This is a genomic window from Enterobacter cloacae complex sp. ECL352 (genome assembly GCF_020149545.1).
In the GTDB taxonomy this organism is placed as follows: Bacteria; Pseudomonadota; Gammaproteobacteria; order Enterobacterales; family Enterobacteriaceae; genus Enterobacter; species Enterobacter asburiae_B.
Map to the genome: position 1 here is coordinate 3446429 of NZ_CP083709.1, position 112661 is coordinate 3559089.

The 112661-nt window shown below is 58.2% G+C and carries 109 protein-coding genes (2 of these 109 running past the window's edge); 52 read left to right on the top strand and 57 right to left on the bottom strand.

The annotated features are described in order from the left end of the window. The 6 genes from LBF07_RS16730 to pheP all read left to right on the top strand — a co-directional run. A protein-coding gene (locus LBF07_RS16730) for an iron ABC transporter substrate-binding protein (RefSeq protein WP_039263996.1) crosses the window boundary here: on the top strand, nucleotides 1-956 show its 3' portion. The gene continues 61 nt to the left of window position 1, outside the view; the window shows 956 of its 1017 coding nt (coding positions 62-1017); its start codon lies beyond the left edge, outside the window; its stop codon occupies nucleotides 954-956. A 24-nt stretch (nucleotides 957-980) separates the two neighbouring features. After that, complete coding sequence (locus tag LBF07_RS16735) at nucleotides 981-2555, top strand: iron ABC transporter permease (protein WP_165356691.1); 1575 nt, start codon at nucleotides 981-983, stop codon at nucleotides 2553-2555. 1 nt (nucleotide 2556) lies between these two features. Next, nucleotides 2557-3588 (top strand): ABC transporter ATP-binding protein, encoded by a 1032-nt coding sequence (locus LBF07_RS16740; protein ID WP_048978908.1) that lies wholly within the window; start codon nucleotides 2557-2559, stop codon nucleotides 3586-3588. Nucleotides 3589-3737: 149 nt separating this feature from the next. Beyond that, nucleotides 3738-4013: a DUF1471 family periplasmic protein YahO gene (yahO, locus tag LBF07_RS16745; protein WP_033144835.1), complete on the top strand. Its 276-nt coding sequence runs from the start codon at nucleotides 3738-3740 to the stop codon at nucleotides 4011-4013. Between the two features lie 185 nt (nucleotides 4014-4198). Further along, nucleotides 4199-6382, top strand: a complete 2184-nt coding sequence (locus LBF07_RS16750; RefSeq protein ID WP_094934729.1) for a TonB-dependent siderophore receptor — start codon at nucleotides 4199-4201, stop codon at nucleotides 6380-6382. A 103-nt stretch (nucleotides 6383-6485) separates the two neighbouring features. Then, complete coding sequence (pheP, locus tag LBF07_RS16755) at nucleotides 6486-7874, top strand: phenylalanine transporter (RefSeq protein ID WP_047061279.1); 1389 nt, start codon at nucleotides 6486-6488, stop codon at nucleotides 7872-7874. Between the two features lie 109 nt (nucleotides 7875-7983). On the opposite strand, the gene LBF07_RS16760 is transcribed toward pheP, so the two are convergent. Then, nucleotides 7984-9228, bottom strand: coding sequence for a mechanosensitive ion channel family protein (locus tag LBF07_RS16760; protein WP_094934728.1), 1245 nt, complete (start codon nucleotides 9226-9228; stop codon nucleotides 7984-7986). 65 nt (nucleotides 9229-9293) lie between these two features. Then, complete coding sequence (locus LBF07_RS16765; protein ID WP_094934727.1) at nucleotides 9294-10730, bottom strand: MFS transporter; 1437 nt, start codon at nucleotides 10728-10730, stop codon at nucleotides 9294-9296. Between the two features lie 107 nt (nucleotides 10731-10837). Between LBF07_RS16765 and LBF07_RS16770 the strand changes: the two genes are divergently transcribed. Beyond that, a complete protein-coding gene (locus LBF07_RS16770; RefSeq protein WP_094934726.1) occupies nucleotides 10838-11707 on the top strand; it encodes a helix-turn-helix transcriptional regulator in 870 nt (289 codons plus the stop codon). A gap of 15 nt (nucleotides 11708-11722) precedes the next feature. On the opposite strand, the gene LBF07_RS16775 is transcribed toward LBF07_RS16770, so the two are convergent. Beyond that, the gene (locus LBF07_RS16775) at nucleotides 11723-12331 is read right to left on the bottom strand and encodes a helix-turn-helix domain-containing protein (RefSeq protein ID WP_165356692.1); all 609 of its coding nucleotides are present in this window, start codon (nucleotides 12329-12331) and stop codon (nucleotides 11723-11725) included. 90 nt (nucleotides 12332-12421) lie between these two features. Between LBF07_RS16775 and LBF07_RS16780 the strand changes: the two genes are divergently transcribed. Continuing rightward, nucleotides 12422-13119, top strand: a protein-coding gene (locus LBF07_RS16780; protein ID WP_103178130.1) for an IS1-like element IS1B family transposase whose coding sequence is annotated in 2 segments (ribosomal slippage) — nucleotides 12422-12671 and nucleotides 12671-13119 — 699 coding nt in all. Because the reading frame shifts where the segments join, the coding sequence is not laid out codon by codon here. On the opposite strand, the gene LBF07_RS16785 is transcribed toward LBF07_RS16780, so the two are convergent. The 5 genes from LBF07_RS16785 to LBF07_RS16805 form a co-directional block, all read right to left on the bottom strand. Beyond that, the gene (locus LBF07_RS16785) at nucleotides 13113-13577 is read right to left on the bottom strand and encodes a POTRA domain-containing protein (RefSeq protein ID WP_224435046.1); all 465 of its coding nucleotides are present in this window, start codon (nucleotides 13575-13577) and stop codon (nucleotides 13113-13115) included. The genes LBF07_RS16780 and LBF07_RS16785 overlap by 7 nt on opposite strands. Nucleotides 13578-13669: 92 nt before the next feature. Beyond that, nucleotides 13670-16282, bottom strand: a complete 2613-nt coding sequence (locus LBF07_RS16790; protein ID WP_185857644.1) for a filamentous hemagglutinin N-terminal domain-containing protein — start codon at nucleotides 16280-16282, stop codon at nucleotides 13670-13672. Nucleotides 16283-16686: 404 nt separating this feature from the next. Next, nucleotides 16687-17340, bottom strand: a complete 654-nt coding sequence (gene nfsB / locus LBF07_RS16795; protein ID WP_039264018.1) for an oxygen-insensitive NAD(P)H nitroreductase — start codon at nucleotides 17338-17340, stop codon at nucleotides 16687-16689. 120 nt (nucleotides 17341-17460) lie between these two features. After that, nucleotides 17461-17829: an MmcQ/YjbR family DNA-binding protein gene (locus tag LBF07_RS16800; protein ID WP_045889435.1), complete on the bottom strand. Its 369-nt coding sequence runs from the start codon at nucleotides 17827-17829 to the stop codon at nucleotides 17461-17463. Then, nucleotides 17819-18409 (bottom strand): TetR/AcrR family transcriptional regulator, encoded by a 591-nt coding sequence (locus LBF07_RS16805; RefSeq protein ID WP_039264021.1) that lies wholly within the window; start codon nucleotides 18407-18409, stop codon nucleotides 17819-17821. Before LBF07_RS16805 ends, LBF07_RS16800 begins: the two co-directional genes overlap by 11 nt. 190 nt (nucleotides 18410-18599) lie before the next feature. On the opposite strand from LBF07_RS16805, the gene LBF07_RS16810 reads away from it, so the two are divergent. Continuing rightward, nucleotides 18600-19703 carry an MBL fold metallo-hydrolase gene (locus tag LBF07_RS16810; protein WP_094935784.1) on the top strand — a complete coding sequence of 368 codons (1104 nt, stop codon included), beginning with the start codon at nucleotides 18600-18602 and terminating at the stop codon, nucleotides 19701-19703. Between the two features lie 32 nt (nucleotides 19704-19735). After that, nucleotides 19736-20077: a RamA family antibiotic efflux transcriptional regulator gene (locus LBF07_RS16815; protein WP_010428317.1), complete on the top strand. Its 342-nt coding sequence runs from the start codon at nucleotides 19736-19738 to the stop codon at nucleotides 20075-20077. Between the two features lie 82 nt (nucleotides 20078-20159). Here LBF07_RS16815 and LBF07_RS16820 read toward each other — a convergent pair whose 3' ends face one another. Further along, nucleotides 20160-20408: a DUF1158 domain-containing protein gene (locus LBF07_RS16820; RefSeq protein WP_013097677.1), complete on the bottom strand. Its 249-nt coding sequence runs from the start codon at nucleotides 20406-20408 to the stop codon at nucleotides 20160-20162. A gap of 478 nt (nucleotides 20409-20886) precedes the next feature. On the opposite strand from LBF07_RS16820, the gene LBF07_RS16825 reads away from it, so the two are divergent. The 3 genes from LBF07_RS16825 (at nucleotide 20887) to LBF07_RS16835 (ending at nucleotide 27932) form a co-directional block, all read left to right on the top strand. Next, complete coding sequence (locus tag LBF07_RS16825; RefSeq protein WP_094935785.1) at nucleotides 20887-23595, top strand: cation-transporting P-type ATPase; 2709 nt, start codon at nucleotides 20887-20889, stop codon at nucleotides 23593-23595. Nucleotides 23596-23702: 107 nt separating this feature from the next. Beyond that, on the top strand, nucleotides 23703-24767 hold the full coding sequence (locus LBF07_RS16830) for an efflux RND transporter periplasmic adaptor subunit (RefSeq protein WP_094935786.1): 1065 nt from the start codon (nucleotides 23703-23705) through the stop codon (nucleotides 24765-24767). Nucleotides 24768-24776: 9 nt separating this feature from the next. Then, the gene (locus LBF07_RS16835; protein ID WP_112778335.1) at nucleotides 24777-27932 is read left to right on the top strand and encodes an efflux RND transporter permease subunit; all 3156 of its coding nucleotides are present in this window, start codon (nucleotides 24777-24779) and stop codon (nucleotides 27930-27932) included. Here LBF07_RS16835 and LBF07_RS16840 read toward each other — a convergent pair. Then, nucleotides 27862-28983 carry a YbdK family carboxylate-amine ligase gene (locus tag LBF07_RS16840; protein ID WP_094935788.1) on the bottom strand — a complete coding sequence of 374 codons (1122 nt, stop codon included), beginning with the start codon at nucleotides 28981-28983 and terminating at the stop codon, nucleotides 27862-27864. The two genes, LBF07_RS16835 and LBF07_RS16840, sit on opposite strands and share 71 nt — an antisense overlap. 105 nt (nucleotides 28984-29088) lie before the next feature. Between LBF07_RS16840 and LBF07_RS16845 the strand changes: the two genes are divergently transcribed. Beyond that, entirely contained in the window at nucleotides 29089-29979 is an 891-nt protein-coding gene (locus LBF07_RS16845; RefSeq protein WP_094935789.1) for an oxidoreductase, read from the top strand. Here LBF07_RS16845 and LBF07_RS16850 read toward each other — a convergent pair. Beyond that, nucleotides 29976-30770 carry a helix-turn-helix domain-containing protein gene (locus tag LBF07_RS16850; RefSeq protein ID WP_094935790.1) on the bottom strand — a complete coding sequence of 265 codons (795 nt, stop codon included), beginning with the start codon at nucleotides 30768-30770 and terminating at the stop codon, nucleotides 29976-29978. The genes LBF07_RS16845 and LBF07_RS16850 overlap by 4 nt on opposite strands. A 76-nt stretch (nucleotides 30771-30846) precedes the next feature. Between LBF07_RS16850 and LBF07_RS16855 the strand changes: the two genes are divergently transcribed. From LBF07_RS16855 to LBF07_RS16865, 3 genes are read left to right on the top strand one after another with little or no spacing between them, the layout of a single operon-like run. Then, entirely contained in the window at nucleotides 30847-32829 is a 1983-nt protein-coding gene (locus LBF07_RS16855; RefSeq protein WP_094935791.1) for an FUSC family protein, read from the top strand. Then, the gene (locus tag LBF07_RS16860; protein ID WP_033144858.1) at nucleotides 32822-33037 is read left to right on the top strand and encodes a DUF1656 domain-containing protein; all 216 of its coding nucleotides are present in this window, start codon (nucleotides 32822-32824) and stop codon (nucleotides 33035-33037) included. Before LBF07_RS16855 ends, LBF07_RS16860 begins: the two co-directional genes overlap by 8 nt. After that, on the top strand, nucleotides 33034-33897 hold the full coding sequence (locus tag LBF07_RS16865; RefSeq protein WP_094935792.1) for an HlyD family secretion protein: 864 nt from the start codon (nucleotides 33034-33036) through the stop codon (nucleotides 33895-33897). Before LBF07_RS16860 ends, LBF07_RS16865 begins: the two co-directional genes overlap by 4 nt. A gap of 16 nt (nucleotides 33898-33913) precedes the next feature. Here LBF07_RS16865 and LBF07_RS16870 read toward each other — a convergent pair whose 3' ends face one another. From LBF07_RS16870 to LBF07_RS16890, 6 genes are all read right to left on the bottom strand, one after another. After that, nucleotides 33914-34339: a VOC family protein gene (locus LBF07_RS16870; RefSeq protein WP_094935793.1), complete on the bottom strand. Its 426-nt coding sequence runs from the start codon at nucleotides 34337-34339 to the stop codon at nucleotides 33914-33916. A 1-nt stretch (nucleotide 34340) separates the two neighbouring features. Continuing rightward, entirely contained in the window at nucleotides 34341-34934 is a 594-nt protein-coding gene (locus LBF07_RS16875) for a hypothetical protein (RefSeq protein ID WP_094935794.1), read from the bottom strand. Between the two features lie 178 nt (nucleotides 34935-35112). Then, nucleotides 35113-35295: a hypothetical protein gene (locus LBF07_RS24760; RefSeq protein WP_342707342.1), complete on the bottom strand. Its 183-nt coding sequence runs from the start codon at nucleotides 35293-35295 to the stop codon at nucleotides 35113-35115. After that, nucleotides 35277-36257 carry an IS5-like element ISKpn26 family transposase gene (locus LBF07_RS16880; protein WP_016156491.1) on the bottom strand — a complete coding sequence of 327 codons (981 nt, stop codon included), beginning with the start codon at nucleotides 36255-36257 and terminating at the stop codon, nucleotides 35277-35279. The genes LBF07_RS24760 and LBF07_RS16880 overlap by 19 nt, the downstream gene beginning before the upstream one ends. A 128-nt stretch (nucleotides 36258-36385) precedes the next feature. Further along, nucleotides 36386-36841 (bottom strand): hypothetical protein, encoded by a 456-nt coding sequence (locus LBF07_RS16885; RefSeq protein WP_094934430.1) that lies wholly within the window; start codon nucleotides 36839-36841, stop codon nucleotides 36386-36388. Nucleotides 36842-37072: 231 nt separating this feature from the next. Continuing rightward, complete coding sequence (locus tag LBF07_RS16890; protein WP_094934429.1) at nucleotides 37073-37954, bottom strand: LysR family transcriptional regulator; 882 nt, start codon at nucleotides 37952-37954, stop codon at nucleotides 37073-37075. A gap of 105 nt (nucleotides 37955-38059) precedes the next feature. Between LBF07_RS16890 and budA the strand changes: the two genes are divergently transcribed. From budA to LBF07_RS16910, 4 genes are all read left to right on the top strand, one after another. Then, on the top strand, nucleotides 38060-38839 hold the full coding sequence (budA, locus tag LBF07_RS16895) for an acetolactate decarboxylase (protein ID WP_023310680.1): 780 nt from the start codon (nucleotides 38060-38062) through the stop codon (nucleotides 38837-38839). A 58-nt stretch (nucleotides 38840-38897) separates the two neighbouring features. After that, a complete protein-coding gene (alsS, locus tag LBF07_RS16900; RefSeq protein WP_227010834.1) occupies nucleotides 38898-40532 on the top strand; it encodes an acetolactate synthase AlsS in 1635 nt (544 codons plus the stop codon). Between the two features lie 20 nt (nucleotides 40533-40552). Beyond that, nucleotides 40553-41323, top strand: coding sequence for a (S)-acetoin forming diacetyl reductase (locus LBF07_RS16905; protein WP_024906954.1), 771 nt, complete (start codon nucleotides 40553-40555; stop codon nucleotides 41321-41323). 256 nt (nucleotides 41324-41579) lie between these two features. Next, nucleotides 41580-42053, top strand: a complete 474-nt coding sequence (locus LBF07_RS16910) for a cold-shock protein (protein WP_023310683.1) — start codon at nucleotides 41580-41582, stop codon at nucleotides 42051-42053. 110 nt (nucleotides 42054-42163) lie between these two features. Here the strand turns inward: LBF07_RS16910 and LBF07_RS16915 are convergent, their stop codons facing one another. From LBF07_RS16915 to LBF07_RS16935, 5 genes are all read right to left on the bottom strand, one after another. After that, complete coding sequence (locus LBF07_RS16915) at nucleotides 42164-42868, bottom strand: ABC transporter ATP-binding protein (protein WP_094934428.1); 705 nt, start codon at nucleotides 42866-42868, stop codon at nucleotides 42164-42166. Then, nucleotides 42855-43691, bottom strand: coding sequence for an ABC transporter ATP-binding protein (locus tag LBF07_RS16920; protein WP_094934427.1), 837 nt, complete (start codon nucleotides 43689-43691; stop codon nucleotides 42855-42857). Before LBF07_RS16920 ends, LBF07_RS16915 begins: the two co-directional genes overlap by 14 nt. Then, nucleotides 43684-44517, bottom strand: coding sequence for an ABC transporter permease (locus tag LBF07_RS16925; RefSeq protein ID WP_033144874.1), 834 nt, complete (start codon nucleotides 44515-44517; stop codon nucleotides 43684-43686). Before LBF07_RS16925 ends, LBF07_RS16920 begins: the two co-directional genes overlap by 8 nt. Beyond that, entirely contained in the window at nucleotides 44517-45530 is a 1014-nt protein-coding gene (locus LBF07_RS16930; protein WP_023310687.1) for an ABC transporter permease, read from the bottom strand. The genes LBF07_RS16925 and LBF07_RS16930 overlap by 1 nt, the downstream gene beginning before the upstream one ends. Nucleotides 45531-45711: 181 nt before the next feature. Beyond that, nucleotides 45712-47280, bottom strand: a complete 1569-nt coding sequence (locus tag LBF07_RS16935) for an ABC transporter substrate-binding protein (RefSeq protein ID WP_048976653.1) — start codon at nucleotides 47278-47280, stop codon at nucleotides 45712-45714. A gap of 201 nt (nucleotides 47281-47481) precedes the next feature. Between LBF07_RS16935 and LBF07_RS16940 the strand changes: the two genes are divergently transcribed. After that, nucleotides 47482-48180 carry a GNAT family N-acetyltransferase gene (locus LBF07_RS16940; protein ID WP_094934426.1) on the top strand — a complete coding sequence of 233 codons (699 nt, stop codon included), beginning with the start codon at nucleotides 47482-47484 and terminating at the stop codon, nucleotides 48178-48180. A gap of 33 nt (nucleotides 48181-48213) precedes the next feature. Here the strand turns inward: LBF07_RS16940 and LBF07_RS16945 are convergent, their stop codons facing one another. From LBF07_RS16945 to betI, 8 genes are all read right to left on the bottom strand, one after another. Then, complete coding sequence (locus LBF07_RS16945) at nucleotides 48214-49908, bottom strand: thiamine pyrophosphate-binding protein (protein WP_094934425.1); 1695 nt, start codon at nucleotides 49906-49908, stop codon at nucleotides 48214-48216. Between the two features lie 33 nt (nucleotides 49909-49941). Beyond that, nucleotides 49942-50682: an SDR family oxidoreductase gene (locus LBF07_RS16950; protein WP_094934424.1), complete on the bottom strand. Its 741-nt coding sequence runs from the start codon at nucleotides 50680-50682 to the stop codon at nucleotides 49942-49944. Nucleotides 50683-50956: 274 nt separating this feature from the next. Beyond that, nucleotides 50957-51604 (bottom strand): anti-sigma factor domain-containing protein, encoded by a 648-nt coding sequence (locus LBF07_RS16955; RefSeq protein WP_094934423.1) that lies wholly within the window; start codon nucleotides 51602-51604, stop codon nucleotides 50957-50959. Continuing rightward, on the bottom strand, nucleotides 51601-52155 hold the full coding sequence (locus LBF07_RS16960) for an RNA polymerase sigma factor (RefSeq protein WP_048979585.1): 555 nt from the start codon (nucleotides 52153-52155) through the stop codon (nucleotides 51601-51603). Before LBF07_RS16960 ends, LBF07_RS16955 begins: the two co-directional genes overlap by 4 nt. A 43-nt stretch (nucleotides 52156-52198) precedes the next feature. Then, on the bottom strand, nucleotides 52199-52762 hold the full coding sequence (locus tag LBF07_RS16965; RefSeq protein WP_064673615.1) for a fasciclin domain-containing protein: 564 nt from the start codon (nucleotides 52760-52762) through the stop codon (nucleotides 52199-52201). A 593-nt stretch (nucleotides 52763-53355) separates the two neighbouring features. Next, the gene (gene betA, locus LBF07_RS16970; RefSeq protein WP_094934422.1) at nucleotides 53356-55020 is read right to left on the bottom strand and encodes a choline dehydrogenase; all 1665 of its coding nucleotides are present in this window, start codon (nucleotides 55018-55020) and stop codon (nucleotides 53356-53358) included. A 13-nt stretch (nucleotides 55021-55033) separates the two neighbouring features. Continuing rightward, the gene (betB, locus tag LBF07_RS16975) at nucleotides 55034-56506 is read right to left on the bottom strand and encodes a betaine-aldehyde dehydrogenase (protein WP_094934421.1); all 1473 of its coding nucleotides are present in this window, start codon (nucleotides 56504-56506) and stop codon (nucleotides 55034-55036) included. Between the two features lie 13 nt (nucleotides 56507-56519). After that, nucleotides 56520-57107 carry a transcriptional regulator BetI gene (betI, locus tag LBF07_RS16980; RefSeq protein ID WP_094934420.1) on the bottom strand — a complete coding sequence of 196 codons (588 nt, stop codon included), beginning with the start codon at nucleotides 57105-57107 and terminating at the stop codon, nucleotides 56520-56522. Between the two features lie 128 nt (nucleotides 57108-57235). On the opposite strand from betI, the gene betT reads away from it, so the two are divergent. From betT to LBF07_RS17000, 4 genes are all read left to right on the top strand, one after another. Further along, a complete protein-coding gene (gene betT / locus LBF07_RS16985; RefSeq protein WP_224435047.1) occupies nucleotides 57236-59269 on the top strand; it encodes a choline BCCT transporter BetT in 2034 nt (677 codons plus the stop codon). 137 nt (nucleotides 59270-59406) lie between these two features. After that, entirely contained in the window at nucleotides 59407-59691 is a 285-nt protein-coding gene (gene nadS / locus LBF07_RS16990) for a NadS family protein (protein ID WP_048975940.1), read from the top strand. A gap of 202 nt (nucleotides 59692-59893) precedes the next feature. Next, on the top strand, nucleotides 59894-60121 hold the full coding sequence (locus LBF07_RS16995) for a hypothetical protein (RefSeq protein ID WP_094934418.1): 228 nt from the start codon (nucleotides 59894-59896) through the stop codon (nucleotides 60119-60121). Nucleotides 60122-60437: 316 nt separating this feature from the next. Continuing rightward, nucleotides 60438-60893, top strand: a complete 456-nt coding sequence (locus LBF07_RS17000) for a SymE family type I addiction module toxin (RefSeq protein WP_075203913.1) — start codon at nucleotides 60438-60440, stop codon at nucleotides 60891-60893. A gap of 84 nt (nucleotides 60894-60977) precedes the next feature. Here the strand turns inward: LBF07_RS17000 and LBF07_RS17005 are convergent, their stop codons facing one another. From LBF07_RS17005 to LBF07_RS17025, 5 genes are all read right to left on the bottom strand, one after another. After that, nucleotides 60978-61478: a type VI secretion system tube protein Hcp gene (locus LBF07_RS17005; protein WP_094934417.1), complete on the bottom strand. Its 501-nt coding sequence runs from the start codon at nucleotides 61476-61478 to the stop codon at nucleotides 60978-60980. A 2-nt stretch (nucleotides 61479-61480) separates the two neighbouring features. Next, nucleotides 61481-61834 carry a putative T6SS immunity periplasmic lipoprotein gene (locus tag LBF07_RS17010; RefSeq protein WP_094934416.1) on the bottom strand — a complete coding sequence of 118 codons (354 nt, stop codon included), beginning with the start codon at nucleotides 61832-61834 and terminating at the stop codon, nucleotides 61481-61483. Further along, nucleotides 61831-62391: a type IV secretion protein Rhs gene (locus LBF07_RS17015; RefSeq protein WP_094934415.1), complete on the bottom strand. Its 561-nt coding sequence runs from the start codon at nucleotides 62389-62391 to the stop codon at nucleotides 61831-61833. Before LBF07_RS17015 ends, LBF07_RS17010 begins: the two co-directional genes overlap by 4 nt. A gap of 158 nt (nucleotides 62392-62549) precedes the next feature. Then, nucleotides 62550-63200: an enterobactin synthase subunit EntD gene (gene entD, locus LBF07_RS17020; RefSeq protein WP_094934414.1), complete on the bottom strand. Its 651-nt coding sequence runs from the start codon at nucleotides 63198-63200 to the stop codon at nucleotides 62550-62552. A gap of 81 nt (nucleotides 63201-63281) precedes the next feature. Next, nucleotides 63282-65522: a TonB-dependent siderophore receptor gene (locus LBF07_RS17025; protein WP_094934413.1), complete on the bottom strand. Its 2241-nt coding sequence runs from the start codon at nucleotides 65520-65522 to the stop codon at nucleotides 63282-63284. 146 nt (nucleotides 65523-65668) lie between these two features. On the opposite strand from LBF07_RS17025, the gene fes reads away from it, so the two are divergent. From fes to entF, 3 genes are read left to right on the top strand one after another with little or no spacing between them, the layout of a single operon-like run. Beyond that, on the top strand, nucleotides 65669-66868 hold the full coding sequence (gene fes, locus LBF07_RS17030) for an enterochelin esterase (RefSeq protein WP_094934412.1): 1200 nt from the start codon (nucleotides 65669-65671) through the stop codon (nucleotides 66866-66868). Between the two features lie 10 nt (nucleotides 66869-66878). After that, on the top strand, nucleotides 66879-67091 hold the full coding sequence (locus LBF07_RS17035; protein ID WP_048980779.1) for an MbtH family protein: 213 nt from the start codon (nucleotides 66879-66881) through the stop codon (nucleotides 67089-67091). After that, complete coding sequence (gene entF / locus LBF07_RS17040) at nucleotides 67088-70945, top strand: enterobactin non-ribosomal peptide synthetase EntF (RefSeq protein ID WP_094934411.1); 3858 nt, start codon at nucleotides 67088-67090, stop codon at nucleotides 70943-70945. Before LBF07_RS17035 ends, entF begins: the two co-directional genes overlap by 4 nt. A 77-nt stretch (nucleotides 70946-71022) precedes the next feature. On the opposite strand, the gene fepC is transcribed toward entF, so the two are convergent. Genes fepC through fepD form a run of 3 tightly spaced genes read right to left on the bottom strand, consistent with a single transcriptional unit; the run spans nucleotide 71023 to nucleotide 73813 of the window. Next, nucleotides 71023-71823: an iron-enterobactin ABC transporter ATP-binding protein gene (gene fepC, locus LBF07_RS17045; protein WP_094934410.1), complete on the bottom strand. Its 801-nt coding sequence runs from the start codon at nucleotides 71821-71823 to the stop codon at nucleotides 71023-71025. Beyond that, nucleotides 71820-72809 carry an iron-enterobactin ABC transporter permease gene (gene fepG, locus LBF07_RS17050; protein ID WP_094934434.1) on the bottom strand — a complete coding sequence of 330 codons (990 nt, stop codon included), beginning with the start codon at nucleotides 72807-72809 and terminating at the stop codon, nucleotides 71820-71822. Before fepG ends, fepC begins: the two co-directional genes overlap by 4 nt. Beyond that, nucleotides 72809-73813 (bottom strand): Fe(3+)-siderophore ABC transporter permease, encoded by a 1005-nt coding sequence (gene fepD, locus LBF07_RS17055; protein ID WP_094934409.1) that lies wholly within the window; start codon nucleotides 73811-73813, stop codon nucleotides 72809-72811. The genes fepG and fepD overlap by 1 nt, the downstream gene beginning before the upstream one ends. A 108-nt stretch (nucleotides 73814-73921) precedes the next feature. Here fepD and entS point away from each other — a divergent pair, with 108 nt between their 5' ends. Further along, nucleotides 73922-75169, top strand: a complete 1248-nt coding sequence (gene entS, locus LBF07_RS17060) for an enterobactin transporter EntS (RefSeq protein WP_094934408.1) — start codon at nucleotides 73922-73924, stop codon at nucleotides 75167-75169. Nucleotides 75170-75202: 33 nt separating this feature from the next. On the opposite strand, the gene fepB is transcribed toward entS, so the two are convergent. After that, nucleotides 75203-76162, bottom strand: coding sequence for a Fe2+-enterobactin ABC transporter substrate-binding protein (fepB, locus tag LBF07_RS17065; protein WP_094934407.1), 960 nt, complete (start codon nucleotides 76160-76162; stop codon nucleotides 75203-75205). Between the two features lie 188 nt (nucleotides 76163-76350). On the opposite strand from fepB, the gene entC reads away from it, so the two are divergent. The 7 genes from entC to LBF07_RS17100 all read left to right on the top strand — a co-directional run bounded on the left by entC (nucleotide 76351) and on the right by LBF07_RS17100 (nucleotide 83727). Beyond that, nucleotides 76351-77526, top strand: coding sequence for an isochorismate synthase EntC (gene entC, locus LBF07_RS17070; protein WP_047061320.1), 1176 nt, complete (start codon nucleotides 76351-76353; stop codon nucleotides 77524-77526). Nucleotides 77527-77535: 9 nt separating this feature from the next. Continuing rightward, nucleotides 77536-79146, top strand: a complete 1611-nt coding sequence (gene entE / locus LBF07_RS17075; RefSeq protein ID WP_094934406.1) for a (2,3-dihydroxybenzoyl)adenylate synthase EntE — start codon at nucleotides 77536-77538, stop codon at nucleotides 79144-79146. Between the two features lie 10 nt (nucleotides 79147-79156). Beyond that, a complete protein-coding gene (locus LBF07_RS17080) occupies nucleotides 79157-80011 on the top strand; it encodes an isochorismatase (RefSeq protein WP_033144898.1) in 855 nt (284 codons plus the stop codon). Continuing rightward, on the top strand, nucleotides 80008-80763 hold the full coding sequence (entA, locus tag LBF07_RS17085) for a 2,3-dihydro-2,3-dihydroxybenzoate dehydrogenase EntA (protein WP_094934405.1): 756 nt from the start codon (nucleotides 80008-80010) through the stop codon (nucleotides 80761-80763). Before LBF07_RS17080 ends, entA begins: the two co-directional genes overlap by 4 nt. Nucleotide 80764: 1 nt before the next feature. Beyond that, a complete protein-coding gene (gene entH, locus LBF07_RS17090) occupies nucleotides 80765-81178 on the top strand; it encodes a proofreading thioesterase EntH (protein ID WP_023310710.1) in 414 nt (137 codons plus the stop codon). 149 nt (nucleotides 81179-81327) lie between these two features. Further along, nucleotides 81328-83433, top strand: coding sequence for a pyruvate/proton symporter CstA (gene cstA, locus LBF07_RS17095; RefSeq protein ID WP_048975902.1), 2106 nt, complete (start codon nucleotides 81328-81330; stop codon nucleotides 83431-83433). Between the two features lie 96 nt (nucleotides 83434-83529). Next, nucleotides 83530-83727, top strand: coding sequence for a YbdD/YjiX family protein (locus LBF07_RS17100; RefSeq protein ID WP_006809671.1), 198 nt, complete (start codon nucleotides 83530-83532; stop codon nucleotides 83725-83727). On the opposite strand, the gene LBF07_RS17105 is transcribed toward LBF07_RS17100, so the two are convergent. The 4 genes from LBF07_RS17105 to LBF07_RS17120 all read right to left on the bottom strand — a co-directional run bounded on the left by LBF07_RS17105 (nucleotide 83724) and on the right by LBF07_RS17120 (nucleotide 86478). Then, nucleotides 83724-84128 carry a helix-turn-helix domain-containing protein gene (locus LBF07_RS17105; protein ID WP_032661025.1) on the bottom strand — a complete coding sequence of 135 codons (405 nt, stop codon included), beginning with the start codon at nucleotides 84126-84128 and terminating at the stop codon, nucleotides 83724-83726. The genes LBF07_RS17100 and LBF07_RS17105 overlap by 4 nt on opposite strands. Further along, nucleotides 84109-84405 carry a type II toxin-antitoxin system RelE/ParE family toxin gene (locus LBF07_RS17110; protein WP_047749439.1) on the bottom strand — a complete coding sequence of 99 codons (297 nt, stop codon included), beginning with the start codon at nucleotides 84403-84405 and terminating at the stop codon, nucleotides 84109-84111. Before LBF07_RS17110 ends, LBF07_RS17105 begins: the two co-directional genes overlap by 20 nt. Nucleotides 84406-84588: 183 nt before the next feature. Next, complete coding sequence (locus tag LBF07_RS17115; RefSeq protein ID WP_032661029.1) at nucleotides 84589-85332, bottom strand: SDR family NAD(P)-dependent oxidoreductase; 744 nt, start codon at nucleotides 85330-85332, stop codon at nucleotides 84589-84591. A 57-nt stretch (nucleotides 85333-85389) separates the two neighbouring features. Next, on the bottom strand, nucleotides 85390-86478 hold the full coding sequence (locus LBF07_RS17120; RefSeq protein ID WP_094934404.1) for an oxidoreductase: 1089 nt from the start codon (nucleotides 86476-86478) through the stop codon (nucleotides 85390-85392). A gap of 159 nt (nucleotides 86479-86637) precedes the next feature. Between LBF07_RS17120 and LBF07_RS17125 the strand changes: the two genes are divergently transcribed. The 4 genes from LBF07_RS17125 to LBF07_RS17140 all read left to right on the top strand — a co-directional run bounded on the left by LBF07_RS17125 (nucleotide 86638) and on the right by LBF07_RS17140 (nucleotide 91548). After that, nucleotides 86638-88140 (top strand): sugar ABC transporter ATP-binding protein, encoded by a 1503-nt coding sequence (locus LBF07_RS17125; RefSeq protein ID WP_094934403.1) that lies wholly within the window; start codon nucleotides 86638-86640, stop codon nucleotides 88138-88140. Continuing rightward, nucleotides 88137-89132 carry an ABC transporter permease gene (locus LBF07_RS17130; protein WP_023334863.1) on the top strand — a complete coding sequence of 332 codons (996 nt, stop codon included), beginning with the start codon at nucleotides 88137-88139 and terminating at the stop codon, nucleotides 89130-89132. Before LBF07_RS17125 ends, LBF07_RS17130 begins: the two co-directional genes overlap by 4 nt. A gap of 20 nt (nucleotides 89133-89152) precedes the next feature. Beyond that, the gene (locus LBF07_RS17135) at nucleotides 89153-90217 is read left to right on the top strand and encodes a sugar ABC transporter substrate-binding protein (protein ID WP_023310718.1); all 1065 of its coding nucleotides are present in this window, start codon (nucleotides 89153-89155) and stop codon (nucleotides 90215-90217) included. Between the two features lie 89 nt (nucleotides 90218-90306). After that, the gene (locus LBF07_RS17140) at nucleotides 90307-91548 is read left to right on the top strand and encodes an LVIVD repeat-containing protein (RefSeq protein ID WP_176690110.1); all 1242 of its coding nucleotides are present in this window, start codon (nucleotides 90307-90309) and stop codon (nucleotides 91546-91548) included. Between the two features lie 62 nt (nucleotides 91549-91610). Here the strand turns inward: LBF07_RS17140 and mtnK are convergent, their stop codons facing one another. Beyond that, a complete protein-coding gene (gene mtnK, locus LBF07_RS17145; RefSeq protein WP_033144908.1) occupies nucleotides 91611-92810 on the bottom strand; it encodes an S-methyl-5-thioribose kinase in 1200 nt (399 codons plus the stop codon). Nucleotides 92811-92914: 104 nt separating this feature from the next. Here mtnK and mtnA point away from each other — a divergent pair, with 104 nt between their 5' ends. Together mtnA and LBF07_RS17155 are read left to right on the top strand one after the other, a co-directional pair. Further along, nucleotides 92915-93931 (top strand): S-methyl-5-thioribose-1-phosphate isomerase, encoded by a 1017-nt coding sequence (gene mtnA, locus LBF07_RS17150; protein ID WP_048975890.1) that lies wholly within the window; start codon nucleotides 92915-92917, stop codon nucleotides 93929-93931. 42 nt (nucleotides 93932-93973) lie between these two features. Next, nucleotides 93974-94444 carry an SRPBCC family protein gene (locus LBF07_RS17155; RefSeq protein WP_032641748.1) on the top strand — a complete coding sequence of 157 codons (471 nt, stop codon included), beginning with the start codon at nucleotides 93974-93976 and terminating at the stop codon, nucleotides 94442-94444. A 96-nt stretch (nucleotides 94445-94540) separates the two neighbouring features. Here LBF07_RS17155 and LBF07_RS17160 read toward each other — a convergent pair whose 3' ends face one another. The 3 genes from LBF07_RS17160 to LBF07_RS17170 are packed head-to-tail and all read right to left on the bottom strand — an operon-like array spanning nucleotide 94541 to nucleotide 96380. Next, entirely contained in the window at nucleotides 94541-95083 is a 543-nt protein-coding gene (locus tag LBF07_RS17160; protein WP_023315605.1) for an acireductone dioxygenase, read from the bottom strand. Further along, nucleotides 95080-95769 carry an acireductone synthase gene (gene mtnC / locus LBF07_RS17165; protein WP_023334872.1) on the bottom strand — a complete coding sequence of 230 codons (690 nt, stop codon included), beginning with the start codon at nucleotides 95767-95769 and terminating at the stop codon, nucleotides 95080-95082. Before mtnC ends, LBF07_RS17160 begins: the two co-directional genes overlap by 4 nt. Then, nucleotides 95766-96380 (bottom strand): methylthioribulose 1-phosphate dehydratase, encoded by a 615-nt coding sequence (locus LBF07_RS17170; RefSeq protein WP_094934401.1) that lies wholly within the window; start codon nucleotides 96378-96380, stop codon nucleotides 95766-95768. Before LBF07_RS17170 ends, mtnC begins: the two co-directional genes overlap by 4 nt. A 122-nt stretch (nucleotides 96381-96502) precedes the next feature. On the opposite strand from LBF07_RS17170, the gene LBF07_RS17175 reads away from it, so the two are divergent. Continuing rightward, entirely contained in the window at nucleotides 96503-97663 is a 1161-nt protein-coding gene (locus tag LBF07_RS17175) for a pyridoxal phosphate-dependent aminotransferase (RefSeq protein WP_094934400.1), read from the top strand. Here LBF07_RS17175 and LBF07_RS17180 read toward each other — a convergent pair whose 3' ends face one another. From LBF07_RS17180 to LBF07_RS17190, 3 genes are all read right to left on the bottom strand, one after another. Next, a complete protein-coding gene (locus tag LBF07_RS17180) occupies nucleotides 97664-98290 on the bottom strand; it encodes a ParB/RepB/Spo0J family partition protein (protein ID WP_033144915.1) in 627 nt (208 codons plus the stop codon). It abuts the gene before it with no gap. Beyond that, nucleotides 98275-99498 carry a phosphoadenosine phosphosulfate reductase gene (locus LBF07_RS17185; protein WP_094934399.1) on the bottom strand — a complete coding sequence of 408 codons (1224 nt, stop codon included), beginning with the start codon at nucleotides 99496-99498 and terminating at the stop codon, nucleotides 98275-98277. Before LBF07_RS17185 ends, LBF07_RS17180 begins: the two co-directional genes overlap by 16 nt. Before the next feature lie 172 nt (nucleotides 99499-99670). After that, a complete protein-coding gene (locus LBF07_RS17190) occupies nucleotides 99671-100570 on the bottom strand; it encodes a LysR family transcriptional regulator (RefSeq protein WP_094934398.1) in 900 nt (299 codons plus the stop codon). Nucleotides 100571-101192: 622 nt separating this feature from the next. Between LBF07_RS17190 and ahpC the strand changes: the two genes are divergently transcribed. Further along, nucleotides 101193-101756, top strand: a complete 564-nt coding sequence (gene ahpC / locus LBF07_RS17195; RefSeq protein WP_008501015.1) for an alkyl hydroperoxide reductase subunit C — start codon at nucleotides 101193-101195, stop codon at nucleotides 101754-101756. Nucleotides 101757-101883: 127 nt separating this feature from the next. Further along, nucleotides 101884-103449 (top strand): alkyl hydroperoxide reductase subunit F, encoded by a 1566-nt coding sequence (gene ahpF, locus LBF07_RS17200; RefSeq protein WP_094934397.1) that lies wholly within the window; start codon nucleotides 101884-101886, stop codon nucleotides 103447-103449. Between the two features lie 60 nt (nucleotides 103450-103509). On the opposite strand, the gene uspG is transcribed toward ahpF, so the two are convergent. Beyond that, entirely contained in the window at nucleotides 103510-103938 is a 429-nt protein-coding gene (uspG, locus tag LBF07_RS17205) for a universal stress protein UspG (RefSeq protein WP_023310731.1), read from the bottom strand. A gap of 180 nt (nucleotides 103939-104118) precedes the next feature. Here uspG and LBF07_RS17210 point away from each other — a divergent pair, with 180 nt between their 5' ends. Further along, nucleotides 104119-105357 (top strand): zinc-dependent alcohol dehydrogenase, encoded by a 1239-nt coding sequence (locus tag LBF07_RS17210; protein WP_094934396.1) that lies wholly within the window; start codon nucleotides 104119-104121, stop codon nucleotides 105355-105357. An 8-nt stretch (nucleotides 105358-105365) separates the two neighbouring features. Here the strand turns inward: LBF07_RS17210 and yldA are convergent, their stop codons facing one another. Together yldA and rnk are read right to left on the bottom strand one after the other, a co-directional pair. After that, nucleotides 105366-105455: a small membrane protein YldA gene (gene yldA, locus LBF07_RS24665; RefSeq protein ID WP_272481390.1), complete on the bottom strand. Its 90-nt coding sequence runs from the start codon at nucleotides 105453-105455 to the stop codon at nucleotides 105366-105368. A 139-nt stretch (nucleotides 105456-105594) separates the two neighbouring features. Continuing rightward, on the bottom strand, nucleotides 105595-106005 hold the full coding sequence (rnk, locus tag LBF07_RS17215; RefSeq protein ID WP_033144918.1) for a nucleoside diphosphate kinase regulator: 411 nt from the start codon (nucleotides 106003-106005) through the stop codon (nucleotides 105595-105597). 267 nt (nucleotides 106006-106272) lie between these two features. Here rnk and LBF07_RS17220 point away from each other — a divergent pair, with 267 nt between their 5' ends. After that, nucleotides 106273-106890 carry a flavin reductase family protein gene (locus tag LBF07_RS17220; RefSeq protein WP_059446437.1) on the top strand — a complete coding sequence of 206 codons (618 nt, stop codon included), beginning with the start codon at nucleotides 106273-106275 and terminating at the stop codon, nucleotides 106888-106890. Here the strand turns inward: LBF07_RS17220 and rna are convergent. Both rna and dcuC read right to left on the bottom strand, forming a co-directional pair. Next, nucleotides 106884-107693 carry a ribonuclease I gene (gene rna / locus LBF07_RS17225; RefSeq protein WP_094934395.1) on the bottom strand — a complete coding sequence of 270 codons (810 nt, stop codon included), beginning with the start codon at nucleotides 107691-107693 and terminating at the stop codon, nucleotides 106884-106886. The genes LBF07_RS17220 and rna overlap by 7 nt on opposite strands. A gap of 94 nt (nucleotides 107694-107787) precedes the next feature. Then, nucleotides 107788-109155 carry an anaerobic C4-dicarboxylate transporter DcuC gene (gene dcuC / locus LBF07_RS17230; RefSeq protein WP_023310737.1) on the bottom strand — a complete coding sequence of 456 codons (1368 nt, stop codon included), beginning with the start codon at nucleotides 109153-109155 and terminating at the stop codon, nucleotides 107788-107790. 392 nt (nucleotides 109156-109547) lie between these two features. On the opposite strand from dcuC, the gene pagP reads away from it, so the two are divergent. Together pagP and cspE are read left to right on the top strand one after the other, a co-directional pair. Then, on the top strand, nucleotides 109548-110165 hold the full coding sequence (pagP, locus tag LBF07_RS17235) for a lipid IV(A) palmitoyltransferase PagP (protein WP_069303811.1): 618 nt from the start codon (nucleotides 109548-109550) through the stop codon (nucleotides 110163-110165). Between the two features lie 190 nt (nucleotides 110166-110355). After that, nucleotides 110356-110565, top strand: a complete 210-nt coding sequence (cspE, locus tag LBF07_RS17240) for a transcription antiterminator/RNA stability regulator CspE (RefSeq protein WP_002439184.1) — start codon at nucleotides 110356-110358, stop codon at nucleotides 110563-110565. Nucleotides 110566-110784: 219 nt separating this feature from the next. Here cspE and crcB read toward each other — a convergent pair whose 3' ends face one another. After that, a complete protein-coding gene (crcB, locus tag LBF07_RS17245; RefSeq protein ID WP_008501029.1) occupies nucleotides 110785-111168 on the bottom strand; it encodes a fluoride efflux transporter CrcB in 384 nt (127 codons plus the stop codon). 67 nt (nucleotides 111169-111235) lie between these two features. On the opposite strand from crcB, the gene LBF07_RS17250 reads away from it, so the two are divergent. Together LBF07_RS17250 and tatE are read left to right on the top strand one after the other, a co-directional pair. After that, nucleotides 111236-112024 (top strand): deaminated glutathione amidase, encoded by a 789-nt coding sequence (locus LBF07_RS17250; protein WP_094934394.1) that lies wholly within the window; start codon nucleotides 111236-111238, stop codon nucleotides 112022-112024. A gap of 125 nt (nucleotides 112025-112149) precedes the next feature. Beyond that, nucleotides 112150-112353, top strand: a complete 204-nt coding sequence (gene tatE, locus LBF07_RS17255; protein ID WP_023310742.1) for a twin-arginine translocase subunit TatE — start codon at nucleotides 112150-112152, stop codon at nucleotides 112351-112353. Between the two features lie 81 nt (nucleotides 112354-112434). Here tatE and lipA read toward each other — a convergent pair whose 3' ends face one another. Continuing rightward, nucleotides 112435-112661 carry the 3' end of a lipoyl synthase gene (gene lipA, locus LBF07_RS17260; protein ID WP_028019480.1) on the bottom strand. The gene runs 739 nt beyond the window's last position, so the window shows 227 of its 966 coding nt (coding positions 740-966); its start codon lies beyond the right edge, outside the window — the gene reads right to left on this strand; it ends in the stop codon at nucleotides 112435-112437.

A 112661-nucleotide genomic window follows, 5' to 3' on the forward strand; every position in this document is an offset into this window, starting at 1 on the left:
CCACACAAGCGGTTGCCGCCGATAACAACGAAGGTATCGTTGTTTATAACGCGCAGCACGAAAACCTGGTGAAGTCGTGGGTTGACGGTTTTACCAAAGAAACCGGCATTAAAGTCACTCTGCGTAATGGCGATGACAGCGAGCTGGGTAACCAGCTGGTTCAGGAAGGCAGCGCGTCACCGGCAGACGTGTTCCTGACGGAGAACTCTCCTTCTATGGTGCTGGTGGATAATGCCAACCTGTTTGCGCCATTGGATGCAGACACCCTGAAGCAGGTACCGGCAGAATATCGTCCGGCGCACGGCCGCTGGATTGGCATCGCGGCCCGCAGCACGGTGTTTGTGTATAACCCGGAAAAGCTGAACGAAAAGCAGCTGCCTGAATCGCTGATGGATCTGGCAAAACCCGAGTGGAAAGGCCGCTGGGCGGCATCACCGTCAGGCGCGGATTTCCAGGCCATCGTGAGCGCGATGCTGGCGCTGAAAGGCGAAAAGGCCACGCTGGAATGGCTCAAGGCGATGAAAGCCAATTTCGTTGCCTATAAAGGCAATAGCACCGTGATGAAAGCGGTCAATGCCGGTCAGATTGATGGCGGCGTGATTTATCACTACTACCGTTTTGTCGATCAGTCCAAAACCGGTGAAAACAGCAAAAACACCCAGCTCTACTACTTCAAACACCAGGATCCGGGCGCGTTTGTGAGCCTCTCTGGCGGCGGCGTGCTGGCATCCAGCAAACACAAAGCGCAGGCGCAGGCCTTCATCAAATACATTACCGGTAAAGAAGGCCAGGAAAGCCTGCGTACCAACAACGCCTTTGAATATGCAGTGGGCGTGAACGCGGCCTCAAACCCGAAACTGGTCCCGCTGAAAGATCTTGATGCACCGAAAGTTGAACCTTCAACGCTCAACAGTAAAAAAGTTATCGAGCTGATGACGCAAGCCGGCCTGCTGTGATCCTGAGAGTGAAGTGAACGTCTTATGTCTGGTCTGAGTCTCGACATCGGAAAAAACAGAGCGCAGGAGCCTGCCCGCAGGCGTCCTGCACTGCCGATGGTTGCGTTAGCTGTGTTGTTTTCATTAATGGCGCTTCTGCCTTTGGGTTTTATCATTGCCATTGGCATTGAGACCGGCTGGGAAACCATTAAGGCGCTGGTGTTTCGCCCGCGTGTTGCTGAGCTGCTCAGCAACACGCTGTGGCTGACGGCTTTAGCGGTTCCGCTGTGTATCGTGACGGGCGTGGCAATCGCCTGGCTCACGGAGCGCACGCAGCTTGCCGGGCGAGGGATCTGGTCCGCACTGGCGGTCGCCCCGCTGGCGATCCCCGCGTTTGTGCAAAGCTACGCCTGGGTGAGCGCTGTCCCTTCCATGCACGGGCTCTCCGCGGGCGTGTTCCTCTCGGTTCTTGCCTACTATCCGTTTATCTATATGCCGGTTGCGGCGGTGCTGCGTCGCCTTGACCCGACGCTTGAAGATGTCGCCGCTTCGCTGGGAACGCCGCCTTGGCGGGTCTTTTTCCGCGTGGTGTTGCCCCAGCTCAAGCTCGCTATCTGTGGCGGCGCGCTGCTGGTGGCGCTGCACCTGCTGGCGGAATATGGCCTGTACGTGATGATCCGCTTTGATACCTTCACCACGGCAATTTATGACCAGTTCCAGTCTACCTTCAGCGGCCCGGCGGCGAACATGCTGGCGGGCGTGCTGGCCTTGTGCTGTCTGGCTATATTAATGCTGGAGGGCGTGACGCGCGGAAAAGCACGCTACGCGCGCATTGGCGCCGGGGCCGCGCGCGAGCAGAAACGCTGGCCGCTGAAGCCTGCGGCCGCCGCGCTGGGCCAGCTGTTTTTCATCGTGCTGATCGTGCTGGCGCTGGGCGTGCCGTTAATTGTCCTGTGTCGCTGGATTTGGCTCGGCGGCGTGCAAAACTGGATGAGTGCCGATCTCTGGCACTCCCTGCGCCAGACGCTGATGCTCGGCGTGGGCGGCGCGCTTCTGACGACGGCGTGCGTGATCCCCATCGCGTGGCTCGGTATCCGCTATCCGCACCGCATCTTCCGGATGCTGGAAGGGTGCATCTATATCACCAGCTCGCTGCCGGGCATCGTCACGGCGCTGGCGCTGGTCACCGTCACCATTCACTACGCCCGTCCCATTTACCAGACGGAAATTACCCTGTTCCTTGCCTACCTGCTGATGTTTATGCCCCGTGCGCTCATCAACCTGCGGGCGGGGATTGCGCAGGCGCCGGTCGAACTGGAGAACGTGGCGCGCAGCCTGGGCAGCACGCCCGCGAAGGCGCTCTGGAGCGTCACGATGCGGCTGGCCGCGCCGGGTGCGGCGGCGGGGGCCGCGCTGGTTTTCCTCGGCGTCAGCAACGAGTTGACCGCCACGCTGCTGCTCTCTCCGCTGGGCACGCGCACGCTCTCCACCGGATTCTGGGCGCTGACCAGTGAAATTGACTATGTTGCCGCCGCGCCTTACGCGATGCTGATGATCCTGATTTCACTCCCGCTGACCGCCATTCTCTATATGCAGTCGAAAAAAATTGCAGGGCTATGACATGCTTGAATTAACCGCCATTTCTAAATCGTTTTCTGATGTGCAGGTGCTCGACAGCTTAAACCTGAGCGTGGCGCCGGGGAGCAGGACGGCGATTGTCGGGCCGTCCGGGTCGGGGAAAACCACGCTGCTGCGTATTCTGGCCGGGTTCGAAACGCCTGACACCGGGCGCATTGTCATGCAGGGGAGAACGCTGTTCGATGAAAACAGTTTTGTTCCCGCCCACCTGCGCCGGATCGGTTTTGTGCCTCAGGAGGGTGCGCTGTTCCCGCACCTCAATGTGGCAGACAACATCGCCTGGGGGCTGGACGGCACTCGCCACGAGAAGCGCCAGCGCGTTGAGGCGCTGATGGAGATGGTTTCTCTGGACAGGCAGCTCGCAACGCACTGGCCCCACGAGATTTCCGGCGGACAGCAGCAGCGCGTGGCGCTTGCCCGTGCGCTGGCCCAGCGACCTTCACTGATGCTGCTGGATGAACCGTTCTCGGCTCTGGATACCGGCCTTCGCGCCATGACGCGTAAGGCAACGGCCGATCTGCTGGCCGAAGCGGGCGTAGCCTCGATTCTGGTCACCCACGATCAGAACGAAGCGTTGTCCTTTGCCACGCAGGTTGCCGTCATGCGCTCCGGGCGCTTCACGCAGGTCGGGACGCCTTATGACGTTTACACCCGTCCCGTTGACGAAGAGACGGCGCTGTTTCTTGGCGATGCCGTGATCCTGCCTGCTCAGCTCGCTGCCGGGTATGCCGTGTGCGCGCTGGGTGAAGTGCCGACGGACAACGCGCATGCGACAGGACAGGGCAGGGTAATGATGCGCCCTGAACAATTACGCGTGACGGCATGTGCAGCGCATGAAAGCCCGATCTCGATTCTCGACGTGGACTTCACCGGCCAGCTGTCAACGCTCACCCTGGGATTAGCCGGGCAGCAGCAGCCCGTAATTCTGAAGACCGTAAGCCAGCCAGGATGGAACCCGGGCACGGCGGTACGCATTGATATTGCTGGCACCGCGCGGGTGTTCGAATATTCTTAATATTCGTTAGTAATTTCATGCAACGGGTTGTTATAAAAGATTTTTCCCGAACGCATGGCAATTCCTGAGATTCTCTACCATGCTCATAAAACCTCACCACACTGCGTGAGGTTTTTCGTAGTTGCTGATTAATCTCAAGGAAAAAGGTTATGAAAAAGACGACTGCTATTTTGTTGGGAACGGCGTTACTGTTTACGACCAATGCTTTTGCTGCCCAGCTACTCACTAAAAGCGAGTTCAAGAAAGTTGCATCTCAATATAAAAAAATCGGTACGGTAAACACCTCGAATGAAGTATCGGTGGATGATGCGAAAAAAGAACTGATTGAGAAAGCCGATAAGCAAGGCGCGGATGTCCTGGTGCTCACTTCAGGGAACACCAACAATAAAATTCACGGTACGGCCAATATCTACAAGAAAAAATAATGTTATTGCAGCCATCCCCGAAACGGGGTGGCTGTTCCCCCTCTTTTCTCGCCAAATCTCCTTATGAACGCGGTTACACTTGCTAACGCATGGATAATGCGTATAGTTCTCATTTGCATTGCATTCAATACATTCTAAGGCCCGACAACGGGTCATTTTTGCGCGCACTTTAAAATGAGTTAACGATGAACAACACCATCATGCACAAAACGCTGCTGGCGCTCGCCGTTGGCGCGGCGACACATTCCGCCTTCGCGGCGGACAATCAAAAAGAGGACACCCTTGTTGTCCAGGCTGCACCAGCCAGCGATTTCAAACCCGGCGGCGACCAGTTGGTACCGGCCTTCCTTGACGGACAGGTGGCGAACGGCGGGCGCATGGGTATGCTGGGCCAGCAGAACGCCATGGACGTGCCGTTCAACATCATCAGCTACACCTCGAAGCTGGTGGAAGATCAGCAGGCGAAAACCATTGCCGATGTCGTCGCGAACGACGCGGGCGTGCAGTTCGTTCAGGGGTACGGCAACAGCGCGGAGACCTACCGCATCCGTGGCCTGAAGTTCGACGGCGACGACATGACCTTTGGCGGCCTGTCCGGCGTGCTGCCGCGCCAGGTGGTGGATACCCAGATGGTCGACCGCATCGAGATCTTTAAAGGGGCCAACTCGCTGATGAACGGCGCGGCAAGCTCCGGCGTGGGCGGGATGATTAACCTTGAGCCAAAACACGCGGGCGAACTCCCGCAGGCGAAAGTCGGCGTGGACTACACCTCGGATTCCCAGATTGGCACCACGCTGGATGCGGGCCGTCGCTACGGTGACAGCGACCAGTTCGGCGCGCGGGTGAACCTGGTTCATCGCGAAGGGGAAACCGGCATACCGAATGACCGCCGCCGCACCACGCTACTCTCTACCGGCCTTGATTACACCGGCGACCGCTTCCGCACCTCGCTGGATCTGGGCTATCAGAAGAAAACCTTCCACGGCAGCCCGACCAGCGTCAATATTTCCGCGGTGGATTTCGTTCCGGAGCCGCCGAAAAACGATCGCAACTTCTCGCAGAAGTGGGCCTACAGCAACATCGAAAACGAATTCGGGATGTGGCGCAGCGAGTACGACATCACCGACGGCTGGACCGCCTATACCGGTCTTGGCGCGCAGCACGCGCACGAGGAAGGCATCTACAGCGCGCCGAAGCTGGTGGATAAAAGCGGCAAGGCAACGGTCAGCCGTCTTGATACCAACCGCATAAGCGATTCCGTCAGCGGCATGGCGGGCGTTCGCGGTAATTTCAATACCGGCTTCGTCTCGCACAAGGTCAACGTTGGCTATTCGGCGATGACCAAAAATGAAAAAATCGCGTGGAAAATGTCGGCGACGAAAGATAACCCGACCACCAACATCTACCACAACACCGGCGTCGACATGCCGGATAGCACCAACTTCAACGGTTCCGGCGGAAAGTACAGCGATCCGCTGACCAGCGGGCGCACCCGTACCCAGGGCTGGCTGCTGAGCGATACGCTGGGCGTGCTGGATGACAAGCTGCTGTTCACCGCAGGCGCCCGCCATCAGAAGGTGGTCATTCGCGGGTATAACAAAGTCACCGGGGCGGAAAACGCGGCGGACGGTTTCGACGGCAGCCGCTGGATGCCCACCTACGGCGTGGTCTACAAGCCGTGGGAGGCGATCTCCCTTTATGCAAACCACACCGAAGCGCTGCAGCCGGGCAAAACCGCACCTAACACCGCCACCAACTACGGCCAGAGCACCGGTATCGTTCACTCTAAGCAGAACGAAGTGGGCGTGAAGGCGGACTTCGGCCGCGTGGGCGGATCGCTTGCGCTGTTCGAAATCAAAATGCCGTCGGCGATCCTCGACGACAGCGGCCACTACGGCCTGGACGCCGAGCAGCGAAACCGTGGCGTGGAGCTGAACGTCTTCGGCGAGCCCGCGCTGGGGATGCGTCTGAACGCCAGCGCTACCTGGCTGCAGGCCGAACTGACCAAAACCAAAAATGGCGTGAATCAGGGTAACGATGCGATCGGGATTCCGAACTTTTACGCCGTGCTGGGCGCTGAGTACGACATCAAGCCGATTGACGGCCTGACCGCCACCGCCCGCGTGAACCACTCCGGCGCGCAGTACGCTGACCTGGCAAACACCAAAAAGCTGGACAGCTACACCACGCTGGATCTGGGAATGCGTTATCGCTTCGCGGTGAACCACAATGAAAACCAGGTGACGGTTCGCGCGGGCATCGACAACGTGACCAATGAAAACTACTGGGCCAGCGTGGATGATTCCGGTACCTATATTACGCAGGGCGAACCGCGCACCTTTAAGGTCTCGGTTGGCTACGCGTTTTAAGCGTTCCATCTCGTTATCCGGGGCAGGGATGCCCCAATCCCTTGCTACCTCCAGCATGAAGTGTTAAAACGTGCCCCTTCTAAAAAAGAGACAGGGGTAGGACGTGAAAGACGCGTCATCCGCTTCAGGCCATGGTAGCGCTGAAGCCTCGTCGGATCAGAATCCGACGCTGCAACGTGGTTTGCAAAATCGACATATTCAGTTAATTGCCCTTGGCGGCGCGATCGGTACCGGGCTGTTTCTCGGCATCGGCCCCGCTATTCAGATGGCTGGCCCGGCGGTGCTGCTGGGTTACGGTATCGCCGGGATTATCGCCTTCCTGATCATGCGCCAGCTTGGCGAAATGGTCGTTGAAGAGCCGGTTTCAGGCTCCTTCGCGCACTTTGCTTATAAATACTGGGGCCCGTTTGCAGGCTTCCTGTCCGGCTGGAACTACTGGGTAATGTTCGTGCTGGTGGGGATGGCGGAGCTGACCGCCGCGGGCATTTACATGCAGTACTGGCTGCCGGATGTTCCGACGTGGATCTGGGCGGCGGCCTTCTTCATCATTATTAACGCCGTTAACCTCGTCAACGTGCGCCTGTATGGCGAAACCGAGTTCTGGTTTGCGCTGATCAAGGTGCTGGCGATAATCGGGATGATTGGCTTTGGCCTGTGGCTGCTCTTTTCCGGCCACGGCGGCGAGCGCGCCACGATCGACAACCTGTGGCAGCACGGCGGCTTCCTGGCGACCGGCTGGAAAGGGCTGATCCTCTCCCTGGCAGTGATCATGTTCTCCTTCGGTGGGCTGGAGCTGATTGGCATTACCGCCGCGGAAGCGCGCGACCCGCACAAGAGCATTCCAAAAGCGGTCAACCAGGTGGTGTACCGTATTCTGCTGTTCTACATCGGCTCGCTGGTGGTGCTGCTGGCGCTCTATCCGTGGGTGGAAGTGAAGTCAGACAGCAGCCCGTTCGTGATGATTTTCCACGATCTAAACAGCAACGTGGTGGCCTCGGCGCTGAACTTTGTCATTCTGGTGGCATCTCTGTCGGTCTATAACAGCGGCGTTTACTCCAACAGCCGCATGCTGTTCGGCCTCTCCGTGCAGGGCAACGCGCCGAAGTTCCTCACCCGCGTCAGCCGTCGCGGTGTGCCGGTGAATTCCTTGTTACTTTCCGGCGCCATTACGTCGCTGGTGGTGCTGATTAACTATCTGCTGCCGAAAGAAGCCTTTGGCCTGCTGATGGCGCTGGTTGTTGCCACGCTGCTGCTGAACTGGATCATGATCTGCCTTGCGCACCTGCGCTTTCGCGCCGCGATGCGCCGCAAGGGACGTGAGACGCAGTTCAAAGCGCTGCTTTACCCTGCGGGGAACTACATCTGTATCGCTTTCCTCGGGCTGATTCTGGTGCTGATGTGCACTATGGATGAGATGCGTCTTTCGGCGATGCTGCTGCCGGTGTGGGTTATCTTCCTGTTTGTGGCGTTTAAGCTTTCCCGCAAAAAGTGATCCGCTTTTCTCCCTCTCCCTGTGGGAGAGGGCCGGGGTGAGGGCACCACACCAAACCGCACCTGCCTTCACGCCCGGTGGCGCTTCGCTTACCGGGCCTACAAACGGATTATCTGGCGATAACGCCCGCCAGGGATCGAATATCGTTCCCGGTCGGGGACTGGTGAATACGCAGCCCAAATTCATCCACCACCGCGAATATATGGTCGAAGATGTCGGCCTGAATCTCCTCATATTCTGCCCAGACCACCGTGTTGGTGAAGGCATATATTTCAATCGGCAAACCATTCGCGTCAGGCGCTAGCTGGCGCACCATCAGCGTCATATCTTTGCGAATACGCGGATGGTTGCGCAGATATTCATTCAGGTAGGCGCGGAAAGTACCAATATTGGTCATCTTACGCAGGTTTAATACCGATTCCCCTTCACCGTTCTTCTGATTCCACAGGCTAATTTCCTCATGTCGCGCGGCCAGATAGGGCTTCAGCAGCTTCGCCTGAATGAGTTTCTGCTGCTCATGCTCGTCGAGAAAATGAATGCTGGTGGTATCAATATTCAGGCTGCGCTTAATGCGTCGCCCGCCGGAGGCGGACATGCCGCTCCAGTTGATAAAGGCGTCGGAGACCAGCGCCCACGTCGGAATGGTGGTGATGGTGTTATCAAAATTGCGCACTTTAACGGTGGTCAGACCGATATCCGTTACCGTGCCGTTGGCACCGTATTTGGGCATCTCCAGCCAGTCGCCGAGCTTGAGCATGTCGTTGGCGGAAAGCTGGATCCCGGCCACAAGTCCGAGTATCGGGTCTTTAAACACCAGCATTAGAACGGCGGCCATGGCGCCCAGACCGCTTATCAGAATTGCCGGGGACTGGCCGATCAGCAGGGAGATAATCAATATCCCCACCAGGATGGCGCTCACCAGCTTGATGCCCTGGAAGATCCCCTTCAGCGGCAGCTGTGATGCGGTGGCCATTTTCTGCGACAGATTAAAAATCACGTCCAGCAGCGAGAAGAAGGAGAGCAGGGCATACACCATGACCCACAGCTTTGCGCAGGTAGTGAGAATTTCCGCCGCTTCGCTGCCCTTTTGCAGCCACAGTACCGCCTGAACGTTGATGATTATCCCCTGAAGGGTAAAGGCCAGACGGTGAAATAATTTATTCTGGGTAATGATCTGCAGCCATAAATGGCTGCTGGCCTGCGCGCGTTTTTCGAAAGCGCGAAGCACCACTTTGTGCAGAATAAAATGAACGATGATGGCGGTAAGAAAAATAATACCAAAGATAATCACTAAAGAGGTGGTGTGATTAATTTCAATGCCTAACTCTTCAACCTGAGCAATTAATTCCTGCATAACGTCTCCTGTATTGATGCAGCCCCATAATGGCGGCTGCGGATCTATTATGCAAATTCACGGGCTTATTTGGTGGCCTGGCAGACCTTCACCACCGGCAGGCACAGGCTATGGCGGATGCGCAGCGTCGCCAGGGCGAGCACCACCATCATCGCCGTTTCCACCATCAGAAAGACGTTAACCGCCTGGGTGTAATCCCCGTGATGGTTTTGCAGCGCGTGCAGCAAAATCGCGCCAAAAATGGCCGGGCCAAGCCCCAGCGCGGCCTGCTGCAGCGTGCTGAGAATGGCGCTCGCGGCCCCGGCGTCGTCAGGCTGAATATCGCGCATCCCGATGCGGTAGAAGCTGTTCACGATCAGCGCCTGCCCGTAGCCGACCAGCCCGGTCGCGGGCGCCAGCGTCAGGGCGGTATTCTCCATTCCCCAGACGCGGAACGTAGCGATCAGCGCCAGCAGGCCGGCAATCTGGATCGTCAGACCGGTCAGCAGAATGGTACTGGTGCTGTAGCGAGCAATCAGCCGCGGCGCGAACCACGCCGAAATAAAGTAAGTTACGCCCAGCGCGATAAAACTGTTTCCGGACTGCCACGGTGCCATCCCCAGACCGGTTTGCATGGTCAGCGCCATACAGAACATAAACCCGGACCAGACGCTGAAAAAGAGCATCGCAATCAGAATGCCAAAGCGAACGCTGCGAAGCTGCAGCAGGCGCGGCGGGATCAGCGGGTGGGCATTCTCTCGTTCCTTTTTGCGCGCATTCAGCGCCGTCAGCCAGCCCAAAGGAATAATGGCGAGAAGCATAACCTTCAGCGGCCACGACCAGTGCCACTGTGGGCCGAGCGCCATCGGGAACAGCAGGCAGCAAAGAATGATCGCCAGCAGCACGGTTCCGGTCCAGTCGATGCGTGACGGCGTCTCGCGACGGGTTTCGGGTACGAAATGTCGGCTCAGCCCCAGCACCACCAGACAAATCGGCACGTTGATGAAGAAGGCGTTACGCCAGCCCAGCCCGGCGATATCCGCCGACACCAGCCAGCCGCCGCCCATCTGGCCGACGATAAACGCAATCCCACCGATGCCGCCAAACAGGCTGATGGCTTTAGCGTGCGCCGTACCTTTCAGCGTCACGTGCAGGGTAGCAAGAATTTGCGGCACGATCAGCGCGGCTCCCGCCCCCTGGACGATGCGCGCGGCCAGCAGCTGTTCAATGTTCCCCGCCATCCCGCACAGCAGCGAGGCCAGGCCAAAGCTCGCGACGCCCCACATGAACAGACGCCGACGGCCAAAGTTATCCCCCAGCTTGCTGCCGAGCGCGAGGCAGACGGCGAAGGCCACGCCGTAGAGGGCGACTATCAGCTCCAGCTCGGTGGCGGTCGCGTTCAGCGAGTGGGTGATGGCGTCCAGCGCGACGTTGGTGATTGAGGTATCAATCATCGGCAGCATCTGGCCGGTTAGCAGCAATATCAGGCCAGCGCGGCCCGGTGAAACAACTGACGTATTCATGGTAACTCCATTGCGTCATTCAACAGATGGTCGTAGCATCAACCATCTGATAAACGGGTACCAGTTCTTGCTTATACTGGTACTGGCACTACCATGCAGGGGGATTTATGGCCTTGATGTCTGAACCCGTCGTCTCACTTCAGGATGACACCCGAAAACAGCTGGGGGCATTTTTACGCGCGCGACGCGAAAGCCTCGATCCGCAGCGTCTCGGCCTGCCGCGCAGCGGTCGTCGCCGCACGCCGGGTCTGCGCCGGGAAGAGGTAGCGATGCTCGCGGACGTGGGCGTGACCTGGTATACCTGGCTTGAGCAGGGCAGGGACGTCAATCCGTCCAGCGCGGTGATGGCGGCTGTGGCAAAAGCGCTGCAATGCACTCCGACCGAGGCCCGACACCTGTTCGTGTTAGCCGGGCTGCCGCCGGGTGAAGCCCCGCAGGCGGTCTGCTGCGAGGGTATCAGCGAGGGCACGCGCCGCCTGCTGGATACGCTGATGCCTAAACCCGCCAGCATTCAGAAACCGAATTTCGACATCGTGGCGTGGAACGACAGCTTCGGGCACCTGATGGGCGTCGATTTCAATGAAATCCCGCCGGAAGACCGCAACTGTATTTACCTGTTCCTCACCCATCCGGCGTGGCGCGCGCGTCTCGGCAGGCGTGACGATGTGCTGCCCATATTTGTTTCCTATTTCCGGGCGGCGATGGCCGAGCATCGGGGCGATCCGCTGTGGGAGGCCAAACTGGCGCGCTTCTTTGCGGTGTCGGAAGAGTTTAAAACCCTGTGGCACCAGCGCAACGACGTGCGCGGCGTGGAGAACCAGCTTAAGCTGTTTACCCATCCCGAGCTGGGGGATTTTACGCTGCAGCAGATGTACTGGTACTCCGCGCCGCGAAACGGGTCGCGGCTGCTGGTGTATTTACCGGTGGATGAGGCGGGAGAAAGGGCAATGGCATGGTTGGCGAAGCAGAACAAATAAACCTGGTTACCCGGGTCAGTAGTGATCCGGAAGCCTGTGTATTGCCATTAAGAGCCCACGTTCAATTTTAATATAGTTGCCTGTTTTCAAATCGCTCAGGATCTTCATAATTCGACTGCGCGAAAGATGGGTTTTTTCCTGTATGTAATCACAGGCATTAACTGACAGACGAACGTCTTCTTTTTCGGTCATTAGTGACACAAGGTTTAAACGAATCAACTCGTATGTAGACAACCCAACCGAAGTTTCGTGAGCTTGTAGTAAACGTTTTATGGCATACATATACGAATAGGCGGCTTCCTGCCAAAGATTGCGATTGTTAATAGTTTCAAGTGTGGATTTTCGTGGTTTGATTTCATATCTAATTTCACCGCAGGCCTGCATATAAAAACCCGCATTGGTATCAATAAGATCATTCATACCAACGATCATCGGGGCTTCGATAAACTTCAGTAGAAGCCGGTCTCTCGTTCGGTAGACGGCGACGATGCCGGAATGCAGTATGAATGTCATCGGTTCTTCAAGCTGATCCAATGAAATGATTTGCCGTTGGCGTCCTACCCTTACGCGCGCCGGTTCAGAGAGTTCATGTATAAGTTTTATAATATAATTTTCAGGTTTCATAGCGTACAACATTCCCAGAGAAATATCACTACGAGGGTGATGCTGCCAACTTACTGATTTAGTGTATGATGGTGTTTTTGAGGTGCTCCAGTGGCTTCTGTTTCTATCAGCTGTCCCTCCTGTTCAGCTACTGACGGGGTGGTGCGTAACGGCAAAAGCACTGCCGGACATCAGCGCTATCTCTGCTCTCACTGCCGTAAAACATGGCAACTGCAGTTCACTTACACCGCTTCTCAACCCGGTACGCACCAGAAAATCATTGATATGGCCATGAATGGCGTTGGATGCCGGGCAACCGCCCGCATTATGGGCGTTGGCCTCAACACGATTTTCCGCCATTTAAAAAACTCAGGCCGCAGTTGGTAACCTCGCGCATACAGCCGGGCAGTGACGTCATCGTCTGCGCGGAAATGGACGAACAGTGGGGATACGTCGGGGCTAAATCGCGCCAGCGCTGGCTGTTTTACGCGTATGACAGGCTCCGGAAGACGGTTGTTGCGCACGTATTCGGTGAACGCACTATGGCGACGCTGGGGCGTCTTATGAGCCTGCTGTCACCCTTTGACGTGGTGATATGGATGACGGATGGCTGGCCGCTGTATGAATCCCGCCTGAAGGGAAAGCTGCACGTAATCAGCAAGCGATATACGCAGCGAATTGAGCGGCATAACCTGAATCTGAGGCAGCACCTGGCACGGCTGGGACGGAAGTCGCTGTCGTTCTCAAAATCGGTGGAGCTGCATGACAAAGTCATCGGGCATTATCTGAACATAAAACACTATCAATAAGTTGGAGTCATTACCCTAACGCGTCCAGGCAGAATTCGCAGGGTTAACGTTCCCTTGTGCAAATTTTGCTCCGGTATTAATACGCGGGTAGTAATAAATCCGTGGGATATTAATCGATTCTGCACGGCCGTATGTATGGCTTTAATTCCCTTCACGCCGATACAGTTATTCTCAGCCTGACGAATGATATCGCGAAAAGTGAGCCAGTGTGGAAGCGACTGCGTATTGTCAATTCTCACATAGCGAATGTCGTAGCAAACAGACTCTTTCGGAAGAACAAGAGCGTCGTTATTAGATATGCTTTCAGCCGTAAGCAGCGGTTTACCCGCAGGAGCGAGCTGTTCGTGTCGGGCTTGATCCTGCTGCTGTATCGTTGCTGGTTCGGCATGAAGAAGAGAGGATTTCATTAAGCATAAGGACAAAAAAAAGAAACTGAGGCCCGCTTGATAATTGTTCATTATGATTTACAACGTCCTGGAGATACTCATCGCAGAAACATAGTTAGGGAATAAAGCCTCACGAAGGTGTGAGGCTTTTTATTTAAAAAGAATTACGCTGCGGTAGCGATGGCATAGCCGCCAGGATAATAAATAATGTCCTGAACAACATAGCCGTTATAGATATCGCCCGGGTGGTAAACTACGCCGTTTTCCCAAACGCCATTACCTTCAGGTGTACCGTTTGGCTTAACGGTGGTATTTCCACTATTATTCGCCGTGGTATCTGAATCTGGGTTGGTATTATTGTTATCAGCAGTGTTACTACCGTTGTCTTGATTTGCTGTACCGGTCTCGTTAATCACACCCATGTTATTGACGTAACCCATGGTGTACACGCGATCGCCGGTAATATTACCGCTGGCTTCGTTGTTAATGCCGTTAGCCGTGTTCAGCGTAATACCGCCTGCACTGGTGATGTTACCGCTGTTGGTCAGGTAGTTGCTCACCAGGGTAATACCGTTATCAGCAGACAGCGTACCGCCGTTGATGAGGGTTACGCGGTCCATCTGTGCGTTCAGGGTATTACCCGCCACAATCGTGCCGTAGTTATACGCGGTGCTTTGAGACCAGCCGTAGCTGCCCATTACGTCGAGATTAATGTCGTGCGCCGCGCGGATGTCACCGCTGTTGTCCAGATTGTTCATGACAAACAGCATGGCATCAGAACCCGCGTTGATCTGGCTGCCTGCATCGGTCATCAGATAAGAGGCGGTAATGTTGATGTTATGGTCTGCGACGAGCGTACCGTTGCCCCGGTTTTCCAGGCTAGTGGTGTTCAGGTTGATATCATTCTTGCTGACGATCGAGCCGCTGTTGGACAGGTCTGCCAGCTGAAGATCCATCTGATTAGCGGTAATGTCGCCGCTGTTGTCGAACTGACTGCTGTTCATCTGCAGCGCCAGGCGACCGCCAGCCGCGATGGAACCGCTGTTCTGCGCCGGGCCGCCATAGTTATTCCAGCCATTAGAACCGATGGTTAACATCATATCCTGACCCGCTTTAAGGGTTCCGGCGTTCTGGAACGTACCGGTCACGGTCATGTCGATATTGCCGCCTGCTTCCATCTTACTGGCAAGGTCAGAATAGTAGGACGTGCCGTACATAAAGAGGTCTTTTTCGGCTGCGATGGTGCCGGACATATTATCCAGCGCGCCATTGATTGAAACAGAGCCGTCGCTGTGGATTGATCCATTGCGGTTAGAGAGCATGTTGTTGCCGCTCACCTGAAGCTGGCTGTCAGATCCCAGAGACTGAATCACACCGTTGTCGTTATTCAGCATGGAGGCGCTGATCATGTTCCAGCCGTTCCCGGCGGAAATGAGACCGTTGTCGTTCGTCAGCGTGTCGACATTGACGCTCATCGCACCGTTGGTTTCTACGCGGCCAGCGGAGTTGTTCAGGCTGGCAGCGTCAACGCTGAGGGTACCCTTAGCATCAATGCGGCCATGGGTATTATTCACGCCCTGTGCGTTGTAATTCCTGGAGGCGCGGCCGATCGTCAAATCGCCATTGCTGAGAATTTCACCGTCGCTGTTGTCCAGCGAGTCAGCGGTAATAAAGGTATTCTGGCTGCCCTGAATGGAACCATGGCTGTTAACGGTATTTTTGCCGGAAACATTCACCATCGCAGCTTTAATGACGCCGTTAGTGTTGTCCAGCGTGTTGTCTGCGGCTACGGACACCATCCCCTCAGAGGTAATCTGACCGTTATGGTTCAGGACATCACTTCCCATCACGGTAGCTGAATTTTTACCGCTGATACGTCCGCCGTTGTTTTCGACCACACCCTCAACGTTGATTGACAGCGTGTCGGATGCCGTCAGGTCAGCACCATCGATATGCACGCCAACGCCGGCGTCAGTGCCTTCCATATAGATTTTATTCGCGTACATGGAGCCCAGCGCAGACACATCCAGCGCTACGTCCGGGGCATTGCTGCTGTCATACTTCTTCTGCACGCGGCCATATTTATCAATGTGGTTATTACCCGTGACGATATTCAGTTCGTTAGCCTGAAGTTTCGCATTGACCTTCACTGAACGGGCAATAATGTCGGTGTACTGCGTAGAGCGGGTATCCATCCCTTTACCGGTGATGGTCATCTGACCTTTGCTCACATCCAGACCGCTAACATTACCCTTGTTATCGTAGGTGGCAGTACCGGTGGTCAGCGTAGCGTGGTTGGTATTGATAAAGCCGCAGCCGTCACAGGTAATGCCTGATGGGTTGGCGATAATCACCTGCGCGGACTGGCCCGCCACTTCGACCATGCCGTTCAGCTGGCTCGGATCGGATGAACGCACTTCGTTCAGGATCACTTTAGCGCTGCCGCCGGCCATATTCGCGTTGCCATTGATCTGGCCTGCTAATTGGGTGTTGGTTGCTGTGCCGCTGTTATTCAGGATCACGCCGTTGCTGTCGACGTTAAATTCGGAATAAACGTTATGGGAAACCCCACCCGCGCTCGCCTTGTTGATATCAACGATGGTTGCGCCACTTGCATCCGTATGAATGGCCGGTTTATCGGTATTACCTGCCACGATGGCAGCCTGAGCTGGCATAATCATGCCCAGCGCAAGCATGGTCGCAAAGCAGGTCGGCGCCAGTTTGGCGTGCAATACCTTTGAATTAGCCTTTGTGCTCACTGCACTTTTATTTTTCATATATCTATCCTTGTAATTCCTTGAAAAAGTGTTCCCATTTCTCTTCATGCGAAATGGACGCACATAAAAACATGCAGAACCTCGATTCCAAAAATAGACATGTAACAATTCATACAAAATGTGCATTAATTAATGCGGTACCAGAAGGGACTAATTAACGTGAGCGTGACAAAAAATAAATGGATATATTTTTGAGGATTATTGATTGGGATGGTGAGAGGCTATAACTGGTTGATATCACATAGAAGAACGTAATTATTAATTATTAAATTGTATGCGAAATTTCCGATATAGGTATTTCTGTGCTGTTACAAATAATTTGCCTGCTAACGGATGCATTTATACACAACGGGAGTATGCGGTATTGAAAACAGGCACGCCGGAACCCAGCGTGCCAGAGAAGATCAGCACTCAGTTACAATCGTGCTCAGCGGCAGGCGAGACTTCGGCAGCGTGGCGTTGAAATCTTCCACGCTGTGGTGCCCAACCGGTACCACCACCAGGCTGGTAAAGCCTTTTTCTTTCAGGCCAAACTCTTCGTCGAGAATAGCGGCGTCGAAACCTTCAATCGGTACCGCGTCCAGGCCCATCGCGCCTACGCCCAGCAGGAAGTTGCCGACGTTCAGGTAAACCTGCTTCGCCATCCACTGGTCGTCATCTTTCAGGTCCACGCGGTGCATGTCGGCGAAGTAGGTGCGGCCCTTGTGGTTTGCTGCTTTGGCTTCCGGCGTGTTGAAACGGCCATCGGCCTCTTCCTGATCCACGACGCGCTCCAGCCAGGCGTCATCCAGCGCGGTTTTCGCGCAGAACACCACCACGTGAGAAGCATCCAGCATTTTGCGTTCGTTGAACACATAGGTGCCCGCGGCGGATTTCGCCACGCGCGCTTTTCCTTCCTCGGTGCTGGCCACAATGAAGTGCCACGGCTGGGAGTTGGTGCTGGACGGGCTGTACTGCAGCAGGGTTTTGATTTTTTCCGCTTCTTCCGCGGTCAGTTTTTTGCTTGGGTCGAACGCCTTGGTCGAGTGGCGTTTCAGGGCGACAGAAATGATATCCATAACAACTCCTGGTGATGAAATTCGCCCGCTCGCGGGCGCGAAAGGAAAGCAGATTACAGCGGGACGCGGAAAAAGATAAGTGCAATTCGAGCGCTTAATCTGTTCGTCTCAGACGAACAATCAGACCGGACGGATCCACTTCTGGTCTTTTTTCGGCAGCTTATCCACCACCAGATTCCAGGAATCATGAATGAGGTCGGTAACCAGTTCCGGCGTCACGTCGTCGGTGCCGTAAAGGGAAATCCAGTGCTTCTTACTCAGATGGTAGCCCGGCTCTATCCCGCGATAGATCTGCTGATTTAACAGCGATTTCTCCGGGTCTGACTTCAGGCTGACGTGCGGTCGCCCGTGCGCGACCGCGGCGATCATGAAAATCTTTCCGCCCACTTTAAACACGTCAAACTCCGGCCCAAACGGCCAGCAGTGTTCGGTGAAGGGCAACTCAAGGGCCACGCGCATTGCGTGCTCCTGCAAGGATTTACTGTCCATCGCTCTCTTCCTGGGCTAGCCCGCGCCACATCACTTCAAAACCGAGCGCTTTAAAATCAACGGCGCGGGAAGGGTCGCGAGTGGCAAATTCCATCGTGGATTCGGCCAGCGATAAGAAAAGCGCATCGCCAAACGTTTTAAATTCATCTGACATAAACACCTGACGCACCGAGCGGCGGCACAGCTCATGGAGTTCCGGGAACATCTCTTTCACCGCCTGTTCGGTTTCGGCGCTCAGCTTTTCACTGACGCCAATCTGGCGGATAGCCGCATGAGAAACGGGGTTACGAATACCCCAGTCCACGTAGCTGTTCCAGATATTGCGGGTATGTTCTTTGGGAAGCGTGATGGTGCGATCGAGGTTTGCCAGCATGGCCTGGCAGAGATCCTGCTTCAGGTGCAGATAGAGGGCATTCAGCAGATCGTCTTTAGTGGGAAAGTAGCGAAACAGGGTCCCTTCGGCGACGCCCGCGTTACGGGCGATTAACGACGTTGAGGCGGCAATACCTGACTGTGCAAACGCCACCGTTGCGGCTTCCAGTAAGGCCTGTTTTTTATCTTCACTCTTCGGACGTGCCACTAAATTTTTCCCCCTGTCAATTATAAAAACCCTGATTGAAACACGTGCTTTGACACGCTGCAACGCGGAATGTCAAAGATCGAAAACGTCTTGACGACTTTATCATCATATCTATAATGAGTGCTTACTCACTCATAATCAAGTTTACCCCGCGCAAACTATCGGATGGGGCGCGTTTTCGGGTCTGGATATGAAAAAACCTCTCTTCATCTGCGTGGTGTTAATCATGATTATTGCTTCAGCTGCGAGTTTACCGTTTGTTCTGAATGCCGGATTCGGCCAGCCGCCGCAGGGTGAGCAGCTCACTGAAGTGGAGGCCTCTCCCCAGTATCGCGACGGGAAATTCCACAACACGCTGCCGACGCCGGGCTATAACGGCGACAAAAACATGCTGGTCGCGACGTGGGATTTTCTGACCAAAAAAACCGAAAACGCGCGCCCGGCCCAGCCGCTGCCGCTGGTGAAAACCGATCTTGCGAGCCTGCCGCTTGAGGAGAACACCCTGGTGTGGCTCGGCCACTCCTCGTGGTACCTGCAGCTCGCGGGCAAACGCATCCTGATTGACCCGGTGCTCGGCAACTACGCCGCGCCGTTCTCGTTCCTGAATAAAGCCTTTGCCGGGGAGTATCCGTGGCGCGCTGAAAGCATGCCGGAAATCGACCTGCTGATTATCTCGCACGATCACTACGATCATCTGGATTACGCCACCATCCGGGCGCTACTGCCGAAGGTGAAGCGCGTGGTGACGCCGCTGGGCGTGGGATCCCACCTGCGCTACTGGGGGATGAAGCCTGAGATTATTGACGAACGCGACTGGAACCAGTCGGTACGCATCAGCGATGAACTGACGGTGCATGTTCTGCCGGCGCGTCACTTCTCCGGGCGCGGCATCAAGCGCGATCGAACCCTGTGGGGCAGCTTTATGTTCGTCACGCCAGATCGGAAGGTTTATTACAGCGGGGATTCCGGCTACGGCCCGCACTTTAAGGCCATCGGCGAGCAGTTTGATGGCGTGGATGTCGCCATCATGGAAAACGGCCAGTACGACCAGGACTGGAAGTACATCCACATGCTGCCGGAGGAAACGGCGCAGGCCTCGGTGGATCTGAACGCGAAAGCCGTGGTGCCCGGGCATAACGGGCGCTTCGTGCTGGCGAAACATACGTGGAACGATCCGCTGATCCAGCTGGCTAAAGCCAGCAAGGATAAAAACTATCGGCTACTGACACCGGCGTTGGGCGAGCCCGTCCGGGTGAATGACGCCACGCAAACCTTTCGCGCGTGGTGGGAATAATGTTTAAGCGAGAAGCAGAGGGGGACAGCAGCATGACCATTTCCGCTCAAGTCATCGACACTATCGTCGAATGGATCGACGACAATCTGCACCAGCCATTACGTATAGAAGAGATTGCCCGCCACGCGGGCTACTCGAAGTGGCACCTGCAGCGGTTGTTTATGCAGTACAAAGGGGAGAGCCTGGGGCGTTATATCCGTGAGCGCAAGCTGCTGCTGGCGGCGCGCGATCTGCGTGAATCCGACGCTCGGGTGTACGACATCTGCCTGCGTTACGGGTTTGACTCGCAGCAGACGTTTACCCGTATCTTCACCCGCACGTTCAACCAGCCGCCTGGGGCGTACCGCAAGGAGAACCACAGTCAGACGCACTGAGCTGTTTTCCGCCCTGGCGGGTCACAAAAATTGCCATCACAGGCCGGGTAAGGCGAAGTCGCCACCCGGCTTTTTTATTGGCTTACGACGCCAGTGAAAACCAGCGGCGCCAGACGAAACGCAGCACGAAGAATTCGATAGCACCCAGCAGTAAAAACCACACGCAGAACAGAATGGTGTAAAGCTGGTTCAGATCGACCATGTGAAAGGTCTGAACCAGCTTCTGCGCCAGCACCAGACCCAGCGACGGCGCGGGCAATAGCAGACAGGAGAGCAGGGCCAGCAATAAAATGCCGCCTGCCGTAAGCAGCGATTCTAACGGGTGTTTCATCGTAATGTTAATCGTCAGTTAAAAATGTCATTGTCCGGCATCCTGTAACGTAAAGCAATATCAGCGACTAAGACGTTATTGAATAAAAACCAAGATATTATTTGGGGAATAAATAACAAAATACGACCCGGCATTTATATTAATATCGCGTTATGTAAATAAATGTCTTTGTCAGGAAAATAATTTTACAAATGTATAAGTGCTATAACCAATTAACGTGGCAATAACAATGGCCGCGATAACGTATAACACCAGTCGGCGTCCGCGATAAATACCCCACATGGTTCCCCCTCGTTTAGTGTTGGTTTAGAAATATTTTGTAAAAATCAGGCCATCGAAATAGTTTTAATCAGTTTTGAATAACCGAGAAGTCATTATATTGCGGTAGATCAATTTTACCCGCAAGACTTAAAAATGAATTTATTTAGCCAGAAAGGAATTCAGGCTTCTGTTCACCGGATATTGAAGGAAAAATACGATGACCGAAAAAAAAGTGTCCCCAAACGTGCCGCCTTCCGGCGGGCTGGCATACCAGCAGACCGTAGAGCAGGTGCTCACCCACACGCAGAGCCAGGCCAGCGGTCTGGATCGTGCAGAGGCGCAGGCGCGTCTGCAAAAAACAGGGCCGAACGCGCTGCCGGAGAAAAAAGGCAAACCCGCCTGGCTGCGTTTCCTGGCCCATTTTAATGATGTGCTGATTTATGTCCTGCTGGCCGCCGCCGTATTAACGGCAGTAATGGGCCACTGGGTTGATACGCTGGTTATTCTGGGCGTGGCGGTAATCAATGCTTTAATTGGCCATATTCAGGAAAGCAACGCGGAAAAATCCCTGAAGAGTATTCGCAATATGCTCTCCAGCGAGGCGCGCGTTATTCGTAACGGCAATCACGAAACTCTACCCACAACTGAAATAGTCCCGGGCGATATTATTGTATTACGCGCGGGGGATCGTATTCCGGCGGATATGCGTTTAATCGAAGCGCATAATTTACGCGTGGAAGAGGCGATTCTGACCGGTGAATCCACCGTGGTGGATAAACATATTAATCCGCTGAGCGGCGAACTGCCGCTGGGCGATCGCACCAATATGGTCTTCTCCGGAACGACCGTAAGCGCGGGCGGCGGCGTCGGCGTGGTCACCGAGACCGGTAAGGATACGGAACTCGGCCACATCAACCAGATGATGGCGGGTATCGAAAAGCACCGCACGCCGCTGCTGGTTCAGATGGACAAGCTGGGTAAAGCGATCTTCGCGATTATTCTGGCGATGATGGCCGCGCTGTTTGTTTTCAGCCTGGTGTTCCGCGAGATCCCGATGGGCGAGCTGCTGCTCTCCCTGATTAGCCTGGCAGTGGCCTCCGTGCCGGAAGGTCTGCCGGCGATTATCTCCATCATCCTCTCGCTGGGCGTGCAGGCGATGGCGCGCAAGCGGGCGATTATCCGCAAGCTGCCGACGGTGGAAACGCTCGGCGCGATGACCGTGGTCTGTTCGGATAAAACCGGCACCCTGACCATGAACGAGATGACGGTTAAAGCCATTATCACCGCTGACGCCTGCTACCGCGTGGACGGCAACAGCTACGAGCCGGTGGGCAACATCTACCTGGAAGGCAGCGATGAGCCGGTGCACATCCAGCCGGGCACCGTGCTGGAGCACTACCTGCGCACCATCGACCTGTGCAACGACAGCCAGCTGATCCAGGACGAGCGCGGCCTGTGGGGCATCACCGGTGGCCCAACCGAGGGCGCGCTGAAGGTGCTGGCGGCGAAGGCCAGCCTTGAGCCGGTCATGACCACGCTGGTTAACAAGATCCCGTTCGACTCGCAGTACAAGTACATGAGCACCCACTACCAGATTGGCGGTGAGGAGCAGATCCTGATCACCGGCGCGCCGGACGTCATTTTCGCCCTGTGCGCGCAGCAGCAGACCCGCAACGGTGCGGAAGCCTTCAACCGCGCGTACTGGGAAACCGAGATGGAGCGTTATGCGCGTCAGGGGCTGCGCATGGTCGCCGCGGCGTTTAAGCCAGCGAACGGCGAGCAGGAACTGACCCATGACGACCTGAGCCACGGCCTGATCTTCCTCGGCATCGCCGGGATGATGGATCCGCCGCGTCCGGAAGCCATTGATGCGATTAACGCCTGCCAGCAGGCGGGGATCCGCGTGAAGATGATCACCGGGGATCACCCGCAGACGGCGATGAGCATCGGGCAGATGCTGGGGATCGCCAACAGCGAGCAGGCGGTCACCGGCTACGAGCTGGAGAAAATGGACGACGCCGCGCTGGCGGAAGCGGCGGTGAAGTATGACATCTTCGCCCGTACCAGCCCGGAGCATAAGCTGCGCCTGGTGAAAGCGCTGCAGGACAAGGGTGAAATCGTCGGCATGACCGGCGACGGCGTGAACGACGCCCCGGCGCTGCGTCAGGCTGACGTCGGCATCGCGATGGGCATCAAGGGCACGGAAGTGACCAAAGAGGCGGCGGACATGGTCCTGACGGACGACAACTTCGCCACCATCGCCAGCGCGGTGAAAGAGGGGCGTCGCGTTTACGACAACCTGAAGAAGACGATTCTGTTCATCATGCCGACCAACCTCGCGCAGGGGCTGCTGATTGTAATTGCGCTGCTGGCGGGGAACATCATTCCGCTGACGCCGGTGCTGATCCTGTGGATGAACATGGCCACTTCCGCCACGCTCTCCTTCGGCCTGGCCTTCGAAGCCGCCGAGCGCAACATCATGCGTCGTCCGCCGCGTCAGACCGGGCAGCACGTGATGGACGCCTACGCCGTCTGGCGCGTGGCCTTCGTCGGCACCATGATTGCCATCGCCGCCTTTGCGCTGGAAGCCTGGCTGGCCCCGCGCGGCCACAGCGCGGAGTTCATCCGCACCGTGCTGCTGCAGATGCTGGTCTGCGCCCAGTGGGTGTACATGATTAACTGCCGCAACACCGAAGGGTTCTCCCTGAACCGCGGCCTGCTGGCGAACAAAGGGATCTGGCTGGTGACGGGCGTGCTGTTCCTGCTCCAGGCGGCGATTATCTACCTGCCGTTGATGCAGATGCTGTTCGGCACCGAAGCCCTGCCGCTGCGCTACTGGTTTGTGACCCTGGCGGTAGCGGGCGTGATGTTCTTCGTCGTCGAAATCGAGAAGCGACTGACCCGCAGATTCCGTAAGGCTGCATAACCTTTTGCCCTCACCCTAACCCTCTCCCACGGGGAGAGGGGACTCTGACCTCCCTCTCCCTGTGGGAGAGGGCCGGGGTGAGGGGAACACATCTAAGGTACCTCTTAATGAAACTCCCACTCCTGTTCGCGCTCCTCGCCTGCACCCTGCAACCCGTATTCGCTGCCGCCATCCCCGTTCGTGTCGCCACCGTGGAGCAGACCGCCCACGCCGCCGAGCGCCAGATCCCGGGCCGCATCGAAGCCATCCACACCGTTGAGCTGCGCGCGCGTACCGAAGGCGCGATCGCCAAAATCCACTTCCGCGACGGGCAGTACGTGAAAAAAGGCGACCTGCTGTTCGAGCTGGACGACGCCGAGCCGCGCGCCGCCCTGCGTCTGGCGCAGGCTGAGGTGAGAAGCGCCGAAGCCACGCTGCGCCAGGCGCAGCAGCAGCTGTCCCGCTTTGAAAGCCTGGGCAGCAGCAACGCCATCAGCCGTCACGACGTGGACAACGCCCGCATGCAAAGGGACGTCGCCAGCGCCGCGCTGGAGCAGGCCAAAGCCCGGCTCGAAACCCGTAATGTCACCCTGAACTACACCCGCATTACCTCGCCGATCGACGGTCGCGTGGGGCACAGCCAGTTCCACGTCGGCAGCCTGGTCAACCCTGCCAGCGGCGTGCTGGTGGAGGTGGTGCAGCTCGATCCCATCCGCATCGCCTTTGCGCTGGAAGAGGGCGCGTTTGCCACCAAAGCCGGACAGCATGCGGATATCAGCGCCATGAAGCAGGCCTGGCAGGCGTTCATAGACAGCAACGGCCAGCGCGTCAGCGGCGAGCTGACGTCCGTGGACAACCGCATCGATCCGCGCACCGCCAGCGTGATGCTGCGCGCCGAGTTTGCCAACCCGCGCCATCAGCTGCTGCCCGGCGGCAGCGTGAACGTGACGCTGCGCCCGGCCAGCGAGCAGCCGGCTCTGACCCTGCCCGCCGCGGCGGTCCAGCAGAACGGCGACGGGTTCTTTGCCTGGGTGGTTAACGCCGACGGCAAAGCCGAAATGCGCCCGCTGAAGGTCGCCGGACAGATCGGCCAGAAGTTCCGGATTACCTCCGGCGTGAAGCCCGGTGAGCGAGCGATTACTGACGGCGCGCAGCGCGTGCAGCCAGGCACGGCCGTCCAGATACTGAATTAAGGAGCCATCATGCTGACGTTTTTCATCAAACGCCCGCGCTTCGCGATGGTGATTGCGCTGGTCATCACCCTGGCGGGGGCCATTGCGCTGAGGATTATCCCGGTGGAGCAGTACCCGCAGATCGCGCCGCCGGTGGTGAATGTGTCTGCCAGCTGGCCGGGCGCCAGCTCGGCTGACGTGGCGGAGGCTATCGCCACGCCGCTGGAGACCCAGCTGAACGGCGTGGATCACATGCTCTACATGGAGTCCACCAGCTCGGACGAAGGCTCGTACAGCCTGAACATCACCTTCGCGGCGGGCACCGATCCGGACCTCGCCGCCATCGACGTACAGAACCGCGTGGCGCAGGCCGTGGCGCAGCTCCCGACCGAGGCGCAGCAAAACGGCGTGCAGGTGCGCAAGCGCGCCACCAACCTGATGATGGGGGTAAGTCTTTACTCACCGGACAACACCCACACGCCGCTGTTTGTGAGCAACTACGCCAGCACCCAGGTGCGCGAGGCGCTGTCTCGCCTGCCGGGCGTCGGGCAGGTGCAGATGTTTGGCGCGCGCGACTACAGCATGCGCATCTGGCTGCGTCCGGACCGCATGAATGCCCTGAACGTCACCACCGACGACGTGGCGCAGGCGCTGCGCGAGCAGAACGTGCAGGGTGCGGCAGGCCAGGTCGGCACGCCGCCGGTGTTTAACGGCCAGCAGCAGACCCTGACCATCAACGGCCTGGGGCGCTTAAGCCAGGCCGAAGACTTTGCCGACATTATCATCCGCGCGGGCGAGATGGGCCAGCTGGTGCGACTGAAGGACGTCGCCACCATTGAGCTCGGCTCGCGCAGCTACAGCTCCGGCGCGCAGCTGAACGGGCACGACTCCGCCTATCTCGGCATCTACCCGACGCCGTCCGCCAACGCCCTGCGCGTGGCCGACGCGGTGCGCGCGGAGCTGGAACGGTTGTCCACACGCTTCCCGGACGATCTGGTCTACGAGGTGAAATTCGACACCACCTCCTTTGTGGCCGCCACCATTAAAGAGATCGGCGTCTCGCTGGCGCTGACGATGCTGGCGGTGGTGGTCGTGGTGTCCCTGTTCCTGCAAAGCTGGCGCGCGACGCTGATTGTCGCGCTCGCCATTCCGGTATCGCTGGTGGGCACCTTCGCGGTGCTCTACACGCTCGGCTACTCCGCCAACACGCTCAGCCTGTTCGCCATTATTCTGGCGCTGACCATGGTGGTGGATGACGCCATCGTGGTGGTGGAGAGCGTCGAAACGCTGATGGCGGAAGGGCAGAGCCGCACGGCGGCGACCGCGCTGGCGCTGCGCCAGATCGCCGGGCCGGTCATCGCCACGACGCTGGTGCTGCTGGCGGTGTTTGTGCCGGTAGCGCTCCTGCCGGGGATTGTCGGCGAGCTGTACCGCCAGTTTGCGGTGACGCTCTCCACCGCCGTCACGCTCTCAAGCCTCGTGGCGCTGACCCTGACGCCCGCCCTGTGCGCGATGCTCCTGCGTCCGCGCCCGGTGCAGCCCGCGGCGATTTTCCGTGGGTTCAACCGGGGGCTGGAGGCCACGCGTGGCGTCTACACCCGCATCGTGACTGTCTTCAACCTTCGCCCGTGGCTGGCGCTGCTGGCCACCGCAGGCGCGGCGGCCGTGGTGGCGTTCAGCTTTACGTCGATGCCAAAAGGCTTCCTGCCGCAGGAGGACCAGGGCTACTTCTTCGCCAGCGTTCAGCTGCCGGAAGCGGCTTCGCTGGAGCGCACCGAAGCGGTGATGACCACCGCGCGGGAGCTGATCGCCCAAAATCCGGCGGTGGAAGACGTGATTCAGGTCTCCGGGTTTAACATCCTCAACGGCACCAGCGCCTCCAACGGCGGGTTTATCTCCATCATGCTCAAGGACTGGAGCGAGCGTCCGCCGCTGGATGAGGTGATGGGTACCCTTCAGCGCCAGCTGCTGGCCCTGCCGGAGGCGACCATCATGACCTTCGCGCCGCCGACGCTGCCGGGGCTGGGCAACGCCTCGGGCTTCGACCTGCGTATCCAGTCTCAGGCGGGGCAGAGCCCGGCGGAGCTGGAGCGCGTCACCCGCGAGGTGCTGATGAAAGCCAACCAGCACCCGCAGCTGAGCCGCGTGTTCACCACCTGGAGCAGCAACGTGCCGCAGCTGACGCTGACCGTTGACCGCGAGCGCGCCGCCCGCCTCGACGTGCCGGTATCGCGCATCTTTAGCAGCCTGCAAACCGCCTTTGGCGGCACCCGCGCCGGGGATTTCAGCATCAACAACCGCGTCTACCACGTGGTGATGCAGAACGAGATGCAGTGGCGCGAGCGCGCCGAGCAGATCGGCGAGCTGTTCGTGCGCAGCAACAGCGGCGAGCGGGTGCGCCTGAGCAACCTCGTCACCATCACGCCGACCGTCGGGGCGCCGTTCCTGCAGCAGTACAACCAGTTCCCGTCCGTGTCGGTGAGCGGCTCGGCAGCGGCTGGAGTGAGCAGCAGCACCGCCATGGCGGCGATGGGCGAGATTCTGGCGCAGAGCCTGCCAGCCGGCTACGACTACGCCTGGAGCGGCATGTCGTACCAGGAGCAGCAGACCGGCAATCAGGCGATGTGGATCGTGCTGGCGGCGGTGGTGATGGCGTGGCTGTTCCTCGTCGCCCAGTACGAGAGCTGGACGCTCCCGGCGAGCGTGATGCTCTCGGTGCTGTTCGCCCTCGGTGGGGCGCTGGTCTGGCTGTGGCTGGCGGGCTACGCCAACGACGTGTACGTGCAGATTGGTCTGGTATTGCTGATCGCGTTAGCGGCCAAGAACGCGATTCTTATCGTCGAGTTCGCCCGCGCGCGGCGTATGGACGGAATGGCGATTGTCGATGCCGCGCGGGAAGGGGCCTCGCGCCGCTTCCGCGCGGTGATGATGACCGCCGTGTCGTTCATTATCGGCGTTTTGCCGATGATGCTGGCGACCGGGGCGGGGGCCCAGAGCCGCCGCATCATCGGCACCACGGTCTTCAGCGGCATGCTGGTGGCGACCGTGGTGGGGATTGTGTTTATCCCCGCGCTGTTCGTGCTGTTCCAGCGCCTGCGGGAGTGGGGGCACGGCCTTACGGACTCGTCGCCCACAGCTCGCAGTGCTTCTGAACCAGAGAAATCAGCGAGCCGCCGTCGGCGATAAACTCCCGCATGCGCTGCGCCTCGCTCTTGCCCTGCTTTAACAGCAGGGCAATTTCATTGATTGCGCTCGTCGCGCCGAGCTTCTCGGCCGACGGCGCAACCTGCTCCAGCAGCCACGCAATGTCTTCCGCCAAGGTTTTGTGCTCGCCGGTATGCACATCCGTCAGGATCCCCTCCAGCCCGTAGCGACAGGCCTGAAAACGGTTAAAGCGGTACAGCAGAAAATCTTTTTCCTGATGCTTATAGGGCCGCGTAGTCAGCAGCCAGTGCGACGTCGCCTGGATAAGCCCGGCGATGTTAATGGCGTGGCCGAGCGTCAGCGGCGTATCCATCACCCGGACCTCGACGGTGCCGAAGTGCGGGCTGGGGCGAATATCCCAGTGCAGATCCTTAATGCTGTCGATCATGCTGGTGGAACTCAGGCGGCGGAACAGCCCCTCGAACTCCTGCCAGCTGTTGACCCACGGCATCTGGCCGTTATCCGGAAATCCCGAGAAGATGTTGAGCCGCGACGAGGAGAACTTCGTGTCCGTGCCCTGCATATACGGCGAGGCGGCCGCCAGGGCGATAAAGTGCGGCACGAATCGCGACAGGCCGTGCAGCAGGTAAATCGCGTCGTCCCCGGTCCTGCAGCCGACGTGCACGTGCTGGCCGAACACCGTCGCCTGCAAAATCAGGTAGCCAAAGCGCTCCAGCGTGACGTTATAGCGCTCGTCGTCGCACACCTCCTGACGCTGCCACTTCTGGAACGGGTGCGTCCCGCCACCGCAGATCTGGATATGCTGCTCCGCCGCCGCGCGCAGGATGCTCTGCTGCATCACCGAGAACTGCGCCGCCGCCTGATCGATGTTCTGGCACACGCCGGTGGCGATTTCGAGCATGCTTTCGGTGATATCGTGTTTGACCTCGCCGCCTTTGATGTCGTCTTTGACGGCGGCGATGAGCGCGGAGGAGTCCTGGCTCAGATCGTAGCCCGGCGGGTTAACCACCTGCAGTTCGAGTTCGATGCCGAGGGTGAAAGGTTCAGAGGACTTAAAATCGGGTAAAGGCATGGCGCACTCCGTTGTCTGTAGTGTGTTGAGTATAGACAACGACGTGGCGCTCACTTTTCAGGGTGGTATAACTGTTAGCAGGCTTAGCGAAAAGGGGAGTTAACCATGTCTGACAATCCAGTGATTGCGCTGATTGGGCCTGGCGCAATTGGTACCACCATCGCCGCGGTGCTGCATGACGTTGGCCGCACGCCGCTGCTGTGCGGACGCACCGCGCACCCGGAATTACGCCTGCGCCACGACGAGGGTGAAACCGTGGTACCCGGTCCGGTATTAACCGATCCGGCCGTCATCAGGCAGCCAGTGGCTCTGGTTTTCATCGCAGTGAAAACTACCCAGAACGCCGACAGCGCCGGGTGGCTGCGCGCGCTGTGCGATGAAAACACCGTGGTCTGCGCCCTGCAAAACGGCGTGGAGCAAAAAGCCCAGCTTGAGCCGTGGGTTAACGGCGCGACGGTGCTGCCGTCGGTGGTCTGGTTCCCGGCCCAGCGCGAGCCGGATGCCTCCGTCTGGCTGCGCGCCAAACCGCGCCTGACGCTGCCGGACGTGCCGCAGGCGCAGCGGGTGGTGGAGGCGCTTCGCGGTACGCGCTGCGCGGTTGAACTCTCGACAGATTTCGCCTCCGTCGCCTGGCGCAAGCTGCTGCAAAACGCGGTCGCCGGGCTGATGGTGCTTTCTAACCGCCGCGCCGGGATGTTCAGGCGCGAGGATATCAGCGAGCTTGCGCTGTCCTACCTGCGCGAGGGGCTTACCGTCGCCCGCGCCGAAGGGGCGAAGCTGGACGATGACGTGGCGCAGGAGATCCTGGCAAACTTTCAGCGTGCGCCTGAAGACCTGGGCACCTCGATCCTGGCCGACCGTCAGGCCAATCGCCCGATGGAGTGGGATATCCGCAACGGCGTGATCCAGCGCTACGGCCGCAAGCACGGGATTGCGGTGCCCATCAGCGACGTGGTGGTGCCGCTGCTGGCGGCGGGGAGCGAGGGGCCGGGCTAACGGCCGCTGTTTTTCCGTTCGGCAAAGTAGTTGGCGGGCGTGCTGCCCATCGCTTTTCGGAACATGGTGATAAACGCATTCACCGATTCATACCCGAGCGTTGCCGCCACGTTCTGGACGGGCACGCCGCTGGCCAGCTCCCGCAGGGCAATAATCAAATGCAGCTGCTGCCGCCAGCGCCCGAAGCTCAGCCCGGTTTCGCGCTGCATCAGGCGGGCAAACGATCGCTCGCTGAGGGCGAGCCGTTTCGCCCAGTCCTTCAGGGTGCTTCTGTCCTCAGGACGGCTGACCAGCGCGTCCGCCATGGCGCGAATTTTCGGATCGGTTGAGACCGGCAGGCTTAGCTTCTGCTGCGGCATGCTGGCGAGCTCGTCAAGCGTGACCCGGGTCAATCTGGCGACGTGGCCGTCGGGGGGATAATCCACGCCCTCGCGCGTCAGACGATCGACCAGCTCCTTAATCAGCGGCGAGATCGCCAGGGTGCAGCATCTCTCCGGCAGCGCCGCCGCGCCGGGCTCAATAAACAGATAGTTAAGATGCGCGTTCCAGGTCGCTTTGGCGCTGTGCGGGATCCCGCCGGGGATCCAGACGGCGCAGTCCGGCGGCACGATCCAGATGTCATTTTCCGCGTAACAGCTGACCGCACCGTATCGGGCAATAATCAGCTGGCCCTTGCGGTGGGTATGCACCGGCACTTCCGCGGCGTAGTCCACGAAGTCCAGATGACGCGCCACCGCCGGGCTGGCGGTAGAGTCGGGGTCATACAGCGTAGTAGCAGGTTGAGGCTTCACGATTCTGGCAACATTTAGGTATTTTTTGACAGAATAGAGTATTTAAGCGGATCTGCAAGCCGGTAATAATCCCGGGATGAAAAACATTTTCTCTCATCCCGTGCGTCTCCCCGCCGCGCTGCGAAACGATGCGGGCGCGCTGATCTACTCTGCGAAGAGCTTTGCCGCGGCGATGCTGGCTTATTACCTCGCGCTGTCGATCGGTCTTGAGCGTCCCTCGTGGGCCATTATTACGGTTTACATCGTGTCGCAGACGTCGGTCGGCGCATCGCTGAGCAGAAGCCTCTACCGGCTGGCCGGCACCGTGGCGGGTGCCAGCGCGACCGTTGTGATTGTACCTGCCTTCGCAAATACGCCAGTCCTGTGCAGCGTGGTGCTGACGGGCTGGATCGTATTCTGCCTGTGGCTCTCCCTGCTGGAACGCACGCCCCGGGCTTACGCGTTTGTGCTGGCGGGCTACACCGCGAGCCTGATTGGTTTTCCCGCGGTGTCCGATCCCGGCGGCATCTTTAACGTCGCCATTGTCCGCGTGCAGGAGATCTCGATTGGGATTTTCTGCGCGGCGCTGATCCACCGCTACGTGCTGCCCGCGCGCGTATCGGGCCAGTTCAACGCTAAATTATCCCAGACGCTACAGGCCGCGCGCGGGCGGGTGGCGGACACCCTATCAGGCAAACCCGACGCGGCTTCCGGCCCCCTGCATCTGGCTCTGGCGCTGCAGTTCCTGCAGGGCATCAGCCACCATATTCCGTATGACTTTGCCCTTTCAGCCCCGGTGCGGCAGGCCAGAAAAGCGATCCACGACCGGCTGGCGCGGCTGGTTATCGTCAACTGTGAACTACACGATCGCCTGCCAGCGAGCGGAACCCTGCCCGCCGACGTGCAGGCGTTGATGGGCGACGTTCAGGCCTGGCTTGCCGCTGAAGGCACTGATGCCGGCAGTACGGCAGAGTCGCTGCGGCTCCGCTGTGCGCTTCTCATCGATCGGTATGCCGCGCAGGCGCAGACGTTTGACGACGCGCTGCAGGTCAGTTTTATCCGCTACCTCTCGGAGGCGATCGCGCTTCTGCAGCAGTGCGAACGTCTTTCCGGGGCCATCCACCGTGCAAAACCCGTGTTTGGGAAGGTGCAAACCCGCGCGGCGAAAGGCTACGTTTTCCATCGCGATCCTCTTACTGCCGCCCGCACGGCGCTGGGGGCTTTCGGCATCATCCTGAGCGGCTGTCTGGTCTGGATCTTCTCGGCGTGGCCGGATGGCGGTACGGCGGTTTCGATACTCGGCGTCTGCTGCACGCTGTTTGGCAGCTTCGACACCCCGGCGCCGCATATCGTGAAATACATCATTGGCTCATTCTGGGGCGTGGTCATTAGCCTGTTCTACAGCTTTGCGCTGCTGCCGCAGGTAAGCGATTTCCCGGTACTGGTGGCGGTGCTTGCCCCGGCGTATCTGCTGGCCGGGTCGCTTCAGGCGCGCCCGCCCACCACGTTTATGGCGATGGGCATCACCCTGACGCTGCCCATTCTGTGCGAGCTGGGGGCGCACTACAGCGGAGACTTCGCCGTTGCGGCCAACACCGCCATCGCGCTCTTTGCCGCGACCGGTTTTGCCGTCGTCAGCATGAGCCTGCTTCAAACCGTGCAGGCGGACGGCGCCATCGCGCGTCTGCTGAACCTCTGCCAGCGCGACATTCGCCGCAGCGTGAAGGGCACGCTGCGGGTTGATGAAACGCACTGGATCAACCTGATGATGGACCGAACCGCCCTGTTGCTGCCGCGTTTACAGCGCAGCGCGCGCGCGCCGGAGCAGGCGCTCGATCGGCTGCTGCACGCGCTGCGTCTGGGGCTGGCGGTCATGCATTTACGCCGCAGTGACGCACCGCCCGGCAGGGAGGTTGACGCGCTTTTTCATCGGTTAAACGCCGCGGACCGCAACGCCTTGCGCGAACGCATTGCCGCTATTATCGAGCGCCAACTGCCTGCGGCAGATGAACACGCGCGGCAATTGGTCTTCAGGCTGGTGGATCTGCACTGTGCATTACGGGGGCCAGACAATGGTTAACGATCTCAATATCGGCGGGGTTTTTATTCCGGGGCTGCTGATGGTCGCCCTCGCGGCGCTGGTCTGCACGCTGGGCCTCGTCGCGCTTTTCTCGCTCAGCAGGCTCTACCGGCGCTTGCCGTTTCGCCCGCTGATGGATGTTTCAACCTGGATTGTCACTTTTTTCCTGCTGATGCAGGGTCTGACCGCGTTGGGGTTATTGTCATGAAATCACTGCTCTCTTTACTGGCTCGCTATGCGCTGACCTTAAGCGCGGCCGCGGCGGCCATGCTTCTGGCGTTTATGATGTGGAAACACTACGCGCAAACGCCGTGGACCCGCGACGGCCGCGTGCGGGCGGACGTGGTGCATATTGCGCCGGACGTCTCCGGGCCGGTCATCAGCGTGGCCGTGCGGGACAATCAGTGGGTGAACCGGGGCGATGTGCTTTACACCATCGATCCGCGCTGGCTTAAGCTGGCGGTGGGCAGCGCGCAGGCGGACGTCGAGTCGAAACGCCATGAGATGCTGATGCGCCAGGACGCGGCCCACCGACGCAAGCTGATTAAAAACGCCATCTCGAGCGAGGATTTACAGCAAACCGGCAGCGCGGCGAACGTCGCGGCGGCCAATTATCACGGCGCGCTGGCCGCGCTGGATCTGGCAGAGCTGAATCTGGCGCACGCCACCGTGCGCGCGCCGGTCTCGGGGTACGTCACGCACCTGCGGCTTCGCCCCGGAGACTACGCGACGGCGGGGGAGACAAAGGTCGCCATCGTTGATGCCCATAGCTTCTGGGTGGTGGGGTACTTTGAGGAGACTAAGCTGCGCCATATTCGCGTCGGGGATGCCGCGCAGGTGGTGCTGATGGGCTACGAGCCGGTCATCACGGGCCACGTGGAGAGCATCGGGCATGGGATCGGGGACAGCAACGATGAGGCGGGCGGGCTGGGTCTGCCCGACGTCGAGCCCACCTTTAGCTGGGTGCGCCTGGCGCAGCGCGTGCCGGTGCGCATTCATATCGACAGGTTACCGGAGGGCGTTGAGCTGGTGGCAGGGCTGTCGGCGAGCGTGGCGGTGCGGCGGTAGATAAGGATTGAAGCGACTATTCCTTGTCTACAAACTTGTTGGCTTCAGAAGAGTAATGCTGATAAACGCATGCGAGCTTATGCCCGTCAGGATCGCGCAGATAGGCAACATAAAAGTCGGGGCCGTACGCGCTTCGCGTACCAGGCTCGCCTTCATCCGTTCCTCCCGCAAGGAGGCCAGCTGCATGGAACCGTCTGACAAGATCCGCATTATCTGCACTGAATGCGAACATTGTCCCGTTTCCTGCCGTCGCGGGCTGCTGGTCAAAAGGAGGACAAAGACAGAAGCTGAACCCCTCGCCGGGATTATTTTCATCTCCCCACATTGCCCAGCCTTCAGTCCATGCCGGCAGACGTGAATAGCCCAGAACGTTAAAAACTGCGTCATAAAAATTCACGGAGCGCTGAAAGTGGTTTGTACCTATTGTGATATAAGCCAGCATCTTATGACTCCCGTCCTTCAATATTCGATTTAACAGCCTTCAGCGTCCTTTTACGGATCCAGCCGCTTCCCGCCCGTATTATCAGCCAGTAAGCCGACATTTTTAGTCGAGTGCGTCTGTCCGGACAATAGATGAATGTTTCCGTAGAGAGCTCATGTTTGCCGGGCGCCAGCTCCGTTACCTTGTAGCGCAGCAACAGTTTCGCGCTGCCCGGCTCGGCTGGGGTCTGAAAAACACTGGCATCCGGCACGTTTTCCAGACCGAAATCGGTACGCCAGAATTGCCCTCTTAAGCCATAGCAGAGCTCAGATGCAGAGTTCTTCAAAAGGGTAAAACTGTGCAAACCAAAGTTGCCGATCGAGTCAGGCTGCTGGTTGCGCAGAAATTTTTGCGGTATTTGACGCAATGACATTAACCGCCGAATCACGGCATCTTGCCGGACGTCAAAGCTGGCAATCATTGGCAGAATATTTTCAGGGCGGCTAGTGTGAATGACCGTCAGGTGTTTTTCATGAAACTGGAACTGGGGGAGAAAAGCGGGAACATCTTTCCACTGAGCAAGCGCTTTGCGGGTAACGAATCCAGGGTTTAGCATCTCTCTTCCTTGTCATCCCTTGCGTCCTGCCAGAGTAACAGATGGTGTGTCGCAGGCAATTACCAGGAAAAGAGAGGGCAACAGGGAAGTAAATGTAACGAGCCGGTTGGGTTAACCACGTTCGCTTCTTTGCGAATGGAGGAGCTCAGTGATTTCTTTGCGCTTTCTTGTTGCCCATTCAGGTTTGATAGAGAGGGAAGGTGCGAATAAGCAGGTCATTTCTTCCCAAGCTGACTCGCTGATTAAAATTTCGCGGATCTGGGCCGATTTTTTTCCCGCAAACACATCGAATCAGCCTATTTAGGCTATTTTTTCCACCATTTCTGGCGTTATTTCCGGTTTTTACTGAGATCTCTCCCACTGACGTATCATTTGGTCCACCCGAAACAGGTTGGCCAGGGTGAATAACATCGCCAGTTGGTTATCGTTTTTCAGCAGCCCCTTGTATCTGGCTTTCACGAAGCCGAACTGCCGCTTGATGATGCGAAACGGGTGCTCCACCCTGGCACGGATGCTGGCTTTCATGTATTCGATGTTGATGGCCGTTTTGTTCTTGCGCGGATGCTGCTTCAAGGTTTTTACCCTGCCGGGACGCTCGGCGATCAGCCAGTCCACATCCACCTCGGCCAGCTCCTCGCGCTGTGGCGCTCCCTGGTAGCCGGCATCGGCTGAGACAAATTGCTCCTCTCCATGAAGCAGATTACCCAGCTGATTGAGGTCATGCTCGTTGGCCGCGGTGGTGACCAGGCTGTGGGTCAGGCCACTCTTGGCATCGACACCAATGTGGGCCTTCATGCCAAAGTGCCACTGATTGCCTTTCTTGGTCTGATGCATCTCCGGATCGCGTTGCTGCTCTTTGTTCCTGGTCGAGCTGGGTGCCTCAATGATGGTGGCATCCACCAAAGTGCCTTGGGTCATCATGACGCCTGCTTCGGCCAGCCAGCGATTGATGGTCTTGAACAATTGACGGGCCAGTTGATGCTGCTCGAGCAGGTGGCGGAAATTCATGATGGTGGTGCGATCCGGCAGGGCGCTATCCAGGGATAATCGGGCAAACAGGCGCATGGAGGCGATTTCGTACAGGGCATCTTCCATGGCACCGTCGCTCAGGTTGTACCAATGCTGCATGCAGTGAATACGCAGCATGGTCTCCAGCGGATAGGGCCGTCGGCCATTGCCCGCCTTGGGATAAAACGGCTCGATGACAGCGGTCATATTCTGCCATGGCAGAATCTGCTCCATGCGGGAGAGGAAAATCTCTTTTCGGGTCTGACGGCGCTTAGTGCTGAATTCACTATCGGCGAAGGTGAGTTGATGGCTCATGATGTCCCTCTGGGATGCGCTCCGGATGAATATGATGATCTCATATCAGGAACTTGTTCGCACCTTCCTTAGCGTAAGGTCGAAATCCTGCTTCTAACCAGCAGGATTCCGGCCACCTATCACCCACCTCAATGTGCCGAAATATAAGGCTCCTTTACAAATTCCGCCAGCAACCAGACCATATCATGCAGCAGCCCGGTGAGTTCTTTCGCCACGCTCGCAGGCAACGTTCCGCCCATAACCGCCAGCGTTAACGCTACGGCATAATCCACCTGCAGCGTCGTCTCCTGCCAGCAGTCCGGTACACACGAGGTTATCTTTTCACCCGCAATCAACTGTTCAACCAGGTACGGCGGAAGTTCCGAGTCACAGCACTCCCGCAGTCGCTTAAGCGCAACCAGCAATCTCTTACAGAGCGTGGCAAACGTCACCGCGTCGTCAGTTTCCACCAGCACGCTGACATACGCAGTGCAGGCATCGACCAGTTCGAAGAGATCCGCAGAATCGGAAATTGAAGTGTTGATGAGGTGATGAACTGCGCTTTCCTCAGAAAGCGCGTAAGAAAATCCAGGGGTAGTCGCCATTTAGCATCCTCTTTGTCCAAAAAAATGTCATGTTATGCTAACGGGTTCCTACGCCCGGTTACGGATGTGCCGCAACGCAGGCACTTTACGGCGGCGAAAAAGGGAAGGAAAGGGATCACCCTGAATTACATAAGGTTTCTTGAAAGTTTGCGAGGCGGCTTCCAGAAGGGCATTGCCGGGTGGCGTCTGCGCCTTACCCGGCCTACAAAAACCAAAACCCCTCTATTGCCGTCACCCCTCGCTCATCATCATCAAAAACCGCTTCACCGTCCGCGAGCGTTCAAAGCGTCGCCAGCAGAGCGCGATATCGGTGTAGAGCTCCGGCGAGCTCAGCGCGTGATAGGTGACATTCGGCGGTGAAATGGCCGCCATGGATTTCGGCACCAGCGCGAACCCGCCGCCTGCGGAAACCATGCTCAGGGAGGAGGAAAGCTGCGACGACTGCAGCGCGTGCTGCACGTCAATTCCGGCCCGCTCGCAGCAGCCGTGAACCCGTTCGTACAGCCCCGGCGCGACCTCCTGCGGAAACAGCACCACCGGCGTATCCCGAAGCTGCTCTAACGCCAGCGAATCGCACGCCGCCAGCGGATGATCGCGATGCAGCGCCACCACCATCGGCTCCCGGTCGAGGATTTTTAACTCGAACGCCTTGCTGCTCTCGCACGGCAGGCGCACGAAGGCGATATCCAGTTCACCCTCCGCCAGCATTGTCGTCAGCGACGACATATTGGCTTCCACCTGGTGAACCTGCACCGCCATGTTCTGCACCTGAAACTGGCGGATCAGCGCGAAAATTTTGGGATGAAAAGCGTCTGAGCTGGTGATGCCAATCGACAGGTTGCCGTTCAGCCCGCGCGCGATGCCGCGGGCTTTTTCCAGCGCGGCATCGCTCAGCGCCGGAATTTTGCAGGCGTCCTCGTAGAAGGCTTCTCCCGCCTCGGTCAGCTCCACGCCCCGCGTCAGGCGTCTGAACAGCGGCGTGCCCACTTCCTCTTCGAGCCGTTTGATCTGCTGACTCAGAGGAGGCTGGGAAATACCCAGCGCTTCGGCCGCCCTGGTGAAGTGTCGCTCGCGTGCAACCGCGACAAAATACCGCAGATAACGAAGTTCCATATCTAAAACGTCTCAAACCAGCATGGTTTCTATATTGGAACTCTCTGCTGAATCGGGTCAACATTTATTTAACCTTTCTAAATAAAGTTGAAGAGGACGAGCACGATGATGCATTCATCTGCCTGCGACTGTGAGGCCAGCCTGTGCGAGACCCTGCGGGGGTTCTCCGCTCAGCATCCTGACAGCGTGATCTATCAGACATCGCTAATGAGCGCCCTGCTAAGCGGCGTGTACGAAGGAGAGACCACCATCGCCGATTTGCTGGCACACGGTGATTTTGGTCTGGGCACCTTCAACGAGCTGGACGGTGAAATGATTGCCTTCAGCAGCCAGGTGTACCAGCTGCGCGCCGACGGCAGCGCCCGGGCCGCGAAGCCGGAGCAGAAAACGCCGTTCGCGGTGATGACCTGGTTCCAGCCGCAGTACCGCAAAACCTTCGATGCACCGGTCAGCCGTCAGCAGATCCACGACGTCATCGACCAGCAGATCCCCTCCGACAACCTGTTCTGCGCGCTGCGCATTGACGGCAACTTCCGCCACGCCCACACCCGCACGGTACCGCGCCAGAAGCCGCCGTACCGCGCGATGACCGACGTGCTGGACGACCAGCCGGTGTTCCGCTTTAACCAGCGCGAAGGGGTGCTGGTCGGGTTCCGCACGCCGCAGCACATGCAGGGCATCAACGTGGCCGGCTATCACGAGCATTTCATCACCGACGACCGTCAGGGCGGGGGCCATCTGCTCGACTATCAGCTGGAGAGCGGCGTGCTCACCTTCGGTGAAATTCACAAGCTGATGATTGATCTGCCCGCCGACAGCGCGTTCTTACAGGCCAACCTTCACCCCAGCAATCTTGATGCAGCGATCCGTTCCGTCGAAAACTAACAGGAGAACTACCGTGAACAGTGAGAAACAGTCACGTCAGTGGGCGCACGGCGCCGATATGGTTGTCGGCCAGCTGGAAGCGCAGGGCGTGAAGCAGGTGTTCGGGATCCCGGGTGCGAAAATCGACAAGGTCTTTGACTCCCTGCTGGACTCCTCCATCGAGATCATCCCGGTACGCCACGAGGCCAACGCGGCGTTTATGGCGGCGGCGGTCGGGCGGCTGACCGGCAAGGCCGGGGTGGCGCTGGTCACCTCCGGGCCGGGCTGTTCTAACCTGATCACCGGCATCGCCACCGCCAACAGCGAAGGCGACCCGGTGGTGGCGTTGGGCGGGGCGGTGAAGCGGGCGGATAAAGCCAAGCTGGTGCACCAGAGTATGGACACCGTCGCCATGTTCAGCCCTGTCACTAAATACGCCGTGGAGGTCAGTTCGCCGGACGCGATTGCCGAGGTGGTATCGAACGCGTTTCGCGCCGCCGAGCACGGCAGGCCGGGGGGCGCGTTCGTCAGCCTGCCGCAGGATATCGTCGACCAGCCCGCCACGGGGGCAATTTTACCCGCCAGCGGCCCGGCGCTGATGGGCCCGGCACCGGAGTCAGCGATTAACGACGTGGCGAAGCTTATCGAAAACGCCAAAAATCCGGTCATTTTACTCGGCCTGATGGCCAGCCAGCCCGCGAACAGCGCCGCGCTGCGCAAGCTGCTGGAGAAAAGCCGCATTCCGGTGACCAGCACCTATCAGGCCGCCGGGGCGGTAAACCAGGAACACTTCACCCGCTTCGCCGGACGCGTCGGCCTGTTCAATAACCAGGCGGGCGACCGGCTGCTGCATCTGGCGGACCTGATTATCTGCATCGGCTACAGCCCGGTGGAGTACGAGCCGTCCATGTGGAACAGCGGTGACGCGACGCTGGTGCATATCGACGTGCTGCCCGCCTATGAAGAGCGTAACTACGTCCCGGATCTGGAGCTGGTGGGGGACATCGCCGAAACGCTGAACCTGCTTGCTAACCGCATCGATCGTAAGCTCGAGCTGAGCCAGCGTGCCTCCGAAATTCTGGTCGATCGCCAGCATCAGCGCGATCTCCTCGACCGCCGCGGCGCCTCGCTCAACCAGTTTGCCCTGCACCCGCTGCGCATCGTTCGCGCCATGCAGGACATCGTGAATAACGACGTGACGCTCACCGTCGACATGGGCAGCTTCCACATCTGGATCGCCCGCTACCTCTACAGCTTCCGGGCGCGTCAGGTGATGATCTCCAACGGTCAGCAGACCATGGGCGTTGCCCTGCCGTGGGCGATTGGCGCGTGGCTGGTGAACCCGGGCCGCAAGGTGGTTTCAGTCTCCGGCGACGGCGGCTTCCTGCAGTCGAGCATGGAGCTGGAAACCGCGGTGCGCCTCAACGCCAACGTGCTGCATATCATCTGGGTGGATAACGCCTACAACATGGTGGCGATTCAGGAAGAAAAAAAATACCAGCGCCTTTCCGGCGTCGAGTTCGGCCCGGTCGATTTCAAAGCGTATGCCGACGCCTTCGGCGCGAAAGGCTTTGCCGTGGAGAGCGCCGAGGCGCTTGAGCCGACGCTGCGTGCGGCGATGGATGTGGATGGCCCGGCCGTGGTGGCCATTCCCGTCGACTACAGCGATAACCCGCTGCTGATGGGCCAGCTCCATCTCAGCCAGATTTTGTGACTCAATATAAGGACAGAGAAATGCAAAAAGTTGCTCTCGTAACAGGCTCAGGCCAGGGGATTGGTAAAGCGATCGCGCTTCGCCTGGTGAAAGATGGCTTTGCCGTCGCCATCGCCGACTATAACGTTGAGACGGCAAGAGCCGTCGCCGATGAAATTATCCGTAACGGCGGTAACGCCGTCGCCGTGAAGGTCGATGTCTCTGACCGCGAACAGGTATTTGCGGCGGTGGAGAAAGCGCGCACCGCGCTGGGCGGCTTTAACGTTATCGTGAATAACGCCGGGATTGCGCCGTCTACCCCTATCGAATCCATCACGCCGGACATTGTCGACAAGGTCTACAACATCAACGTGAAAGGGGTGATCTGGGGGATCCAGGCCGCGATTGACGCCTTCCGCAAAGAGGGACACGGCGGCAAGATCATCAACGCCTGCTCCCAGGCGGGCCACACCGGCAACCCGGAACTGGCGGTCTACAGTTCCAGCAAGTTCGCGGTGCGCGGCTTAACCCAGACCGCCGCACGGGATCTCGCGCCGCTGGGGATCACCGTTAACGCCTACTGCCCGGGCATCGTCAAAACGCCGATGTGGGCGGAGATCGACCGTCAGGTCTCCGAGGCGGCGGGTAAACCGCTCGGCTACGGGACCGAAACCTTTGCCAAACGCATTACGCTTGGCCGCCTGTCCGAGCCGGAAGATGTCGCCGCCTGCGTCTCATACCTGGCAGGCCCGGATTCCGACTACATGACCGGTCAGTCGCTCTTAATCGATGGAGGGATGGTGTTCAACTAAATACTAATATACCCGTCATACTTCAAGTTGCCTGTGCGTTGGCTTTCCTCGCTCACCCCAGTCACGTACTGATGTACGCTCCCGGGGATTCGCTGCGTCGCCGCCTTCATGCAACTCGAATTATTTAGGGTAAAAGCTCTGACATGAGTTTTCCCCTGCACCCGTGCAGGGGCTTTTTTTTGTCTCCTCCGTCATTGTGCATTACACTGCGCGCTGCAAAACTTTAGTCATTACGATCTGACAGGCGGTAACAGCGATGAACGGTACAATCACAACGTGGTTTAAAGATAAAGGCTTTGGATTTATCAAAGATGAAAACGGCGACAACCGCTATTTTCATGTGATTAAGGTCGCGAACCCCGATCTGATTAAGAAAGATGCCGCGGTGACCTTTGAGCCAACCACCAACAACAAAGGCCTTTCCGCCTACGCGGTGAAGGTGATCCCCGAAAGCAAACATCTCTTTATTGCGGGCGAGCGCGTGAAGCTCTCCTCGATCAAATCCTTCGTGGTGTTTAACGAAGAAGAGCCGGCTGATACCAAAATCGACAAAGAGAACGCGGTGCTGTCGGTTGGGCTGCTGATGAACAGCATCAAGCCTAAATCCGAGAAAAAGCCGGGCGAAATGCGCACGGTGAAGAAGCTGGCGATCACCACCTTCCAGAACACGACGCTGATCTTCACCGAAGATGAGATCGACATCGACGCCACGGTGAAGCTGCTGAAGTGATTTTTTTTGCCGGGTGGCGGCTATGCCTTACCCGGCCTACGAAAAACCATCAACGCGGCACGAAACGTAGGCCCGGTAAGCGCAGCGCCACCGGGCACCGCCGCGCGCATTTACCCCATCCTGTGCTCGCCCCGTAACATCGCCTCACGGTCAAACACCCTCTGGATCTCCCCGTGCGCCATAAACGCCGCCCGGTCGGACATATGGGCAATCACGTCCGCGTCGTGGCTCACCAGCAGATAGGTCATGCCGTGCTCTGCCTTCAGGCGGTTGAGCAGGTTCAGAATTTCCGCCTGCACGGACATATCCAGCGCCGAAGTCGGCTCGTCCAGCAGCAGAAGCTGCGGGCGCAGCAGCAGCGCGCGGGCAATGGCCACGCGCTGACGCTGGCCGCCGGAAAGCTGGTGCGGATAACGTTTACCCGCGTCGGCGGAAAGCCCCACCTGCTGCAGCGCATCCGCTACCTTTTCGGCAATCTGCGTTTCGCCGTGGATGTTTAACGGCTCCGACAGGGTGCGCGCAACGGTGTGGTTCGGGTGCAGCGACGCCCACGGATCCTGAAACACCATCTGCACGTTGCGGCGAAGCTCGCCTTCAAAACGCCGTCCTGGCCGTAGCGCGTCTCCCAGGATCGAAATACGGCCGTTCCACTCGCGCTGCAATCCCGCCAGCACGCGCAGAATAGTCGATTTCCCGCAGCCGGATTCGCCGATCAGGCTGAAGGTTTCACCTTTCTCGATGCCAAAGCTGGCGGCGGACACCGCCGTTTTCTCTCCGAATCTCACCTGGAGATCCTTAACCTCAACGAGCGCCATTATCGGCCTCCTTCCACGGCTGCGTGCGGTCCAGCGTCGGCAGCATCTGGCCGAACGTTTGCGCATTGGGTCGGCAGGTCCACAGGGTTCGGGTGTACGGATGCGTCGCCTGCGGAAGTCGGCTTGCCGCCATCTCATCGACCTTCTCGCCCTGATACATCACCAGCACGCGGTCACAGTGCTCCGCCACCAGCGGCAGATCGTGGCTGATTAACAGCATCGCCATCTGGCGTTCTTCGCTCTGCTGCACCAGCAGTTCGAGGATCTGGTTGCGCAGGCGGGCGTCCAGCGCGGAGGTGGGTTCGTCGGCAATCAGCACCTGCGGGTTGTTGATCAGCGCAATCGCGATCATCACCCGCTGGCCCATGCCCCCGGAGAGTTCGCCGGGATAGCGCTGGAGAACATGTTCGTTGAGCCCGACGGCGCGGATAATGTCGTGAATGCGCGCCAGACGTTCGGCGCGGGGCAGGCGCTGGTGAAGGGTCAGCGCTTCATCAAGCTGAGCGGCGACGTTTTTCGCCGGATTCAGCGCGTAGCGCGGGTCCTGCAGGACCATCGCAATCCCGTTGCCGCGCAGCGCCTGCCAGCGGCGGTTATTCATGCTCAGTAGGTCGTTGCCGAGCACGTTAAGCCGGTTCGCGCTCACGATGCCGGGCTTACGCACCAGCCCCATCAGGGCGCGGGCGGACATTGATTTGCCCGAGCCGGATTCCCCCACCAGCGCCAGCCGCTCGTTGCCCAGCGTGAAGCTGAGGTTGTTGACCACGCGCGCGGCGGGGTAGTCGATATTCAGCGCATCGACGATGACGCGTTGTTCAGTCATGCTGTGGCTCCAGTACGTCGCGCAGGCCGTCGCCCAGCAGGTTAAAGGCCAGGCTGGCAAACAGAATGGCCCCGCCCGGAATGGCGGCAATCCACCACTGGTCGAAAATCACCTGCATGCCGTCGGCGATCATCGCGCCCCATTCGGCCATCGGCGGACGCGCGCCAAGGCCGAGGAAGCCCAGACCGGCGGCCGCCAGAATAATCCCCGCCAGATCCAGCGCCAGCCGCACAATCGCGGACGGCAGGCACAGGGGCAGAATATGGCCGACCAGCAGGCGCGGGCCGCGAATGCCCATCATCTCGGCGGCGGCCAGATAATCGCTGTGGCGCAGACGCTGAATTTCACTCCGCGCCTGACGCGCGTAGGCCGGCCAGGTGGTTAAGGCCAGCGCCAGCGCGCCGTTGACCAGCCCGGGGCCAAGCATCGCCACAAACGCGAAGGCGAGGATCAGGCGCGGCATCGACATTACCACGTCGGTAAAACGCATCAGGATGCGCTCCAGCCAGCCGCCGTAGTAGCCGGACAAAATCCCCACCAGCAGCCCGGTGGGCAGGGTGATTACGGTGACTAACGCCACCAGCCCGAGCGCCGGACGGGTGCCGTAAATCAGGCGTGAAAGCAGGTCGCGCCCGTAGCTGTCGGTGCCCAGCCAGTGCTGGCTGTTCGGTGCCTGCAGGCGTGCGGCGGCGTCCTGCCAGTTCGGGTCAAGCGGCGCGAGCCACGGCGCGAACAGGGCGATAACCACCAGCAGCGCGATGGCAGCCAGCCCGCAAAACGCGGCGGGGGAGCGGCGCAGGCGGCGTAAGAAAAGATAAAACGGCATCAGCGCACCCTGGGATCGGTCGCCCGCACAAGCAGGTCGGTAAGGTTATTGATCAGCACAAAGCAGACGCCAATCAGCAGCGTGCCGCCCATGACGGCGGTGGTGTCTCCGGCGAACAGGGCGGTGGTGAGGTAGCGCCCGATCCCCGGCCAGGAGAAGACGGTTTCAGTCAGTACCGCGCCTTCCAGCATGCTGGTGTAGGCGAGGGCGATCACCGTCAGCAGGGTGCCGCGAATGTTCGGCAGCACGTGGCGCAGCAGGATGGTCATCTCCCCGGCGCCCTTGGCGCGGGCAAGCAGGATGTACTCTTTGTTCATTTCGCTCAGGCAGGCGGAACGCGTCAGGCGCGTGATGCTCGCCAGCGAATAATAGGCCAGCAGCAGCACCGGCAGCACCAGGTGGCTGAGGGCGTTGCGGAACGCCTCGCGATCGCCGGAAAGCCAGGTATCCACCAGCGCAAAGCCGGTACGCGGCTCGACGGTGAACTGCCAGATATCATCCAGCCTGCCGGGACCCGCGCTCCACTGCAGCTTCGCGTAGAACAGGGCCAGCATCAGCAGGCCGAGCCAGAAAATCGGTACCGAGTTGCCGAGCAGGGTGAGCGTTCTGATGGCGAGATCGAGCGGCGAACCGGCGTAGCGGGCGCACAGCACCCCGGCAATCACGCCGAGCACGGCGCCGATGATTAACGCCAGCGTGGCCAGCTCCAGCGTGGCGGGGAACGCGTGCAGCAGATCCTGCAGCACCGGCTGCCCGGTGGCGCTGGCGGTGCCTAAATCCCCGTGGGCAAGGTTTTGCAGGTAGTGCCAGAACTGCACGGGCAGAGGCCGATCCAGCCCAAGCTGGTGGCGAACCTGATCGTAGGTTGACTGGCTGGCGTGATCGCCGACGATCTGCAGCACGCGATCGACCGGTGAAAACGCCGAGAGCGCAAACGTGACGAGCAGCAGCCCGAAGAGCGTGAGCAGCAGGGTCAGCAGACCCTGAAGCACGCGGGTGGAAAGATGTGGCATGGGAAATCTCTTCATGCCGGGTGGCGGCTTCGCCTTACCCGGCCTACAAAAACTGAAAATATGCACGGACGATCCCCTCTCCCTGTGGGAGAGGGCGGGGTGAGGGGAAACAGGCGGCTCTGTTGCGCGATGTTGCCCTCACCCCTCACCCCAACCCTCTCCCACGGGAGAGGGAGAAGGGCTACTTCGTGACGCGATCGTACCAGACCATATCCGCGTTCAGCCCCTGCTGATACCCCTTCACGTTATCGCGCACCACGATCTGGGTTTTACCCTGATCGACGAACACGTACGGCGAATTCTGCTGCAGCTGTTCCTGCATCTTTTTGTAGAGATCAAGACGCTTCGCCGGATCCGGCTCGGCTACCGCCGCCAGCGTGGCTTTATTCAGCTCCGGGATTTTCCAGCCGTTCAGCCCGGCCACGGTGCTGGATTTACCGTCGTTCCACGCGAAGGCGCTGGCGTTAGAGTGCGCGTCGAAGTAGTCCGGGATCCACAGACGAATCGCCGCCTGATGCTGCTTTGCGCGCACGCGGGCATAGACCTGGCTCCCGGCGGCAGGCAGCAGATCGACCTTCACGCCACCTTGGGCAAAGCTCGCCTGCATCGACTGGGCGATGGTGATAAACGGCGGCTTGTTCTCCACGTCCAGCGTGAAGTGCGCGTCTTTAATGCCCGCTTTGGCGAGAATGGCTTTCGCTTTTGCCGGGTCAAATTTAAACGGGTTGTCTTCCAGCGCGCCCGGCAGGCCGACCGGCAGGAAGCTCTGATGAACAAAGTACTGGCCTTTCAGCAGATTTTTGGTGATGCCTTCATAATCGACCAGCCAGCGCGAGGCTTCCCAGAACGCCGGGTTGTTCAGCAGCGGGTTGGCGCTGTTGCCGGTGTTAAACACCAGGTAATTTTGCTCGGCGGACGGAATGCTCAGTACCTTCACGCCCGGCTTGCCGTCCAGGGCGCTTATCTGATCTGCTCCGAGATCGCGCGCCACGTCCGCATCACCCTGCTGGATCAGCAGGCGGCGTGAAGCCGGATCGGGGACGTTTTTAATGATGATGCTTTTGAGCTTCGGCGCGCCGCCGGGCGCTGATTCGTTAGCTTCCAGCACGATAGCCTGATGCGGCTGATAGACGCGCATTTTGAACGCGCCGCTGCCCGCCGAGTGCATTTTCAGCCAGGCGTTACCGAAGTCATTATCCTTCACGTTCGCCGCGACCTGCTTTTCATCAACGATGGAGGCAATCGGCGTGGAGAGAATATTCAGCGCCACCGACGGGCTAACGTCCGCCGTCCAGTGAAGCTGGAGGGTATGGTCGTCCACCTTTTTCAGTTGGCTGGCGATGTTGCTCGCGTCCCAGCCCAGCACGTTGAGGATAAAGGCCGGGGATTTGTTCAGCGTCACGGCGCGGGTGTAAGAGAAAATCACGTCTTCCGGGCGCAGCGGGTTACCGGAGGCGAATTTGGCATCGGGCTTAAGCTTAATCGTCAGGGTTTTTGCTGCCGCGTCCGCTTCCCAGCTTTCTGCCAGAATCGGGGTGATTTTTTCCGGGTTATCGCGGTCCGGCTGTACCAGACGCTGATACAGGCTCGGCACGGTCTGGATGCTGGAAAGCTCGTTGGCTTCGGCCGGGTCGAGGCTCACGATGTCATCCAGCCCCTGGGCAACAACCAGCGTGTTGGGCGGAGTAGCGGCGTGGACAGCGCCTGAGAGCGCAGCCAGCACCAGTAACGGCAACAGTTTTTTCGTCATAGCGATCCCTGAGAAGAATATATTGTGATTGTTTTATGCTCCGCTACGTTAGGGCGACTCTGACATTACGCAAAGTCGAAATTCAGCTTTGCTTATGCCTTTCGGGAATATCGCATGCGTTCGGGCTATTAAAATACGCTGCTTTTCGCCCGCTTTTTAACCTGCTATAACAAACTCCTTACCTTTCAGGGAGTCACCGCCGTGCCCGAAATCAATCAACATGGTCAAACCGTTAACGATATCGTTCCCGACTGGAGAGGCGCGCGCGTATTAACCCGCACGCCGCTGTTCGGCCAGTATTGCCGCCTGGAGCCGCTGGATGCCGATCGCCACGCGGCCGATCTCTACGAGGCCTATGCGCTGGGCGACGACAGCGACTGGACGTGGCTTGCCAGCACGCAGCCAGCGAGCGTGGAAGCCACCGTGCACTGGATCGTGGGTAAGGTGATGGACGATGAGCTGGTGCCGTTTGCCGTCATTGATTTACGCACCGAACGCGCGGTGGGGCTGGTGAGCTATATGGCTAACGAGCGGCTGCTGGGGTCGGTGGAGATCGGGCACGTGACCTGGTCGCGCAGGATGAAAGGAACCCGGATGGGTACCGAAACGGTGTGGCTGCTGCTGAAAAATGCGTTTGAGCACGGCTACCGGCGCGTCGAGTGGAAGTGCGATTCCATGAACGTTGCGTCACGCAATGCGGCGGAGCGGCTGGGGTTTGTCTGGGAAGGGCGCCTGCGCCAGAAGCTGGTGCGCAAAGGGCGCAACCGCGACAGCGATATGCTTTCTATTATTGACGCCGAGTGGCCGCAAAGAGACGCCGAACTGCGCGCCTGGCTGGCGGCGGAGAATTTTGACGGGGAAGGGCGGCAGATTAAGCGGCTTGAGGCGTTTCGGTTATAAGTGTTTTATGTAGGGTACATCTGAAACGGGCGATCAATCTGCGGAAATGGCAATTTCGATTAAATTGGTTTTTCCTGAGTGTAGCCCCTGCGTCACCGCCGTGGCGATATCCGCGGCCTGGGTCACCCGGCAGCAGCGGATACCCATCGCGGTGCCCAGCGACTGGAAATCAATTCGCGGGTTAATCAGATCCATCCCGATAAAGCGACCCAGCTTTGTCGAACTGTAGCCCGGCTGTCCTTTCATGAAGTTTTTCAGGATGTTGTACTCCAGGTTATTCATCACGATAAAGGTGACGGGCAGATTTTCGTGCGCCGCCGTCCAGAGCGCCTGCGGCGAGTACAGGGAGGCGCCGTCGCCAACCAGACACACAACCGGCTCGCGCCCCAGCCCCAGCGAGTGACCTACTGCTGCAGGCATTCCCCAGCCCAGACCGCCGCCGCGCATAAAGTAGTAGCGCGGGTGCTGCGGGTCGGAGATAAACCGGCGAACGTGTCTGGCCGTTGCAATCGCTTCGTCGACAATCGTGGTGCCCGGTGGAACGGACTTTATCACCTCGTAGGCCGCGACCATCGGCGAAATCGCCGGGCGCAGCCGCTCGGCTGCCAGACGCTCTTCCTGCAGTTGCCACTCTTTTTCACGTTCAGCGCGTGCAGCTTTAAGCAGCCGCTGATGCGTCAATTTGCTTGCCACCCGGCGCTGCTCAAGCTTCGGCAACAGTTCCTTCAGGGAGAGGGTGATATCCCCCATCACCGAGAGGCGGGTGGCGTAGGTGCGTCCCAGCTCGTTCATATCCGCCGAGAGCTGATACACCGCGCAGGTTTCCGGAATGGCCTCGCCCTCGCTATACAAAATGGTAATCAGGCTTCTGCCGCCGATGATAAACACCGCATCGTAGGCATTAACGACGCTGGCGATTTCCTTTGCGGTGGTGGGCATATTCCCTCGCCAGAGCGCGTGCTGCGTGGGGAAGGGTAAATTCAGCGGCCAGGAGGAGCCGTAGACGTGGGCGCCGAGCGCTTCAGCAAGCTGGACAATCTCCTGCGTCGAGCCGCTGGAGTGAACTTCATCCCCCGCCACAATCATGATCCTGCCGGGGGTGACTTCGCTTAGCGCCTGCGCCAGCTCGTCCAGCGAGCCCGCCACGGTGTGGTAGTTCACTTTAGAGGCCGTTTGTATCCCGGCGTCGCTGAGCTCTTCCATCACGTTCATCGGAAGCGAAAGCAGAACCGGGCCGGCCGGAGGGTAGCTGGCGGCATGAAACGCCCGACGCACCAGCACCGGAAGCTGGTCGGCGCTGGTGACCTCCTGCGCCCATTTCACCACCGGCGACCCAATGGAGACAATGTCATCATACAGGAGCGGGTCGCGCACGTAGTGGCGGGTATCCTGTTGCCCGACGGTGACAACCAGCGGCGTTTTCATGATCCGCGAGTTAATGAGATTCCCCATGCCGTGCCCAAGACCGCTGGCGGTATGCAAATTGATAAAACCGGTCTTGCCGGAGGCTTTCGCGTAGCCGTCGGCAATGGCGACCACGCTGCTCTCCTGGAGTGCCAGAATATAGTGAATATTTTCATGGCGAAGAAGGGCATCAATGAGCGGAAGTTCGGTGGTGCCGGGGTTGCCAAAAATATATTCCACACCTTCACTCTCCAGCACTTCAAGGAGAATGTCGGCACCCGATCGCATATTTAAGTCTGACAGGGACGTTAATGATTTAATCATAATGACACCTCGTTCAGCGTTATTTAACTCATGCTAAAATTCTTCCTGCGTAGGACGGACTATTATTTCATTTACATCAACGTCGCCAGGCTGTTCGATAGCAAATAATACGGCTCTGGCAATCGACTCTGCCGGAATAGCCTGCTTATAAAATTCATGCAGGAACTGTTTGCTCGGGGCATCAGAGCTGCCAAACTGCAGCTCGCTTTCAACGGCGCCGGGGGAAATAAGGGTCGTCCGAACGGTTTTCCCCGCTTCCTGACGTAAGCCTTCACTCAGGGCGCGGACGGCGAATTTCGTGGCGCTGTACACCACGCCGCCGGGGGCAAGGACCTTGATACCCGCCACGGAGGCCACGTTAATAAAGTGTCCGCTCCCCTGACGCTGGAATACCGGGAATGCCGCTGCGATACCGTACAGCACGCCTTTGATATTGGTATCGATCATCCGGTCCCACTCGTCGGTTTTCAGCTCGCTGAGGGGGGCAATCGCCATAAAGCCCGCGTTGTTGATCAGCACGTCGACGCGCTGGTATGCGGCAACGGCAGCGTCAATCGCGCGCTGAACCTCCTCCTGTCGGGTCACGTTCGCCTTCACGGCAATCGCCTGGCCGCCTTGCTGAATAATGCGATCCACCAGGGCGTTAATTCTCTCCAGACGACGGGCAACCAGCACCAGAGAGAAAGGTTTATTTGCCAGATGAAGGGCGATGGCCTCACCAATACCGCTGCTGGCACCGGTGATAACAACAACTTTGTTTGCACTATTATTCATGATCTTATCTCACTGTTGTATGATTCAAAATAAATAAAAATAAGGGAGCGGTTTAAGAATTATGAAAAATTCTTAAATGCTCGTTTTTGATATATTCTGTATCTGGAATGAAATAATGCTCGCTTAAAACTTAATGGAGTGCGGAAGAAAATGTCAATGACGTTTTTTAATAATTAAATTAATTGCAAGCTTAATATTTAATTCTTATATGTAACAATCATATGAACAGAATAAAATTTGGTGACCCCCGCGGCCCTGCGAAAAAGGCCGGAGATTAAATCTTGCCGCTGTACAGCACGGGGCCGGTGGGTTGACCGGTGGGTGACCCACCTTCGGGCTCGAGGCTTATGGCTATCATCGCGTCAGGGGTAAGGGTGTTGTTCCCGAGGGCAACATGAGTCGGTATATCACTTTGCAGCAGCCCAAGGGATATCGGGGCCTTCCCGGCAGGAATAAGCCAAAGCTGCAGGCTGTTTTGCGCCGCGACAGCGTTCGGTCTGAGAGGGGTGATGCTCAGATACTGGCGGCGGCTGTCCGCACTGACGATCCATTGCCCGTGCTGTTGGGCATCGTTGAGCACCATCAGCGGTGCGAGTTCCGGCGTTCGGGTGGAATACCAGGTCACGACGGTAACGGCGGCGAGGCCGGCCGCGACCATCCAGCCGAGATAGGGCCGGCTTTGGCGCAAAGGCTTCTTGGGCGGCAGATCGAGGGCGATTCTCTTCCACACCGTCTCGGGTGGGTGAACGGGCGCGAGATGACTGTCGAGCGTGCTGAACATTTCCTGCCAGTACGCCACGCGGGCGGCCAGAACGGGCTCCGCGGCAAGCCTTTTCTGGAACTGAAGCCGCGCTCCTCCGCGCAGGGTGCCGAGGGCATACTCCGCAGCCAGCATGTCATCGCGTTTTTCGCTGTCATTCATAGGCCCACGCACTCCCGAAGATGATCCATCGCGCGGCGGATCCAGCTTTTTACCGAGCCCACGGGCTGCTGGAGCCAGTCGGCAATGTCGCTGTGGGACATGCCCTGATAGTAGGCGAGCGTAATGCTCTGGCGCTGTTCCTGACTCAGATGATCCAGACAATGCCTGAGTCGTGCTGCCTGCGCGTCATCGTACCAGTTGTTTTGCTCATCGTTTTCGCTAAGCAGACTCTCTTCGGAATACGACTCCTCGCGGGCGGCAGCGCGGGTTTGCCCGCTGCGCAGCCAGTCAATGCAGCGGTTGCGAACAATATGCGTAAGCCAGGTCATCGGAGAGCTCAGGGCGGCGTTATAGGTGTCGGCTTTACTCCAGACGGTGACAAAACAGTCGTGAAGGATCTCTTCTGCCCAGGCGCGATGGCGTAGCATGCGCAGCGCGACGGCAAACAGATGCGGTGAAGTGAGTCGGTAAAGCTGTTCAAATGCGCGGCGATCGCCGTTTGCGACCGCCTGCATTAATTTCAACTGCTGTTCAGCCAGCGCGTTATCCATGTTTTTCCCGGAAGGCAACGTCACACTTCCGAAGTATAGACAACTACTTAGGCATCAGGACGGTATCGATCACATCGATCACGCCATTTTTCTGATGGACGTCATAGGTGCTGATATTCGCCACGTTACCTTTACCATCCTTGAGCTGAATATTGTGCGGGCCGTTACTCATGATCCACAGCGGTTGACCGTTAACGGTTTTCAGCTCCGCGTGGCCGCCGCCCTGTTTAATTTTCTGCTCCAGCGCTCTCATATCGTAATTACCCGCAACCACGTGATAGGTCAGGATACTGGTGAGCAGCGCTTTATTTTCCGGCTTCACCAGATTGTCCACCGTACCCGCAGGCAATTTTGCAAACGCCGCATCGGTGGGCGCAAAAACGGTGAAGGGCCCTTTGCTCTGCAGCGTATCCACCAGCCCGGCCGCTTTAACCGCCGCCACCAGCGTCGTGTGATCTTTAGAGTTCACGGCGTTTTCAACAATGTTTTTGCTCGGGAACATTTCCGCTCCGCCCACCATCACGGAGCCTGACGTCATGGCTGCTGATGCGCCTGCACAGAAGAGTAAAGCGCTGGATACGAATGCAACACTGAGTAGCTTTTTCATCATTTATCCTCGGATTAAGGAGCAAAGGCGTTGCTCACATACTCACATACGAGGGCAGGGGGGAAACTGGATGCAGGCAAATGAAAATAAATTTTGGGCGGGGTAGGTTAATCCCCTCTCCCCTATGGGGCTGAGGGGGCCCCACAAAGTAATGCCAGCCCGGAACAGTCCCCTCGCCCCTCCGGGGAGAGGGTTAGGGTGAGGGGAACATACAGCTGTAGTGGTCATTCCGTTCACTTTATGTTCCTTGCTACTCTGTAACCCCGTAACCGGTGAACGTGCCAGGGTGGCTCAGTCGCCACTACCCTGGCGACCCGTGCTCCCGGCGGTAAATCGCCGCTTCGCGGTCCCTTCGGCTTATTCCTTCCGGCTTATCGGGGACGGGCGGAGGTAACGTCCCTGTAAAGCCCGCCCTCTCGGCGCATCCATGCGCCTCGCCCCGGCCGGAAGGCAAACGCCTCAGCGATTTACAGCCGGACCAGGGCATCGCTGAAAGGCTTAAGTCGTTCTTAAACAACGTTATTGCTGCTGCTTAAAAATTACTGGGGATCCTTCAGCCTATGGGGAGAGGGCCAGGGTAAAGGGAAATACCCTCAGCGTCTTACCGGCGCCCCGTTCGCCACGTAATACGCCGCCGTGCTCTTCGCCAGCGGCTCGAGCCCGCGAATGGCGTCGGCAATCTTCTCGCCAATCATAATAGTGGTGGCGTTCAGGTTGCCGGTGATGATCTGCGGCATGATCGACGCATCCACGACGCGCAGCCCTTCCAGCCCGTGAACGCGGCCTTCGCCGTCGACCACCGCCATCTCGTCGTAACCCATCTTGCAGGTGCCGCACGGGTGGAAGGCGGTTTCGGCGTGGTTACGCACGAATTCGTCCAGCTGCTCGTCGGTCTGGCATTCGATACCCGGGCTGATTTCGCGACCGCGATATTTGTCCAGCGCAGGCTGGTGCATGATCTCGCGGGTGATGCGGATTGCGTCGCGGAACTCCTGCCAGTCCTGCTCGTGTGACATATAGTTGAACAGAATCGCCGGATGCTGGTGCGGATCGCGCGACTTGATGCGCACGTGGCCGCGGCTCGGGGAGCGCATGGAGCCGACGTGGCACTGGAAGCCGTGCTCTTTTACCGCGTTCGAACCGTTATAGTTAATCGCTACCGGCAGGAAGTGGTACTGAATGTTTGGCCATTCAAACTCTTCGCGGCTGCGGATAAACCCGCCCGCTTCGAAGTGGTTGCTCGCGCCCACGCCGGTGCCGCCAAACAGCCACTCGGCGCCAATCTTCGGCTGGTTCCACCACTGCAGGGCAGGGTAGAGGGAGACTGGCTCTTTGCATTCGTACTGGAGGTACATCTCCAGGTGATCCTGCAGGTTTTCGCCCACGCCGGGCAGGTCGTGCACCAGCGGAATATCAAACTGCTTCAGAAGCTCTGCGCTGCCCACGCCGGAGCGCTGGAGGATCTGCGGGGAGGCAATGGCCCCCGCGCACAGCAGCACCTCTTTGTTCGCCGTCGCTCTGGTTGGGATAGTGCTTTCGCCTTCCAGCCACTCGACGCCTACCGCGCGTTTTCCGTCAAAGATAATGCGATCGGTCATGGCGTGGGTGCGGATGGTCAGGTTCGGGCGCTTTTTGGCCTGGTCAAGATAGCCGCGCGCGGTGCTGGCGCGTCGGCCCTGCGGCGTGACCGTGCGGTCCATCGGGCCGAAGCCTTCCTGCTGATAGCCGTTGAGATCGTCTGTGCGCGGGTAGCCCGCCTGCACGCCGGCTTCCACCATTGCTTCAAACAGCGGGTTCACGCCCGGCTTCGAGGTGGTGACGCTCACCGGACCGTCGCCGCCGTGGTAGTCGTTCGGCCCCACGTCGCGCGTCTCCGCCTTGCGGTAGTAGGGCAGGCAGTTGAGGTAGCTCCAGTGCTCCAGACCCGGCTCTTTGGCCCAGTGGTCGAGGTCCATCGCGTTACCGCGGATGTAGCACATGCCGTTGATCAGCGACGAGCCGCCCAGCCCTTTGCCGCGCCCGCACTCCATGCGGCGGTTGTTCATGTACGGCTCTGGCTCGGTTTCATACGCCCAGTTGTAGCGCTTGCCCTGCAGCGGGAACGCCAGCGCGGCGGGCATCTGGGTGCGGAAGTCAAAGCGGTAGTCCGGCCCGCCCGCCTCAAGCAGCAGGACGGTGGTATTCGGATCTTCAGTCAGTCGCGTTGCCAGTACGTTGCCGGCAGAGCCGGCCCCGATAATGATGTAGTCAAATTGCAAATAAACCTCCCGGTTAAAATATGGACTGGAATTTACCCATCTCAACCTGGATGGACTTCACCTGGGTGTAGCTCTGCAGCGTCATGACGCCGTTCTCGCGGCCAATGCCGGAGTGTTTGTAGCCGCCAACCGGCATCTCTGCGGCGGATTCACCCCAGGTGTTGATCCAGCAGATGCCCGCTTCGAGCTGATGAATGGCGCCGTGCGCGCGGTTCAGGTCGGCAGTGACGATGCCCGCGGCCAGGCCGTAGTCGGTGTCGTTGGCGCGGCGGATCGCTTCTTCTTCACTTTCATAGGTGAGGATGGACATCACCGGGCCGAAGATCTCTTCGCGCACGATGGTCATCTCGTCGGTGCAGTCGGTGAACACGGTCGGGGCGACCCACGCGCCGTTGTCGAAGCCTTCGCCCTTCAGCACGTCGCCGCCGCACAGCACGCGCGCGCCTTCCTCTTTGCCTTTGGCGATGTAGCGCAGCACGCTGTCGCGGTGCGGGAAGCTGACCATCGGGCCAAAGTTGTTGCGTTCATCGAACAGATCGCCCGCGCGGATGCGGCCCACGCGCTCGACGATTTTCTGCTCAAACGCGGCCTTGAATTTCGCGGGTACGAACACGCGGGTGCCGTTGGTGCACACCTGGCCGGAGCTGAAGAAGTTCGCCATCATGGCGATGTCCGCCGCGAGATCCAGATCGGCGTCGTCGAAAATAATCAGCGGGGATTTGCCGCCCAGCTCCATCGTCACCTCTTTCAGGGAGGAGGCAGCCGAGTTGGCCATCACCTTTTTGCCGCTGGCGACGCCGCCGGTGAAGGAGACTTTGGCGATGCCCGGATGCTCGGTCAGGTACTGGCCGGTCTCCGCGCCCACGCCCGGCAGGACGTTAAACACGCCGTCCGGCAGACCCGCTTCGGTGTAGATTTCGGCAAGCTTCAGGGCGGTGAGCGGGGTGACCTCGCTCGGCTTGAAGATCATCGCGTTGCCCGCCGCCAGCGCCGGGGCCGATTTCCACAGGGCGATCTGGATCGGGTAGTTCCACGCCCCGATGCCCGCCACCACGCCCAGCGGCTCGCGGCGGGTGTAGACGAATGAGGTCTCACGCAGCGGGATCTGGCTGCCTTCCAGCGCCGGGATCAGCCCCGCGTAGTACTCCAGCACGTCCGCGCCGGTGACGATGTCGACGGTGGAGGTTTCGGAATACGCTTTACCGGTGTCGAGGGTTTCCAGCTTCGCCAGCTCGTCGTTGCGCTCGCGCAGGATATCAACGGCGCGACGCAGAACGCGCGAGCGCTCCATGGCGGTCATCGCTGCCCAGATTTTTTGCCCGCGTTTTGCGCTTTCCACGGCGCGGTCGACGTCTTCGCGCCCGGCGGCCTGTACGCTCGCCAGAACTTCACCGTTGGCCGGGTTGATGGTCTCGAAGGTGCGACCGCTGGTGGCGGAGGTATAACCACCATTGATATAAAGCTGCTGTTCTGCCATTCGGGACATAAATTCTCCTCGGTTATTCGGTCGGTAAATGCTGGCTGATAAAGTGGCTGGTGAGCGACTGCGCCAGGGGCTTATCCAGCGGCTTGCCGCTCAGCGCGGCGCGCAGCCACAGCCCGTCGATCAGGGCCGCCAGGCCGTAGCCCGCCTCTTCGGCCTGTTCGCGCGGCAGCTCACGGCGGAACTCGTACACCAGGTTTGACAATAAACGACGGCTGCTCACCTGCTGCAGGCGGTAGAGCATCGGCTGGTGCATGCTGCTCGCCCAGAAGGCCAGCCAGGCCTTCATTGCCGCGCCGCTGGTCTGGGTTTCATCGAAATTGCCGCCGACAATTGCCTGCAGGCGCTGCTCCGCGCTGGCGCCCGGCAGGGCGCGTAAGCGGCTCAAAACCGCGTCGCGCAGCTGGCCGGTGATGTCGCGCATGGTCGCTTCCAGCAGACCGTTTTTGTCTTTGAAGTAGTGACTGATGATCCCCGTGGAAACGCCCGCCCGACGGGCGATCTGCGCGATCGTCGCATCGTGCATTCCCACTTCATTTATTGCTTCCAGCGTGGCGTCGATAAGCTGCCTGCGCCGGATCGGCTGCATCCCCACTTTGGGCATTTTTGCCACTCCATTCATCAGCGTTGGTAATACATTAAAGCGGTTTTTGATTGGACGTTCAATATAAAATGTGTCTTAATTGTTGCGGATTTGGATTTCAATAGTTACAAAAACAGTGGGGATACTGGATGACAGACCTTTCACAAGACAGAGAAAAAGACAAAATCAACCCGGTCGTTTTTTATACTTCCGCCGGGCTGATTTTGTTGTTTTCCCTGACGACCATCTTCTTTCGTGATTTTTCTGCCGAGTGGATTGGGCGCACCCTGAACTGGGTGTCGAAGACCTTCGGCTGGTACTATCTGCTGGCCGCGACGCTCTATATCGTCTTCGTGGTCTGCATTGCCTGCTCGCGCTTTGGTTCCGTGAAGCTCGGGCCTGAGCAGTCCAAGCCCGAATTCAGCCTGCTGAGCTGGGCCGCGATGCTGTTTGCCGCGGGCATCGGCATTGACCTGATGTTCTTCTCCGTGGCGGAACCGGTCACGCAGTATATGCAGCCGCCGGAAGAGGCAGGGCAGACGATGGAGGCCGCGCGCCAGGCGATGGTCTGGACGCTGTTCCACTACGGCCTGACGGGCTGGTCGATGTACGCCCTGATGGGCATGGCGCTCGGATACTTTAGCTATCGTTATAATTTGCCTCTCACCATCCGCTCCGCGCTGTACCCGATCTTCGGTAAAAAGATTAACGGGCCGATTGGCCACAGCGTCGATATCGCGGCGGTGATCGGCACCATCTTTGGTATTGCGACGACGCTCGGGATTGGCGTGGTGCAGCTCAACTACGGGCTGAGCGTGCTGTTTGATATCCCGGATTCGATGGCGGCCAAAGCGGCGCTGATAGCGCTGTCGGTGATTATCGCCACCATTTCGGTGACGTCGGGCGTGGATAAGGGCATCCGCGTGCTCTCCGAGCTGAACGTGGCGCTGGCGCTGGGCCTGATCCTGTTCGTGCTGTTTATGGGCGATACCTCGTTCCTGCTCAATGCCCTAGTGCTCAACGTGGGCGACTACGTAAACCGCTTTATGGGCATGACGCTGAACAGCTTCGCTTTCGACCGTCCGGTGGAGTGGATGAACAGCTGGACGCTGTTCTTCTGGGCGTGGTGGGTGGCGTGGTCGCCGTTTGTCGGCCTGTTCCTGGCGCGTATTTCGCGTGGCCGCACCATCCGCCAGTTCGTGATGGGCACGCTGATAATCCCGTTCACCTTTACCCTGCTGTGGCTGTCGATTTTCGGCAACAGCGCGCTGCATGAGATCATCCACGGCAATGCCACCTTCGCGCAGGAAGCGATGGCGCACCCGGAGCGCGGCTTCTACAGCCTGCTGGCGCAGTACCCGGCGTTTACCTTTAGCGCCTCCGTGGCGACCATCACCGGCCTGCTGTTCTACGTCACCTCGGCGGATTCCGGCGCGCTGGTGCTGGGTAACTTCACCTCGAAGCTCAAAGATATCAACAGCGATGCGCCGAACTGGCTGCGCATCTTCTGGTCCGTCGCCATCGGCCTGCTGACGCTCGGCATGCTGATGACCAACGGCATTTCGGCGTTGCAGAACACCACGGTGATCATGGGCCTGCCGTTCAGCTTCGTCATCTTCTTCGTGATGGCCGGGCTGTATAAATCGCTCAAGGTGGAAGACTATCGCCGCGTCAGCGCCAGCCGCGACACCGCGCCGCGTCCGATGGGCGCGCAGGACAGGCTGAGCTGGAAGAAACGTCTCTCGCGCCTGATGAATTACCCGGGCACGCGCTACACCAAACAGATGATGGAGACGGTCTGCTTCCCGGCGATGGAAGAGGTTGCGCAGGAGCTGAAGCTGCGTGGAGCCTACGTGGAGCTGAAAAACCTGCCGCCGGAGGAGGGCGAGACCCTGGGGCACCTGGATCTGCTGGTGCACATGGGCGACGAGCAGAACTTTGTTTATCAGATCTGGCCGCAGCAGTATTCGGTACCCGGGTTTACCTACCGGGCGCGCAGCGGGAAATCGACCTACTACCGGCTTGAGACCTTCCTGCTGGAAGGGAGCCAGGGGAATGATTTGATGGACTACAGCAAGGAGCAGGTGATTACGGACATTCTGGACCAGTATGAACGGCACCTGAACTTTATCCATCTGCACAGGGAAGCGCCGGGAAATAGCGTGATGTTCCCGGATGTTTGAGGCTTGATCTGATAATAGTGCATGAAAGTTGCGGGGCCAGATTGTTATGAATCTGGCCCCGCACTTTCAAATAGTGCTTATTATATCTCTAACTTGGGGTGTACTATGTACTCCTTTATGTTTTTCCTAGGTATAGAATGAGCATCTATGATGAACTGAAATCTTCGCTTGAAGAGGCTTTTGAGATCCATAGCGGAAGGAAAGAAGCTTCGAGAGTAACTCGCTATGAAGTTGCAGATGTTCGCGCAATCAGAGAACAGCTCAATGTCACGCAAAGTGAGATGGCGAAGGCGCTTGGCACGAGCGTTGATACGATAAAAAGCTGGGAGTCTAAACGCCGTAACCCAACGGGATTGGCGGCGAAAGTGCTGAATGTGATTCGGGAGAATCCTGCCTTTTTCAGAGCGCTTGCTGGGCAGTGATATTACAGCATCAAATTTTTCAGATGTTATTGGAATCTTTTGGATGCTAGATGTAATGCAATAATTGATAGTCTCGCGAGAGATAAGAATTTTTATATAGATTTCATTAATAGATTAATGATCTGGTTCAAGAAAAAACTGCCATTTTAGGCATATAACGTCCTGGCAGACATTTTTGCTGCGATCAAATGAGGATGAAAATATGCCAGCTTATTCTAATAAAGGTGGTGATTCTGGCGTGGTTTTTTATGAAACAACCCATGATTCAATTATAGTTCGATTCAGCGATGGAATGAATTACGTTTACGATTCTGTCAAACCGGGCGCTGCAAGTGTAAGCAAGTTGAAAGAACTCGCCTCAGCAGGGCAGGGACTGAACAGTTACATCAATACAGTAATCAAAACAAATTACTCTCGTAAGTATCGTTAGTTAAGCGCAGGGGGTGATAGTAATATCACCCTCTATTTGATCGTTACCTTGACTCGGGTTATTTTTGGGTTTTGATATATTCGCTGTGGTAATGTTAAATCGGATATATATTAACTTTTCTCGAGCTATCTCGCATTTTCCACACAACCTTCATTATTAATCCCCTGTGTATTTATCCATGGCTATATAATAGTGGCTGTTAACCTAACAATTGAGTTCTGAAGCATAAGTAAAAAAGTAAGAAAAGGAATCGCGGTACAAAGGTGTGCGACCACCTCCATACCGCTAACCACAAACAACTAAACAGGAGTTGATTATGGCTGCGAAGAATTCTATGCCAGAGCGGGCTATTGCCCAAACAGAAAATGCAGATCTAGAGATTCAGCAAGAAAATCGCGAGAAGCTACGCAAAAAACGCATCCGGGCGTTGCATGACGAGCCGGTTCACTCTGCGTATCTTCATGAAAGAGGAGAGGCGGGTTCCGCCTGTGTTGAACTTTATACCCGAATGGAGCGAAACTATCTGCCGTTAACCGGCGCGTGGTTAACCCGCGCAGGGTTTAAAGCAGGAATAGCCGTGAAGATCCGCGTGATGCCGGATTGTATTGTGATTACGCCGCAAAATTCCCGTGAGCTGTGGGGCTGTCTGGAAGGCGTCAGCGCAACGTATACAAATAAGCTGAAAATGATGAAGTGGCTGGAGACGTTTCCGGGAGCGTTAATTGATACGGGGGATTTGCCAGTGAACGAAAGTGGAAAAGGGGAGCGGTAAACATCACGAGGCGATCCTGGGAATGCCAGGATCGCGCTTTGAGCAACCACATATATTAATATTTTATTAGATCAATCAGGATAGTTATGCTCTAGTTTTTTCTTTCTGCGCAGGTTTCATCCATAAATCATCATAAATAATATTGCCCTTGAGATAATTCCATTGAATACCACGGAATCGTAAGCCTACCACTTCATGCATGTTAGGCGCAGAGCTGCCCGGATAGTATACATGCGTGAAATCCAGAGATGAAATTACCACGCTATCAAGTGTGATGGTGTAGATCTCTGTTTCCGCTCCCGCTTCAACAATTTCATAATATTTAATAATTGCTTTTTGCAGGCGTCTTCCTTCGCAAGCGACAACAGCAAGATAAGGACTCACTTTATCTAATTGCTTATGCAGAGTAACCGGACCATGCTGTCTTGTTCCGGTCATATTTCCGGTATGGCTATCGACGGCTTGTTTTATGCCGTAACTGCTGTTCATGATTTCTATAGCACCTTCTCGACCTGGCATCATACAGTCGCCCTGTATGAGCATTCCGTGCTCATCGTAGAGAAATAGGTAAGCGGGTAGTGACATTATCATTCTCCTAAATTTATTAGCTTGCCATTTTTATCGATATCGAACTGATGTACATATTCTTTGCCATTTAAGCCGTAGTGAATTACGTAAGTATGTTCATACTCCCATTTAATATTCATACAAGTATCAGGATAGGAAGCGTTTAAATCACCGTATCCGGATCCCGTCACTATGCTTATCTGATGGGCTTTGCTTGAATAAATTGTATAATATTTCAAAATGTCATTTTTATTTATGCTGAAACAAATATAATTGCCGTTAATAAAAGTTAGTCGTGTTTTGGGGGCTCGTTTACCACCAGGACAACCGGTAATTGAAATACACATAGCAATAATAACCAGCAGTTTTTTCATCCGGGAAATCCTTTTAAAACTGTTTTATATTTATTCAGGAGGTAATAGAGCGTTTCTTTAAGATGCAGATCCCGGTATTGTAGTAAACTCTGATTTTTGTCCAGACCAAAATATTTCAATAACCAGTAATCGCTTACAATCGATGCTTGCTGCTCTAACCCATAATGCAATAAATCTACTTTATCTAAGCTATAAGTATAGTCAGCAATACCGGAAAATAATCCTCTGGTCCTGACAAACATCCCCTTTTGTGTTTGCCAGACGTGCATCATCTCATGCATAAATCTATGCTTCTTAACTAAGTCGTCCTCTAAAGAGAAATCAGGTGAATAAGTTTCTTCTCTAAACCACATTTCACCATTGGGACTCATCGCTATATCGACAGGCTGGAGATTAAAAGGAAGATAACCTTCCCTGTGCACCCACACCAGATGATAATGGATACTGTAACCGTAAAGCGTCTTCGCGAGGGCTATCTCACCGATGGTGAGTTGTCGGATACCGCCTGGGTTAATCGGGGTTCCTGAGGTGGGAATAATGCGTTCATTTACCGGCATTATAAATCCATTTAAATTTTATGGTTATTGGGGTTTTATCCTACTCCTGCAGAAATGGAAAAGAAGATTGATATATTCCTAAAAAGTGTTTCTCGCATTGCGAGAAATAAAAGAAGTGAAAGAGTGGCTGAATAAACATTTTCGATGTCTGACGCGCGTTACAGCAAAGTGATGACTTGATTACCATCAAGTAACCAGTGAACTGTAAATAGCGTATTTTCTTTAAACTCAGCCTGTGGGCGGGTCAGGGCCAGCGTAAGTGTTCTTTCATCGAGTGTCATAATACGAGCGCAGTCAAAACCTATATAAGTTTTCACCTGTGGAAAGAGCGCCTTAAACAAACTCTCTTTTGCGCTAAATGCCAGCGTCAGCGCCAGCGCAAAAGGGTAGCCCGAGTGCGTCAGGCATATCGCTTCCTGCGCATCAACGATGCCGTCCTGGATTTCGCGGGCTTCCCGGTCTGGAAGAATGGCTTCGCAATCAATACCCACCAGCGCATCTGGATGACGGACGACAACCGCCATCGCCTGCGCGCCGCTGTGGGTGATGCTCCCCGAAACTCCTTCCGGCCAGAGCGGTTCGCCGCTGGGGCCGATGCCGGGGATCGCGCGTTCATTTATCGCGCCGAGCGCATGCGCGGCGGCGATGCGGCCTGCCAGATGCTCGGCTTTGCGTTTGCGTCCGGCGTTTGCAAGCTCAGCGTGGTGGGGGAGCCAGAGAAGGTCGGCGCCGGTGAAGGTGGTGGGGTCGAAGGTGACGTTGTGGACGGTGTGGCCGGCAATAATGAACGTGGTGTGGGTTGTGTGCATGTTTTTCCCTTCAGAATTGTGCGGCCTGATGCCCTCACCCCGGCCCTCTCCCACGGGGAGAGGGGGGAGTTACTGCCTGAATCAGAAACGCGTATTCACGCTCATGTACCAGGTGCGGCCCGGCTCATTATACGTATACGCTCCCGCACCGTACATATATGCACCGGTGGTGGAATTTCCGGTCGTCTGGGCATTACCCGCGCGCCACTGGCGTTTGTCGAAGACGTTATCCACGCCGCCGGTCAGGCTGACGTTTTTGGTCATGTCCCAGGTCGCGCTCAGGCCAACGATGCTGTACGGACTGATTTCGTCTTTCTCAGACCCGGTCACCGGCTGACCTTTGTAGTTGTACTTCTTCGGCTGCTGCTTGCCGTACCAGGTAAAGGTCGACTGAAGCGACACGTCCTGATGAACCTGCCAGCTCAGGGTCGAGTTCAGCGTGTACTCCGGAATGATCGACAGACGGTCGCCGGTCTCCTTGTTTTTGCTCTGCAGCATCCAGGTGATGTTGTTGGTCCAGTTGATCGTGTCGCTGACCGGCACGTTCAGGGAGCCTTCCAGCCCTTCGACGACCGCTTTCGGAACGTTTTCCCACTGGTAGATATCCGTCTGCACTTTACCGGAAGAGGTGTGACCGATCGGCGCGTAGCCCGCTTCAATCTTGTCGCGATAGTCGTTGCGGAACCAGGTCACGCCCGCCAGCCAGCCGTCGCGTTTCCACTCCAGACCAATCTCTTTATTGATGCTGGTTTCCGCTTTCAGGTCGTCGTTGCCCATCATGTAGCAGCCCACGCCGTCGGAGCTGGCGTAGCAGCCCTGGCCTTTGCTGTAGAGCAGGTAGTTCGGGTTGGTCTGGTACAGGCTCGGCGCTTTATAGGCGCGCGCGATCCCCATCTTCAGCGTGAAGTCATCGCCCAGACCTTGCGACAGGTTCAGGGACGGGCTCCAGTTGTTGCCGACGATAGTGTGGTGATCGAAGCGCAGGGCAGGGGTCAGCATAGTGCTGTCGGTCAGCTCCATGTTGTTTTCGGCGAACAGGGATAAAATCTCCGCCGAGGTGTACGGGCTGCGGTCGTTTGTCATGCCCGGAATGGTGCCGCCCTGCAGGGTTTGCGTGAAGGAGGTGGAGTCCTTCATGCGCTGCTGGTTCCACTCGGTGCCCAGGGTCAGGTTCTGGTTGACGAGGAAATCAATCGGCAGGTTGATCTCGCTGTGCAGCATCACGTCGGCCAGGTCGGTGTCGGTGAATTTATTGCTGTTGAACAAGCCTTCCGTACCGCCCGCCAGACCTTCGCCCAGGCGGGAGTTGCGGGTGTGTTCGTACTGTGCCCAGCTGCTGGTGGTGATGCCGTTATCCCAGCCGCCGTTCCAGGTCACCGCGAAGTTCTGGCGGTAGATACGGTTAGTCTCTTTGCCGTAGTTCTTCTTCACCAGCGCGCTGTCGTTGTTGGTGTTCTGCGTGTCGCCCGCGTAGAGGTTGTTCTGGCGGCTGTAGCCCGCTTCGAACTCCAGGGACTGCATAGGCGCGAAGTCCCACCGCACCACGCCGTTGATGTCCTTGTTCTCCACGCCCTCACGGCCAGCCGGCAGGGTGTTGGCGTAGGCACCGGTACGATCGGACTGGTGGCCCTGGTTGATGTCCCACGCGTCGGCCTGGGTTTTATCGAGGTTACCGAACATGCGGAAGCTGAAGTCGCCGCCCAGCGGGCCGCTCAGGCTGAAGTTGGTGCGCCTGGTGGAACCTTCGTCCTTATGTTCTGGCGCGTTCAGGTAGGTGTTCCAGGAGCCGTGCCACTGGTCGTCGAATTTTTTGGTGATGATGTTCACCACGCCGCCTGCCGCACCGTTGCCGTAGCGCGCGGCTGCCGGACCGCGGATCACTTCGATACGCTCGATCATCTCCGGCGGCACCCAGCCAGTATCGCCGCGGGTGTCACGCTCGCCGCGCCAGCCCAGACGAATAGAGTTGCGGCTGGTGACCGGCTTGCCGTCGATCAGGATCAGGGTGTTTTCCGGGCCCATGCCGCGAATGTCAATCTGACGGTTGTTTCCGCGCTGGCCGCTGGTGGAGTTCCCGGTGAGGTTAACGCCCGGCATGGTGCGGATGATTTCCGCCACGTCGCGCGCGGGCGGGTTTTTGCGGATCTCGTCGGCGGTGATGGTCGACACGCCCGGCGCCTGTAAATTCTGCTCGGCGGCGGTGATCACCATCGTATCTTCGTGCTGCGCAGAGGCGGTGTTGTCGTCTGCCATGGCGGGCAGCGCGACACCATAAATCCCTAAATTGACCAGCAAGGCCAGAGAGTGAATCTTCTTATTCATTGTACGTCCCGCTTTTATGGTTATTTAATGAGCGCGCTTCCCACAGCGCGGGCATTACGCTATTGCAAATGCAAATAGTTATCAATAATATTATCAATAAAATTTGCTCTGAAACAAAAAAGACTGTGAAACATGGGGTTATAAGGGTGACGACGTTAACAACCGGAAGTGAAGCGTGGTGGCAGTCGAAAAACGGACCTGAATGGGAACGTCAGAAGGAGAAGTGTCGCGTCACCTTCTGGTGGCGGGATCCGGCAGGAACGCAGAAAACCTCATTGGTCAAACGCGTCTGGCTCTACGTTACCGGCGTGACCGATCACCATCAAAATGCCCGCCCGCAGTCCCTCGAGCGCATTCCTGATACCGACGTTTGGCAGTGGCAGGGCGAATTCAGCCCCGAGTGGCGCGGGAGCTACTGTTTTATCCCTTCTGTAAATGAAAACGATTTTGCCGATACCGTGTTTGAAGGCGAACTGCCGGACCGCATGGCGCTGCGCGAAGGCTGGCGCAGGCTGCTGCCGCACGCGGTTTCCGACCCGCTGAATCGGCAGAGCTGGCGCGGCGGGCGCGGTCATGCCGTTTCGGCGCTGGAGATGCCGGACGCGCCCGTTCAGCCCGGCTGGGACCGTCCCGATACGCCGTATCAGCCGCCGGTCTGCATCGAGTGGAACAGCGAGCGTCTCAACAACCGTCGCCGCGTGTGGATTTTTACCACCGGGGATGACGGCCCCGAGCGCCCGCTGGCGGTGCTGCTCGACGGGCAGTTCTGGGCCGAAAGCATGCCCGTCTGGCCTGCGCTGACGTCGCTCACCACCGGGCGCCAACTGCCCCCTGCGGTCTACGTATTAATCGATGCGATCGACATGGAACACCGCAACCGCGAATTGCCCTGTAACCCCGATTTCTGGCTGGCGGTACAGGAAGAACTTCTCCCTCTTGTAAAACATCTCGCCCCCTTCAGCGACCGCGCCGACCGTACCGTGGTGGCGGGCCAGAGCTTTGGCGGACTCTCTTCGCTTTATGCTGGCCTCAGCTGGCCGCAGCGGTTTGGCTGCGTGCTGAGCCAGTCCGGCTCGTACTGGTGGCCGCACCGCGGTGGGCAGCAGGAAGGGCGCCTCATCGAACAGCTCAGAGCCGGTGAGCTGACCGCGAGCGGGCTGCGTATCGTCCTCGAGGCCGGGCGCAACGAGCCGCTGATTTTCAATGCCAATCAGGCTATTTACGCCGAACTACACGCGCAGCAGCAGGTTACCTGGCGTCAGGTTGACGGCGGACACGATGCGCTTTGCTGGCGCGGTGGGCTGACGCAGGGGCTGATGACCCTCTGGCAGCCGCTCATTCAATAACGGAGTCTGTATGGAATTCAGCAATCCTTTCGATAATCCGCAGGGACAGTTCGCCATTTTGCAAAACGACCGTGGGCAGTACAGCCTGTGGCCGCAGCAGTGCGAACTGCCGGCGGGGTGGCGCGTGGTGTGCGAAGCGCAGTCTCAGGAGGCGTGCCAGCAGTGGCTGGCCGGGCACTGGCGCACGCTTGAACCGTCCCATTTTGCGGAGGGGAGCGCATGAACCGTCTTCCTCTCGTCGCCGCCCAGCCGGGTATCTGGATGGCGGAACAGCTTTCTTCCCTGCCAAACGCCTGGAGCGTGGCGCACTACACCGAGCTGAAAGGCGATATCGACGCGCCGCTGCTGGCAAAAGCCATCGCTGAAGGCATGATGCAGGCCGATACCCTGCGGATGCGTTTTGCCGAGGAGAACGGCGAGGTGTGGCAGTGGGTGGATAACACCTACGTTCTGCCGGAGCCGTCCATCGTTCGCGTTGCCTCTCACGAAGATGCCGTGGCGCTGATGGAGGCCGATCTCAATCAAAACCTGCGCGTCGACAGCGGTCAGCCGCTGGCGTTTCACCAGCTGATTCAGGTGGGTGAAAGCCACTGGTACTGGTATCAGCGCTATCACCATCTGGTGGTGGATGGCTTCAGCTTCCCGGCCATTACCAGCCAGATCGCCGCGATTTACGCCGCGTGGAAAAAGGATGAATCGACTCCTGACTCCCCGTTTACGCCATTTGCCGAAGTGGTGGAAGAGTATCAGCGCTATCGCGACAGCGAGGCGTATCAGCGCGACGGCGCCTTCTGGGCGGAGCAGCGCAGGCAGCTTCCTTCTCCGGTCTCGCTCTCTTCCGCGCCGCTGCCGGGACGCGCCGCCACTACCGATATTCTGCGCCTCAAAATCGCCGCCGACGGTCGCGCCTTTAGCCAGCTTGCGCAGGCGGCAGGGCAGGCGCAGCGTACCGATCTGGCTATTGCGCTGGTGGCGCTGTGGCTGGGCCGCCTGACCGGAAGGCTGGACTACGCCGCCGGGTTTATCTTTATGCGACGCATGGGCTCCGCCGCGCTGACCGCGACCGGGCCGGTGCTCAACGTCCTGCCGCTGGCGGTGAATATCAACCCGCAGGAGAGCCTGCCGGAGCTGGCGCTACGCCTGGCCAACCAGCTGAAAAAAATGCGCCGCCACCAGCGCTACGACGCCGAGCAGATCGTGCGCGACAGCGGGCGTGCCGCAGGCGAAGAAGCCCTGTTTGGCCCGGTGCTGAACGTGAAGGTGTTTGATTATCAGCTGGATATCGACGGCGTGGAGGCCATCACCCACACGCTGGCCACAGGCCCGGTGAACGACCTTGAGCTGGCGCTGTTCCCGGACGAACAGGGCGGATTGAGTATTGAGATCCTCGCCAGTAAGCAGCGTTACGATGAGGCGACGCTTTCCCGTCACGTCGCGCGCCTGAACGCGATGCTGATGCAGTTTGCGGCCAACCCGGACCTGCGCTGCGGCGAAGTGGAAACCGTTTCAGAGCAGGAATACCAGAGGCTTGCGCGCATCAACGATACCGGGCTGGCGCTGCCGGCCACCACGCTGGCGGATCTGGTGGCGGAGCAGGCGAGCAAAACGCCGGACGCCCCCGCGCTGGCGGACGCGCATATTGAGCTCAGCTACCGCCAGATGCGCGAGCAGGTGGTGGCGCTGGCAAACCTGCTGCGCGCGCGCGGCGTGAAGCCGGGCGACAGCGTGGCGGTGGCCCTGCCGCGCTCGGTGTTCCTGACGCTGGCGCTGCACGGCATCGTCGAGGCCGGCGCCGCGTGGCTGCCGCTCGACACCGGCTACCCGGACGACCGCCTGCGGATGATGCTGGAAGACGCGAAGCCATCCCTGCTCATTACCACCGACGAGCAGCTTCCGCGCTTTAGCGATCTGCCGATTACTGCCTTTAGTTACAACACCCTTTTACCGGCTGCGGATGTAAAACCGCTGCGACTGGCGAAGCCGGAGCAGACGGCGTACATCATCTTTACCTCCGGTTCGACGGGGCGTCCGAAAGGGGTGATGGTTGGCCATACCGCCATCGTTAACCGCCTGAAGTGGATGCAGGACCACTACCCGCTGGACGCGACGGACGTGGTGGCGCAGAAAACGCCGTGCAGCTTTGACGTGTCGGTGTGGGAGTTCTGGTGGCCGTTTATCGCCGGGGCGAAGCTGGTGATGGCCGAGCCGGACGCGCACCGCGATCCGCAGGCGATGCAGAGCTTCTTCGCGCAGTACGGCGTGACTACTACCCACTTCGTGCCGTCGATGCTGGCGGCGTTTGTCGCCTCGCTGACGCCGGAAAACGTCGACTGCTGCAGAACGCTTAAGCAGGTGTTCTGCAGCGGCGAAGCGCTGCCGACCGGGCTGTGCCGCGAGTGGGAGCAGCTCACCCGTGCGCCGCTGCACAACCTGTATGGCCCAACCGAAGCGGCGGTTGACGTCAGCTGGTATCCGGCGTTTGGCCCCGAGCTGGCGGCGGTGCAAGGCAACAGCGTGCCGATCGGCTTCCCGGTGTGGAACACGGGGCTGCGCATTCTGGATGCGATGATGCGCCCGGTGCCGTTTGGCGTGGCGGGGGACCTTTATCTCACCGGGATTCAGCTGGCGCAGGGGTATCTGGGCCGTCCGGAGCTCACCGCCAGCCGCTTTATTGCCGACCCGTTCGCCCCGGGCGAGCGGATGTACCGTACCGGCGACGTTGCCCGCTGGCTGGACAACGGCGCGGTGGAATATCTCGGCCGCAGCGATGACCAGTTAAAAATCCGCGGACAGCGCATCGAGCTGGGCGAAATCGACCGGGCGATGCTGTCGCTGCCGGACGTGGCCCAGGCCGTGGCGCACGCCTGCGTGTTCAACCAGGCGGCAGCCACCGGCGGCGATGCCCGCCAGCTGGTGGGGTATGTGGTTTCCGAATCCGGCTTACCGCTGGATCGCGACGCGCTGATGGAAGCACTAAAAGCACAGCTGCCGCCGCACATGGTGCCGGTGGTGCTGCTGCAAATCAGCGCGCTGCCGCTCAGCGCGAACGGCAAGCTGGATCGCAAGGCGCTGCCGCTGCCGGAGCTGACGAGTAAAACCTCCGGACGCGTGCCGGAAAACGAATCCGAAATCGCCGTCGCGCAGGCGTTTTCTGTCCTGCTGGGCTGCGAGGTGAACGATATCGACGCCGATTTCTTTGCCCTCGGCGGACACTCGCTGCTGGCGATGCGCCTGGCGGCACAGCTCAGCCGCACGTTTGGCCGCAGGGTCACGCCGGGGCAGATAATGGTCGCCTCGACGGTGAGCAAGCTCAGCGCGCTGCTGGACTCGCAGATGAGCGACGAGCAGGCGCAGCGACTGGGGTATGAAACCCTTCTTCCGCTGCGCGAAAGCGACGGCCCGACGCTGTTCTGTTTCCACCCGGCGTCCGGCTTTGCCTGGCAGTTTAGCGTCCTGGCACGCTACCTCAGCCCGCGCTGGTCCATCGTCGGCATTCAGTCGCCGCGTCCGGACGGTCCAATGCAGCAGCGTGCGGATCTGGATGGGGTGATTGAGCATCACCTGGCTACGCTGCGTAAACAGCAGCCGCAGGGGCCGTATTACCTGTTCGGCTATTCCCTCGGCGGCACGCTGGCGCAGGGTATTGCCGCCCGTCTGCGCGAGCAGGGTGAAGCGGTGGCCTTCCTCGGCCTGCTGGACACCTGGCCGCCGGAAACCCAGAACTGGTCGGAGAAAGAGGCCAACGGCCTCGACCCCGAGGTGCTGGCGGAAATCGAGCGCGAGCGTCAGGCGTTTATTGCCGCCCAGCAGGGTCAGGGCTCCAGCGAGCTGTTTAACGCTATCGAGGGCAACTACGCCGACGCGGTGCGGCTGCTCACCACGGCGCGCAGCGCGCGCTTTGACGGCAAAGCGACGCTGTTTGTCGCCGAGCGCACGCGAACGATGGATCCGCAGGTCGCCTGGGCGCCGTGGGTGGCGGAGCTTGAGGTGTACAGCCAGGACTGCGCCCACGTGGATATCATTTCACCGCAGGCGTTTGAGAAGATAGGGCCGGTGTTGAGGGAGATATTGGGGTAACGTCAAAAGCGCCTCTCCCACAGGGCGAGGGGAGGGGGTGCTCCCTCTCCCTGTGGGAGAGGGCCGGGGTGAGGGCATCAGCCCGCACGCTTCCCCAGCGGCACCACCAGCGGCGTACCCGCCACCGGATCGTCAATAATCATGCAGCGCATGCCGTAGATCCGCTCGATCAGCTCCGGCGTCACAATCTCCTTCGGCGCACCCTGCGCCACGATCTCACCGTCGCGAAGCGCAATCAGATGCGTCGCATAGCGGCACGCCTGGTTTAAGTCGTGCAGCACCGCCGCCAGGGTATACCCCTGAGTGCGGTTCAGCTCGCTCAGCAGCTCCAGCAGGTCAATCTGATGGCTGATGTCGAGCCAGGTTGTCGGCTCGTCCAGCAGCATGATCGACGTTTCCTGTGCCAGCACCATCGCGATCCACGCCCGCTGACGCTGCCCGCCGGAGAGGGTGTCCACGCTCTGCTGGGCGAGATCGGTGATGCCCGTCGCCAGCATCGCGCGGTTCACCGCCTCGTCATCCTCTTTACGCCAGCGGGTAAACAGCGGCTGATGCGGGTAGCGCCCGCGCGAGACCAGCTCCTGCACCGTGATGTCTCCCGGCGTGGTGGCGTTTTGCGCCAGCAGACCGATGCGCCGTGCCACCTCTTTGCTGGCGAAGCGCTGGATCTGCTCCCCGTCGAGGAACACGCTGCCTTCAGCCGGCGTCATCAGGCGGCTCAGGGTGCGCAGCAGGGTCGATTTGCCGCAGCCGTTCGGGCCGATAATCGCGGTGAAATGGCCGTCCGGAATGGCGACGGATAAGTCACGGGCAATGATTTTTTTGCCGTAGCCGAGGGTTAAGTTTTCGCCGCGCAAGCGGGTGGTTGAATCAGTCATTTCCTGCGTGACTCCTGAACGAGCAAGACGATGAGGTAAATCCCGCCGAGGCTGACGGTCACCACGCCCACCGGCAGTTGATAAGGCATAAACAGCCGCTGGGCGCAGAGATCGGCGGCCAATAGCAGCAGCGCGCCGCACAGCGCCGCCTGGGTTAATCCCCAGCGCGCCGTGCCGCTAAGACGACGGGCGATGTGCGGTGCCACGAGGGCGATAAACGAGATTGGCCCGGCAATCGCGGTGGAGGCGGCGGTCAGCAGTACGGCGACCAGCATCAGCATCAGGCGCGAGCGCTCGACGCCCACGCCCAGCGCGCAGGCGGTGTCGTCGCCCATCTCCAGCAGACGCATGCGCCGCACCAGCAGCAGCGCGCCGATAAACATCAGCAAAATCAGCGGCGCGGCGGGCCAGGTTTTGCCCCATGTCAGGCCGTTGAGCGATCCGGCGTACCACAGCCCGGCGGAGAGCGCGGTTTCCAGCGAGGCCTGCAGTAAAAGCCAGGTGTTAAAGGCCATCAGCATGGCGCGGATGCCGATCCCGATGATGATCAGGCGAAAGGTGTCGATACCGTTGCGCCAGGCCAGCGCCCAGATCAGTAATGACGTCAGAATGCCGCCCGCCATCGCCGTAAAGGTAATGGCCGTCAGGTGCTGACCAAACAGCACCATCGCCACCAGCACGCCGCTCCAGGCCCCGGTGTTAAGGCCCATCACGTCCGGGCTGCCGAGCGGGTTGCGCATCAGCGACTGGAATATCGCACCGCTCACGCCGAGCGCCGCGCCGACCAGAATCGCCATCGCCACGCGCGGGAGGCGCCACTCCGTCACCACCATGGTGATGTTGCGCGGCGCGCTGCCGAGCAGGGCGTCAAAGACCTGGACAACATCAAGCGTCACCGCGCCGCTGCGCAGGCTCCAGACCGCCAGCAGCAGAATGACGATAGTCAGCAGGCAGATGCTGGTGAGTAAACGACGGGACGGGGCCATCATGCGCCACCTCCGCGTTTATGGCGAACCAGGAAGATCAGCACCGGCGCGCCGATAAAGGCGCTGACCACCGAGACGCGCAGCTCGCCGGGCACCAGCAGGCGGCCCAGCACATCGGCAAACAGCAGCAGGGCAGGGGTGGCAAGCAGCGTCACCGGCAGCGACCAGCGGTGATCCGCGCCCACCAGCCAGCGCGCCATGTGCGGCATCATCAGGCCAATAAAGGCAATCGGGCCGACTACCGCGGTCGCGCTGCCGCACAGAACCGTGATCGCCAGAAGTCCAATCAGCTGCGTGCGCGCCACCCGGTTGCCGAGGGCGGTCGCGGTGTCGCTGCCGAGGCTCAGGCTGTTGAGTGACCGGCTTAAAAACAGCGCCACGGCGGCGGCGATAATGACCGGGATCGCCACCACTTTTAGGGTTTCGAGGGTGCGGATATCCAGCGAGCCGGCCTGCCAGAAGCGCAGCTGGTCGTAGACGTCCGGGTTGAGCAGGGCGATACCGTTGGACAAGCCTTCCAGCACCGCCGCGAGCGCCACGCCCGCAAGCGTCAGGCGTACCGGACTCAGCTGCCCGCCGCCCTGGCTGCCGGTAAAGGCGACCACCAGCGAGGCGGCCAGCGCGCCGCAGAAGGCCATCACCAGCTGTTCGGAGGGCGAGGTCAACCCAAACAGCGCTGCGCCGAGCACGATGGCAAAGCTGGCGCCGGAGTTAACGCCGAGAATACCGGGATCTGCCAGCGGGTTACGGGTAAGGGTTTGCATCAGGGCGCCGGCAAGGCCCAGCGCGCTACCGGCCAGCAGTCCGGCAAGCGTGCGGGGGAGTCGTGCGTCGAGCACGATGACGCAGTCGGCGCTCTGGCAGGTGCCGGAGAGCGCATCAACGATAACGGACGCGGGCAGCGGCTTCGCGCCGACCAGCAGGCTGAGTGCAGTCGCAAGGATCAACAGCAGCAATAAAACGGGCACGGCAACGGCGCGCACCGAAGAAGAGGAAAACGACATAGCAACATCCATGATTTGATAATGATAGTGATTATCGTTATCTATCTTATTTGGCTATGTTAGCATGTGCGCCCATGGAATGGGTAGAAATAGACTCAAGGCTTTGTCATGAATCAAAAATCCTGGCTGCTCAATCTCAGCCTGCTTAAAACGCACCCGGCGTATCGCGCCGTTTTTATCGCTCGCTTTATCTCCATTTTGTCCCTCGGGCTGCTCGGCGTCGCCGTGCCGGTCCAGATCCAGACCATGACGCACTCCAGCTGGCTGGTGGGGTTATCCGTCACCTTAACCGGCGGGGCGATGTTCATCGGCCTGATGGTCGGCGGCGTGCTGGCGGACCGCTACGAGCGTAAAAAGCTGATCCTGCTGGCGCGCGGCACCTGCGGCGTGGGCTTTATTGGGCTGTGTCTGAACGCGATGCTGCCGGAGCCGTCGCTGATCGCGATTTATGCCCTGGGGCTGTGGGACGGTTTCTTCGCCTCGCTGGGCGTGACGGCGCTGCTGGCGGCGACGCCCGCGCTGGTCGGGCGCGAGAACCTGATGCAGGCGGGGGCGATTACCATGCTCACCGTGCGTCTGGGCTCGGTGATTTCGCCGATGGTGGGCGGCCTGCTGCTGGCGACCGGCAACGTGGCGTGGAACTACGGGCTGGCGGCGGCGGGAACCTTCATCACCACGCTGACGCTGCTGCGCCTGCCGCTGCTGCCGCCTCCGCCGCAGCCGCGCGAGCATCCGCTGAAATCGCTGATGGCCGCGATTCGTTTCCTGTTCAGCAACCCGCTGATTGGCGGGATTGCGCTGCTCGGCGGCCTGCTGACCATGGCGAGCGCCGTGCGCGTGCTCTACCCGGCGCTGGCGGGAGAGTGGCAGATGAGCGCCTCGGAGATTGGCATTCTCTACGCCGCCATTCCGCTCGGCGCGGCGTGCGGGGCGCTGACCAGCGGCAACCTGGCGCAGGGCGCGCGTCCGGGGCTGATTATGCTGCTTGCCACGCTGGCGTCGTTTATCGCCATCGGGTTCTTCAGCCTGATGCCGGTGTGGGCGCTCGGGGTGCTGTGTCTGGTGATTTTCGGCTGGCTGAGCGCCATCAGTTCGCTGCTGCAGTACACCCTGATCCAGACCCAGACGCCGGAAGGGATGCTCGGGCGCATTAACGGCCTGTGGACGGCGCAGAACGTCACGGGGGATGCGATTGGTGCGGCGATCCTCGGCGGGCTGGGGGCGATGATGACTCCGGTGGCCTCGGCGAGCTGCGGCGGGTTTGTACTGGCTATTATTGGCGTGATTTTGTTAGTGGCGCTGGTGGAATTGCGGCGGTTCAGGCAGGAGAGTGTGTTGAACGACGGTGCGGCCTGATGCCCTCTCCCACAGGGAGAGGGAGGAAAATGCCTACTTAAACAACGTATTCAATCTGTCTAACACCAACATCGCGCTGTAGTAATCCAGGCGGAACGTCTCGGTTCCCAATGCCCAGACCCGTTTGTTTTTCACCGACGGCAAATGCGCCAGCAGCGGGTTGGCGTAAATCGCATCCACGTCTTTCCGATCGCCGGCAAACACAAACAGCCCTTCGCCGTTCAGCCCCGTCGCCAGGTTTTCACCGCCCAGCTGGATGATGTCGTGGCGTTTGCCCTGGCTTTTTGAGGTGTGCAGCCCGGCGGGTAGATCCGCTAGCGTAAAGCCCAGCTGTTGCAGCAGCTTGCCTTGCGCCGATTCCGCAGTCCACAGGTTGGCGCTGTGCGCGGCGGCGGTGTAGACGATGGCGTTCACCGGCTGCGGCGGCAGCTTCATCTGCTGTTTTACCTGCGCGAGCTGTTTATCAAACGCGGCAATGCGCTCTGCGGCCTGTTTTTCCTGCCCGGTGAGGGTGCCCAGCTGCGTCAGCAGTTCCTGCCAGCTCTTGTCGTCGTAGTTGATGATAAGCGTTGGGGCGATGGCGGAGAGCTGATCGTACAGCGCCAGCGCGGAATCCCCGCCGGTAGCGCTGATCAAAATCAGATCCGGCATTTGCGCGGCGACCGCTTCGGCGCTTGGCTCGCCAATGTACAGCCGCGCAACCTTGCGCTGTTTCGCAATATCGCCCCACTGACGCAAAAAGCCCTGCGCATCCGCCATGCGGTTGTTCGGCGTGGTCGCGCCGCTGGCAACGACCGGCGCGTCAATCGCCAGCAGGGAGCCAGTTAAGGTCACGCTGGTGGAGACAATGCGCGTCGGTTTGCTCTCAAGCGTGTGAACGCCTCGGCTGTCGGTCACCTGACGCGGCCAGTCGGCGGCAGCGGCTGAGGCAAGTCCTAAAACTAAAAGTCCAGATAAAAGCAGGGTATTACGGAATAGGGCAGGGAATTTCATAGCGCGACATCCTGTTTTCGTTGAAGATAATGCTTCTCATTTTCATGGTTGATGCGAAGGGATGCAAGCTTTTGTCGCATAAGTTATTTGTCCGACGGTTGACAGCGCAGCGATGTGGGATTAGGTTAGCCGACGAAAATATAAATGATAATCATTATTGCTTCTTTTATCATTTTGAGGAGGATGAAATGGACACGTCCCTGGCTGAGGAAGTTCAGCACACCGCGACCACGCTGCAATCAGACAGCTTTTTCTTTATGTCGCCTTACCGCAGTTTTACTACCTCAGGCTGTTTTACCCGCTTCAGTGAACCCGCCGTCGGCGGTGACGATCCGGCCGGGCAATTCCAGCAAAAATTAGCCCAGGCCTTCCGGAATGCGAAAGCTAACGGTATCGCTCATCCGGTGATGGTAGGGGCTATTCCGTTCGATACCCGCAAGCCATCTTCTCTGTTTATTCCGCAGCGCTGGCAGACCTTTTCCCGTCCGGCACGTCAGCAGTCCGCACGCTATTTTTCCGGCTCGCAGGCGCTGAAGGTGGAACAACGCACCGAGATCCCGCCGCAGCCCGTGTTCGAAGAGATGGTCGCGCGCGCCGCGTCGCTTACCGCCACGCCGCAGGTGAACAAGGTGGTGCTGTCGCGTCTGATTGATATCGCGACCGACAAACACATGGACAGCGGTGCGCTGATGGAGCGGCTGATCGCCCAGAACCCGGCGAGCTTTAACTTCCACGTGCCGCTGGAAGACGGCGGCGTGCTGCTCGGCGCCAGCCCCGAACTGCTGCTGCGTAAAGAGGGCGCGCACTTTAGCTCGCTGCCGCTGGCAGGCTCCGCGCGCCGTCAGCCGGACGATGTGCTGGATCGCGAAGCGGGCAATAAGCTGCTGGCCTCCGAAAAAGACCGCCACGAGCACGACCTGGTGACTCAGGCGATGAAGGCCATTCTGGCACCGCGCAGCCACCACCTGAGCATGCCGTCTTCCCCGCAGCTCATCACCACGCCGACGCTGTGGCATCTGGCGACGCCGGTTGAAGGTGACGCGCGTGAAAACGAAAACGCCCTGACTCTGGCCTGCCTGCTGCACCCGACCCCGGCGCTGAGCGGCTTCCCGCATGAGGCGGCAAAAGAGCTGATCGCCGAGCTGGAGCCGTTCGACCGCGAGCTGTTCGGCGGCATCGTCGGCTGGTGCGACAGCGAAGGCAACGGCGAGTGGGTGGTGACCATCCGCTGCGCGCGTCTTCGCGAAAATAGCGTTCGCCTGTTTGCCGGCGCGGGCATTGTGCCTGCCTCTTCGCCGGTGGGCGAATGGCGCGAAACGGGCGTGAAGCTCTCCACCATGCTCAACGTGTTTGGCTTGCACTAAGGATCGCTCATGACCATTCCCTTTACCCGCTGGCCTGAGGAATTCGCCCGCCGCTACCGCGAAAAAGGCTACTGGCAGGATCTGCCGCTGACCCACATCCTGACGGATCGCGCTGAAAGCGATGCCGTGGCGATTGTCGACGGCGAGCGGCACATCACCTACCGCGCGTTTAATCAGGCGGTGAACAACCTGGCGTCCGCTCTTCAGGCGCGCGGGCTGCAGCGCGGCGAGACCGCGCTGGTGCAGCTTGGCAACGTGGCCGAGTTCTACGTCACTTTCTTTGCGCTGCTGCAAATTGGCGTCGCGCCGGTTAACGCGCTCTTTAGCCATCAGCGCAGCGAGCTGAACGCCTACGCAGAGCAGATCAAACCCGCCGTGCTGATTGGCGATCGCGACCACGCGCTGTTTGCGGGCGATGATTTCCTCAACGCCTTTGTGGATGCGCATCGCTCGGTACGCCTTGTACTGCTGCGCGGCGATAAGGGCGAACACGCCCTGGAAGCGGCGATTGCGCGTCCGGCGGATAACTTCATTCCGAACCCGACGCCCGCTGACGAAGTGGCATTTTTCCAGCTTTCCGGCGGCAGCACCGGCACGCCGAAGCTGATCCCGCGCACGCATAACGACTACGACTACAGCATTCGCCGCAGCAACGAGATCTGCGGAATCAATGCATACACCCGTTACCTGAACGCGCTGCCCGCGGCGCATAACTACGCCATGAGCTCGCCGGGATCGTTAGGCATCTTCACCGCCGGCGGCTGCGTGGTGCTGGCGAACGATCCGAGCGCCACGCTCTGCTTCCCGCTGATTGAACGGCATCAGATTAACGTCACCTCGCTGGTTCCTCCGGCGGTGAGCCTCTGGCTGCAGGCGATTACCGACGGCGCGGGCAACGCGCAGCTTAAGTCCCTCAGGCTGCTGCAGGTGGGTGGCGCACGCCTCTCCGCCACGCTCGCGGCGCGCATTCCGGCGGAAATCGGCTGCCAGCTTCAGCAGGTGTTCGGCATGGCGGAAGGGCTGGTGAACTACACCGCGCTCGACGACTTGCCGGAGCGCATCATCAACACTCAGGGCCGCCCGATGAGCCCGGACGACGAAGTGTGGGTGGCGGACGAGCACGGTAACCCGCTGCCGCGCGGTGAGGTCGGGCGTCTGATGACGCGCGGGCCTTACACCTTCCGCGGCTATTTCAACAGCCCGGAACACAACGCCAGCGCCTTTGACGCCGACGGCTTTTACTGCTCCGGCGATCTGATCGCCATCGACGAGCAGGGCTACATCACCGTGCAGGGGCGAGAGAAGGATCAGATCAACCGCGGCGGGGAGAAGATCGCCGCCGAAGAGATTGAGAACCTACTGCTGCGCCACGAGGCGGTGATCCACGCCGCGCTGGTGAGCATGGAGGACAGCCTGCTGGGCGAAAAAAGCTGCGCGTATCTGGTGGTGAAACAGCCGCTGCGCGCGGTTGAAGTGCGCCGCTTCCTGCGCGAGCAGGGCGTTGCCGAATTCAAGCTGCCGGACCGCGTGGAGAGCGTGGATGCGCTACCGCTGACGCCGGTCGGCAAAGTCGATAAGAAACAGTTGCGCCTGTGGCTTGCTGAACGCGCCCGGGGCTGAGGAACAGAGTATGGCCATTCCAAAATTAACCGCTTACGCGCTGCCGACCGCCGCAGAGCTGCCGACCAGTAAAGTGAACTGGGCGTTTGAGCCTGAACGTGCCGCGCTGCTGATCCACGATATGCAGGAGTATTTCCTGAACTTCTGGGGCGAAAACAGCGCGATGATGCAGCAGGTGGTGGCGAATATCGCCCGACTGCGCGCTTACTGCAAAGCGCACAATATTCCCGTGTACTACACCGCTCAGCCGAAAGAGCAGAGCGACGAAGACCGCGCCCTGCTGAACGACATGTGGGGGCCGGGCCTGACCCGCTCGCCGGAGCAGCAGCGCATTGTCCGCGAACTGACCCCGGACGAAGCGGACACGGTGCTGGTGAAGTGGCGCTACAGCGCGTTTCACCGCTCGCCGCTGGAGCAGATGCTGAAAGAGACGGGACGAAACCAGCTGCTGATTACCGGCGTGTACGCCCACATCGGCTGCATGACCACCGCCACCGATGCCTTTATGCGCGACATCAAGCCGTTCTTTATCGCCGACGCGCTGGCGGATTTCACCCGCGACGAGCACCTGATGTCGCTCAACTACGTGGCCGGACGCTCGGGCCGCGTGGTGATGACCGACGAGCTGCTGCCGTCCGTTCCGGCGACCAAAGCCGCGCTGCGTGAGCTGATCCTGCCGCTGCTGGACGAGTCCGACGAGCCGATGGATGACGAAAACCTGATCGACTACGGTCTGGACTCGGTGCGCATGATGGCGCTGGCCGCCCGCTGGCGCAAAGTGCACGGCGATATCGACTTCGTGATGCTGGCCAAAAATCCAACCATCGACGCATGGTGGGCGCTGCTGTCCCGCGAGGTGAAGTGATGGGTCTGGATTTCACCGGTAAAACCGTCTGGGTGACGGGCGCGGGTAAGGGGATTGGCTACGCGACGGCGCTGGCGTTTGTGGAGGCGGGCGCACGTGTGACCGGCTTCGATCTGGCGTTTCCGCTGGGGGATTATCCGTTCGCCACTGAAACCCTGGACGTGGCGGATGCCGCGCAGGTGCATGAGGTGTGCGGGCGCGCGCTGGCGTCGCTTGAACGGCTGGACGTGCTGGTCAACGCGGCGGGCATTCTGCGCATGGGGGCGACGGACCAGCTCTCGCAGGAGGACTGGCAGCAGACCTTTGCGGTCAACGTCGGCGGCGCGTTCAACCTGTTCCAGCAGACGATGGGCCAGTTCCGCCGTCAGCAGGGCGGGGCGATAGTCACCGTGGCGTCCGACGCGGCACACACGCCGCGCATCGGCATGAGCGCCTACGGCGCGTCGAAGGCGGCGCTGAAAAGCCTGGCCCTGACCGTCGGGCTGGAGCTGGCGGGCAGCGGCGTGCGCTGTAACCTGGTGTCGCCGGGCTCAACGGATACCGATATGCAGCGCACGCTGTGGAAAAGAGACGACGCGGAGCAGCAGCGTATTCGCGGTTTTGGCGAGCAGTTCAAGCTCGGCATTCCGCTGGGCAAAATCGCTCGCCCGCAGGAGATTGCCAGCACGGTGCTGTTCCTTGCTTCCGATGCCGCCAGCCATATCACCCTGCAGGATATCGTGGTGGACGGCGGCTCCACGCTGGGGGCGTAAGATGATCTGGAAACGTCATTTACCGCTCGAGGAGCTGAACGCGACCAGCCTGAACACCCTGGTGGCGCATCTCGGTATCGTCTATACCCGCCTCGGCGACGACACGCTGGAAGCGGAGATGCCGGTGGATGCGCGTACCCATCAGCCGTTTGGCCTGCTGCACGGCGGCGCGTCGGCGGCGCTGGCGGAAACCCTGGGGTCGATGGCCGGCTTTCTGATGACCCGTGACGGGCAGAGCGTGGTGGGGACGGAGCTTAACGCCACGCACCATCGTGCGGTCTCTCACGGCAAAGTGCGCGGCGTTTGCCAGCCGCTGCATCTGGGGCGTTCGAGCCAGAGCTGGGAGATTGTGGTATTCGACGAGCAGGGGCGGCGGTGCTGTACCTGTCGGTTGAGTACGATGGTGTTGGGCTAAGCCAGGCAGATCAAAGTGATCGGCTTAACACTGTGGTGTAAATCTCTGGTTTGACCACGCATTATTGCGTTTCAAAGTTGTTAAATTTTTCCGGTTGTTCTAGAAACAAAATGTAACATCTCACTGTTTCACAACAACGGACAACAACTATGAACAACTCAGGGAAATACCTTACATGGGCAGGGCTCTCCGTTGTGGGAGCCTTTGCCCTGGGCTATATCGCCCTCAACCGGGGGGAACAGATCAATGCGCTCTGGATCGTCGTCGCCTCCGTCTGCATTTATCTGATCGCGTACCGTTTTTATGGCCGCTATATCGCGAAGAACGTTCTGGGCGTTGACGCGACGCGTATGACGCCTGCCGTCCGCCATAACGACGGGCTGGACTACGTGCCGACCGACAAAAAAGTGCTGTTCGGTCACCATTTTGCGGCGATTGCCGGAGCGGGTCCGCTGGTGGGGCCGGTGCTGGCGGCGCAGATGGGCTACCTGCCGGGGATGATCTGGATCCTCGCGGGCGTGGTGCTGGCGGGCGCGGTGCAGGACTTTATGGTGCTGTTCGTCTCGACCCGCCGCGACGGGCGTTCGCTGGGTGAGCTGGTGAAAGAGGAGATGGGGGCAACCGCCGGGGTGATTGCGCTGGTGGCGACCTTTATGATCATGGTGATCATCCTCGCGGTGCTGGCGATGATCGTGGTGAAAGCGCTGACCCACAGCCCGTGGGGGACCTATACCGTTGCCTTCACCATTCCGCTGGCGCTGTTTATGGGGATTTATATTCGCTACCTGCGCCCGGGCCGCATTGGTGAGGTGTCGGTAATTGGCCTGGTATTCCTGGTGTTCGCCATTATCTCCGGCGGCTGGGTGGCGGAAAGCCCTACCTGGGCGCCGTTCTTCGACTTTACCGGCGTCCAGCTGACCTGGATGCTGGTGGGCTACGGCTTTGTGGCGGCGGTGCTGCCGGTATGGCTGCTGCTGGCTCCGCGTGACTATCTCTCTACGTTCCTGAAAATCGGCACCATCGTCGGGCTGGCGATCGGCATTCTGATTATGCGTCCGACCCTGACCATGCCTGCGTTAACCAAATTCATCGACGGTACCGGCCCGGTCTGGACCGGTAACCTGTTCCCGTTCCTGTTTATCACCATCGCCTGCGGCGCGGTGTCGGGCTTCCACGCGCTGATCGCATCCGGAACCACGCCGAAGATGCTGGCGAATGAAAATCAGGCCTGCCTGATCGGCTACGGCGGCATGCTGATGGAATCCTTTGTCGCCATCATGGCGCTGGTCTCTGCCTGTATCATCGACCCGGGCGTGTATTTCGCGATGAACAGCCCGATGGCGGTACTGGCACCGGCTGGCACCGTTGACGTGGTGGCGTCCGCCGCGCAGGTGGTGAGCGGCTGGGGCTTTGCGATTACCCCTGATACGTTGACGAGCATCGCCAGTGAAGTGGGCGAGCAGTCGATTATCTCCCGTGCGGGCGGAGCGCCGACGCTGGCGGTCGGCATGGCGTATATTCTTCACGGCGCGCTGGGCGGGCTGATGGACGTGTCGTTCTGGTATCACTTCGCCATCCTGTTCGAGGCGCTGTTTATCCTGACGGCGGTGGATGCAGGAACCCGTGCGGCGCGCTTTATGCTGCAGGACCTGCTGGGGGTGATCTCCCCGAACCTGAAGCGTACCGATTCGCTCCCGGCTAACCTGCTGGCGACGGCGCTGTGCGTGCTGGCGTGGGGCTACTTCCTGCATCAGGGGGTAGTCGATCCGCTGGGCGGGATTAACACCCTGTGGCCGCTGTTTGGTATCGCCAACCAGATGCTGGCAGGCATGGCGCTGATGCTCTGCGCGGTGGTGCTGTTCAAGATGAAGCGCCAGCGTTACGCGTGGGTGGCACTGGTGCCAACCGCGTGGCTGCTGATCTGTACCCTGACGGCGGGCTGGCAGAAAGCCTTCAGCCCGGACAACAAGGTGGGCTTCCTGGCGATCGCCAACAAGTTCCAGGCGATGATCGACAGCGGCAAGATCCCGGCGCAGTACACCGAGTCGCAGCTGTCCCAACTGGTGTTTAACAACCGTCTGGATGCCGGGCTGACCATCTTCTTTATGGTGGTGGTCGTGGTGCTGGCGTTGTATTCTCTCAAGACCGCGCTCGCGGCGTTGAAAAACGATCAGCCAACGGCGAAAGAAACACCGTACGAGCCGATGCCTGAAAACCTGGAAGAGATTGTGACCCAGGCGAAAGGGGCGCACTAACCTGTTTGCCGGGTGGCGGCTTCGCCTTACCCGGCCTACATTTCTTCTCCGCCCTCACCCTCCGGGAGAGGGCCGGAAACAAACGAGAAACTGATTATGTTCGACACTCTATCCAAAGCAGGTAAGTACCTGGGCCAGGCCGCCAAAATGATGATTGGCGTGCCGGACTACGACAACTACGTCGAGCATATGCGCGTCAACCATCCGGACCAGACGCCCATGACCTACGAAGAATTTTTCCGCGACCGCCAGGACGCCCGCTACGGCGGCAAGGGCGGGGCGAAGTGCTGTTAACCCTCTTTCGGAAGATAGAGGCTGATCTGCTCCTGCTTGCAGCCGTAGATAGCAGCCAGCTTTTCACGGGTGCGCTTTTGCGGACGGGAGTCCAGCGCTTCCAGCTGTGACACGGCGGACTGGGTGATGCCGAGTTTCTCAGCCACCTCCTGCTGGGACATGCCGCGCAGGATACGCCACGCGGCCTGCAGGCTGACGTTCTCGTTATGCATGACGTCGCACACTTCACCAGGTAATCCTACGTCATCATAACAATCGTGTTCGACTTCAATATCCTCTAGATCATCATCGGTTTCGTCGTCGATTTCTGCCATCTGTAAGCACATACGAAAGTATTCATCATAGGGAATAACGACGTACTGCGCTTTTCCGTCATCGTCCTTAATTAGCTGAACAGCCATAGGGGGCTTTCTCCTCGTGAAGGTAGGTCGTTGATGTTCTGCGCTTGACGGCCAAAACATAACAATGGTTATCGGGATCGTCCCGAAGTGTAATCAGAATGCGGTAATCGCCAACGCGTAGCCGGAATTGATTTTCTGTTGCCGATATTTTTTTGATATCGGGCCGGGGAGCTGAGCGATCGTCCAGCTCAGCAAGTTTTGCTTTGATTCTTCGCTGATATCGGCCATCGATTTTGAAAAACTCTTTCTTTGCATTCTTTGACCAGACAATCTTCATCCGTACCTCCACTGTACGCCCACACAAAGTATAAGGAAATAATAAGGCTATTAGATAAATTCCGAATTTCTAATGGGGTACTGTAGAGCGAGGAAATAACCGGAGAAAGCGGCAAAACGCAAACCGTCGAGGGCGCTCGGAAACGCCTCTGCCGGACGACAGAGGCTTGCAGTGAGATTGCGATCAGGCGTTCAAACCGCCGTCCACGTCCAGGCCGGTACCGGAGATCTGCCCGGCCGCCGGACTGGCAAGAAACGTGACCGCCGCCGCGACGTCTTCCGGCTGACCGTAATGACCCAAAGCAATAAGCTGACGCTGAGAGTCAGCCTGTTCCCCGTCTTCCGGGTTCATATCGCTGTTGGTGGGCCCGGGATGTACCAGGTTAACGGTAATGCCGCGAGGCCCTAAATCACGAGCCAGCCCACGGGTGAGGGAATTCAGCGCCGATTTGGTCATCGAGTAAACGGCAATGCCCGGCTGCGCCACGCGGTTTGCCAGACAGCTGCCGATGTTGATAATGCGCCCGCCGTCTGACATGTGCACCAGCGCTTCCTGAATGGCGATCACCACGCCGCGAATGTTGACGTTGATAAGGGCGTCAATGTCCGCCAGCGTCATGGACTCCAGCGGGCCGCCGCGCGCGATCCCGGCGTTGTTGACCAGAATGTCCAGCCCGCCAAGGGAACGCGCCGCATGGGTGACGGCATCCTGAATCGCCTGCGCGCTGGCGCTGTCGGCCTGCACGGCTTCGCTGTGGCGCCCCAGCGCCTTAATCTCATCGGCGACCGCCTGGGCCTTATCGGCAGATTTTTCATACGTAATAATCACATCCGCACCGGCGCGCGCCAGCGACAGGGCAATCGCACGACCCAATCCGCGGCTGGCACCGGTAACCAGCGCCTTTTTACCTGTTAAATCGATCTGCATGATGACCTCGTTACGAGAGTGGTAAGAATCATCATTAGGTATAGCCTGTCGGCGCGATTAACGGCTGAAGGATTCCACTTTCTCAAACGCGGCGCGCAGAACGTCAGGCGTTAACGTAACAGGTAAATAGTGAATCGACTCCACCGGGCGCAGGGTGTGGGCAATGACCCGATCCAGCTCGTCGCGGTTAGTGATGTCGACGTCCAGCTCGCGAAGCGTGGTCGGCAGGTTAAAACGCTGGTAAGCCGTCACCAGCTGCGCCAGCACGTCGTCCTGGCCGAGCAGGGCGCTCTGCACCAGAATACCGTAGGCCACCTTGGTGCCGTGCAGGTATTTTTCCGTCTGCGGCAGCACGGTTAAGCCGTTGTGTACCGCATGCGCCGCCGCCACGCGCGTATAGCGTTCGCCCAGGCCGCCGACCATCCCGCCGCCGGCGATGATTGCATCCACCACGTCCCGGAACGCCTGCGTCTGTTCGCCGCGCTGCTGGTCGGCCAGCGCCTCTTCGCTGCGCGCCAGCAGCACGTCGCGGATCGCCAGCGCGCCGTTAATGCCCAGCCGCACGGTCAGCGGCAGGTTCTCCGGCTCAGGTGCCAATACCACCGCTTCGTACCACTTCGCCAGCGTATCGCCGATGCCCGCCAGCAGATACTCCGCCGGAGCGTTAAGGACGATCTGCGGCTCCACCAGCACCAGGAAGTTGGCGTCGTCGAAGATCTCAAAATGCAGCGCCTGACCGGCATCGTTGTACCAGACGGAGAGCGGGGTCCACGCCGCGCAGGTGGCGGCAATGGTGGGGATGCCCACAAACGGCACCCCTAAGCGGCGCGCCACGGCCTTGACGGTATCCATCACCGCGCCGCCGCCGACGCCAATCACCACGCTGGCGTCGCTGCCGGATTCATTCACCAGATGGGTGACGTCGCGCTCGCTGCAGTGGCCTTTAAACAGCAGGCGTTTCGCTCCCGGCGCGTTAAAGCTCTCGGGCAGGAAAGGGCGCGCGCCTTCGATAGCGCGTTCGCCGTAAATCCACACAGCGCGGGAAAGCTGTTCCGGGGTAAAGAAGTTATCCAGCTGCGCAAGGCTTCCGGGATGAGAGAAGTAGTTCGCCGGGCCAGGCACGACGCGGATATCGGTGTTGATCATGATGGTGTCCTTTTTGCGGAAGCGCTAACCCGATGTCATGTCTGGACATCCGGATGGCTAATAATATTTCGCTTTAACTTATGCCTTTTCCGTCGTTGTCAGTCAACCAGAGCTGTGAAAAATTCGATAAATCAGAAGAGTAATGAAGGATTTACGCGGATGGTTTCCAGTCGCCTTGAGATGCGCGGTATCAGCCTGGCCTTTTCCGGCTTTCAGGCGCTGTCGCGCGTGAATTTCACCTTAACCGGCGGATCCGTACACGCGCTGACCGGTGCCAACGGCGCGGGAAAATCGACCCTGATGGCGGTGCTGTGCGGGACGCACGACCACTATGAGGGTGAGATCAGCATCAACAACCAGCCGGTGAGCATCCGCGAACCGCTCGATGCCAAACGGCTGGGGATCCACCTTGTGCAGCAGGAGGTGGACGTGGCGCTGATCCCGGGGTTAAGCATTGCCGAAAACATCATGCTCGACCAGCTGGCGCAGCCGGGGCATCGCTTCAGCTGGCGCGCTATCCGCCAGCAGGCGAGACAGGCGCTGGCGCAGCTCGACGTGACGCTGGACGTTCGCCGTTCCATCGACGGCTGTTCGCTGGCCGAAAAGCAGCAGATTTTGCTGGCGCGGGCGCTGTCCCATCACTGCCGTTTTTTGATTCTTGATGAACCCACCGCGCCGCTGGACGCGCATGAGAGCGAGCGCCTGTTTGCGGTAGTGAGACGTTTAAAGCAGCAGGGCATCGGCGTGGTGTTTATCTCTCACCGCATTCACGAGCTGAAGGCCATCTGCGACACCCTGACGGTGCTGCGCGACGGCAAGCTGATCGAGTCCGGCCCGATGGCCGATCTTAGCGGCGAAGCGATCGTCGAGAAGATGCTCGGCCACGTGCTGAGCGATATCTATCCGCCCGCGCGGCCGCCGCACGGCGACGAAACGCTGTTACGCGTTGAGGGGCTTCACGACGACGCGCTGCTGAAAGATATCTCCCTGCACCTGCGCAAAGGCGAAATTCTCGGGATTGCCGGGCTGGCGGGGGCGGGGAAAACCGAACTCTGCAAGGCGCTGTTTGGCGCCACCAAGAGCCGCGTGGCGCGCGGTGAGCTGAATCATCAATCCTGGCAGCCGCGCGACCCGGCCGACTCCGTGCTGCGCGGTCTGGCGCTGGTGCCGGAGGAGAGGCGGAAAGAGGGCATTTTTATCGACGAGCCGGTGAGCATGAACCTCGCCGTGTGCGCCGATAACAGCTTTTCGCGCTGGAGCCTGTTTGGCCATCGCCAGGCGTGGCGCTGGGCGGAAGAGGTCATCGCCCGCGTCGGCGTGCGCGCGCGTGGGCCGGGGCAGGTGCTGCGCCGTCTTTCCGGCGGCAACCAGCAGAAGGTCGCCATCGGTAAATGGCTGCGCAATGACGCCAGCGTGCTGATATTCGACGAGCCGACCAAAGGCGTGGACGTGAAGGCCAAAACCGACCTGTTCCAGCTAATTGACGGCCTGGCGCGCGAGGGCAAAGGGGTGATTTACGCCTCGGGCGAGTTTGCCGAACTGGTCGGGCTGTGCGACCGCATCTGCGTGCTGTGGGACGGGCGCATCGTGGCGGAAATCGCCGGGGCCGAGGCCCGCGAAGAGACACTACTTTATTATTCAACCGGAGGAACGGCGTCGTGAGCAAGGCCCTTTCAGTGAACGCGGCGGCGTCTGGCCGCCAGCAGATTTTCGATTTTCTCTACAGGTGGGGCATGCTGTTAACCGTCGTCGCGCTGGTGGCCGTCTTTGGCCTGGCGTCGGACAGCTTCCTCGACCCGAACAACATCATCAATATCCTGCGCTCGATCGCCATCGTGACGGTGATTGCCATTGGCGTGTCGATCTCGTTGACCATCGGCGGGTTCGATCTCTCCGTGGGATCCACCGCCTCGCTGGCGAACGCGCTGGTGATTTCCCTTTTCGTCTGGCACGGCTTTGGCACCACCGAGTCGATTCTGATCACCCTCGCGCTCTGCACGCTGGTGGGTCTGTTTAACGCATTCCTGATCGTCATCCTGCGCATTCCGGACATGCTGGCGACGCTTGCCAGCCTGTTTGTGATCCAGGGCGTGGCGATGACCTACAGCTACGGCGGGTCGATTACCGAGAACATGGTGCTGCCGAGCGGCGACATGGCGGAAGGGACCATTCCGGCGGCGTTCAGCCTGCTGGGGCAGGTGCCGACCATCGTGATCGTCATGCTGGTGGTGACCGTGCTGGCGCAGCTGGGCCTGTCGCTCACTACGCATGGCCGACGCATGTACGCCATCGGCGGTAACCCCGAAGCGGCGCGCCTCTCCGGCATTCGCACCACGCGCTACAAGGTGGCGGCCTACGTGATTGCCTCGCTGCTGGCGGGTCTGGGCGGGATTTTGCTGGCTTCACGCATCGGCTCGTCGCAGGTGAATGCGGGCGGCGGATACCTGATGGATGCGGTGGCGGCGGCGTGGATTGGCTTCTCGCTGGCCGGATCCGGCAAGCCGAACGCGCTGGGAACCCTGGTTGGGGCGGTCATTCTCGGCGTGCTGTCGAACGGGCTGGTGATGCTCTCCGTGCCGTATTACGCCATGGACATTATAAAAGGGCTGGTGCTCGCGGTAGCGCTGGCGATTACCTACATACAAAAACGCTGACAACACAACGGGATAAAAAAATGAAAAAGATTGCACTCTCTTTGGTGGCACTTGGGTTGCTCACGGCTCTGCCAGGCTTCGCGGCCACGCCCGCGCCGCTTCCGGCAGCCATTGCGAACCATGACGGCCCGATCCGCATCGCGGTGATCCGTAACCTCGGCTCAGATGACAACACCACGCAGTTTATTGCTGGCGCAATTCAGGAAGGGAAAAAGCTCGGCTTTAAGGTCAGCACCTTTTTAAGCAACGGGGACGACGCCAAATTCCAGGACTTCGTGAACCAGGCCATCAGCCAGAAGTATGACGGGATTATTCTCTCTCAGGGGCGCGATCCGTACTCCACCGCGCTGGTGAAGAAAGCAGTGGATGCCGGGATCAAAGTCTCCGTCTTTGATACGGCGGTTAACGGCGAGATCCCCGGCGTGACCGTCACCCAGCAGGACGATGCCTCCCTGACGAACCTCTCCTTCGGCCAGCTGGCGAAAGATTTCAACGGCAAGGCCAATATCGTCAAGCTGTGGGTGGCGGGCTTCCCGCCGATGGAGCGTCGTCAGGCGGCCTATAAAGAGCTGCAAAAGCAGTATCCGGACATCAAAGAGCTGGAGTCTATCGGCGCCGTGTCCTCTGACGTGCAGGGCGATACCGCCAACAAGGTGGGGGCGATCCTGGCGAAATACCCGAAAGGCAAAATTGACGCCATCTGGGGAACCTGGGACGCCTTCAGCCAGGGCGCGTATAAGGCGCTGAAAGAGAACGGCCGCACCGAGATCAAGCTCTACAGCATCGACATCTCTAACCAGGATCTGCAGCTGATGCGCGAGCCGGGCAGCGCGTGGAAGGTGAGCGTGGCGGTGGATCCGAAGCTGATTGGCGCAACTAACGTGCGTCTGGTGGCGAACAAGATTGCCGGGGAAGCCACGCCTGCGACCTACGATTTCAAAGCGGCGGCCATTCCTCAGGCGCTGCTGACCGCCCAGCCGGGCCCGGTGAACGTGGCGTCGCTGGGGAAAATCATTCCGGGCTGGGGCCAGACGGAAGATTTTATCGCGCCGTGGTTTGCGACGCTGGAAGCGAAGAATAAATAAAACCAGGCCGGGTGGCGTCAGGTGCGGCCTGATGCCCTCATCCCGGCCCTCTCCCACAGGGAGAGGGGGAAAACCCAAAGGAGCTAACGGTGACGCAAGTACCCCTTCCAGAATACAGCCGCAATATGCGGCTGATTGGCCATAGCGATCAGGGCGGTCGCCCGGACGGCGTGCAGCTGATGGTCCATCGCGGTTTCGCCTATATCGGCCATATGGTGTCGCAGGGATTTTCGATTGTCGACGTGCGCGACCCGAAAAACCCGAAAGCGGCGGGCTACGTGCCCGCGCCGCCCGGCACCTGGAACGTGCATCTGCAGGCGCATGACGACCTGCTGCTGGTGATTAACGCCCGGGATCTGTTTGCCGATGTCCGCTTTGCCGACGAGAAGGTCTACTACACCCGCCAGGTGGGGGAGACCGTCAGCGACGTGCAGGACAAAGGCTGGAGCGCCGGGCTGCGGGTGTTTGATATCTCCACGCCCGACAGGCCGCGCGAAATCGGCTTTCTGTCGCTGAGCGGCATCGGCATCCACCGCATCTGGTACGTCGGCGGCCGCTGGGCGTATGTGTCAGCGCTGATCGACGGCTTTACCGACTACATTTTCCTGACCATCGATCTGGCCGATCCGCGTAAGCCTGAAGTGGCGGGGCGCTGGTGGCTGCCGGGGATGAACCAGGCCGAAGGGGAGAAGCCGAACTGGCCGGAAGGGAAACGCTACGCGCTGCATCACGCGATTATCGCGGGCGATACCGCCTACGGCAGCTGGCGCGACGGCGGCCTGACGCTGCTGGACGTGAAGGACCGCACCCGGCCGAAGCTGATTAGCCACCGCAACTGGAGTCCGCCGTTTGGCGGCGGGACGCACACCGCGCTGCCGCTGCCGGACCGCGATTTGCTGGTGGTGCTGGACGAAGCGGTGCTGGATAACCAGGAGGACGGCGAAAAGCTGATCTGGCTGTTTGATATCCGCGAGCCGTCGAACCCGGTCAGCATCTCGACCTTCCCGCAGCCGGATGAAACCGACTACGTGGCGAAAGGGGCGCATTTTGGCCCGCATAACCTGCACGAGAACCGGCCGGGGAGCTTTGTCAGCTCGACGCTGATTTTTGCGACGTATCAGAACGCGGGGGTGCGTGCATATGACATTTCCAATCCGTATCGACCGGTGGAAACCGGTGCGCTGGTGCCCGCCGCGCCGGAGAGAATGATGGACACGCGGCCGAATCGCCCGCAGGTGATCCAGTCGTGCGACGTGTTTGTGGATGCGCAGGGGATAATTTACAGCACGGATTATAACGGCGGGCTGTCGGTGATTGAGTTTCTGGGATGAGTGCGGTTTGATGCCCTCACCCCGGCCCTCTCCCACAGGGAGAGGGAGAAAACCAAATGTAATCAGCTGTACTGACGCACCCGTGCCACCAGATCTTCGGCGCTGTCGATGCGGTCGGCAATGACAATCAGCGCTTTACCGAGCGTTATCGCGTGGCGCAGGCACTCGTGGCGCATCGCCTCGTCCTGGATGGTGTCGATATCCGCGACGTGGGAAAGCCCGACGCTGCGGCGAATGAGCTCGGTGCCGCAGAAGCCGATGGCGTCATGCCAGACCTTTTTCAGGAACGCGGAGGCATAGCCCGGCGCGCCGAGCGCGGCGTCGCGCGTTTTCTCGTTTGCCAGCGCCTGGAAGCGTTCCGCGAAGGTGTTCCACAGCTCCTGAATATCGGTCAGGCGCTGCTCGCGCGCGGCGGCGGCATCGCGAATGCCCAGATGCCCCGGCAGGCCGCAGAAGTTCAGCAGCAGGTTGCCGATGGCGGTACCGACGTCAAAGCCAATCGGGCCAAAGTAGCCGAATTCGGCGTCGATGGCCTTCAGGCTGCCGTCAGCCACAAAAATCGAGCCGCTGTGAATATCGCCGTGCAGGAGCGCTTCGGCGTGCGAGAAGAAGCGGTGCTTCAGGGAGGCCACGGCAATTTTAAGCTGAGCGTCGTCGCGCAGGGCCGCTACGTCATTTTCCAGCTCGGCCGGGTAGCTGTTGCGTTCGTGGATCTGGTACGGATCGTTGAAGAACAGATCTTCGGTGATCTCGCACATCTCCGGGTTGATGAATTTCGCCACCTGCGCTTTTTTCGCGTGCGGGTGCAGGTAGAAATCGCTGGTGTGGAACAGCGCGTGCGCGAGGTATTCGCCCAGCTGACGGGCCGCCTGCGGGTAGTAAATGTTTTTAATCAGCTCGCCGCGCCAGATGCGATGGCTGGAGAGGTCTTCCATCACCATCACCGCCAGCTCCGGGTCGAAGTGGTGGATTTTCACGGTGTGCTGCGGGCTGTGCTGGTAGTGCTCGACCAGCGTTTGCGCTTCAAGGCGGGCGCGGTCCAGCGTCAGCGGCCAGGACTCGCCGACGCAGCGGACGTAGGGCAGCGCCTGCTTAACGACGATGCGGCTCACGCCCGCGCCGTCGAAAATTTTGAATACCAGATTGAGGTTGCCGTCGCCTACTTCCTGCGCCTCTACCAGCGATGAAGGATCGTCAAGTCCGCCAAACTGCCTGGCATACTCCACGGCGTCCTGAGCGGTAAAGGTACGGTATTGCGACATGGCCTGCTCCTCACGAGTTTTCTAATTAAGACATGTAGACGTCTATACATCTGGATTTCATCCTGACACAATGTGCTACAACAACGCAACAGGGAATTAACGACATGCAGACATTACAGACGACCAGCCTGCGGGTGGCGGATAATCAGCTCTTTATTCTCGATCAGCAGGCGCTTCCGCAGGAGAAACGCTGGCTGGATGCCTCGACGGTAGAGGCGCTGGTCGGGCATATCCACGCCCTGCGCGTGCGCGGCGCGCCGCTAATTGGTCTCTCTGCAAGCCTGCTGCTGGCGCTGCTGGCGGAAAACGGCAAAAGCCGCGACGAGCTGGCGGCGGCGCTGGAAACCCTGCGCGCCTCCCGCCCGACGGCGGTGAACCTCATGAACAATCTTGACCGCATGAAGCTCGCCCTGTGGCAGGAAGATTTTGTACCGGCGCTGGTGGCCGAAGCGCTGCGCCTGATTGACGAAGACAAACGGCTTTGCGACGCGATTGCCAAAGCCGGCAGCGCGCTGGTGAAGCCCGGCAGCCGTCTGCTGACCCACTGCAACACCGGCGGGCTGGCAACGGCGGGCGTTGGCACCGCATTGGGCGTGATTGCCCGCGCGCATCAGGAGGGTAACGTCAGCAACGTCTGGGTGGATGAAACCCGTCCGCTGCTGCAGGGCGGCAGATTGACCGCGTGGGAGCTTGGCGAGCTGGGCGTGCCGTATCAGCTGATTACCGATTCCATGGCCGCCAGCCTGATGGCAAAAGGGCTGGTGGACGCCGTGTGGGTGGGCGCAGACCGCATTGCCGCCAACGGGGACGTGGCGAACAAGATCGGCACCTATTCCCTGGCGGTGCTGGCGAAGTTCCACGGCATTCCGTTCTACGTTGCCGCCCCGCAAACGACCCTCGATCCGGACTGCCCGAACGGGGACGCGATCCCGATTGAGCAGCGCGCCGCCAGCGAGGTGACGGGCGTGGCCGGAAGCTTTGGCGCGGTGCAGTGGGCGCCGGAAAACGCGCAGGTCTATAACCCGGCGTTTGACGTCACCCCTGCCTCGCTGATCAGCGGCTGGGTGCTGGATACGGGCGTAGTCACGCCGGAAGCGGTGGCAAACGGGAAATTCGCCTGAGTCCGGCTATCCTTTAAGGGGTTCCCTTGAGAGGACAATATCGTGACGCTGGATCCTGAAACTGACTTAAAACTGGAGCGCGTGGTGGATGCACCGCGCGACCTGCTGTGGCTGTGCTGGACCACGCCGGAACACATCAAAAACTTCTTCATTCCTGCTCCCCATAAGGTGACCGAATGCGATCTCGATCTCCGCGTGGGCGGGCGGTTCAACACCGTGTTTGAGGTGGACGGTCAGCGGATGGATAACCGGGGCGTATTTCTTGAAATCGACCCGGGTAAAAAGCTGGTCTTTACCGACGGCTATACCGAAGGCTGGAAACCGGCCGAAAAGCCGTTTATGACGGCGATCCTGCTGCTGGAGGATGTGGGCGAGGGCAAGACCCGCTACACGGCGATTGCGCGTCATCCGACGAAGGAAATCCGCGAGCAGCATGAGCAGATGGGCTTCCACGAAGGGTGGGGGATTGTGCTGGATCAGCTGGTGGGTTATGTGAAAGGACTGGAGCGTTGAAGCTCGAGCGGCCTGATGCCCTCACCCCGACCCTCTCCCATAGGGAGAGGGAGCAAACACTAAAAACGGCAGCTCTAGCTGCCGTTTTGCTTTTACCTATGCCAACCGTGGATACGCATCCGCGATGGCATCGCCCGTAAACTGCGCCACCCAGCCTTCCGGGTTGTCGAAAATACGAATGGCGGTAAAGTTCGGCTCTGAGCCCATATCAAACCAGTGCGGCGTGCCCGCGGGTACGGAAATCAGGTCGTTTTTCTCGCACAGCACCTGATACACCTCATCGCCAATGTGCAGGCAGAACAGCCCCGCGCCTTCCACGAAGAAGCGCACTTCGTCTTCGCCGTGGGTGTGTTCGTTCAGGAACTTCGCGCGCAGCGCCTCTTTCTGCGGGTTGTCGGCGCGCAGGCTGATCACGTCCCAGCTTTGGTAGCCTTTTTCCGCCACCAGCTTGTCGATCGCATGCTGATACGCCGCGATCACGGCTTCGGGCGCGGGATCGTGTCCTAAATCGCGATCCGCCGCCCAGCGTTCAAACCGCACGCCTTTGGCATTGAGCTGCTGGGCGATCTCGGCGGCGTCGGTGCTGTGCCACTGGTGTTGACTGGCGTCTTTATCGGAATAAATGGTCAATGCGCTCATGAAGGGATCTGCTCCGGATTAATCTCGTCAAACTGGTGGACCTGATGGTGATGGCTTGCGCCGTCATCATCACCGCGAATCAGCTGCAGTGTGCGAAAACCTGCCTGTTCAGCCGCGTCCAGCTCCTGATGAATATCGGACAGGAACAGGATCTGCGACGGGGCGATGCCCGTTTGTGCCGCAATGTTCTGATAGGACTGCACCTCGCGCTTGGCGCCGATGTGGGTATCAAAATAGCCGCTGAACAGATGAGTAATATCACCTTCGTCGCTGTAGCCAAATAACAGTTTCTGCGCGGCGACGGAGCCAGAGGAATAAACATAGAGATCAATCCCTTGCGCTTTCCACTTTTCCAGCGCAGGCAGTACGTCCGGGTAGAGGTGGCCGGTAAAGTCGCCGTTCACGTAGCCGTCATGCCAGATGATCCCCTGCAGGGCTTTGAGCGCCGTGGATTTGCGGTCTTCATCCATAAAGGCAAACAGGGCGTCGATAAGCTCGCTGACGCTGGCGTGCGGGTGACCGATTTCATCACGCAGGTTGTCCAGAATGGATTTGACCGGCTCGGCGTACTGCTGCGCGGTCACGAAGGCCGCCAGCCGCTCACGCGCGTAGGGGAACAAAACGTCATGGACAAAACGGATATCGCTGGTGGTCCCTTCAATATCCGTCACAATCGCGCGAATCATACTCTCTCCAGTTGTCGTAAACGCATTTCGCATTCAAATAAGAATTCTAGTCCTTCCAGATGACGGCGGGCCTCGGCCACGTCGCATCCCCAGCAGGTTAAGCCATGACCGCGCAGAAGAAAACCATAATTAAGCGGGCGTTCCTGTGCGTAATGGGCGATTCGGGAGGCGAGGGCGTCAATATCCTGGTCGTTATCAAAGACCGGGATAGCCACCGTATCCAGATGCGTGGTCTGCCCGGTGAGGGATTTTTGCATCTCAAAGCCGCTGATGTTGAGCTCGGCTTCTTTGACCAGACGCGACAGCACCGTGGCGTTGACGGTATGAACGTGCAGGACGGCGTTGGCTTCCGGGAACAGGCGATAAATCAGCGTGTGAAGACCGGTTTCCGCCGACGGCCTGCGGCCAGACGGCGCGCGGTTGGTGGCGATTTCAACCTGCAGAAAATCCGCCGTTGTCAGGCTGCCTTTGTCTTTGCCGGATTCGCTGAGCCAGCAGAGGCGCTCGTCCTGACGCACCGACATGTTGCCGCCGGTGGCGGGTGCCCAGCCTTTGGCGCCAATCCAGCGGCAGGCGTCGACAAGATGTGTGAGTTGCAGGTTGTCTGTCATTTCCTTTTACCCTCGCGGCCAGGAATATTCATATGGTTTAGACGTCTAAGCGTCTTGATTGCCAAAGACTAACATCGTGTTATAGTGGCAGCAACATAAGTATTACAAGCAGGCACGACACAATGAGCAATAACGCATTGATTCCTCAGAGTAAACTTCCCAATCTCGGTACTACCATCTTTACGCAGATGAGCGCTCTGGCGCAGCAGCACAACGCCATTAACCTTTCTCAGGGATTCCCGGATTTCGACGGCCCGACCTATCTGCGGGAGCGCCTGGCGTACCACGTGGCGCAGGGGGCGAATCAGTATGCGCCGATGACGGGCGTGCAGGCGCTGCGGGAAGCCATTGCGGATAAAACGGCGGAGCTGTACGGCCATAAGCCCGATGCGAACAGCGACATTACGGTGACGGCAGGGGCGACCGAAGCGCTCTATGCGGCCATCACCGCGCTGGTGCGTACGGGCGATGAAGTTATCTGCTTTGATCCGAGCTACGACAGCTATGCGCCTGCGGTTGAACTCTCCGGCGGCGTGGTGAAACGCGTGGCGCTCCAGCCGCCGCATTTTCGCCCTGACTGGCAGGCGTTTGCTGCGCTGCTGAGCGACAAAACCCGCCTGGTGATCCTGAATACCCCGCACAACCCGTCGGCGACGGTGTGGCAAAAGGCCGATTTCGCCGCGCTGTGGCAGGCGATTGCGGAACGTGAAATTTACGTGCTGAGCGATGAAGTCTACGAGCACATCTGCTTTGCAGAAGAAGGACACGCCAGCGTGCTGGCCCATCCACAGCTTCGCGAGCGTGCTATCGCCGTCTCGTCATTCGGTAAGACTTACCATATGACCGGCTGGAAAGTGGGCTACTGCGTCGCACCGGCGGCTATCAGCGCCGAGCTGCGCAAGGTGCACCAGTACCTGACCTTTGCCGTGAACACGCCGGCTCAGCTGGCGCTGGCGGATATGCTGCGCGCCGAGCCGGAGCACTATCGCGAGCTGCCGCACTTCTATCGTGAACGTCGGGATCTGTTTGTGACGGCGCTCAGCAAAAGTCGTCTGGAAATTTTGCCCTCAGAAGGGACCTATTTCCTGCTCGCCGACTACAGCGCGATATCGGATCTGGACGACGTGAGTTTCTGCCAGTGGCTGACGAAAGAGGTGGGCGTAGCCGCCATTCCGCTGTCGGTATTCTGCGCCGATCCCTTCCCGCATAAGCTGATTCGTCTTTGCTTTGCGAAGCAGGAATCGACGCTGCTGGCGGCGGCAGAGCGCCTGAACACGCTCTGATTATTTCACCGTCCAGGCTTCTGAGTAACGACGGTCTGCAAACAACTCCAGCAGACCGTTGATTTGCTTGAGGCGCAAGACTTCATCGCCGTCCATTCCCAGCTCCTTGCTTATTCTCTCGTCATTCCAGCCAAGCTGCACCAGCTCGCGAACGATCTCCGACATAGCGTTAATCTGGTGTCGACCCCGCGCCCGGTTGTGACGAATAGTGGCAGCCATACGGTCATGTTTATCCTGTCGGTCCTGGCGCAGGAAGGTCACAGGGAGATAACCCTTGAGCTGGTGCTTCAGTGCCGCCCGATTTGTACCGATTTCATGGCGATGAAAACCATCCACAATTTCATAGTGTTGCGGTTCACTTTCTGTCACAACGATAGGTTGGGTGAATCCATCGAGTTCCAGCGACTTACTGAGCAGCCTTTTTTCTGGCGGGGCAACATTATTGGGGTTGTAGTCGTTAGCGGTAATAGCGTCCTGTCTGATCCAGAGGACGCAGTCTATCGGTTGTGCACGAAACGGACTGTGTTTATGGATCGCTTCACGAAAAGCATTTATGGCGTTAATGCGTTCCTCTTCGGGAAGTGACTGAAGGTACGTTTCCATCTCGTTGATTAGTTTTTGTCGCATAATATGCCCCACTCCTTGCGTTTCGCCTTCACTCTGTCGCTGTAGCGCTGATAATGTTTGGGTTTATTTGGGCTGAATGATAGCGCCCTGCACCAGTAGTCGTTATTCAGGAGAACCTTACAAATACGGCGCCATGAGGGAACATCTTTGGCACCGATATCACCGTCCTGCGTATCGGGAATCTCCTCTGTGCCTCTCTTCTGATACCAGTGCAGATAAATGGCGATTTTATTGCGGTAATGCTCAGCCGTATTTTGCGGCATGCTGTCGAGGAGCAGCATGGCATATTCGCGCCAGCACAGGTGTTCGGGTTTCAGAATTTTTCGGTGACCATAAAAATGGTTATCGTGTCCGGCGTACATCCCCCCGCTGCGCGCACCGCTCACGCGCTCACACATGGCCGCCCAGCGATCGGGCTCAACAACGTGGTAGAGCCATAATCCCTGGCGCTGTTCCGGACCAAAGGGTTCACAAATCCGCATGTAGCGTAGCGGCACGCCGGCCTGAAACATCAGGTCATAGAGTGGGTTATAGCAACACCCTGATTTGGCGAACCAGGTCCATATATCGGCGGTTTTCCAGTCGTAGAGAGGGTAGATATACCAGGCATGTCCTCCCGGTGCGACGGTTGTCCAGGGTTTATCGTCGGCAAAACGCTGTTTACGCGCCGACGCGACAGCCAGAAAACGGTTGTATGACTCATCGGCGCGGATGCCAATCAGTACCGCCGCCGGGCGATTGCGAGAGAACCAGTCGGAGAAACCGCGGACAAAGGTTTCAAACGTCATGCCTGGCTGGTAGAAGGGAAAAAAAGTGGGATCGGTTATCGCATCGTCAGGAGGCTGGCGGACCCATTGTGTGCCGGGTTCCCAGCATTGCCATTCCGGCTGGAATTGCGACAGTGAATTTTGCGTTGTCAGGGGGAGCGCGACCCACCAGAAATGGTCGATGACATCGCTGTACAACTCGCGCATATGTTCCACATGGATAATGGTATGGGAAAACTGCGCTTCCCAGTCGATAAAGAGCACATCTATTTTGATGTTCATCAGTCGCGCCTGCTGGGCAACCAGATGCAGCATGACGGTGGAGTCTTTACCTCCTGAAAAAGAAACACAGATTCTGGGTAAGTTTTCGAGCGTCCATTTTATTCGCTCCCGAGCAGCGGTAAGAACATCCTGGTTTAAAGGGTATTTATAAATTGACATGCTTATTCTCATCCTGAGGAATAAATACCTGACTGTAGCGTCAATACTAATAAGAGGATTATATCAGTCAATAATTAATTGGATATGTAACGGTTATGCCGCGTAATTCTATAACGGTGGTGTATGTTTTAACGGTGTGGTTCCCATTTTGTGCGAGAACCACAGCAATATCTCACGGTAAGGATATTTCTTCAATAAAACTCGCGAATGCCGAGCTATTGAGTGCGGAACGATTGTACATCATGTAAATATCAATGCTGGGGAATTGAATGTCAGTTTCCACTTTTCGCAGGTTGAGGGCTGGCCCATATTGTTCGAAGGCCGGTGCGGGCACTAATCCTATGAGGTCGGACGAACCAATCACCGACAGAAGGGATATAAAAGAGTCGCTGCGATAGACGATATTTCTTTCGGTTAACAGGTTTTCGGCCTTTTCCTGATAGTCTTTGAAGCTGTTTTCATCGTTCAGGTAGGCGGTGAAGTTTTCATTCAGAATCTCTTCACGCGTGGGATTTTCACTGAGACGGGGATGGCCCTCCCGACAAACGAGTACGAAAGGAAGTTTATGGTAGAGGCTACAGGCGACAGAATGATTGTTAGAAGAAGAAAACGAAAATATCAGGTCGGCTCTTCTGTAGGCTAAGAGATCTTCCGCTGAATCAGATGATAGAAAAACATCATGTAATTCAATTGAATAGTTATGGTTTTCCATCAGCAGCTTTATAGGGTCAAGCGTTGCTTTCGTACTCATAAAATGCGGGCAATAAATGACAAAGTTCTTCTTCAACCCGCTGCTGTGCATGATATTGATAGTCTGCTCCAGCTGGTTCAGGTTCTGTATCAGATGATGATGCAGATTGACGCCGACGGTCGTGGGCGTGATCCCTTTACCGGAACGGATAAACAGAGGATCGTTGAGTTGTCCTCTCAGACGCTGCAGTGACTGGCTCACGGCTGAGGGTGTGATATACAGCGTCTCGGCGGCTTTACTGATACTAAGGTGCTGATAAATGCACTCGAAAATGACTAACAGATTAAGATCGAATTTTTTAAGGTCATACAGGTTTGCCATGTTTCGTCCTGAGGGTACTGCGTTTGCTGTGGTTATCATATAACTGATAACAATAGTTTAAGGCTAACCATTTATAACTCTTTCGGTTAGCTCTCTTAGTTTTAAATTAAATCATCTTAATATATCACGGTGGCAGATTATTGAAATGGCGCTTCAAAAGCGATTGAGATAATTTTATCTTAGGAAAGGGAACAATCATTTTAAATGACAACTGTCATTTATATATTGCGATGGTTTTATAATAAAAATAAATTTATAACGCACCGGAATGATGTTCGACACAACCTATCACAGCCATAGGCAGGAATGTATCTTTTATGGATTGCTCAATCCCTGCGCGGGTGATGTAATCAAACGGCTGTTACCGCCTTGATATAAAGGGTTGTAGAGCGCAACGCAACGCCAGTTTCGGCTGGCACTGAATGTACCTGCGGGGAATTCAGGTATCAGGGCCGCCCGTTGAGGCGGCCTTTTTACTTTCAGGCTTTCCTGTAAAAGGTTCACCTTGTTGTCTTGTCGACGTTGTAAGGTTTGGCTGATTGATTTGATAAAGCATACGCATTAGCCCCGATGAATAAAGTTGGTTACCTTACACCTCAACGAAAACACGGAGGAAGTACAGATGTCTTTGATTAACACCAAAATTAAACCTTTCAAAAACCAGGCGTTCAAAAACGGTGAGTTCATCGAAGTTACCGAGAAAGATACCGAAGGCCGCTGGAGCGTCTTCTTCTTCTATCCGGCTGACTTTACCTTCGTTTGCCCGACTGAACTGGGTGACGTTGCAGACCATTACGATGAACTGCAGAAGCTGGGCGTAGACGTTTACTCCGTCTCTACCGATACCCACTTCACCCACAAAGCATGGCACAGCAGCTCCGAAACCATCGCGAAAATCAAATACGCGATGATCGGCGACCCGACTGGCGCCCTGACCCGTAACTTCGACAACATGCGTGAAGATGAAGGCCTGGCTGACCGCGCCACCTTCGTTGTTGACCCGCAGGGCATTATCCAGGCTATCGAAGTTACCGCTGAAGGTATCGGCCGTGATGCGTCTGACCTGCTGCGTAAAGTGAAAGCTGCTCAGTACGTGGCTTCTCACCCAGGCGAAGTGTGCCCGGCGAAATGGAAAGAAGGCGAAGCGACGCTGGCTCCATCCTTAGATCTGGTTGGTAAAATCTAAGTTTTGCCCATTCGGCAATCAATGGGCGCACCCGCGCCCATTTCATTCCAGCACCATGATGCAAGTTGCATTCAGGCCGCCCGTATAAGGCAGCTTGCATGATGACGTCTTAAGAGAGGGAAGAACAATGCTCGACACTAACATGAAAACCCAGCTCAAGGCCTACCTTGAGAAACTGACCAAACCCGTTGAGCTGATTGCCACGCTGGACGACAGCGCCAAATCGGCAGAAATCAAGGAACTGCTGGCGGAGATCGCCGAGCTGTCGCCGAAAGTGACCTTCAAAGAAGACAACGCGCTGCCGGTCCGTAAGCCCTCTTTCCTGATTACCAACCCAGGATCCGACCAGGGACCGCGCTTTGCCGGCTCGCCGCTGGGTCACGAATTTACCTCACTGGTGCTGGCGCTGCTGTGGACCGGTGGTCATCCGTCAAAAGAAGCGCAGGCGCTGCTGGAGCAGATCCGCGATATCGACGGTGATTTCGAATTTGAAACCTATTACTCGCTCTCCTGCCACAACTGCCCGGACGTGGTGCAGGCGCTGAACCTGATGTCGGTTCTGAACCCGCGCATCAAGCACACGGCGATTGACGGCGGTACCTTCCAGAATGAAATCACCGATCGCAACGTGATGGGCGTTCCGGCGGTCTACATGAACGGCAAAGAGTTCGGCCAGGGCCGTATGACGCTGACCGAAATCGTAGCCAAAGTGGATACCGGTGCTGAAAAACGTGCGGCGGAAGAGCTGAACAAACGCGATGCTTACGACGTGCTTATCGTCGGTTCCGGCCCTGCGGGCGCGGCGGCAGCGGTGTACTCTGCGCGTAAAGGTATTCGTACCGGCCTGATGGGCGAACGTTTTGGCGGCCAGGTGCTCGATACCGTGGACATCGAAAACTACATCTCCGTGCCGAAGACCGAAGGCCAGAAGCTGGCGGGGGCGCTGAAGGCGCACGTTAGCGACTATGACGTAGACGTGATCGACAGCCAGAGCGCCAGCAAGCTCGTTCCGGCAGCGGTCGAGGGTGGCTTACACCAGATTGAAACCGCGTCCGGCGCGGTGCTGAAAGCGCGCAGCATTATCATTGCCACCGGCGCGAAATGGCGCAACATGAACGTTCCGGGCGAAGATCGGTACCGTACCAAAGGCGTGACCTACTGTCCGCACTGCGACGGCCCGCTGTTTAAAGGTAAACGCGTGGCGGTGATCGGCGGCGGTAACTCCGGCGTGGAAGCGGCTATCGACCTGGCGGGGATTGTTGAGCACGTTACCCTTCTGGAGTTCGCTCCAGAGATGAAGGCCGACCAGGTTCTGCAGGATAAAGTTCGCAGCCTGAAAAACGTCGACATCGTACTGAACGCGCAGATCACGGAAGTGAAGGGCGACGGCAGCAAAGTGACCGGCCTGGAATACCGCGACCGCGTGAGCGGCGACGTGCACAGCGTTCAGCTGTCAGGGATCTTCGTGCAGATTGGTCTGCTGCCAAATACCACCTGGCTGGAAGGCGCGATTGAGCGCAACCGCATGGGCGAAATCATCATCGATGCGAAATGTGAAACCAGCGTGAAAGGCGTGTTTGCGGCGGGCGACTGCACCACCGTGCCGTACAAACAGATCATTATCGCCACGGGCGAAGGGGCGAAGGCGTCTCTGAGTTCCTTTGACTACCTGATTCGCACCAAAACCGCATAACAGAAGAAAGTAAGGCTACACCTGCAATAGCGAGAGGCCACCGAAAGGTGGCCTCTTTTTTTATCTTACGACCATCACCGGTATATGGGTGTGGCGGATCACGCTGGAGGCGTTAGAGCCCAGCAGATGCGTGGTAATGGAAGGGTTGCGCGAACCGATGACCACCACGTCTGCTTTTAGCTCGTTCGCCAGTTCGTTTACCGCATCGCGAACGCTGCCGAATCTGACGTGCGTTTTGATGCGCGAAGGGTCGATGCTGAAGTGGCTGACCATGGTTTGCAGGCGAGTTTCCGCTTCATGCTGCAAATGCTCCTCGAAGCGACGCACGTCGGCGGCAAAGCGGTGCAGGCTCAGGCTGGCGGAGCCCGGCAGTACGTGCAAAAGATGGATAACACCGTCCTGCTGCGCCAGGAACTCCGCATGGCGTACGGCCTTGTCGCTCAGCTCCATCTCAAAAACATCAACCGGCATAATGATTCTCTGATACATACCCGTTTCTCCTTGTTTATAAACGCTGAATTCATTCAACCATAAAATAAAAATGGTTTCTGTAAGCGCCCCGTCAGTTTTCTTATCTCACCAGGATAAATCTCAAAAGCCCCGTATTCCAGGGCAGACCTTCAGGGGTAGCTACCCTTATACACTTACCTGGAACCTTTCGGAGGTCGCATGAAAGCACTTACGTATCACGGTCCGCACCATGTACGCGTCGAGAATGTCCCCGATCCCATTATCGAACAGCCCGACGATATCATTCTGCGCGTCACGGCCACGGCTATCTGCGGCTCCGATTTGCATCTCTATCGCGGAAAGATCCCGAAGGTGCAGCACGGCGACATTTTTGGCCATGAGTTTATGGGGGAAATCGTCGAGTGCGGCGCAGAGGTGAAAAATTTGCAAAAAGGCGATCGCGTGGTGATCCCCTTTGTCATTGCCTGCGGAGACTGTTTCTTCTGCCGTCTGCAGCAATACGCGGCCTGTGAGAATACCAATGCCGGGCAGGGCGCCGCGCTGAACAAAAAGCAAATCCCCGCGCCGGCCGCGCTGTTTGGCTACAGCCATCTCTACGGCGGCGTGCCGGGGGGACAGGCGGAATATGTCCGCGTGCCAAAAGGCAACGTCGGGCCGTTTAAGGTCCCGCAACTCCTCTCCGATGATAAGGCGCTGTTCCTTTCCGATATTTTGCCCACGGCCTGGCAGGCGGCAAAAAATGCGCAGATTGAAAAAGGCTCAAGCGTTGCGGTTTTCGGCGCCGGGCCGGTGGGGCTCCTAACCATTGCCTGCGCGCGGCTGTTAGGGGCCGAGCAGATCTTTGTTATCGATCACCACCCGTACCGTTTGCGATTTGCCGAGGCGCGTTACGGCGCAATCCCCATCAACTTTGATGATGATAACGACGCAGCGGAAAAAATCATCGAGCAGACCGCTGGCCAGCGCGGCGTTGATGCCGTGATTGATGCGGTAGGGTTCGAAGCGAAAGGCAGCACCACCGAAACGATCCTCAGCAATCTTAAAATTGAAGGCAGCAGCGGCAAAGCGCTGCGGCAGTGCATTGCTGCCGTTCGACGCGGTGGCGTAGTTAGCGTACCCGGCGTGTACGCCGGGTTTATTCATGGCTTCCTGTTTGGCGATGCCTTTGATAAGGGGCTGACGTTTAAGATGGGCCAGACGCACGTCCATGCCTGGCTGGGTGAGCTGCTGCCGCTGATCGAAAAAGGGCTGCTTACCCCGGAAGAGATCGTGACCCATTATCTTCCCCTTGCTGATGCGGAACGCGCCTATAAGGTATTCGAAAAACGGGAGGAGGAGTGCCGGAAGGTGATTCTGATCCCTGGCGCAGAAACGCCCGAGGCCGCAGAGCAAAAAGTTAAGGGCCTGGTGAACGCTTTCCCGGGTGGGGCTGCATAAGTGCTCGCCTAGCTGTGGCGTTCAAGATAAAGCACGGCCATGACGATAATCGCCGCAATAATCAGAAAAATAAGTGTGATAACCAGTATCTCACTCATGACCGTCCCCACGGCACCAAAACAGATTAAGCGTGGATTAAGGGCTTTTTGCGCGATATAAGAAAATGGGGTGAATTTACGGAAAGAGGATGCGGCTGCATCCTCTGTGCAAAGCGGGTGGGCGCTTGTTCAGAAGTGGTTAACGCAGGTAATCGCCCGCAGCTTCTGGCTGGTAGAGCAGCGCCAGCACTTCAAGATGGGCAGAGGCGCCGCCCGGCAACTCCCAGTGGATGGTATCGCCCGTGCGCAGGCCCAGCAGTGCGGCACCCACAGGCGCAAGAACAGAAAGCTGTGTGCTGCTGTCGGTCATCTGAGCCGGGTAAACCAGCGTGCGGGTCAGCTCTTCACCGGTGGTCAGGTTGCGGAATTTTACCTGGCTGTTCATGGTGACCACGTCATGCGGCATCGTCTCAGGCGTGCACATCTGCGCCCGGTCGAGCTCCTCATTCAGGGCGTCGGCCACGGGAAGTGAGGCAAACTCCGCTTTTTCCAGCAGCCTGTCGATACGTTCTGCGTCGAGCTCGTTGATGATAATTGTAGGTCTGGACATTTTTACTCCATGTCGTTAATGCTGCGCGTAACGCAGAAACCAATCCAAAAGAAAACCCTCGCCGTCTGGCAGCGAGGGTTTAACTCTCCCGATGATACTGGCTGAGCGCGCAAGTTTGAAGTGATGAAGGTCACATTCATGGTCCATATGAATTTTCGCTGAAATTTATTCAGTCTTCATTCCCGGCAGAATACGTTACGCTGAGTGTCCTGAACCCGGGCGTTGCGTGAAGCGCAATTCGCGTCCGCCCACCAACGAGAGAGAACTATGTACTTCTACCAACCGTCTCAGGGGCACGGCCTGCCGCACGATCCGCTGAACGCCATTATTGGTCCACGTCCGATCGGCTGGATCTCCTCATGCGACAAGGCCGGTCAGCTCAACCTCGCACCGTATAGCTTCTTTAACTGCTTTAACTATCGCCCGCCGATCATCGGCTTTTCCAGCAACGGCTGGAAGGACAGCGTGCGTAATATTACCGAAACAAAGGAATTTGTCTGGAACCTGGCGACGCGCGATCTCGCGCAAGCGATGAACCAAACCTCTGCGATGCTTCCGCACGATCGGGATGAATTTAGCTTTGCCGGGTTAACGCCAGCGGCGAGCCAGCTGGTCAAAGCGCCCCGCGTCGCAGAAAGCCCTGTGAACTTTGAGTGCCGCCTGTCGCAGTGCATTCAGCTTACCGGTGCCGACGGCACACCGGTCGATACGTGGCTGGTGCTGGGGGAGGTGGTCGGTATCCATATTGCCGAAACGCTGCTGGAAGAGGGGATTTACCAGACGGCGAAAGCGCAGCCCATCCTGCGTGCGGGTGGGCCGACGGCGTATTATGGCATCAGTGACGAAAACCGGTTTGATATGGTGCGCCCGGGCGCGGATCAGTAGCCGGCTTTATCAATCACGAAATGTTTTCCGCAATTACCCGGATGTGGCTGCGGGGCAAACGACGCCGCAGAAAGCGGGTTGTTAATGGTGTCCGCCTTCAGCGAAAACTGCATCTCGGTCAGATACGCCGGATTGCCGTTGCAGGTCAGCTTGATCGCTTTGATGTTTTCTTTGCCCCAGCTTTTGGCAACGGCACCGTCAAAGTCGCTGCGATTGACGGTTTTCCCGTAATTATCGGCGAGGAATTTACCGACCGCGCTGTTTTTAACTTCCTGATTCATCCGCACCATCGTGCCGAAATAGGCATCTGGATCGAAACCAAAGCAGACGCCATGTTTGGCATATTCATAACGTTCCAGGCAGGAATTACCGCCCGCGCCCGGCATCACGTCGTTGAGCTTTGCGGCTGCGGAAAGCGACAGTCCGGTTTCGGCGGCATCGCATTTGCGGCTGGCCTTCACTTCCGGCATGTTCGGAATGGGGCGCGTGGCGCAGCCAAAACGCATCCACCGACGTTCATCCACGCCGCGGGCGGCAATGGATTTTGGCAGGCCAGGCCATAGCCCATGGACGGTCAGAAAATCGGCTTTATTATCGCGCTCTTTTTGCAGGCGACATTCATCAGGTTCATTGCGGTTGCGTTCGACCATGCTCTGGCAAAACCCGGTTTGCCAGGACAGAGCCAGCACATAGCGATCGAAATCGCCATACTGTGTTGCCTTCAGCGGTTCCGCCTGTGCGGAGAAGAGACAGAGAGCAAGCGCGATTGCGCCAGACGGGATGACGATATCCTTCCTGAACATATGATTTCCTGATCGAATGAGCACGATTAATTTCTGGAAGTTATTAAAGCACAAAAAGCGCCTACAGGCGCTTTTTGGATATCCCTAATTTAGCTTAGGCTGCGCCGGGTACCAGCACTTCCGTGGCGATAATCACGATAATCAGACCAACTATAACGGGCACTGAGGTGCGTTTGACGACTTCGAATGGCGAGATTTTCGCCATCCCGGCAACGGCGACGACCACACCCGACACCGGCGAAATGGTACGGCCCAGGTTTGACGCCTGCAGCATGGGAATGGAAAGGTAGGCCGGGTTAATACCGGAGGAGTGAGCCAGTTTCGGGATCATCTCAACGAAAGCGTAGAAAGGCGCATTACCGGAACCGGTGGTCATCGCCGCCAGCATGGTGAGCACCACCAGAACCAGCATCAGGATAATACTGGCGGAGCCGAACGAGGTGGCGATAGAAATCAGGCTCTGGATAAAGCCGATCGTGCTCAGACCCTGGGCAAAAACGCCCGCTGCAACCAGCAGGATCACCACGCCAGCGAAGGCATCCGCCATACCGCGATACGCAACTTCCAGACCCGAGAAGACTTTTTGCGTGTTAAAACCGCGCACAAACTCCAGCACGGCGGCCAGCAGCATGCAGATGACCAGAATGGTGATGATGTGCAGCTGTGGACCCCATTTTCCGTCAAAAATCAGCACTCCGACGATCGGGGTGAACGGCAGAATGGCATAGAACGCGGGAGCGGTCGTGGTGATTTCACTCACGTCCATCATTTCATGGCTGATGTTTTCTTTCTTATCGAGATAGCGCTGCCAGAAGAAATGCGCGATCCCCATGCCCACGATGGCAACAATTGAGATCGGTAACGTGGTTTTAAAGGCGAAGTCGATGAGTGACATCTCCGCCGCCTTTGCCGCCAGCACAACGTCGCCGGAGGTCGGGGAGAGAATAATCGCTGCCGGAGACGCGCAAATTGCCGCGGCCGCGCCACGGCTGATACCGACGTTCACCATGACCGGGAACAGCGTCGCCATGAGCAGTACGCCAAGCCCGGTAGCCGACGAAACGGCCAGTGACATCAGGCAGGCGAGGAAATAGGCGGCGACCATTAGCAGATACGGCGAGTTGATGTATTGCAGGGGTTTAGAGGCAAGCTTAACGACCATGTCGTTGGCGCCGATATGGGTCATGTAGGCTGCAAAACCGCACAGCATCATGATCATCATACCCAGGTCACCGCCGCGGCTCATGAGCAATATTTTAATGTATTCAACAATATCTGTAGCCGTGTAACCGGTGCTGGTCGCGCTGGCAGGTAACACCTGGTGCCCCATTATTGCGCTGATAATCAGCAGCGTTAGACCGCCGACAAATAATACGCCCGTGGCCGAGTAGCCTTTAATGATGTAGCGTGCGACGCCGACAATGACGACGACTCCAATAAGGAGTTCGAATAACGTAAGCATGATTTCCCCTGTATCTCTGCTGCTATGGAGCACAAAAAATCAAAAAAAAGAAGGATGAAAATGTGCCGAATAATTGGCCTGTTCTTGCTGATTAAAATCAATAAACAGACGACTAAAGAACAGAACAACCGTCTTTTTGCCATGGCCCATACATTTATGTCATGAGGGTCTTGACCGTCAGAAATAGCGCAACATGTACTAATAATGATAACAAATTGTTAATGTTTTGTGTGGTTTTACATGTCACTGATTCAGAACATTAAATGGGTAAAGTCACACCCCTTGTGGGTTTATTTTGAACGCATCGCCGCCTTTCCTTAAGAATATTCCCGAAAAGAAGCTGAATAATTAGGAATAACGCCGATGTCGTTAAGCTTTGATTCAACTACTTTATGGTAAACTTTGCCTCGAATACTAAGAATGGTAATTGCATTGTGATTGTACGTAATACATTTTTCTCTATTTTGTTGTTTATTTTTGGGCAGTTAACGTTTTCTTCTGTTGCACAGGCAGAAAGCAACGCGACGGATAAAGGCTGGTTCTCAACCTTTACGGATAATGTTTCCCAGACATGGACGGCACCTGAACATTATGATCTCTATGTGCCGGCAATAACGTGGCATGCGCGTTTTGCTTATGACAAAGAGAAAACCGATAAATACAACGAGCGTCCGTGGGGCGCGGGTTTTGGCCAGTCGCGCTGGGATGAAAAGGGAAACTGGCATGGCATCTATCTGATGGCCTTCAAAGACTCGTTTAATAAATGGGAGCCGATTGGGGGGTATGGCTGGGAAAAAACCTGGCGCCCGCTAGCAGACGAGAACTTCCACGTCGGTTTGGGCTATACCGCCGGGGTTACTGCACGTGACAACTGGAAATACATTCCAATCCCGGTGCTGCTGCCTTTAGCCTCTATTGGCTATGGCCCCGCAACGTTCCAGATGACCTACATTCCGGGTACGTACAACAACGGTAACGTTTACTTCGCCTGGATGCGTTTTCAGTTTTAACTGACAAAACGTTACATGCTGGTGAAAAAACGCGCAGGCGTTGATTCATAAGCGATAAAAATCTGTCAGTGAAAATTAACGCGACTTTAGTCACTTTTTATCAAAGATCCGCTGGACAAAAGGTCCCACAATTGATGTACTGATAACCGACACAGCATTTGTGTCGTTTTTTAATGTAAAGGTAATTTTGATGTCTAAGATTAAAGGTAACGTTAAGTGGTTTAATGAGTCCAAAGGATTCGGTTTCATTACTCCTGAAGATGGCAGCAAAGACGTGTTCGTACACTTCTCTGCAATCCAGTCTAATGGTTTCAAAACTCTGGCTGAAGGTCAGCGTGTAGAGTTCGAAATCACTAACGGTGCCAAAGGCCCTTCTGCTGCTAACGTAATCGCTCTGTAATTCAGACGCGTCAGCAAGAATTTCAAAACCCGCTCACTGAGCGGGTTTTTTTCGTTTTGAATCAGCCAAGCAGATACATTTTCAGGAAGCTGGCAACGATCAGCACGCTCAACAACACCATTCCTGCGCTCATCAGACTCTGTTTCATTCTGTCACCCTCGTTCAGTATTACATTCAGAGTGACAGAGAAAAATTAAGCCAACATTAACGGTTCGGCTGTTAATGCGCGCTTGCGGAAGAAAATAGCCAAAATGCGATCCCCGTCATCGCAAAGGAGCCGAGCATATTGATCGCCATATTCATCAGCGCCCAGCCGATACGGCCTTCCTGAAAGAGAAAAACCGTCTCCGCAGAAAAGGTTGAGAAGGTGGTCAAACCGCCGCAGAATCCGGTGGTAATCAACACCTTCCACATTGGGTCGATGTGCGTCATTCGGTTAAACCAAGCCAGCCCCATACCAATGATAAAGGCACCAATCAGGTTTGCGGCAAGTGTCCCCATAGGAATCGCCTGATGCAGGGGGTTAAACCGCATACTCAGAAACCATCGCGCAACGCTACCCGTTCCCCCACCAATAAAAACGGCTAAAAGTAGTTGTAACACGCTAAATACCTGCTATTTGATGTGTAAGAGAAGCGAGTTTAACGCCGTTTATGATGAGGGGACAAATATGTATGTAGCGGTAGGGCAATTTGTGGTCACGCCTGACTGGCGTGAAAATGCGCTCACGTGCGTCGAACTGATGATGCAGGCCCGGCAGAAAGGCGCATCGCTGCTGGTTCTCCCCGAGGCGCTGCTGGCCAGGGATGATAATGATCCGGATTTATCCGTGAAGTCCGCGCAGCCGCTGGATGGCGAATTCTTACAGCAATTGCTCGGCCAAAGCGCAGGCAATACGATGACGACGATCTTAACGATCCATGTTCCCTCCACGCCGGGTCGCGCGGTGAATACGCTCGTGGCGATTCGTGACGGGGCCATCGTCGCACGTTACGCCAAGCTTCACCTCTATGATGCGTTCAGCATCCAGGAGTCGCGACGCGTTGACCCCGGAGCCAATATCCCTCCGCTGCTGGAGATTGACGGATTCAGGGTCGGGCTGATGACCTGCTATGACCTGCGTTTTCCCGAGCTGGCGCTCCATCTGGCGCTGCAGGGGGCGGACGTACTGGTGCTGCCTGCCGCGTGGGTCAAAGGGCCGTTAAAAGAGCATCACTGGGCAACGCTGCTTGCGGCACGCGCGCTGGATACAACCTGCTATGTCGTTGCCGCAGGGGAATGTGGCACGAAAAACATCGGGCAAAGCAGGGTGGTTGATCCGCTGGGGGTGACGATCGCCGCCGCCGCTGAAGCCCCGCATGTGCTGGTGGCGGAGATAAACTCAGAAAGAATCGCGCTTGCGCGTCAGCAATTACCCGTTCTTCGTAATCGTCGGTTTGCGCCACCGCAATTATTGTGATGTTTTTTTCAACAATGCTTGATTCACCTTGTTACAGATTGCTATTGTGTGCACGCGCAAAATGACCGTTAATACAGTCAGGTTTTGGCGCTGAATGCAGCCTGTTTTAAGTAAAGAAGGTATCTATGGGTGAGATTAGTATTACCAAACTGCTGGTGGTTGCCGCACTGGTCGTCCTGCTGTTTGGTACCAAGAAGTTACGCACGCTGGGTGGTGACCTGGGGGCTGCCATCAAAGGCTTTAAGAAAGCGATGAACGATGATGATGCAGCGGCGAAGAAAAGCGCCGAGGATGACGTCCCGGCAGACAAGCTTTCTCACAAAGAGTGACAGCAACGCCTGAGGGCTTGCGAAAAAAAACCGGCTCATGAGGCCGGTTTTTTTGTATTACTGTAAATGAATATTACAGCATTATTTAACTTCTTCGCCTTTAGCCTGCATATCGGCATGGTATGAGGAGCGAACGAATGGGCCGCAGGCAGCGTGGGTGAAGCCCATCGCCATCGCTTCGGCTTTCATTTCATCGAACTCGTCCGGGCTCACGTAGCGCTGTACCGGCAGGTGGTGACGGCTTGGCTGCAGATACTGCCCCAGGGTCAGCATGGTCACACCGTGGCGGCGAAGATCGCGCATCACCT

What these genes read in the sequence shown, in the direction of transcription:
- LBF07_RS16760 (WP_094934728.1), bottom strand. Translation starts at nt 9,228, where the DNA reads ATGCAGGAATTAATTGCTCAGGTTGAAGAGTTAGGCATTGAAATTAAT.
- ahpF (WP_094934397.1), top strand. Translation starts at nt 101,884, where the DNA reads ATGCTCGACACTAACATGAAAACCCAGCTCAAGGCCTACCTTGAGAAA.
- rna (WP_094934395.1), bottom strand. Translation starts at nt 107,693, where the DNA reads ATGTTCAGGAAGGATATCGTCATCCCGTCTGGCGCAATCGCGCTTGCT.
- yldA (WP_272481390.1), bottom strand. Translation starts at nt 105,455, where the DNA reads ATGAGTGAGATACTGGTTATCACACTTATTTTTCTGATTATTGCGGCG.
- alsS (WP_227010834.1), top strand. Translation starts at nt 38,898, where the DNA reads ATGGTTGTCGGCCAGCTGGAAGCGCAGGGCGTGAAGCAGGTGTTCGGG.
- ahpC (WP_008501015.1), top strand. Translation starts at nt 101,193, where the DNA reads ATGTCTTTGATTAACACCAAAATTAAACCTTTCAAAAACCAGGCGTTC.
- LBF07_RS17170 (WP_094934401.1), bottom strand. Translation starts at nt 96,380, where the DNA reads ATGACAGACAACCTGCAACTCACACATCTTGTCGACGCCTGCCGCTGG.
- rnk (WP_033144918.1), bottom strand. Translation starts at nt 106,005, where the DNA reads ATGTCCAGACCTACAATTATCATCAACGAGCTCGACGCAGAACGTATC.
- LBF07_RS17080 (WP_033144898.1), top strand. Translation starts at nt 79,157, where the DNA reads ATGGCCATTCCAAAATTAACCGCTTACGCGCTGCCGACCGCCGCAGAG.
- entE (WP_094934406.1), top strand. Translation starts at nt 77,536, where the DNA reads ATGACCATTCCCTTTACCCGCTGGCCTGAGGAATTCGCCCGCCGCTAC.
- LBF07_RS17110 (WP_047749439.1), bottom strand. Translation starts at nt 84,405, where the DNA reads ATGAAGATTGTCTGGTCAAAGAATGCAAAGAAAGAGTTTTTCAAAATC.
- LBF07_RS16950 (WP_094934424.1), bottom strand. Translation starts at nt 50,682, where the DNA reads ATGAATAATAGTGCAAACAAAGTTGTTGTTATCACCGGTGCCAGCAGC.
- pagP (WP_069303811.1), top strand. Translation starts at nt 109,548, where the DNA reads ATGGTAAACTTTGCCTCGAATACTAAGAATGGTAATTGCATTGTGATT.
- betB (WP_094934421.1), bottom strand. Translation starts at nt 56,506, where the DNA reads ATGTCCCGAATGGCAGAACAGCAGCTTTATATCAATGGTGGTTATACC.
- LBF07_RS16770 (WP_094934726.1), top strand. Translation starts at nt 10,838, where the DNA reads ATGGCCTTGATGTCTGAACCCGTCGTCTCACTTCAGGATGACACCCGA.
- fepB (WP_094934407.1), bottom strand. Translation starts at nt 76,162, where the DNA reads ATGAAATTCCCTGCCCTATTCCGTAATACCCTGCTTTTATCTGGACTT.
- LBF07_RS16800 (WP_045889435.1), bottom strand. Translation starts at nt 17,829, where the DNA reads ATGGACAGTAAATCCTTGCAGGAGCACGCAATGCGCGTGGCCCTTGAG.
- cstA (WP_048975902.1), top strand. Translation starts at nt 81,328, where the DNA reads ATGAACAACTCAGGGAAATACCTTACATGGGCAGGGCTCTCCGTTGTG.
- LBF07_RS16765 (WP_094934727.1), bottom strand. Translation starts at nt 10,730, where the DNA reads ATGAATACGTCAGTTGTTTCACCGGGCCGCGCTGGCCTGATATTGCTG.
- budA (WP_023310680.1), top strand. Translation starts at nt 38,060, where the DNA reads ATGATGCATTCATCTGCCTGCGACTGTGAGGCCAGCCTGTGCGAGACC.
- LBF07_RS16955 (WP_094934423.1), bottom strand. Translation starts at nt 51,604, where the DNA reads ATGAATGACAGCGAAAAACGCGATGACATGCTGGCTGCGGAGTATGCC.
- LBF07_RS16965 (WP_064673615.1), bottom strand. Translation starts at nt 52,762, where the DNA reads ATGAAAAAGCTACTCAGTGTTGCATTCGTATCCAGCGCTTTACTCTTC.
- LBF07_RS16920 (WP_094934427.1), bottom strand. Translation starts at nt 43,691, where the DNA reads ATGACTGAACAACGCGTCATCGTCGATGCGCTGAATATCGACTACCCC.
- fepD (WP_094934409.1), bottom strand. Translation starts at nt 73,813, where the DNA reads ATGTCGTTTTCCTCTTCTTCGGTGCGCGCCGTTGCCGTGCCCGTTTTA.
- LBF07_RS16925 (WP_033144874.1), bottom strand. Translation starts at nt 44,517, where the DNA reads ATGCCGTTTTATCTTTTCTTACGCCGCCTGCGCCGCTCCCCCGCCGCG.
- mtnC (WP_023334872.1), bottom strand. Translation starts at nt 95,769, where the DNA reads ATGATTCGCGCGATTGTGACGGATATTGAAGGGACCACCAGCGATATC.
- LBF07_RS17025 (WP_094934413.1), bottom strand. Translation starts at nt 65,522, where the DNA reads ATGAATAAGAAGATTCACTCTCTGGCCTTGCTGGTCAATTTAGGGATT.
- fepC (WP_094934410.1), bottom strand. Translation starts at nt 71,823, where the DNA reads ATGACTGATTCAACCACCCGCTTGCGCGGCGAAAACTTAACCCTCGGC.
- uspG (WP_023310731.1), bottom strand. Translation starts at nt 103,938, where the DNA reads ATGTATCAGAGAATCATTATGCCGGTTGATGTTTTTGAGATGGAGCTG.
- LBF07_RS17035 (WP_048980779.1), top strand. Translation starts at nt 66,879, where the DNA reads ATGGAATTCAGCAATCCTTTCGATAATCCGCAGGGACAGTTCGCCATT.
- LBF07_RS16820 (WP_013097677.1), bottom strand. Translation starts at nt 20,408, where the DNA reads ATGAAACACCCGTTAGAATCGCTGCTTACGGCAGGCGGCATTTTATTG.
- LBF07_RS16735 (WP_165356691.1), top strand. Translation starts at nt 981, where the DNA reads ATGTCTGGTCTGAGTCTCGACATCGGAAAAAACAGAGCGCAGGAGCCT.
- fepG (WP_094934434.1), bottom strand. Translation starts at nt 72,809, where the DNA reads ATGGCCCCGTCCCGTCGTTTACTCACCAGCATCTGCCTGCTGACTATC.
- LBF07_RS17105 (WP_032661025.1), bottom strand. Translation starts at nt 84,128, where the DNA reads ATGGCTGTTCAGCTAATTAAGGACGATGACGGAAAAGCGCAGTACGTC.
- yahO (WP_033144835.1), top strand. Translation starts at nt 3,738, where the DNA reads ATGAAAAAGACGACTGCTATTTTGTTGGGAACGGCGTTACTGTTTACG.
- LBF07_RS16885 (WP_094934430.1), bottom strand. Translation starts at nt 36,841, where the DNA reads ATGGCGACTACCCCTGGATTTTCTTACGCGCTTTCTGAGGAAAGCGCA.
- LBF07_RS17125 (WP_094934403.1), top strand. Translation starts at nt 86,638, where the DNA reads ATGGTTTCCAGTCGCCTTGAGATGCGCGGTATCAGCCTGGCCTTTTCC.
- LBF07_RS16905 (WP_024906954.1), top strand. Translation starts at nt 40,553, where the DNA reads ATGCAAAAAGTTGCTCTCGTAACAGGCTCAGGCCAGGGGATTGGTAAA.
- LBF07_RS17180 (WP_033144915.1), bottom strand. Translation starts at nt 98,290, where the DNA reads ATGCGACAAAAACTAATCAACGAGATGGAAACGTACCTTCAGTCACTT.
- LBF07_RS17160 (WP_023315605.1), bottom strand. Translation starts at nt 95,083, where the DNA reads ATGAGCGCATTGACCATTTATTCCGATAAAGACGCCAGTCAACACCAG.
- mtnA (WP_048975890.1), top strand. Translation starts at nt 92,915, where the DNA reads ATGCAGACATTACAGACGACCAGCCTGCGGGTGGCGGATAATCAGCTC.
- LBF07_RS16995 (WP_094934418.1), top strand. Translation starts at nt 59,894, where the DNA reads ATGCCAGCTTATTCTAATAAAGGTGGTGATTCTGGCGTGGTTTTTTAT.
- LBF07_RS17005 (WP_094934417.1), bottom strand. Translation starts at nt 61,478, where the DNA reads ATGTCACTACCCGCTTACCTATTTCTCTACGATGAGCACGGAATGCTC.
- LBF07_RS17185 (WP_094934399.1), bottom strand. Translation starts at nt 99,498, where the DNA reads ATGTCAATTTATAAATACCCTTTAAACCAGGATGTTCTTACCGCTGCT.
- LBF07_RS16840 (WP_094935788.1), bottom strand. Translation starts at nt 28,983, where the DNA reads ATGCCTTTACCCGATTTTAAGTCCTCTGAACCTTTCACCCTCGGCATC.
- LBF07_RS17120 (WP_094934404.1), bottom strand. Translation starts at nt 86,478, where the DNA reads ATGATCAACACCGATATCCGCGTCGTGCCTGGCCCGGCGAACTACTTC.
- LBF07_RS16790 (WP_185857644.1), bottom strand. Translation starts at nt 16,282, where the DNA reads ATGAAAAATAAAAGTGCAGTGAGCACAAAGGCTAATTCAAAGGTATTG.
- LBF07_RS16785 (WP_224435046.1), bottom strand. Translation starts at nt 13,577, where the DNA reads ATGAACAATTATCAAGCGGGCCTCAGTTTCTTTTTTTTGTCCTTATGC.
- entH (WP_023310710.1), top strand. Translation starts at nt 80,765, where the DNA reads ATGATCTGGAAACGTCATTTACCGCTCGAGGAGCTGAACGCGACCAGC.
- LBF07_RS17190 (WP_094934398.1), bottom strand. Translation starts at nt 100,570, where the DNA reads ATGGCAAACCTGTATGACCTTAAAAAATTCGATCTTAATCTGTTAGTC.
- LBF07_RS16910 (WP_023310683.1), top strand. Translation starts at nt 41,580, where the DNA reads ATGAACGGTACAATCACAACGTGGTTTAAAGATAAAGGCTTTGGATTT.
- LBF07_RS16855 (WP_094935791.1), top strand. Translation starts at nt 30,847, where the DNA reads ATGAAAAACATTTTCTCTCATCCCGTGCGTCTCCCCGCCGCGCTGCGA.
- betI (WP_094934420.1), bottom strand. Translation starts at nt 57,107, where the DNA reads ATGCCCAAAGTGGGGATGCAGCCGATCCGGCGCAGGCAGCTTATCGAC.
- LBF07_RS17135 (WP_023310718.1), top strand. Translation starts at nt 89,153, where the DNA reads ATGAAAAAGATTGCACTCTCTTTGGTGGCACTTGGGTTGCTCACGGCT.
- cspE (WP_002439184.1), top strand. Translation starts at nt 110,356, where the DNA reads ATGTCTAAGATTAAAGGTAACGTTAAGTGGTTTAATGAGTCCAAAGGA.
- LBF07_RS16870 (WP_094935793.1), bottom strand. Translation starts at nt 34,339, where the DNA reads ATGCTGGCTTATATCACAATAGGTACAAACCACTTTCAGCGCTCCGTG.
- LBF07_RS16810 (WP_094935784.1), top strand. Translation starts at nt 18,600, where the DNA reads ATGAAAAAACCTCTCTTCATCTGCGTGGTGTTAATCATGATTATTGCT.
- LBF07_RS17210 (WP_094934396.1), top strand. Translation starts at nt 104,119, where the DNA reads ATGAAAGCACTTACGTATCACGGTCCGCACCATGTACGCGTCGAGAAT.
- LBF07_RS16890 (WP_094934429.1), bottom strand. Translation starts at nt 37,954, where the DNA reads ATGGAACTTCGTTATCTGCGGTATTTTGTCGCGGTTGCACGCGAGCGA.
- LBF07_RS16880 (WP_016156491.1), bottom strand. Translation starts at nt 36,257, where the DNA reads ATGAGCCATCAACTCACCTTCGCCGATAGTGAATTCAGCACTAAGCGC.
- LBF07_RS16830 (WP_094935786.1), top strand. Translation starts at nt 23,703, where the DNA reads ATGAAACTCCCACTCCTGTTCGCGCTCCTCGCCTGCACCCTGCAACCC.
- entC (WP_047061320.1), top strand. Translation starts at nt 76,351, where the DNA reads ATGGACACGTCCCTGGCTGAGGAAGTTCAGCACACCGCGACCACGCTG.
- LBF07_RS17000 (WP_075203913.1), top strand. Translation starts at nt 60,438, where the DNA reads ATGGCTGCGAAGAATTCTATGCCAGAGCGGGCTATTGCCCAAACAGAA.
- nadS (WP_048975940.1), top strand. Translation starts at nt 59,407, where the DNA reads ATGAGCATCTATGATGAACTGAAATCTTCGCTTGAAGAGGCTTTTGAG.
- nfsB (WP_039264018.1), bottom strand. Translation starts at nt 17,340, where the DNA reads ATGGATATCATTTCTGTCGCCCTGAAACGCCACTCGACCAAGGCGTTC.
- LBF07_RS16835 (WP_112778335.1), top strand. Translation starts at nt 24,777, where the DNA reads ATGCTGACGTTTTTCATCAAACGCCCGCGCTTCGCGATGGTGATTGCG.
- betT (WP_224435047.1), top strand. Translation starts at nt 57,236, where the DNA reads ATGACAGACCTTTCACAAGACAGAGAAAAAGACAAAATCAACCCGGTC.
- tatE (WP_023310742.1), top strand. Translation starts at nt 112,150, where the DNA reads ATGGGTGAGATTAGTATTACCAAACTGCTGGTGGTTGCCGCACTGGTC.
- LBF07_RS16945 (WP_094934425.1), bottom strand. Translation starts at nt 49,908, where the DNA reads ATGATTAAATCATTAACGTCCCTGTCAGACTTAAATATGCGATCGGGT.
- LBF07_RS16875 (WP_094935794.1), bottom strand. Translation starts at nt 34,934, where the DNA reads ATGCTAAACCCTGGATTCGTTACCCGCAAAGCGCTTGCTCAGTGGAAA.
- LBF07_RS16825 (WP_094935785.1), top strand. Translation starts at nt 20,887, where the DNA reads ATGACCGAAAAAAAAGTGTCCCCAAACGTGCCGCCTTCCGGCGGGCTG.
- LBF07_RS16915 (WP_094934428.1), bottom strand. Translation starts at nt 42,868, where the DNA reads ATGGCGCTCGTTGAGGTTAAGGATCTCCAGGTGAGATTCGGAGAGAAA.
- LBF07_RS17100 (WP_006809671.1), top strand. Translation starts at nt 83,530, where the DNA reads ATGTTCGACACTCTATCCAAAGCAGGTAAGTACCTGGGCCAGGCCGCC.
- entS (WP_094934408.1), top strand. Translation starts at nt 73,922, where the DNA reads ATGAATCAAAAATCCTGGCTGCTCAATCTCAGCCTGCTTAAAACGCAC.
- LBF07_RS17015 (WP_094934415.1), bottom strand. Translation starts at nt 62,391, where the DNA reads ATGCCGGTAAATGAACGCATTATTCCCACCTCAGGAACCCCGATTAAC.
- LBF07_RS16815 (WP_010428317.1), top strand. Translation starts at nt 19,736, where the DNA reads ATGACCATTTCCGCTCAAGTCATCGACACTATCGTCGAATGGATCGAC.
- mtnK (WP_033144908.1), bottom strand. Translation starts at nt 92,810, where the DNA reads ATGTCGCAATACCGTACCTTTACCGCTCAGGACGCCGTGGAGTATGCC.
- LBF07_RS16935 (WP_048976653.1), bottom strand. Translation starts at nt 47,280, where the DNA reads ATGACGAAAAAACTGTTGCCGTTACTGGTGCTGGCTGCGCTCTCAGGC.
- LBF07_RS17175 (WP_094934400.1), top strand. Translation starts at nt 96,503, where the DNA reads ATGAGCAATAACGCATTGATTCCTCAGAGTAAACTTCCCAATCTCGGT.
- entD (WP_094934414.1), bottom strand. Translation starts at nt 63,200, where the DNA reads ATGCACACAACCCACACCACGTTCATTATTGCCGGCCACACCGTCCAC.
- LBF07_RS16930 (WP_023310687.1), bottom strand. Translation starts at nt 45,530, where the DNA reads ATGCCACATCTTTCCACCCGCGTGCTTCAGGGTCTGCTGACCCTGCTG.
- LBF07_RS16865 (WP_094935792.1), top strand. Translation starts at nt 33,034, where the DNA reads ATGAAATCACTGCTCTCTTTACTGGCTCGCTATGCGCTGACCTTAAGC.
- LBF07_RS17220 (WP_059446437.1), top strand. Translation starts at nt 106,273, where the DNA reads ATGTACTTCTACCAACCGTCTCAGGGGCACGGCCTGCCGCACGATCCG.
- LBF07_RS16775 (WP_165356692.1), bottom strand. Translation starts at nt 12,331, where the DNA reads ATGAAACCTGAAAATTATATTATAAAACTTATACATGAACTCTCTGAA.
- dcuC (WP_023310737.1), bottom strand. Translation starts at nt 109,155, where the DNA reads ATGCTTACGTTATTCGAACTCCTTATTGGAGTCGTCGTCATTGTCGGC.
- LBF07_RS17250 (WP_094934394.1), top strand. Translation starts at nt 111,236, where the DNA reads ATGTATGTAGCGGTAGGGCAATTTGTGGTCACGCCTGACTGGCGTGAA.
- LBF07_RS16845 (WP_094935789.1), top strand. Translation starts at nt 29,089, where the DNA reads ATGTCTGACAATCCAGTGATTGCGCTGATTGGGCCTGGCGCAATTGGT.
- LBF07_RS16960 (WP_048979585.1), bottom strand. Translation starts at nt 52,155, where the DNA reads ATGGATAACGCGCTGGCTGAACAGCAGTTGAAATTAATGCAGGCGGTC.
- LBF07_RS17010 (WP_094934416.1), bottom strand. Translation starts at nt 61,834, where the DNA reads ATGAAAAAACTGCTGGTTATTATTGCTATGTGTATTTCAATTACCGGT.
- LBF07_RS17115 (WP_032661029.1), bottom strand. Translation starts at nt 85,332, where the DNA reads ATGCAGATCGATTTAACAGGTAAAAAGGCGCTGGTTACCGGTGCCAGC.
- LBF07_RS16740 (WP_048978908.1), top strand. Translation starts at nt 2,557, where the DNA reads ATGCTTGAATTAACCGCCATTTCTAAATCGTTTTCTGATGTGCAGGTG.
- LBF07_RS16860 (WP_033144858.1), top strand. Translation starts at nt 32,822, where the DNA reads ATGGTTAACGATCTCAATATCGGCGGGGTTTTTATTCCGGGGCTGCTG.
- LBF07_RS16750 (WP_094934729.1), top strand. Translation starts at nt 4,199, where the DNA reads ATGAACAACACCATCATGCACAAAACGCTGCTGGCGCTCGCCGTTGGC.
- entF (WP_094934411.1), top strand. Translation starts at nt 67,088, where the DNA reads ATGAACCGTCTTCCTCTCGTCGCCGCCCAGCCGGGTATCTGGATGGCG.